This window comes from Agrococcus sediminis (assembly GCF_007923295.1).
GTDB classification, from domain to species: domain Bacteria; phylum Actinomycetota; class Actinomycetes; order Actinomycetales; family Microbacteriaceae; genus Agrococcus; species Agrococcus sediminis.
This window is the reverse complement of sequence record NZ_VOIR01000014.1, coordinates 39,825-151,433: the sequence shown is the minus strand read 5'-3', so window position 1 is coordinate 151,433 and position 111,609 is coordinate 39,825. Positions and strand designations below refer to the sequence as shown.

The window sequence follows — 111,609 nt, the reverse complement described above, 5'->3', positions numbered from 1 at the left end:
GCTGACAGTTCCGGCAGGCGCGGCGCATGGCCGTGCGCCCTACGGCACGCTCCAGTCCGGGGCGATGTGGTGCCAGCAGAACCAGATCCACACCGGCTGCAGCGCGATCGACGCGGCGAGCACGAGCGCCCGCGCCCACCCCGGCCGCAGCGCGGCGACGATCGCCGCGGCGGGGAAGATCGGCAGCAGCAGCCGCCACGTCGACGACTGCGGGAACCAGACCGCGGCGAGGTAGACGAGGTACGCGATCGTCCAGAGCCTCCCCTCGAGCGCGACGCCGCTTGCCCAGGGGCCGGCGAGCAGCGCGACCGCCGCCGCGACGATGCCGACGAGCCACACGGGCCACCACGGGCCGAACCACCACTCGAGCCCGATCGGCCAGGGTGTGAACGGCACGAGCTCCTGTCGGCCGATGTACGCCGACCGCCAGCTGAGCTCGGTCTCGAGGTAGGAGTCGATGCTCCCGGTCACGACGGTGCAGGCGATGAGCCAGCCGAAGCCCCACAGCGCGCTCCACGCCCCGAGCCCCACGAGCATCCACCGCTCCCTCGGTGGGAACGCGTCGCGCTCGCGGGCCCAGCGCACGAGGAACCACAGCCCGAGCGCGAGCGCGAACGCGAGCCCGCCCGGGCGCGTGAGCGACATGATCGGCACCAGCACCCACAGCCACTCCCACGCGCGCAGCCGCCATGCGAGCAGCGCGCCCGAGAGCAGCAGCAGGAAGAGCGACTCGGCGTAGCCGAGCTGCAGCACGGGCGCGACGGGCGACAGCAGCACGAGCGCGAGCGCGAACCGCTCGCGGCCCGGCGCGATCTCCTGCAGGAGCCGGTAGGCCACGAGCGCGAACGCCGCCGAGGCCGCGACCGACAGCAGCACCGCCGCCGCATCCCACGACAGCCCGAGCGCCATGATCGCGCGCGCGAGCATCGGGTAGACGGGCATGAACGCCCAGGCGTTCTCCCCCACGTGCCCGTCGTCGTCGAGCGGCAGCTCGGCCGGGTAGCCCGACATGGCGACGATGTAGTACCAGTGGGCGTCCCACATGGTCGAGTAGTCGAGCAGCCCCGGGCCCGCGGGCGTCCAGAACGAGCGCCCCTGCACGCCCGCGAAGGCGCCGAGGAACGCCGTGCTCACGAGCCGCGAGACGAGCCACAGCGCGAGCGGCCACAGCCACCAGCGCTCGGCGAGGCGGGCGCCCCGGTCGGTCAGGCCCGCGAGAGCCACGTGCGGAGGCTCTCCTCGGTCGCGACGATCTGCGCGACCGGCACCGACTCGTCGTCGGCGTGCGCCTTCGTCGGGTCGCCGGGGCCGAAGTTGACGGCTGGGATGCCGAGCGCCGAGAAGCGGGCGACGTCGGTCCAGCCGTACTTCGGCTGCGGCGTCGCGCCGACGGCGTCGATGAACTCCTGCGCGAGCGGCGCGTCGAGGCCCGGGCGGGCGCCCGCGGCCGCGTCGACGACGCGCACGTCGAAGCCCTCGAAGAGGTCGACGACGTGCTCGGTCGCCTCCTGCACCGAGCGCGACGGCGCGAAGCGGTAGTTGACCTGCACGACGCACTCGTCGGGGATGACGTTGCCGGCGACGCCGCCGGAGATCATGACGGCGTTCAGGCCCTCGCGGAACGTCAGCCCCTCCACCTCGATCGACCGCGGCCGGTACGACTGCAGCACCTGCAGCACCTCGGCGGCGTCGTGGATGGCGTTGTGCCCGACCCACGAGCGCGCCGAGTGGGCGCGCACGCCGCGCGTGCGGATCTCGGCCCGCAGCGTGCCGTTGCAGCCGCCCTCGATGTGGCCGTTGGAGGGCTCGCCCAGGATGGCGAAGTCGCCCTCCATGAGCTCGGGATGGGCGGCGGCCAGCAGGCGCAGGCCGTTCCGGTCCTCCCCCACCTCCTCGTGGTCGTACCAGATCCACGTGACGTCGACGTCCGGCTCGGCGAGCTCGGCGGCGAGCTTGAGCTGCACGGCGACGCCCGCCTTCATGTCGACGGTGCCGCGGCCCCACAGGTGCGGCTCCCCGTCGACCTCGACGTCGCGCACCGGCACGTTGCCGTTGATCGGCACGGTGTCGATGTGCCCGGCGATCACGACCCGCCGGTCGCGCCCGAGGTGCGTGCGCGCCACGACGGTGTCGCCGACGCGCGACACGTCGAGGTGCGGGTGCGCGCGCACGGCCGCCTCGATCGCGTCGGCGAGGGGTCCCTCGTTGTCGGAGACGGAGTCGATGTCGCAGAGCTGGCGGGTGAGGTCGACGGCGGTCGCGGACAGGTCGAGCGAGGGAGCGGCCATGGCCTCCAGCCTAGACTCGGAGCATGGCTCGCCCCGCACACGGACATGCGCTCGTCACCGTCTTCGACGGGCGCATCCTCGACGCCTGGTACCCGGCGCCGGCGCTCGGCGCGGCCGACGGCGCCGCCGCGCCCGAGGGCCTGGCCGAGCAGGCGGGCCCCGTCCCCGAGCGCGGCGTCGACGTCGAGCACCGCCTGGTGGAGATCGACCTGGATGCGCCGCCGTCGTCGGTCGAGGACGCCTTCCTGCGCCTGCACCTGCTGAGCCACCGCCTCGTGCGCCCGAACTCGATCAACCTCGACGGCATCTTCGGCGCGCTGCCGCTCGTCGCGTGGACGAGCGCCGGCCCCGTCGACCCCGCGTGGGCGGCCGCCCACCGCGTGCAGCTGCAGCGCGCGGGCATCCAGGTGCAGGTGCTCGACCGCTTCCCGCGCATGACCGACTATGTGCTGCCCGAGGGCGTCCGCATCGGCGACGCCGCGCGCATCCGCCTGGGAGCGCACCTCGCGCCCGGCACCGTCGTCATGCACGAGGGATTCGTGAACTTCAACGCGGGCACGCTCGGCGCCTCGATGGTCGAGGGCCGCATCTCGCAGGGCGTGGTCGTCGGCGACGGCACCGACATCGGCGGCGGCGCGTCGATCATGGGCACGCTCTCGGGCGGCGGCACCGAGCGCATCGTGCTCGGCGAGCGCGTGCTGCTCGGCGCGAACGCGGGCGTCGGCATCTCGCTCGGCGACGACTCGGTCGTCGAGGCGGGGCTCTACGTCACCGCGGGCACCAAGGTCACGGTCCAGCCCGGCGGCGAGACGGTGAAGGCGGTCGAGCTCTCGGGCCGGCCGGGTCTGCTCTTCCGCCGCAACTCGGTCTCGGGCGCCGTCGAGGTCGTCGCGCGCGACGGCCGCGGCGTCGAGCTGAACGCGGCCCTCCACTGATGGAGGCGGCGGAGCCCGCCGCGGCGCCGGTCCCCGCGCTGCACCTGCAGCAGCTCGCGAAGCGCTTCGGGCAGAAGGTCGCGGTCGACGGGCTCACCCTCGCCGTGCCGCAGGGCTCGCTCTTCGGGCTCGTCGGGCCGAACGGCGCCGGCAAGACGACGACCCTCTCGATGGCGACGGGGCTCCTGCGCCCCGACCACGGCGCCGCCGCGGTGCTGGGGCGCGACGTCTGGCGCGACCCGGCCGCAGCCAAGGCGATCATGGGCGTGCTGCCCGACGGCGTGCACCTCTTCGACCGGCTCACCGGCGCGGAGCTGCTGCGCTACACGGGCCTCCTGCGGGGCATGCCCGAGACCGACGTCGTCGCCCGCGCGTCCGACCTGCTCGGTGCGCTCGGCCTCGACGGCACGGGCGGCACGGCGGTCGCCGACTACTCCGCCGGCATGCGCAAGAAGATCGCCCTCGCGTGCGCGCTCATCCACGCCCCGAGCCTCCTCGTGCTCGACGAGCCGTTCGAGTCGGTCGACCCGGTCTCCGGCGAGGCGATCCGCGCCATCCTGCGCGGCTTCGTCGCCTCCGGCGGCACCGTCGTGCTCTCGAGCCACGTGATGGAGCTCGTCGAGTCGCTCTGCGACCGCGTCGCCGTCGTCGCCGAGGGGCGCCTGCTCGCGACCGGCACGCTCGACGAGGTGCGCGCAGGCACGAGCCTGCAGCACCGCTTCGTGCAGCTGGTGGGCCGCGAGGCGCTCGGGACGGAGACGCTCGCGTGGCTGCGCTCTGCATCGCGCTGAGGTACCGGCTGCTCGTCGGCTCGCTGCGGGAGAGCCCGTGGGCGGTCGTCGCGCTCGTGCTCAGCGTGCTCGGCGCGCTGTCACTGCTCGGCTCGAGCGCGCTCGGCGCGATCGCGATCCGCGTGCTCGTGCCCGAGCTCGGCGCGCACGCCGCCGTGCTCGCGGGCGCCGCGCTCACCGTGGGCCTCACCGCGATCGCGGTGCTCGTCGGCACGAGCGACCCGCTCGCGCCCGAGCGCTTCAGCCTGCTGCCGGTGCGCGTGCCGCAGCTGCGGCGCGGGCTGCTCGCCGCCTCGCTGCTCGACCCCTGGGGCGCGGTCGCGGTGCTCGCGGTCGTGATCGGCCTCATCGTCTGGTCGACCTCCGCCGCGGCGCTCGTCGCGGGCGCGCTGCTGCTGCCGGTCGCGGTGCTCACGGTGCTGCTCGTCACGCGCGTCGTCGCCGACCTGCTCGCCCGGCAGCTCGCGAGCCGCCGCGCCCGCGACGTCATGGCGCTGCTGCTGCTCGTCGCGATCGCAGGCGTCGCGATCGGCATGCAGTCGCTCGCCGCGGGGGTCGGCGAGCTGGGCGACGCGGCGCCGGTGGTGGCGGATGCGTCGCGCGTCGTCGGGTGGACGCCGCTCGGGGCCGTGTTCGACGTGCCGCGCGCCGTCGCGGCCGGCGCTTGGCCGGAGGCCGCCGCCAAGCTCGCGATCGCCCTCGCCACGGTCGCGCTGTGCTGGTGGGCGTGGGGCCGCCTGCTCGCGGAGCGGCTGACGAACCCGATCGTGCTCCGCGGCGGCGGACGGGTGCGCGAGGGGCGCCTGCTCGACCGCCTGCTCCCCGCCACCCCGGCCGGCGCGATCGCGGCGCGGAGCATCCGCTACCGCCGCCGCGACGTGCGGCACCTCATGAACGTGATCGCGGTGCTCATCGTGCCCGCGATGATCGCGGGCCTGCAGCTCGTCGCCGAGGAGGTGCCTCGTGGGCCCGTGGCGCTCGTGCTCCCGCTGCTCACGGCGATCATCGCCGCGAGCATGCTGCAGATCGACGTCGCCTACGACAGCAGCGCGTTCGCGTGGCACCTGCTCGCCGGGGTGCGCGGCGTCGACGACCGCGCGGGCCGGCTGCTCGGCACCTCGGTCGTCTTCGTGCCGGCGCTCGCGATCACCGCCGTGCTCGCGTGCTGGGCGGCCGGCCGCTGGGACGCGCTGCCCGCGAGCCTCGCCGTCGGCGTCGGCACGTACGGGCTCGTCGGCGGCGCGCTGCTGTGGCTCGGCGCCCACCTGCCGGGCGAGGCGCCGCCGCCCGGCTCGAACCCGCTCGGCCGCGGCTCGTCGGGCGGCGTGCAGCCGCTCGCAGGCGTGGCGCTCTCGCTGCCGGTGCTCGGCATCGCGGGCGCGCCGTTCCTGCTGCCGGCGGTGGCCGCGCTGTGGATCCCGTGGCTCGGCTGGGTCGCGCTCGCGGCGGCGCTCCTGATCGGCGCACTCGCGTCATGGCTCGGCATCCGCTTCGGCGGCGCCGCGCTCGACCGCCGCGGCCCCGAGGTGCTGGCGCAGGTCTCGAAGGCGCACTGAGCCTCGGCGGCCGCCCGACGGCGTCAGCCGATGAGCGCCTGCAGCGGTCCGCGCACGAAGAACACGACGAAGAGCGCCGCGACGATCCACAGCAGGGGCGAGATCGTCTTCGCGCGCCCGGAGACGGCGTTGATGATCACCCACGCGATGAAGCCGACGCCGATGCCGTTGGCGATGTTGTAGGTGAGCGGCATCACGACGATCGTGAGGAACGCGGGCAGCGCGACGCGGAAGTCGGTGAAGTCGATGTCGGCGATCTGGCTCATCATCATCGCGCCGACCACGACGAGCGTCGCGGCCGCGACCTCGAGCGGCACGATCTGCGTGAGCGGCGTGAGGAACATCGCGGCCAGGAACAGCACGCCGGTCACGACCGAGGCGAGCCCGGTGCGGGCGCCCTCGCCGATGCCGGCCGCGGAGTCGACGAACACCGTGTTCGACGACGCGCTCGCGCCGCCGCCCGCGATCGCGCCGACGCCCTCGACCACGAGGGCGCGCTTCAGGCCCGGGAACTGGCCGTCGGGCGTCGCGATGCCCGCCTGGCGCGCGAGGCCCGTCATCGTGCCCATCGCGTCGAAGAAGTTGAGGAACAGCAGCGTGAAGATGAACATCGTCGTCGCGAGCATGCCGATCCGCTCGAACGAGCCGAACGAGACCTGGCCGACGAGCGAGAGGTCGGGCAGCGCGACGATGCTCGTCGGCAGCGCCGGGGCGTTGAGGTTCCACGCGTCGGGGTCCTGGCCGAGCGACGGGCCGACGCGGAAGATCGACTCGAGCACGATCGCGATCACCGTGGTGGCGACGATGCCGATGAGGAGCGCGCCCTTGACGCGCAGCGCCATCAGGATGCCCATGAGCACCACGCCGATGACGAACGTCGCGGTCGGCAGCGACGTGATCGAGCCGCCGTCGCCGAGCTGCACGGGCGGCGCGGCGATGCCGGTCGAGCGCACGAAGCCCGAGTCGACGAAGCCGATGAAGGCGATGAACAGGCCGATGCCGACCGCGATCGCGCTCTTGAGCGCCGCGGGCACGGCGTCGAAGATCATCCGGCGCAGGCCGGTCGCGGCGAGCAGCACGATGATGAGGCCGTTGATGAGCACGAGGCCCATCGCCTCCGGCCACGTCAGCTCGCCCACGAGGCCGAAGGCGAGGAACGAGTTGATGCCGAGGCCCGCCGCGAGCCCGAAGGGCACGTTGGCGATGAGCCCCATCGCGAGCGTCATCAGGCCGCCCACGAGCGCCGTGACGGCCGCGACCTGGCCGTTGGGGAGCCATCCGCCCTCGACGTCGGTCGCCGCCTGGTCGGCCGAGAACCCGCCGATGATGAGCGGGTTCAGCACGATGATGTACGCCATCGCGAAGAACGTGACGAGGCCGCCGCGGATCTCCTGCGAGACGCTCGAGCCGCGCTCGGAGATCTTGAAGAAGCGGTCGACGGCGCCGGTGGGCGTCGCCTGCGTGGTGCTGGTCATGGATGCTCCGGGTCAGCCGCGCAGGCGGCACGGGGGCGAGCGGCGGGGCCGCAGGCCGGGGTGGGTCAGATGTGGCGCTCGGTGGGGCCGACGTACAGCTGCTGCGGGCGGCCGATCTTCGTCTGCGGGTCGAGCATCATCTCGCGCCAGTGCGCGATCCAGCCGGGCAGGCGGCCGATGGCGAACAGCACCGTGAACATGCGCTCCGGGAAGCCCATCGCCTTGTAGATGACGCCCGTGTAGAAGTCGACGTTCGGGTAGAGCTTGCGCTCCTTGAAGTAGTCGTCGGCGAGCGCGACCTGCTCGAGCTCCTGCGCGATGTCGAGCAGCGGGTCGCGCACGCCGAGCTGCGCGAGCACCTCCTCGGCGGATGCCTTGACGAGCTTCGCGCGCGGGTCGTAGTTCTTGTAGACGCGGTGCCCGAAGCCCATGAGCTTCACGCCCTGCTCCTTGCGCTTCACGCGCTCGACGAAGCGCTCGACGCCGTCGCCGGAGTCGCGGATGCCGCGCAGCATCGCGAGCACGGCCTCGTTCGCGCCGCCGTGCAGCGGGCCCGAGAGGGCGTGGATGCCGGCCGAGACCGAGGCGAACAGGTTGGCGTCGGTCGAGCCGACGAGCCGCACGGTCGAGGTCGACGCGTTCTGCTCGTGGTCGGCGTGCAGGATGAGCAGCCGCTCGAGCGCGCGCACCATCACCGGGTTCTGGATGTACTCCTCGGCCTGGATGCCGAAGTTGAGCTTGAGGTAGTTCTCGACGAACGAGAGCGAGTTGTCGGGGTAGAGGAACGCCTGCCCGATCGACTTCTTGTGCGCGTACGCGGCGATGACCGGCATCTTCGCGAGCAGCCGGATGGTCTGCTTGTCGACCTTGTCGGCGTCGCGCGGGTCGTGGTCGTGCTCGTAGTACGTCGACAGGGCGCTCACGGCGCTCGAGAGCGCGCTCATCGGGTGCGCGTCGCGCGGCAGCGCGTCGAAGAAGCGGCGCAGGTCCTCGTGCAGCAGCGTGTGGCGGCGCACGCGCTGGTCGAAGCCGGCCAGCTCGTCCTCGCTCGGCAGCTCGCCGTAGATGAGCAGGTGCGCGACGTCGAGGAACGTCTTCTGCTCGGCGAGCTCCTCGATCGGGTAGCCGCGGTAGCGCAGGATGCCCTCGTCGCCGTCGATGTAGGTGATCGACGAGCGGGTGGCGGAGGTGTTGACGAAGCCGTAGTCGAGGGCCGTGAGGCCGGTGTCGCGCGTGAGCTTCGACACGTCGATCGCGGAGCGGCCGTCCGAGGCCTCGAGCACCTGCAGCTCGGTGGAGCGGCCGTCGTGCTGGAGCGTCACGCTGCGGCCGGCAGCGGAGCCGGCGTCGCTCGCCCGCGTCGAGATGGCAGGGCTGGTTGCGGTGTCCTCGGTCGTCACCAGGACAGCCTACCCGCCCTCCGGCGGCGCCCTCCCACGCCGCCGGGGCTCAGCCGCGCAGGCGCGCCGCGGCCTCCGCGATGTCGTCGTCGGATGCGGTGAGCGCGACCCGCACGTGGGTCGCGTCGCCGTAGAAGGTGCCCGGGGCGACCAGGATGCCCAGCCGCGCGAGCGCGTCGACCTGCGCGAGCGCATCCGTGCCGTCGGTCGCCCACAGGTACAGGCCCGCCTCCGACTCGACCGCGAAGCCGCGCTCGCGGAGCGCCGGCAGCAGCAGCGCGCGCCGCGCCCGGTAGCGCTCGCGCTGCTCGTCGACGTGGCTCGCATCGCCGAGCGCGACCGCGAGCGCATGCTGCACGGGGCTCGGCGCCATGAGGCCGAGGTGCTTGCGCACCGCGAGCACCCGCTGCACGACCGCCGCGTCGCCGGCGACGAACGCGGCGCGGTAGCCGGCGAGGTTGGACTGCTTGCTGAGCGAGTAGACGGCGATGAGGCCCGACAGGTCGCCGTCGGTGACGCGCGGATCGAGGATCGAGGGCGCCTCGTCGACCTCCCACGGCAGCAGCGCGTAGCACTCGTCGCTCGCCACCACGACGCCCCGCTCGCGCGCCGCGCGCACGACGCGCCGCAGCGCATCCACGCCCAGCACCGCGCCGGTCGGGTTCGACGGCGAGTTGAGCCACACGAGCCTCGTCGACTCGGGCCAGGTGCCTGGGTCGTCGGCGGGCACCGGCGTCGCGCCGGCCATCCGCGCGCCGATGTCGTAGGTCGGGTAGGCGACGGCCGGGTGCACGACCGCGTCGCCCGGGCCGAGGCCGAGCTGCTGCGGGAGGCCGGCGACGAGCTCCTTCGAGCCGACCGTCACGAGCACGCTCTCGTCGGTCAGGCCCGGCACGCCGCGCACGCGGGCGAACCACTCGACGATCGCCCGGCGCGCCTCGGGCGTGCCCCAGTTCGTCGGGTAGCCGTGCGCGTCGGTCGCCTCGCGCAGCGCCCGCTGCAGCAGCTCGGGCGTCGGGTCGACGGGCGAGCCGACGCTGAGGTCGACGAGGCCGCCGGGGTGCGCGCTCGCGAGCGCCTTGGCGTCGGCGAGGGTGTCCCAGGGGAAGTCGGGCAGGCGGAGCATCGGCTCGGCCGCGGCTCAGGCCTGCGGCGGCAGCGCGGCCACGATCGGGTGGTCGTGCTTGATGACGCCCACCTTCGCGGCCCCGCCGGGCGAGCCGATCTCGTCGAAGAAGTGCACGTTCGCCTCGTAGTACTCGGCCCACTCCTCCGGCGTGTCGTCCTCGTAGAAGATCGCCTCGACCGGGCACACCGGCTCGCACGCGCCGCAGTCGACGCACTCGTCGGGGTGGATGTACAGCATCCGCTCCCCCTCGTAGATGCAGTCGACGGGGCACTCGTCGACGCAGGCGCGATCCTTGACGTCGACGCACGGGAGCGCGATCACGTAGGTCACTGCCGGTCCCCTTCCGTCGGCTCGGTGTCCGGCCGGCGCTGCTGCGCCTGGCTCATCGCTGCCATCCTAATCCGGCGCGTGGCCTCGGCGTCCGGCCACGCCAGGGCGAGCAGCGATGCGGCGGCCGGCACGATGGTCCAGAGCCAGCCGGGAAGGTTCGTCGGCACGAGCGCGCGCTCGGTGCCGAACGCGCCCCGGCCGAGCGGGTCGATCGCGATGAGCGCGATCACGCCCACCACGCCGAGCACGGCCGCGATCGTCATGGGCCGGGAGCCGGATGCCGCGCGCACGCCGCCGATGAAGCCGACGGCGGCGACGAGCGACAGCAGGATGCCCCACGGCACCTGCTGGTGCGAGAAGGTGCCCACGACGCCGATGACGATGCCCGCGAGCAGCGCACCGGCGCGCAGCAGCCAGCGCGTGCGGCGCGGCGGCCGGGTCTCGATCAGCCGGTAGTGCTCGACCGCGTCGAGCGGCCGGCGCTGGCCCCCGACGTGCACGACGTCGTCGCCCTCGACGGTGAGCTGCGAGCGGTGCGCGGCGAGCGCGTCGAGCACCCGCTGCCGCACGGGCTCGAGCGGGAAGGCGACGTCGGCAGGACGGTCGGTGCGCACGTAGAGCGGCAGGTCGTAGCGGCGGGCGACGATGACGGATGCGCGGTGCGCGGCCACGTGGTCGGGGTGGCCGTAGCCGCCGTCGGCGTCGTAGGTGACCATCGCCGTCGGGTCGGTCTCCTCGATGACGACGCCGAGCGCATCCGCGAGGTCGTCGGGGTCGGCCATGCCCATCGCGGTCGGCGGCGCGTCGGGCGCGGGGCCCGCGACGCCGCTGCGGATCCACGACATGCCGGAGTCGTCCCAGCCGTGGATGCGGCGGCCGCGCGCGCCGAGCGCGCGGAGCGCCTGGTCGAGCTCCTGCCGGCGCACCTCGCCGACGCCGACGTGGTCGACGTCGGGCTGGCGCTCGGCGCGCACCTCGCCGCGCTCGCCGAGCGTGAACGTCACGACGACCGCGTCGCCGCCGCCCGCGGCGACGGTCGCGATCGCGGCGCCGGTCGAGAGCGTCTCGTCGTCGGGGTGCGCGTGCACGAACAGCACGCGCTCGAGGCGGGGGTCCATTCCTCTCATCCAACCACCGCCGCACGCCCTCCGATGACGCGCGCGCGTCAGAACGCGGCGGGGCGCACCGGCGCCGGCACGGCGCGCAGGTACGGCAGCGCGCGGTCGGCGGCCGCCTCGATGCGGTCGAGCACCGCGGCGCAGCGCACGCGGCCGTGCTCGAACTCCTCGCTCGAGGCGTAGACGCCGACGGGCAGCGTGAGCGCCTGGAAGAACGCGAAGAGCGGCCGCAGCTGGTGCTCGATCGTGAGCGCGTGGCGGTGGGAGCCGCCCGTCGCGGCGAGCAGCACCGGCACGTCGACGAGCGCGCGCTGGTCGACGAAGTCGAACAGGTGCTTGAACAGGCCCGTGAAGCTCGCCCGGTACACCGGGCTCCCCACCACGAGCAGGTCGGCCGCCTCGATGGCGCGGATCGCCCGCTCCGCCGCGGCCGGCAGCGACTCGCGCCGCAGCGCGCCCCCGAGGTGCGGCCCGACGTCGACGAGCTCGACGAGCTCGATCGTCGCGTCCGTGCGCCGCGCGACCGCGTCAGCGAGCGCGGCGACCAGCGCCGTCGTCGACGACGGCCGGTGCACGCTGCCGCTCACGGCGACGATGCGGAGGGTCGGATGCGTCATGGCGGCAACGGTAGGCCCGCGCGGCCCGGGGCGGGCGAGTGTGACGGACCGTGACGTGCCATGACGCCGGGCGTCGCCCATCCGTTGCCCCGCCCCTCCGGCGCCCGCCACGATGCCGGGCATGACACGCCAGATCCGCTTCAACGCCTTCGACATGAACTGCGTCGCGCACCAGTCCTCCGGGCTATGGCGCCACCCCGACGACCGGTCGCGGCACTACAACACCATCGGCTACTGGACCGAGCTGGCCCAGCTGCTCGAGCGGGGCGCCTTCGACGGCCTCTTCATCGCCGATGTGCTCGGCACCTACGACGTCTACGGCGGCACCCGCGAGGCTGCCGTGCGCAACGGCGCGCAGGTGCCGGTCAACGACCCGATCCTGCTCGTGAGCGCGATGGCCGCGGTCACCGAGCACCTCGGCTTCGGCATCACCGCCGGCACCGCGTTCGAGCACCCCTACCCCTTCGCCCGCCGCATGACGACGCTCGACCACCTCACGGGCGGCCGCGTGGGCTGGAACGTCGTCACCGGCTACCTGCCGAGCGCTGCGCGCAACATGGGGCAGGACGACCAGCTCGCGCACGACGACCGCTACGACCACGCCGACGAGTACCTCGAGGTGCTCTACAAGCTGTGGGAGGGCTCGTGGGAGGACGACGCCGTCGTCGAGGACCGCGAGCGCGGCGTCTTCGCCGACCCGTCGAAGGTGCACGACATCGACCACCGCGGACGCTTCTTCACCGTGCCGGGCGCGCACATCTCGGAGCCGTCGCCGCAGCGCACGCCGGTCATCTACCAGGCGGGCGCCTCGCCCCGCGGGGTCGCCTTCGCGGCCGAGCACGCCGAGGCGATCTTCGTCGCGGCCCCCTCGAAGGAGGTCCTCGCCGGCACCGTGCGGCGCATCCGCGACGCCCTCGAGGCCTCCGGCCGCGACCGCCGCTCAGCCCGCATCTACACGCTGCTCACCATCATCACCGCGGCGACCGGCGAGGAGGCGCTCGCGAAGGAGGCCGAGTACCGCTCCTACGCGAGCGAGGAGGGCGCGCTCGTGTTCATGTCGGGATGGATGGGCGTCGACCTCGCCGCCTACGACCCGGCGGACCCGGTGGGCGACGTCGAGTCGAACGCGATCCAGTCGGTGCTGCACCACCTGCAGGCCGAGGCGGAGCTGGGCCGCGAGTGGTCGGTCGGCGACCTCGGCCGCCATGCCGCGATCGGCGGGCTCGGGCCGACGCTCGTCGGCAGCGGCGAGGAGATCGCGGATGCGCTGCAGGAGTGGGTGGAGGAGACCGACGTCGACGGGTTCAACCTCGCCTACGCCGTCACGCCCGGCACCTGGGAGGACGTGATCGAGCACGTCGTGCCGGTGCTGCGGGAGCGCGGCGCCTACCCGGAGGCGTACGCCGAGGGCACGCTGCGCCAGAAGCTGCACGGCCGCGGCGCCCGCCTCCCGGACGAGCACCGCGGCGCGTCCCACCGCATCCGCCCGGCCCCCACCCCCGCCTGACCCTGATTGGTCACGAATCGCTGTCGCGCGGCCCCGCGAACAGCGATTCGTGACCAATCGATCGGGGGCGCCTCGGGCGGGGTGGAGCGGGGCGGCAGGGCGATCCACAGCGGGGTCGCGCGGCGCGGCGGGCGCGGGGCCGGATGCGGCATGGTCCGGGGATGGATGCGGAGCGCACGGTGTTCACGACGAGGCAGGGGAAGGCCTCGGGCCTGACGGCCGCGCAGCTGCGGGGAGCGGCGTTCCGACGCCCGGCGAGCGGGTGCCGCGTCGTCGGGCCGCCGCCGACCACCGTCGAGGAGGGCCGCGACGAGCTGATCGCCGCGCTCACCGCGCTCGCGAGACCCGACCAGTTCTTCTCCCACGCGACCGCAGCGCTCCTCCACGGCATGCCGATCCCGCGCCGGCTGGAGCGCGGACCGGTGCACCTCGCATCCCCTTCCTTCACCGGGCGGATGCGCCGGCCCGGCGTGGTCGGACACCGCATCAAGTCGGAGGTCGTCGAGGTCGCCGGGCTCCGCGCGGAGGCCGTCGCCGACACCTTCGTCCACCTCGCGACCCTGCTCAGCGTCGAGGAGCTGGTGGCGGTCGGCGACTGGATCGTCGATCCGCGGCGCACCGGCAGCCTCACGATCGACGCGCTCGCCGACGCGACGCGCCGCTACCGAGGAGCCCGCGGCATGGCGGTGGTGGACCGCGCGCTCGCGCTCGTGCGCCCCGGCGCCGAGTCGGCGAAGGAGACGCAGCTGCGGCTGCGCATCATCGGCGCAGGCCTGCCCGAGCCGGTGCTGCAGCTCGAGCTCCGCGAGCCCGACGGCCGCGTCTGGGCGCGGATCGACCTCGCCTACCCCGAGCTGCGGCTCGCGATCGAGTACGACGGCGAGCAGCATCGGACCGACGACGGGCAGTACCAGCGCGACATCCGTCGGCTGCGGAGGCTGCAGTCCGACGGCTGGTACGTCATCCGCGTCACCAAGGCAGACCTCCAGGGCGGCGCCCGGGGCGTGCTCGCGCACATCGCGCACGTGCGTGCGCTCCGCATGGCCGCGGCTGCCGCGACCCGCTGAGCCGGGGTGCCCGCCCAGCCATCGCCGACCGGCGACGGCTCAAGACCGATTGGTCACGAAGTGCTGGCCGGAGGGCTCACGGCCAGCACTTCGTGACCAATCGACGGGAGGGTCAGCCCTGCTTCTTGAGGCGCGACGCCTCGCGGGCACGGGTGGTCGCGTCGAGCGTCACCTTGCGGATGCGCACGGCGTGCGGCGTCACCTCGACGCACTCGTCGTCGCGCGCCCACTCGAGGCACTCCTCGAGCGAGAGCGTCTTCGGCGGCGTCAGGCGCTCGAGCTCCTCACCGGTCGACGACCGGATGTTGTTGAGCTTCTTCTCCTTGGTGATGTTGACGTCCATGTCGTCGGCGCGCGCGTTCTCGCCGACGACCATCCCCTCGTAGACGTCGTCGCCGGGCTTCACGAAGAAGACCCCGCGCTCCTGCAGCGCCATGATCGCGTTGGGCGTGGCGACGCCCGTGCGGTCAGCGACGAGCGCGCCGTTGTTGCGCGTGGTGATCGCGCCCGCCCACGGCTGCCAGCCGTGCGCGATCGCGTTGGCGATGCCCGTGCCGCGCGTGCTCGTGAGGAACTCGGTGCGGAAGCCGATGAGGCCGCGGCTCGGCACGACGAACTCCATGCGCACCCACCCGGTGCCGTGGTTCGTCATCCCGTCCATGATGCCCTTGCGGCCCGCGAGCAGCTGGGTCACGGCGCCGAGGTGCTCCTCGGGGACGTCGATCGTGAGGTGCTCGAACGGCTCGTGCAGCACGCCGTCGATCTTGCGCGTGACCACCTGCGGCTTGCCGACGGTCAGCTCGAAGCCCTCGCGGCGCATCTGCTCGACGAGGATGGCGAGCGCGAGCTCGCCGCGGCCCTGCACCTCCCACGCGTCGGGCCGGCCGATATCGACGACGCGCAGCGACACGTTGCCGATGAGCTCGCGGTCGAGGCGGTCCTTCACCATGCGGCCGGTGAGCTTGGAGCCCTTGATCTTGCCGGCGAGCGGCGACGTGTTGGTGCCGATCGTCATCGAGATGGCCGGCTCGTCGACGGTGATCGCCGGCAGCGGGCGCACGTCGTCGGGGTCGGCGAGCGTCTCGCCGATGGTGATCTCGGCGATGCCGGCGACCGCGACGATGTCGCCGGGGCCGGCGCTCTCGGCCGGCACGCGGTCGAGCGCCTTCGTCTCGAGCAGCTCGGTGACGCGCACGTTCTGCACCTCGCCGTCGTGCCGCACCCAGGCGACCGTCTGGCCCTTCTTGAGCGTGCCCGCCTTGATGCGCAGCAGCGCGAGGCGGCCGAGGAAGGGGGATGCGTCGAGGTTGGTGACGTGCGCCTGCAGCGGAGCCTCGTCGTCGTACGTCGGCGCCGGGATGTGCTCGAGGATCGCCCCGAAGAGCGGCTCGAGGTCCTCGCTGTCGGGCAGCGAGCCGTCGGCGGGCTTCGCGGTCGACGCGCGGCCGGCCTTGCCGGATGCGTAGACGACCGGCACGTCGAGGACGGCGTCGAGGTCGAGGTCGGGCACGTCGTCGGCGAGGTCGGAGGCGAGGCCGAGCAGCAGGTCCTGGCTCTCCCCCACGACCGCGTCGATGCGCGCGTCGTGGCGGTCGGTCTTGTTGACGAGCAGGATCACGGGGAGCTTGGCCTCGAGCGCCTTGCGGAGCACGAAGCGCGTCTGCGGCAGCGGGCCCTCGGAGGCGTCGACGAGCAGCACGACGCCGTCGACCATCGACAGGCCGCGCTCGACCTCACCGCCGAAGTCGGCGTGGCCGGGGGTGTCGATGACGTTGATCGTGACGGGGCCGTCGGCGGCGTGCGCGCCGGTGTAGCGGATCGCCGTGTTCTTGGCGAGGATCGTGATGCCCTTCTCACGCTCCAGCTCGTTCGAGTCCATGGCGCGCTCGTCGTGCGTGTCGTGGGCCCCGAAGGAGCCGGTCTGCGTCAGCATCGCGTCGACGAGGGTGGTCTTGCCGTGGTCGACGTGGGCGACGATCGCCACGTTGCGGAGGTCGGATCGCGCGGCGATCGGCATGCAGGTGCCTTCCGGTTCTGGGGAGTTCGCGACGAACGGCCGCGGCGCCCATCCTAGCGGGCGGCCGCGGCCGTGCGTGCGGGGCGGCGGTCAGCTCGCCCGGCGCGACTCCCTGCGCTCGGCCTGCGCGACCGGGTCGGGCAGCGGCACGGCGGAGATGAGGCGCTGCGTGTAGGCGTCCTGCGGGTTGCGCAGGATCTGGTCGCGCGTGCCCTCCTCGACGATGCGCCCCTTCCGCATCACGACGATGCGGTGCGCGAGCGAGTCGACGACCGCGAGGTCGTGGCTGATGAAGAGGCACGCGAACTGCAGCTCCTGCTGGATGCCCGTGAGCAGCTCGAGGAAGCGCGCCTGCACCGACACGTCGAGCGCGGAGGTCGGCTCGTCGGCGATGAGCAGCTCGGGCGCGAGCGCGAGCGCGCGGGCGATGCCGACGCGCTGCTTCTGGCCGCCGGAGAGCTCGTGCGGGTAGCGGTTGCGGTAGGAGGTCGGCAGCTCGACCGACTCCAGCAGCTCCTGCACGCGCTTGTCGAGCGCCTTGTGGTCGATCGCGTCGCCCGCCGCGCGGCGGGAGAGCAGGATCGGCTCGCCGATCGACTCGCCGATCGGCATGCGCGGGTTGAGCGACGACGACGGGTCCTGGAAGACGATGCCGGTCTTCTCGCGCAGCGGCCGCAGGTCGCGCATCGAGGCGGCCGAGATGTCGTGGCCGGCGACGGTCAGCGTGCCCGACTTGATGGGCAGCAGGCCGATCGCGGCGCGGCCGAGCGTCGTCTTGCCGGAGCCCGACTCGCCCACGAGGCCGACGATCTCGCCCGGGTACACCGACAGGTCGATGTCCTCGGCGGCCCGGAACGCCGGCACGCGGCCGCGCTTCGGGTACTCGATGACGACGTCGGCGAAGCGCAGGATGGGGTCGACGGTGTCGGAGACCTTCGACGCCTCGAACGCGCGGCCCGTCTCGTCCTCGTGCACGCCGAGGTACGGCACGGCGGCCAGCAGCTCCTTCGTGTACGGGTGCGAGGGGCGCTGGAAGACGTCGAGCGCCGAGCCGCGGTCGACCATCTCGCCGTTGCGCATGACGATGATGCGGTCGGAGAGGTCGGCGACGACGCCCATGTCGTGCGTGATGAGGATGACCGCGGAGCCCAGCTCGTCCTTCAGCTTGCGCATCAGGTCGAGCACCTCGGCCTGCACCGTCACGTCGAGCGCGGTGGTCGGCTCGTCGGCGATGAGCAGCGCCGGGTCGCACGCGAGCGACTGGGCGATCATGGCGCGCTGGCGCTGGCCGCCCGAGAGCTGGTGCGGGTACTTGTTGAACGCGGTCGGCGGGTCGGGGATCTCGACCTTCGCGATCAGCTCGATCGCGCGCTCCTTCGCCTGGTCGACCGTGAGGTCGTAGTGGCTGCGGAGCGCCTCGGAGATCTGGAAGCCGATCGTGTAGACGGGGTTGAGCGCCGTCATCGGCTCCTGGAAGATCACCGCGATCTCGTTGCCGCGGATGTGGCGGAGGTCGCGCTCGGGGATGCCGAGGATCTCCTTGCCCTTGAGCCGCACCGAGCCGTTCACGCGCGCGTTCGGCGGGAGCAGGCTGATGAGCGCCATCGCGGTCGTCGACTTGCCGGAGCCCGACTCGCCCACGATCGCCAGCACCTCGCCGGCGTGGACCTTGAACTCGGCGTCCTTGACGGCCGGGTAGAACTTGCCGTCGACCCAGAAGTCGACGTTGAGGTCGCGAGCCTCGAGGATGACGTCGCGGTCGGCGACGGGGGCGGCTGCCGTGTCGGTCACGGGAGCTCCTCTCCTGCGTTGTCTGCAGTGCAGTGGTGGTCTGCGAAACTGGATGGATGGCCTATCAGCGAGCGGTGTTCCGATCGTCCTTCGGCAGGGTGATCACGGTGGTGATCGGGGTGCTCATGGGGCTCGCCCTGGCGAGCATCCTGCTCGCCGACGACCCGGTGGGCCTGCTGTGGTCCGCGCCGTGGCCGCTGCTCGGGGCCGCGGTCACGTGGGCCTTCATGTGGCGCCCGCGGGTCACGATCGACCACGGCGGCGTCGAGGTCGTGAACCCCTTCAGCACCTGGGAGGTGCCGTGGGGCGCGATCAAGCGCATCGACACCAAGTGGGCGCTCGAGCTCACGCTCGAGGACCGTCGCCTGACCGCGTGGGCGGCGCCGGCGCCGAGCCGCTACGGCATCGCGCGCGTCACGACCGAGGACATCCGCCTCGCCCGCGAGTCGAGCACGGTGGGCGGCGCGATCCGCCCCGGAGACGCCGTGCACAGCGTCTCCGGCGCGGCCGCGCACGTCACCCGCACCCACTGGGAGGAGCTGCGCGACGAGGGCCTGCTCGACGAGGCGGCCACGGCGACCCGCAGCTGGCACTGGCCGACGATCGCGATCGTCGCCGTGCCGGCGCTGCTGGCCGCCGCGGGCCTCGTGCTTCGCTGAGCGCAGCACGTCAGCCCCGGTCGCGGTCGCCGCGGTCGCCCGCGGTGTCGCCCTCGGCGCGCGGCGCACGGGCGTCCGGCCCCGGCGCCTGACCGTCGGCCGCAGCCGCGAAGGCCGGGTCCTCGGCCTCGTGGCCGCGGAGCGCGGCCGCGTCGGCCGCGGCCACGTCGGCCTGGCGCATCGCCCGCTCGGACGGCATCCGCTTCTGGCGCGGGTCGAACGCGTCGCGCAGGCCGTCGCCGATGAAGTTGATGCACAGCGCGATCACGATGATGAACGCACCGGGCCACCAGAACAGCCAGGGCCGCGTCTGGAACGCCTCCTGGTTGAGGCTGATGATGAGGCCGAGCGACGTGTCAGGCGGCTGCACGCCGAACCCGAGGAACGACAGGCCGGTCTCCGCCAGGATCGCGCCGGCCATCAGCAGCGTCGTGTTGACGATGATGACGCCCATGGCGTTCGGCAGGATGTGCTTGAAGATGATGCGGCCGTTCGAGGCGCCGGCCACGCGGGCCGCGTCGACGAACTCGCGCTCGCGGAGCGAGAGGAACTCGCCGCGCACGAGTCGAGCGAGGCCCGTCCACGAGAACAGGCCGAGCACGATCGCGAGCACGAAGGCGCCGAGCTTGCCGAACGTCGAGCCGATCACGGCGCCGATCACGATGAACGGGATCGTGATGATCACGTCGGTGAAGCGCATCAGCACCGAGTCGACCCAGCCGCGGAAGAAGCCCGAGAGCGCGCCGATGACGATGCCGATCGTCGCGCCGATGAGGCCGACGAGCACCATGATCATGAGCGACTGCTGCGTGCCGCGCATGACGAGCGCGAACAGGTCCTTGCCGATCGAGTCCTGGCCGAACGGGTGCTCCCACGAGGGGGTGCCGCCGTTGACCGGGCGCGGGTTCTGCGTCCAGTCCCAGGCCCACCAGCCGGGGATGCGGACGGGGCCGGCCGAGATGCCGACGGACGTGAACGCCAGGATGATGATGAGCGCGAGCACGATCATCGACGTGACGGCGCCCCAGTGCCGGAAGAAGCGCTTCCGGACGATCTGGCCCTGGCTGAGGCCCTCGATCTCCTTGAGCTCGAGGTTGGCCTCGGCGTCGGTGACGTGCGGCTCGTTGGTCTGCGGGATGTTCGTGGTCATCAGCTCACCCGGATCCGGGGGTCGAGGGCCGCGTATGCGATGTCGGCCAGCATGTTGAACAGGAGCGCGAGCGCTCCGGTGACGAGGAAGAACGCCATGACCGGGTTGGGGTCGACCTGGTTGAGGCCGTTGATGAACATCGATCCCATGCCGGTCCAGCCGAACACGCGCTCGGTGATGACGGCGCCGCCGATGATGCCGGCGATGTCGAACGCCACGATCGTGGTGATCGGGATGAGCGCGTTGCGGAACGCGTGCCGCACGATGACGGTGCGCTCGGTGAGGCCCTTCGCCCGCGCGGTGCGGATGTAGTCCTGGTTGAGCACCTCGAGCAGGCTCGCGCGGGTGTAGCGCGTGTAGCCGGCGAAGGAGATGACCATCAGCGCGATCGTCGGCAGCAGCAGGTGCGTGAACGCGTCGACGCCCTGCACGAAGAAGGACGACTGCGAGAAGCCCGGGTTGCTCGCGCCGATCGTGGCGATCGGACGGCCGCGGATGTAGCCGGACTGCGAGTAGGCCTGCCACAGCTGCATGTGCCGGTCGACGACCATGATCGCGCCGACGAGGAACGCCGTCCATCCGCCGATCTTCATGTTGACCGACTTGTTGTCGCCGCCGAAGACCCAGCCGGCGCCGACGCCCACGAGGATCGTCACGACCGCGAGACCGGCGAGGATCCAGAAGTTCATCGGCACGACCTGCGGGTTGAACAGGTAGTAGTTCACCGGGTAGTACAGCGCGATGCCGACCACGGCGACGCCGAGGCCGATCATGAGCGAGCGGCGGTTCTTGATGCCGGCGAGGATCGCCGTGACGATGAGCGCCACCGAGAGCATGAGGAACGCGATCGCGAGGAGCGAGAAGTCGAGCCCGAAGAGGATGAAGCGGGGGTTCAGGAACCAGCCCGACATGCTCATGTAGCCGAGCACGAGGCCGCCGGCGAGCGTGCCGAGCGCGAAGGTGATCGCCTTGCGCTTCGGATCGCCGCCGAGCACCGACATCCAGAACAGGCCGGAGACGAGCGCGACGACCACGATCACCCACCAGTCGATCTGCGCGCCGGTCTGCAGCCAGTCGTTCGCGCCGATGGCGAGGAACTGCTTGAGCAGCACCGCGAACCAGAAGATCGGCAGCGAGAAGAAGAGGAAGGAGATGAACGTCACGCCGTAGTCGTACGAGGAGTACTGGCGCAGCGCCGTCGTGATGCCGATGACGATGCCGAGGATGATGGCGACGATCGTGGCGATGGTCACGAGGCGGAGGGTCTGGTCCATCGAGTTCAGGAGCACGTTGAGCACGGGCTGCTGCTGGATGGTCATGCCGAAGTCGCACTGGCCGATGAAGCATCCGCCGATGCCCCCGAGCCAGATGAAGTAGCGCAGCGGCGGCGGCACGTCGAGGTGCAGCAGTCGGATGCGGGCTTCGATGAGCTGCGCTGTCTGCGGGGTCTGGACGCCGCGGAGATCCTCGAGCGGGTCGCCTGAGAAGGCCACCATGTTGTACATGAGGAAAGTCGCGGCGAGCAGGATGAGCACTGCCGCGATCAGGCGCCTGACGATGAATGTCGCCACCGGTTCGCCTCCTTGAGTTCCGGTCTACGGGTGGATCCGAGATCGCTGATCGAGCGAGTCGGAAGAGTTCATGCGAGAGGCGCCGGGCCAGGTGGTCCGGCGCCTCTCTGCCTGAAGCCACATCACACTAGCAGTGGATGGGACTGGAGGCGGGTGTGGTGGATCAGCCCTCCGAGGCGTTCGTCTCGGTCGGCGTCCAGTCCCAGACGTTCCAGAAGATCGTCGGGGCGAGCGGCGACGAGTCGATGCCCGTGATGCGGTCGGAGAACGCGGTGACCTCCGGGAACTGGAAGATGGTGATGCCGAACGCGTCCTCGACGAGGATGCGGTCGATCTCCATCAGCAGCTCCATCTGGCGCTCGGTGTCAACGGTGGTGTTGAGCTCCTGCACGACAGCGTCCATCTCCTCGTTGGAGTAGTAGGACAGGTTGTTGATGCCGCCGGTCTCGAAGTTCGGACCGACCGAGGCGACGCCGAGCGAGGTCGACTGCCATCCGAAGAGCGACGCGTCGTACGCACCGGGAGCGCCGAGGAGGCCACCCCACTCGGGCGACGAGCAGTCGGTCACGGTCCAGCCGGCCTCAGCAGCCGACTCGCGGATGAGCTCGAACTCCGACACGCGACGAGGGTTCGTCGAGGCGAACAGGAGGCAGACCTCGGTGCCCTCCTCCAGGCCGGCCTGCTCGCGCAGCGCCGTGGCCTGCTCGATGTCGACCTCGGAGTACATGTCGAGGATGCCCGAGTTCTCGACCGACTCGTCGTAGCCCTCGGCGCCCGGGACGAACACGGCCGAGTTGCGGACCGTGGCCTCCGGGTTCAGCGGGATGATGAGGCGGTCGATGATCTCCTGGCGCGGGATCGTCAGCAGGAACGACTGACGAGCCTCGAGCGTCTCGAAGACGCCCGGGTTCTTCGACTGGTCGAACTGCAGGTCGATGTGCTCGTACGTCGCACCCTCGCCGTAGCTGACCGTGATGCCCTCGGTGCCCTCGAGGGCAGCGCGGACGTCAGGCGTGGCCTGGGGCTGGATGATGTCGACGTCGCCGTTCTGGAGCGCCGTCACCGCAGCCATGGCGTCGGTGATGAAGCGGACCGTGATGGTCTCGACCTGCGGCTGGTGGTCGCCGACGTAGTTCTCGTTGGCCTGCAGCGTGATGTACTGGTCGGCCACGAAGTCGCTGATGATGTACGGGCCGTTGGCCGTCAGCACCGACGTGTCGGAGGGCATCTCGGTGAAGTTGAAGCCCGTGTTCCAGTAGGAGGCGAGCTGCGCGATGACGCCCATGTCCTCGTTCTGGATGGCGTCGATGACGGCCTGCTTGGCCTCCGTCGGGTCCTCGATGCCGAGCGCGTTCATCGCGATGACGTGCGCGGGCAGGCCGGCGCCGAACGCGAGCTCCCAGTCGACGTAGAAGTCGGAGTACGTCATGAGGATGCCGCGGCCGTCCTCGTTGATCTCCGGCGTCTCCTGCACGAGGCCGAGGCCCGACGTGGGCGTGGCGCCCGAGTCGAAGAAGACCGTGCCCTCGGGGAACTCGGTGGTGAACTCACCGGTCTCCGGGTCCTGGTACTCCTCCGGAGCGAAGTCCTCCGTGTTGAACGCGCCCGAGATGGCTGCCCAGTTGAGCAGCATGTCGGCGGCGTCGACGGGAACCTCATCGCTCCACTGGACGCCCTCGTTGATCGTGTACTGGACCTGCAGCGGGTCCTCCGACACGAGCTCGTACGAGCCGAAGGAGGTGTCCTGCTGGAGCTCGGGGGTGTTGTCGTAGAAGTTGAACCCCGAGTAGGTCATGTAGTTGATGTTGTTGTTCGCGGTGGCGTTGCCGAACGACGTGTTGCCGTTCGCTGAGTAGAACGGCTGGTTCCACGCTGCCGTGATGGACGTGCCCTCGACGATCTCCGCTCCTGGCGCCGTAGTCGGCGTGCAAGCGGAGAGGACGAGCGCGCCCGTCGCGAGCAGCACGCCGCCCGCAGCGAATCGCTTGATCCTCAATGTTCCTCCTGTGCAAGGTGAGCGCGCGGCCAGACAGCCGCTGTGCTCTGGATGAGTGCCACTGTAGGCCCGAGAGCGAGCCCGATCGGGCGCGGCAACCGGATCGTTACCAAGTCGGTGCAGAACCGTGATCGAATGCGCCGCCGCCGATCTCGCGCAACAGATGTGCACAGGGGCCCCGATCGGCGCGCAGAAGTCGCGGCCCTACCCTGGAGCCGTGACCGAGCCCATCCGCCTCGAACCCGTCCGCGAGCACGCCCCCTCGCAGCGCCGCCTGTGGTGGGAGCTGGCGATCGTGCTGCTGCTGTCGCTCGGCGCCAGCGCGCTCTGGTCGGTGCTGCAGTTCCTCGACGTCTCGACGCGCGCGACGCCCATCGGCGAGCAGCAGGTGGCCCTCAACCCGGCGCGCTCCGACCGCGCGTGGCTCGACCTCTCGTACCAGCTCACCGGCATCGCGCTCGACCTCGTGCCGGTGGCGCTCGTGTGCTGGCTGCTCTGGCGCTCGCGCCGGCCGCACCTGGGCGCGCTCGGCATCGACGCGACCCGGCCGGTGCGCGACACCCTCTCGGGCGCGGCCCTCGTGCTCGTGATCGGCATCCCCGGCCTCGCCCTCTACCTCGCGGGGCGGGCGATGGGGCTCACGGTCGACGTCGTGCCGTCGCCGCTCGACGCGCAGTGGTTCACCGTGCCCGTGCTGCTGCTGTCGGCGCTGCGCGCCGGCCTCACCGAGGAGGTGATCGTGATCGGCTATGCCTTCGAGCGGCTGCGGCGGCTCGGGTGGGGCGCGGGCAGGCTCGGCGCCTGGCCGATCATCGTCGCCGCCGCGGTGCTGCGGGGCGTCTACCACCTCTACCAGGGCGTGCCCGCGCTCTTCGGGAACTTCGCGATGGGCGTGCTCTTCGGCTGGCTCTACGCCCGCACCGGCAGGCTCGTGCCGCTCATCGTCGCGCACACGCTCATCGACGTGGCCGTCTTCATCGGCTACCCGTGGGCGTACGGCGCGTTCCCGCAGCTGTTCGCGCGGTAGCCGCCGGACCGGGCGGTCTCAGGGTGCGGGCGTGGCGCTCTCGAGGCTCCACTCCCACGCGTTCCAGGTGAGGGATGCGGGGGCCGGGCGGGGCGCGACGCCCTGGAGTCCCGCGGCGCTCACGGTGAGGCGGATCGGCTCGGCGATCGGCAGCGCGAGCGCGTCGGCGACGAGCGACGTCTCGACCTCGAGCAGCGTCTGCTCGAGCGCGTCGGGGTCGGCCGTGGAGAGCGCCTCGTCGAGCAGCGCCTCGCGCGCGGGGCTCCCGGCGCCCGTGATGCCGCCGCCGCGCCAGCGGTCGGCGACCGCCTCGGCGTCGGCGGGCGCCGCGACGACGCGCAGCACCGCGTGCCAGTCGTCCTCCGCGAGCCCGGCGGCGAGGTCGTCGACGCCGCAGTCGCGCACCTGCCAGCCGGCCTCGGCCGCCTGCGCGGCCATGGCAGGGAGCGCGGCCGCCGCGAACGCATCCGACCGGTCGTAGCGCACGCACACCTCGGTGCCGGCGGGGATGCCGAGCCGGTCGCGCTCGGCGGCGGCGGCCTCGGGCTCGGCGCCGCCGAAGGCCTGCGGCAGGCCCGCGTCCTCGAGCGCGTACTCGTAGACGCGGGTGCCGGGGCGGAACAGCAGCGCGTCGACGCGGTCGGCCTCCTCGGCGCGCTCCCCCAGCGCCGCCTCGACGAGCGCCTGCCGGTCGATCGACTGCAGCAGCGAGCGGCGCGCCTCGGCCGAGCGCAGCGGCGCGCGGTCGGCGCGCAGCGCGAGCTCCCAGCGGAGCCCGGTGGCGCCGGCGATGAGCGTCGCGTCGTCGCGCTCGAGGTCGCGGATGGTCGTGCGGTCGCCGTCGGCCGGCTGCACCGCGGCCACGTCGAGCGCGCCGGAGACGAGCCCCTGCAGCGCCGCCGCGTCGTCGGCGACGTCGTGCAGCACGAGCCGCTCGATCTGCGGCAGCTGGGCGCCCACGTACCGGTCGTTCGCGACGAGCTCGACGCGGCCGTCGCGCAGCTGCTCGAGGCGGTACGGGCCGCTCGCCACGAGCGCGCCGGACGCGGGGTCGGCTGCGCTGATCGGCAGCCCGGCGCTCCAGGCCTCGGCGATCGGCGCGAGCGCGAGCGGGTCGGCGCGGTCGATCGCGTCGAGCACGCGCTGCTTCGCCTCCATCGGGTCGGCGATGCCGAGCACCTGCTGCCCGAGCACGTGGGCCGGCACCGCGACCTCGAGCGCCTCGCGCCAGTCGGGCACCGGCTGCGCGAACGCGACGTCGATCGCGCGCCCCCAGTCGTCGCGCACCGGCGCCTCCACCGCGTGCACGAGCCCGCCGGGATCGGCGACGTCGAACCACACCGCGTCCTCCGGCAGGTCGAGGCGGCCGTCCTCGCCCCGCAGCGCCGCGAGGTCGAGGTCGGGCGTCGACAGCGCGTTCGACGACGCGGCCCACGCGAGCGCGAGATCGGCGGCGTCGATCGGCACGCCGTCGGACCAGCGCACCCCGTCGGCCAGGTCGTAGCGCACGGTGAAGGGCGCCTCGGAGACCACGGTCGCGGTGCCGAAGGAGGGGTCCTCGCGCAGCTCGCCGTCGGCGCCGACCGTCGCGAACGCCGCGCGCGTCAGCGCGGCGACGTCGCGGTTGCCGGCGGTCGCGGCCGGCACGCTCGCCGCGCTCGCCGCCGTGAGCTCGCCCTCCCACGCCACGTCGACGCTCGAGCCGGGCACGACGCGCGCCTCGACCTGCGGACCGCACGCGCTCAGCGCCATCGCGACGACCGCCGCCCCGGCCACCGCGGACGCGGTACGGGCGGCGATCGAGCGACGGCCGCGGAGCATCAGGCGAACGCCTCCACCGGCGGGCAGCTGCAGACGATGTTGCGGTCGCCGTAGGCCTGGTCGACGCGCGCGACCGGCGGCCAGTACTTCGCCCGCTCGACGCCCGCGACGGGGAAGACCGCCTGCTCGCGCGTGTACGGGCGGTCCCAGTCGCCATGCACGATCGAGCCCGCCGTGTGCGGCGCGCGCCGCAGCGCGCTCTCGGCCAGCGGCGTCTCGCCGCGACCGATCGCATCCGCCTCGGCCTTGATCGCGATCATCGCGTCGACGAAGCGGTCGAGCTCGCCGAGGTCCTCCGACTCCGTCGGCTCGACCATGAGCGTGCCCGCGACGGGGAACGACATCGTCGGCGCGTGGAAGCCGTAGTCGACGAGCCGCTTGGCGACGTCGTCGTTCGAGACGCCGGTCGCCTCCTTGAGCGGCCGCAGGTCGAGGATGCACTCGTGCGCCACGAGGCCGTGCTCGCCCGTGTAGAGCACCGGGAAGTGCTCGCGCAGGCGCGCGGCGACGTAGTTGGCCGCGAGCACGGCGCTCGCGGTCGCCTTCGTCAGGCCGTCGAGCCCCATCATGCGCACGTACGCCCACGAGATCGGCAGGATCGACGCGGAGCCCCACGGCGCCGACGAGATCGGGTTGGCACCGACGCGCAGGCCGTCGATGAGCTCGGACTCCTCGCGCGGGTCGCGCGGCAGGAAGGGCGCGAGGTGCGCCTTCGCCGCCACGGGGCCGACGCCCGGGCCGCCGCCGCCGTGCGGGATGCAGAACGTCTTGTGCAGGTTGAGGTGCGAGACGTCGCCGCCCATGTCGCCGAAGGTGGCGTGGCCGAGCAGCGCGTTGAGGTTGGCGCCGTCGATGTAGACCTGCCCGCCGGCCTCGTGCACGAGGTCGGTCACGCGCCGGATCTCGGACTCGTAGACGCCGTGCGTCGACGGGTACGTGACCATGAGCGCCGCGAGCTGCCCCGCGTGGGTGCCGATCTTGGCCTCGAGATCGGCCACGTCGACGTCGCCGTTCTGGCTCGTCGCCACGACCACGACGCGCATGCCCGCCAGCACGGCGCTCGCCGCGTTGGTGCCGTGCGCCGAGGCGGGGATGAGCACGACGTCGCGGTGCCGGTCGCCGCGCGAGTCGTGGTACCCGCGGATGGCCATGAGCCCCGCGAGCTCGCCCTGCGCGCCCGCGTTCGGCTGCAGCGAGACGGTGTCGTAGCCGGTGATGCGCGCGAGCCAGTCGCCCAGCTGGTCGATGAGCGCGAGCGAGCCCTCGGCGTCCTCGAGCGGCGCGTACGGGTGCAGCTGCGAGAACTCGGGCCACGTGATGGCCTCCATCTCGGCCGCGGCGTTGAGCTTCATCGTGCAGGAGCCGAGCGGGATCATGCCGCGGTCGAGCGCGTAGTCGCGATCGGCGAGCCGCTTCGCGTAGCGCATGAGCTGCGTCTCGGAGCGGTGCGCGTGGAAGACCTCGTGCGTCATGAAGTCGCTGCGGCGGGCGAGCGTCGACGGGATCGCGCGCTCCCCCTCGCCCGCGTCGGCGAGGCCGAGCGCGGGCAGCAGCACGTCGAGCAGCACGCCCGTGCCCTCCTCGGCCCACGTCTCGTCGAACGAGACGTGCAGCACGTCGTCGTCGACCGCGTGCACGAGGATGCCGGCCTCGGCCGCCGCCGACCGCAGCTCGGCCGCCCGGCCGGGCACGCGCATCCGCACCGTGTCGAAGAACGCGTCGTGCACGATCTCGACGCCGGCCTCGCGGGCAGCGCGCGCGAAGCGGGTCGCGACCGCGTGGACGCCCTCGGCGATCGCGCGGATGCCGTCGGGGCCGTGGTAGACGCCGTACATCGACGCCATGACGGCCAGCAGCACCTGCGCGGTGCAGATGTTGCTCGTGGCCTTCTCGCGGCGGATGTGCTGCTCGCGGGTCTGGAGCGTGAGCCGGTAGGCGGGGTAGCCGTCGGCGTCGACCGAGACGCCCACGAGCCGGCCCGGCATCTGGCGGGTGAGCGACTCGGCGACGGCCATGAAGCCCGCGTGCGGCCCGCCGAAGCCCATCGGCACGCCGAAGCGCTGCGAGGAGCCGACGACGATGCGGGCGCCCTGGCTGCCGGGCGCCTCGATGAGCGCGAGCGACAGCAGGTCGGCGGCCGCCACCGGCACGCCGCCCATCTCGGTCGCCGCGGCGAAGGCGCCGCTCGCGTCCCAGACGCGGCCGGATGCGCCGGGCAGCTGGGCGATGAGGCCGAAGGCGTCGGGCAGGTCGGCCGGGTCGGTCTCGGCGAGCGGCAGCTCGACGAGCTCGATGCCGGTCGCGTGCGCGCGGTGGCGCAGCAGCGCCTTCGACTGCGGCAGCAGGTCGGAGTCGACGACGAAGACCGACGACGACGCCTTCGAGGCGCGGCGCGCGAGCAGCATCGCCTCGACGACCGCGGTGCCCTCGTCGAGCATCGACGCGTTGGCGATGTCGAGGCCCGCGAGGTCGGCGACCATCGTCTGGAAGTTGATGAGCGCCTCGAGGCGGCCCTGGCTGATCTCGGGCTGGTACGGCGTGTAGGCGGTGTACCAGGAGGGGTTCTCGAGGATGAGGCGCTTGATGGGCGGCGGCGTGACGGTGCCGTGGTAGCCGAGACCGATCGCGCTGTGGCGCACCCGGTTGCGGGCGGCGAGGGCGCGCAGCTCGGCGAGCGCCTTCGTCTCGGTGGCGGCCTCGCCGATGCCCGTGCCGGCGCTGCGGATGCCCGCGGGCACGGCGGCGTCCATCAGCGCTTCGAGCGACTCGAAGCCGACGGCCGAGAGCATGCGCTCCTCGGCCGCCGCATCGATGCCGATGTGGCGGTCGACGAACGGGCGCATCAGGCGGTGAGCTCGCGGTAGGCGGCCTCGTCCAGCAGCTCGGGCTCCTCCGAGAAGCGCACCTTGACGAGCCAGCCGGCACCCTCGGCTGCGGAGTTCACGAGCGTCGGGTCGCCCGCGACCTCGTCGTTGACCTCGAGCACCTCGCCCGCGGCGGGGGCGAGCAGCTCGCCCACCGACTTCGTCGACTCGATCTCGCCGATCGCCTCGCCGGCGGCGAAGCTGCGGCCCACGCCCGGCAGGTCGACGAACACGACGTCGCCGAGCGCGGCCTGCGCGTAGTCGGTGATGCCGATCGTGGCGGTGTCGCCCTCGACGCGGATCCACTCGTGGTCTGCGGTGTACTTGGTCTCGCTCATGCTCGGGCCTCTCGGGTGTAGAACGGCAGCGCGGTGACGGACGCCGGCAGCTGCGTGCCCCGGACGTCGACGGACAGGGAGTCGGAGGTCGCCGAGCCCGGCTCGACGAGGGCCATCGCGATCGGGTGGCCGAGCGTCGGCGACAGCGCGCCGCTCGTGACCGAGCCGACGACGCGGTCGCTGTCGAGCACCGGGTAGCCGGCGCGGGGCGCTCGTCGGCCCTCGGCCGTGAGGCCGACGAGCACGGGCGCGTCGGCCGCGGGGCCGGCTTCGACGGCGGCGCGGCCCACGAAGTCGCCCTTCGTCTTGAGCGCGACGACCCGGCCGAGGCCGACCTGCGCGGGCAGCACGTCGAGCGACAGCTCGTGGCCGTAGAGGGGCATGCCCGCCTCGAGCCGGAGCGTGTCGCGCGCGGCGAGACCGCAGCGGGCGAGCCCGTGGCCCTCCCCCGCGAGCTCGATGGCGCGCCAGAGGTCCTCCGCGGCGTGCGCGGCGATGTACAGCTCGAAGCCGTCCTCGCCGGTGTAGCCGGTGCGGGCGACGAGCACGTCCTCGCCCTCGAAGACGGCCGGCAGGCTGCGGTAGTAGCGCAGCCCGTCGAGCGGCTCGGACTCCAGGCCGATCGCACCGACGATCGCCGCTGCGGCCGGGCCCTGCACGGCGATGAGCGCGGTCTGCTCGGGCTCGTCGACGACCGTCGCGTCGAAGCCCGCGGCGCGCTCGGTCAGCGCGTCGAGCGCGGCGTGGCGGTTGGATGCGTTGGCGACGACGAGGAACTCGGCGTCGCCGGTGCGGTACACGATGAGGTCGTCGACGATGCCGCCGTGCTCGGCGAGCAGCAGCGAGTACTTCGCCTGCCACAGCTCGAGCGCCGAGAGGCGGCCGGCGAGCGCGTGGTCGAGCATCGCGCCCGCGTCGGGGCCGCTCACGCGCAGCTCGGCCATGTGGCTGAGGTCGAACAGGCCCGCGCGCTCGCGCACCGCCTGGTGCTCGGCGAGGTCGGAGCCGTAGCGCACCGGCATCTGCCAGCCGGCGAAGTCGATCAGCTGGGCGCCGGCCGCCTCGTGCACGGCGAGCAGCGGCGTCACCGGGGCCGTGCGATCGATGGATCCCTGCGCGGTCATGAGTCCTCCTGTGGTCTGGACTCCCCCACTGTCGCCGATCGTCTCGAACGGCTCCAGTGTGGCCTTCCCGTGCGGTTCGAGGACCTGAGAGTTTGGCGGGGAGGCTTGCTCCTTCGGTGCCCCCGGAGGGGCTCTCCCGCACGGGCGTGCAGCGGCCGGCTGTGCTGTCGGTGCGATCCTACCGGGTCTCGTCGTCGCGGTCGCGACCCGCGTCCTCCACCAGCAGGTCGCGGCGGAACTGCCCCGTGCGGTACGCCGCCCTGCCCATCATCTGCGTCGCGACCGGCGCGGTCACCAGCTGCAGGCCGCACGCGAGGGCGAGGAGCGCCGAGGCGGCGCCGTCGCGCAGGATGAGCGACAGCCCGACGCACAGCAGCAGGAACCCGAGCGTCTGCGGCTTCGACGCCGCGTGCATCCGGTTGAGCACGTCGGGCAGCCGCACGAGCCCGATCGCGGCGGTGAGCGCGAGCGCCGCGCCGAGCAGGATCAGCACGCTGCCGACGACGTCGAGCACGGGCTCCCAGCTCATCGCGGGCCCCCGTCCTCGTCCTTCGGCGCATCGCCCTCGAGCCCGCTCGCGGAGGCCGGACCGGTGCCGACGACGCCCTCCCTGCCGGCGACGAACCGCGCCATCGACACCGTGCCCGCGAAGGCGAGCAGCGACAGCACCAGGATCACGGCGATCGTGTGCGGATGGCGGTTGATCGCGGCCTCGACGACGAGCGCGCCCGCGACCACGGCGATGAGCACGTCGGTCGCGACGACCCGGTCGCTCGGCCCCGGCCCGCGCACGATCCGCACGAGCGTGAGCACCGCGGCCGCGAACAGCATGAGCCCCGCGACGATGAGCACGGCATCCATCAGTCCTCCTCCAGCAGCGCGCGGTCCTCGGGGGTGCCGAAGGCGAGCAGCACGGTCGCCTCGGTCGAGCGCACGCGCTCGCGCGCGTGCGCGATCGCCGCCTCGGAGCCCGCGTCGAACACGTGCACGAGCAGCTCGCCGTCGCGCGCGTCGATCGCGACCGAGCCGGGCACGAGCGTCACGAGCTCCGCGGTGATGGCGGTGATGAACTCGGAGTCGCTCCGCAGGCGCACCAGGATGATCGCGTTGCGGGTGGGCCGCCAGAACGCCAGCACCTTCGCGGCCACCTGGAACGAGGAGACGAGCAGGCCCCACATCGTCACGACCACGAGCCGCAGGAAGCCGAGCGGTCGGAACGACTCGAGCTCCGGCACGTCGGGCAGCGGGAACAGCACCTGGATCAGGAGCGCGATCGCGACCCCCCAGAGCGCCGCGCCGAGCGACAGGTCGCCCCACAGCAGCATCCAGATGAGGGCGAGGCCGATCGTCGCGAAGACCGAGACGCGGGTGCGCAGCTCCGGGCGGCTCATGGTGTCGCCTCCTCGACCGCGAGCTGGTAGGCGCCCCCGCGGATGTCGACCGACGCGCGCTGCGCGTAGTCGGTGAGCGGCCCGGCGAGCGCGGTGAGCGAGACGGTGATGAGCACGAGCGCCGTCGACGCGAAGACCCACACGCGCGGGAGCACGCGCAGCGAGTGCACCCGGTCGTCGTCCTCGCCGCGGTCCTGCCAGAACGCGCGCTGCCACACCCGCACGACCGCCAGCAGCGTGAGCAGGCTCGTCGCGACGCCCGCGACCACGGCCGCGACCGCGAGCGGCGTCGGCACCTCGAGCGCCGCATCCATGAGCGCCACCTTGCCGAGGAAGCCGGAGAACGGCGGGATGCCGCCCAGGTTGAGCGCCGGGATCAGGTAGAGCGCCGCGAGCAGCGGCACCGAGGCGAGCCCGCCGAGGCGAGCGAGGCTCGTCGAGCCCCCCACGCGCTCGATGAGCCCGACGACGATGAAGAGCGCCGTCTGCACGAGGATGTGGTGGACGATGTAGAAGATCGCGCCCGCGAGCCCCGCCTCGGTGCCGAGCGCGACCCCCAGCAGCATGTAGCCGATGTGGCTCACGAGCGTGAACGACAGCAGTCGCTTGATCTCGCCCTGCGCGAGCGCGCCGAGGATGCCGAGCACGAGCGTGAGGATGGCGACCGCGAGCAGGAGCTCGGTGAGCGGGCTGTGCGGGAACAGCAGCGTCTGCAGGCGGATGATCGCGAAGACGCCGACCTTCGTGAGCAGGCCCGCGAAGACCGCGGTGACGCTCGCGGGAGCCGTCGGGTAGGAGTCGGGCAGCCACGACTGCAGCGGGAAGATGGCGGCCTTGATGCCGAAGACGACGAGCAGCAGCAGCTGGATGACGAGCTGCAGGCCCGGGTCGAGGGCCGCGAGCCGCTCGGGCAGCTGCGCGAACGACACCGTGCCGGTGGCCGCGTAGACGATCGCGATCGCCAGCAGGAAGAGCGTCGACGACAGCAGGCTCACCGTCACGTACGTCGACCCTGCGCGCACGCGCTCCTTCGTCGCGCCGAGCATGATCAGCACGTACGAGGAGAACAGCAGCATCTCGAAGCCGACGAACAGGTTGAAGAGGTCGCCCGCGAGGAACGCGTGCGAGACGCCGGCCGTGAGCACGAGGAACGTCGGGTGGAAGACCGACACCGGCGCCCCGTCGGCGCTGTCGGCGATGTCGCGGCGGGACGGGAAGATCACGACGATCGCGGTGACGATGCTCGACACGAGCACGAGCAGCGACGACAGCCGGTCGGCCACGAGCACGATGCCGAGCCCCTCCGGCCACGCCCCGACCCACAGCACGATCGGCCCCTGCGCATCCGCCCCGAGGCACAGGATGAGCGCGAGCACCGCGACGAGGCCGAGCGTCGTGCCCGAGACGATGCGCTGCAGCGCGGGCCGCCTGGCGAGCGTGAGCGTGATGCCGGCCGCGAGCAGCGGCAGCAGCACGGGGATGGGGACGAGGTTCGCGAGATCCATCAGCGCGCGTCCCCCGCCCGGCCGCCGGACTCGGTGTCGGGCTGCGCCTCGGGCGTGAGCTCGACGTAGGCCTCGCTCGAGAGGTCGGCCTCGGCCCGGCGGCGCACGATGGCGTCCTCGACGTCGTCGGCGACCTCGTCGTGGCCCTCGAGCTGGAACGAGCGGTACGACATCGCGAGCAGCAGCGCGCTCGCGGCGAGCGTGATCACGATCGCCGTGAGCACCATCGCCTGCGGCAGCGGGTCGGCGATCTGCTCCGGGTCCTGGCCGACGATCGGGGCGAGGCCCGCGGGGCCGGCGGCCACGAGGAAGAGCAGGTTGACCCCGTTGGAGGCGAGCATGAGGCCGGCGAGGATGCGCATGAGGCTGCGCTCGAGCAGCAGGTAGACGCCCGCGGCGGTGAGCGCGCCGCCCGCGACGGCGAGGATGAGCGTGGGGGTCACTGTGCGACCTCCCGGCCGGGCAGGGAGCGGTCGGAGCGCCAGGCGGGGCGGGGCGCGAGGTCCTGCTCGCCGTGCAGGTCGATGCCGGCGCCGAGGGAGCGGACGAAGTCGAGCATCGCGCCGAAGACGATGAGCCAGACGCCGATGTCGAAGAAGAGCGTCGTGACGAGCTTCTGGTCGCCGAGCAGCGGCAACGTCGCCTCGATCGCGTACGACTCGCCGATCCTGCCGCCGATGAGGATGGGCCAGACCACGCTCGCGATCACGACCGCCATGCCGCCGCCGAGCAGCTTGCCCGCGTCGAACGGCACGGCCTCGGTGAGCTCCTCGCGGCCGCCGGCGAGGTAGCGCACCGCGAGCGCGATGCCCGCGACGAGGCCGCCCGCGAAGCCGCCGCCGGGCTCGTTGTGGCCCACCGCCAGCAGGTAGATGGAGACGAGCATCATGATCGGGAACAGCAGGCGCGTGATCATCTCGAGCACCGGCGAGTCCATCGAGGCGTCGCCGAAGGAGCCCGCGAGGAAGCCGCGGCTGCGCGACGCCTTCGACGGCTGCCGCAGCACGCCCGAGCCGCCCGCGACCGGGCGTCGCACGAAGATGAGGCTCGCGACGCCCGTCGCGGCGGCCAGCAGCACCGAGACCTCGCCGAGCGTGTCCCAGGCGCGGATGTCGACGAGCGTCACGTTGACGATGTTGGAGCCGTGCCCGAAGTCGTACGCCCACTCGTAGAACGCGGCGGAGCTGGGCGTCGCCGTGCGCGCCTGCAGGGCCGCGAGCGCCGCGAGCGCCGCGAACGTGCCGACCGCGATGCCGAGCAGCGCCCGCAGGTAGCGGGCGGCGCGCAGCGGCCGGTCGGTGAAGTACTTCGGCAGGCGCCGCAGCACCAGCACGAGGATGACGAGGAACACCGTCTCGCTGAGCGCCTGCGTGAGCGCGAGGTCGGGCGCCCCGTGCAGGAGGAACATGAACGCGACGCCGTAGCCGACGACCGACAGCAGCATGAAGGCCTTCAGCCGCCCTCGCGTCGTGGTGGCGAAGACCGCGGCGACGACGATCACGATCGCGGTGCCGACCTGTCCGAGCGTGTCGTAGGCGCGCAGGTCGGCGGTGAGGGCGCCGGCGAGCAGCAGCGCGACGCCGGGGCCCGCGACGACGACGAGCAGGATGGTCGTCAGGTGCAGCGGCAGCGAGCCCGACTGCAGGCGGCCGGTGACCTCGACCGCGAGGCGGTCGAGGCCGCGCATGCTCGCGTGGTAGCCGCGCTCGAACGGGTCCTGGCCCTGCGGCGCGCGCCGCCGGCCGCCGAGCGCGACGTGCAGCGCGGCACCCGCGAGCCACGCGAGCGCCGATGCGCCGAGCGCCGGGGTGAGGCCGTGCCAGAGCGCGAGGTGCGGCGCCTCCTCGCCCGCGGGCACCGTGGCGGCGTGCGGGAGCAGCGCCGCGGAGATCGCGTCGCCGGCGAAGCCGAGCGCCAGCCCCAGGAGCGCGAGCGCCACGGGCGCCGCGACGAGCATCGGCGAGCGCTTCGCGACCTCGGCGCCCGGGCGGCCGAAGAAGACGCCGACGATGAGGCGCAGCGAGTAGGCGACGGTGAGCGCCGCACCGGCCGCGATGCCGATGAAGGCGACCCAGCCGATCGCGACGAGGGAGCCCTGGGCGTCGGCGAGCGCGGCGTCGAGCGCGGCCTCCTTCCCGAGGAAGCCGATCATCGGCGGGATGCCCGCCATCGACGCGGCCGCGAGGATCGCGGCCCCGGCCGCCACGGGCATCCGCCGCCCCAGCCCGCCGAGCTCGCGCAGGTCGCGCGTGCCGGTGCCGCGGTCGACGACGCCGACGACCATGAACAGCGCAGCCTTGAAGACCGCGTGGGCGGCGAGCAGCGCGAGGCCCGCCTGCATCGACGCCTGCGTGCCGATGCCGAGCACCGTCACGAGCAGGCCGAGCTGGCTGACGGTGCCGTGCGCGAGCAGCACCTTGATGTCGAGCTGCCGCATCGCCCGCACCGCGCCGAGCAGCATCGTCGCGATGCCGAGGGTCACGAGCCCCCAGCGCCACCAGGGCAGCTCGACGAAGGCGGGCGTGAGCGCCGCGATGAGGAAGACGCCCGCCTTGACCATCGCAGCGGCGTGGAGGAACGCCGACACGGGGGTGGGCGCCGCCATCGCGCCCGGCAGCCAGTACTGGAAGGGCACGATCGCCGACTTCGACAGCGCGCCGACGAGCATGAGCGCCGCCGCCCACGCCGCGGCGGCGGTGCGCGGCGGGTCGGCGAGGGTCGCCGCGAGCGAGAATGTGCCGGTCTCTGCCTCGAGCAGCATGATGCCCGTGAGCATCGTGAGCCCGCCGACGGTCGTGACGATGAGCGCCGTCTGCGCGGCCCGGCGGTTGCTCGACGAGCGGTGGTTGAGGCCGACGAGCAGGTAGCTGAAGATCGTCGTGAGCTCCCACCCGATCGTCAGCACGATGAGGTCGTCGGCGAGCACGAGCAGCAGCATCGAGGCGGCGAAGCCGGTGAGGAGGCCCACCGTGCGCGCCGCGAGCGTGCGCGACTCGAAGTACCACGCGCAGTAGACGAAGATCAGGCCGCCGACGCCGAGCACGACCATCGCGAGCAGCCACTGGAGCGCGCCGAGCCGCAGGTCGATCGCGATGCCGAGCGAGGGCATCCACTCCACCCGCTCCTGCAGCACCGCTCCGGCCGCGACGGCCGGGCCCTGCAGGCCGAACCAGACGGCGGCGGCGAGGCTCGCCGCGGCGGGCAGCAGGAACACCCAGCGGCCCATGCGGCTGCTGAGGGCGCTCGCGACGACGCCGAGGACGGCGAGTGTCGTCACAGTGAGCAGCACGTGGTGCAGTCCCTCTCGAGCGCGCGGGCAGGGGCCTGGATCCAGCCTATCGGCGCGCGGCGGTGCGACCCGACGTCGGCGGCCGCACGTAGCGTGGGTGCATGCGGCTGCTCCACACCTCCGACTGGCACGTCGGGCGCACGTTCCACGGGGCCGACACGCTCGACGCGCTCGCGGATGCGCTGGGCGCGATCGCGGGCATCGTCCGCGACCGCGGGGTCGACGCGGTGCTCGTCGCGGGCGACGTCTACGACTCGGCGATGCCCGCCGGCCGGCACGTCGAGGCGCTGACGCTCGCGCTCGGCGAGATCCGCGCCGCGGGGGCCGAGATCGTGCTCGCGAGCGGCAACCACGACTCGGCCGCGCGGCTGGGCGCGAACGCCGGCTTCGCGCGGGCGGGCGGCCTGCACCTGAGCACCCTCGCGCTCGAGCCGGAGTCGTGGCGCGTCGAGCTCGCCGACGAGCACGGGCCGGTGCACGTCTTCGCGGTGCCGTACCTCGAGCCGGTGGCGCTGCGCTCGTCGCTGCCCGAGGCCGGGATCGCGAGCCAGGACGACGCGATCGCGTGGGCGATGGCCGCCGTGCGGGCGTCGCTCGCCGAGTCGCCCGCGCGCTCGGTCGTGCTCGCGCACTGCTTCGCCGCGGGTGTCGCAGCGCCGGAGGACGACGCCCCGCGCGACATCACCGCGGGCGGCCTCGACGTCGTGCCCGCCTCGCGGTTCGAGGGCGTCGACTACGTCGCGCTCGGCCACCTGCACTCGCGGCAGGAGCTCTCCCGCTCGGTGCGCTACTCGGGCGCCCCGCTCTACTACTCCTTCAAGGAGCGCTCGCCGCTGCGCGGCGGCTGGCTCGTCGACCTCGACGCCGATGGCCTCGCCGAGGTCGAGTGGGTCGACCTGCCCGTGCCGCGGCAGCTCACGACGATCGAGGGCGAGCTCGACGCGCTGCTCGCGGATGCGCGCCTCGAGGGCACCGAGGAGCACTGGATCCGGGCCCGGCTCACCGACCGCGTGCGGCCCATGGACGCGATGCGGCGCCTCCGCGCCCGCTGGCTGCACGCGGCCGAGGTGCAGTGGCTCGGCGGCGACGACCTGCCCGCGATCGAGGTGCGCGCGCGGCTCGCCCGCCGCTCGGAGGCGGAGGTCGTCGGCGACTTCCTCGAGCACGTGCGCGCCGGGGCGGGCGCGACCGACGCCGAGGCCGCGCTCGTGCGCGACGGCCTCGCGCGCGCGGTCGCCGCGGAGTCCGCGCAGTGAGGCTGCTGCGGCTCGAGCTCGCCGGCTTCGGCCCGTACCGCGACCGGTTCGAGATCGACTTCGCGGCGTTCGACGCCGACGGCCTCTACCTCATCGCGGGCCCGACGGGCGCGGGCAAGTCGACGATCCTCGACGCCATCACGTACGCGCTCTACGGCGGCGCCCCGCGCTACGCGAAGGGCGCCGCGCACCTCCGCAGCGACCTCGCCGGCCCCGCCGACCTCACCTGGGTCGAGCTCGACGTGGCGGTCGGCGACCGCGTCCTGCGGGTGCGGCGCACGCCCGAGTACGAGCGCCCCAAGCTGCGGGGCACGGGGCTCACGAAGGAGCGCGCGACGGCGACGCTGTGGGAGCGCGATGGCGACGGCTGGCGCACCCTCGCGACGAGCGTCGACGACGCGAGCACCGAGGTCGTGCGGAGCCTGGGCCTGCGCAAGGACGAGTTCCTCAAGGTCATCCTGCTCGCGCAGGGCGGGTTCGCCGAGTTCCTCGCGGCCTCGAGCGACGAGCGCAAGGCGCTGCTCGAGCGGCTCTTCGGCACCGGGAGCATGCGGCGGCTGCGCGAGCTGCTCGTCGCCGACGCGAAGGCGATCACGGCCGAGCGCGAGGCGCTCGAGCGCGAGCGCGACGACCGCGCCGCCCGCGTGCGCGACGCGGCTGCGTCGCTGCGCACCGACGAGGAGGAGGCGCTGCCCGACGGCGCCGACGAGGCGGCGCTCGCCGCGCTCGAGGCGGCGATCGACGACCGGGTCGCGCAGTCGGCCGAGGTCGCGACGGCGGCGGGAGCCGCCGAGCGCGGGGCGCGGACGGCGCGCGACGAGGCGCGGGCGCTCCTCGAGCGCATCGCGCGGCGCGACGCGGCACTGTCGGCGCTCGCCGACCTCGCCGAGGCCGCCGCGGCGATCGACGACGACCGCGAGCGGCTCGCCGACGCCGATCGCGCCGCCGGGGTCGCGGCGGAGCTCGACCGCTGGGCGCGCGCCGACACCGGCGTGGAGCGCTCGGTCGTCGAGCTCGACGCGGCGACCGCCGCGCTCCCCGCCGACGTCGCGGCCGAGCGTCCGATCGTCGAGGCCGAGCACGAGGCCGCGGTGCGCGTCGCGTCCCGCGCGACCGAGACGCGAGCGCTCGAGGCGTCGCTGCCGGGGCTCGACCGCCAGGCGACGGCGGCCGAGGCGGCGGCGGCGCAGGCGCAGGCCGCGGTCGACGCGGCGAAGCGACGCCGCGCCGACGCGCCGGCCGCCCGCCGGCTGCTGAGCGACGCGCGCGAGGCCGCGACCGCGCTCGCCGCCGGCGCCGACGCGGCAGCCCGGCAGGTCGACGCCGCCCTCGAGCGGCTCGCGGCGCGCGACGCCGCCGACGCGCTCGCCGAGCCGCTCGCCGCCGCTCGGGCGGAGGCGGTGCGCAGCGCCGCAGCGCAGCACACCGCGGCCGACGAGCTGCACCGGCTGCAGGCCGCGCGCATCGACGGCATGGCGGGCGAGCTCGCGAGCGAGCTCGCGGACGGCGAGCCGTGCCCGGTGTGCGGCTCGATCGAGCACCCGGCGCCGCACGCGCCGGCGAGCGAGGCGGTCACGGCCGACGACGTCGCCGCCGCGATCGAGCGGAGCCAGCGCGCGCTCGCCGGCGCGAGCGCGGCGCACGAGGCGCTCGCCGCGCTCGAGCAGCGGCTCGCGGCCGCCGAGGCCCGCGCGGGGGACGACGATCGGGCGTCGCTCGAGCGCGCGCTCGAGGAGGCGCGGGCCGCGGTGCGCGTCGCCGCCGACGCCGCGCTCGAGCGCGACGAGGCCGAGCGGCAGCTCGCCGAGCACGATGCGGCCGCCGAGCGCCTCGACGCCGAGGTCGCCGAGGTCGAGCTGGCTGCTGCCGCGAGCGCCGCCGAGGCGGCGACCGCGTGCGCCCGACGGGACGACGCGCGCGACCGACTCGCGGAGGAGCTCGGAGAGCATCCCGACGCCCGCGCGCTGCTCGCCGCCGCGACCGGTCGGCGCGATGCGCTGCGCCGCTGGCTCGACGCCGACGCGCACGCCGGCGCGGCCCGCGCCGAGCAGCACGCGGCCGCGAGCGCGGGGGCAGCGGCGCTCGCCGAGCACGCGCTGCCCGATCGCGAGGCGACGGCCGGGATGCGGCTCGAGCCCGCCGCGAGGAAGGCGCTGCTCGCGCGCATCACGACCCACGACGCGGCCGTCGCGAGCGCGCGCGGCGTGCTCGCGCAGCCCGACCTCGACGGCCTCGGCGAGCCGCCGGAGCTCGAGCCGCTCGAGGCGGCGCTCGGTGAGGCGAGCGCGGTCGCCGCGCGCGCGAACCGGGCGGCAGCGGCCGCCGAGACGACCCGCGACCTCGCCGCCGCCGACCTCGCCGCCGCGAGGGAAGCCATCCGCTCCCTCGCCGAGGGCGCCGAGCACGCCGACGCCGTGCGCGGGCTCGCCCGTGCCCTCGACGGCAGGAACGAGCGCGCGCAGGACATCGAGACCTACGTGCTCGCGACGCGCCTCGCGACCATCATCGACGCGGCGAACCTGCGCCTCGCGGCGATGACGGACGGCCGGTTCACGCTCGTGCTCGACGAGGCGCGCGCCTCGCACGGCCGCGCGAGCGGGCTCGGCATCGCGGTGCTCGACGCGCACACGGGCCTCGCCCGCCCCACCCGGTCGCTCTCCGGCGGCGAGACCTTCCTCGCCTCGCTCTCCCTCGCGCTCGGCCTCGCCGACGTCGTGCAGGCGGAAGCCGGCGGGGTGTCGCTCGAGACCCTCTTCGTCGACGAGGGCTTCGGGTCGCTCGACCAGGACACGCTCGAGGCGGCGATGGCGACCCTCGACGAGCTGCGCGCGGGCGGTCGCACCGTGGGCGTCATCAGCCACGTGCAGCAGATGCAGGAGCGCATCCCGTCGCGCATCCGAGTGGTGCCGCTGCCCGGCGGCGGCAGCCGCATCGAGGTGTCGCCGCCGAGCGCTCAGGGCATCGCGGAGCCCGCTCGGTAGGCTCCCCGGCATGCACGACTCCGACGAGCGACCGCAGCACGGCCGACTGCTCGACATCGGCACCCTCGAGGCGTTCGACCGCTTCGCCGCCCGGGCGCACAGCATGTACGGCTGGCGCATCCAGGACGTCGACCTGCGCGAGCGCGGCGACGTGCTCGCGCGGCTCGACGGCTACGGCGCGCTCGTGCTCGGCTCCGACCTCCCCGAGGGCGCGCAGGAGCGCCTCACCGGGCAGGGGGCGCTCGTCTTCGACGACGTGCCCGAGGTGCCGTTCAACGCCTACCGGTCGACGCTCTACTCCCCCGACGACCTCGTCGACGGCCTCGAGCACGGCTACGCCGAGAGCTTCGACGCCCGCGTCTACGCCTGGTCGCGCACGCGCCACCACGACATCGCGCACACCCTCGCCGCGGCGCTCCACGACCACTCCATCGACGACGCGCTCACCGAGTGGGTGCAGGGCAGGGCGATCGTCGGCATCATGGGCGGCCACGCCCTGGCGCGCGACTCCGAGGCCTACCGGCAGGCCGCGCACCTCGCGCACGGGCTCGCCCGCGCCGGCCGCATCGTCGCCACCGGCGGCGGGCCGGGCGCGATGGAGGCCGGCAACCTCGGCGCCCGCGCGGTCGCACTCTCGCCCGCCGAGCTCGACGAGGCGATCGACGAGCTCGCGGCCGTGCCGTCGTTCCACGGCTCCATCCCCGAGTGGATCGCCTCCGCCCGTCGCGTTGCCGAGCGCGTCGGCGACGGCGTCTCGCTCGGCATCCCGACCTGGCACTACGGCCACGAGCCGCCCAACTCCTTCGCGACCTCGATCGCGAAGTACTTCCAGAACTCCGTGCGCGAGGACATCCTGCTGCGCGTCGCGAACGCCGGCATCGTGGTGCTGCCCGGCAGCGGCGGCACGGTGCAGGAGATCTTCCAGGACGCGTGCGAGAACTCCTACGCCGAGGAGGGCGCGTGGGCGCCGCTCGTGCTGCTGGGAGAGCGCTACTGGACGGAGCAGCTGCCTGCCTGGCCGCTGCTGCAGGCGGTCATGCGCGGCAAGCCGGGCGAGGCCGGCATCGCGCTCGTCGACGACGTGGCGGATGCCGTGGCCGCGATCGCGGCGTTCGATCCGGCCCCGGGGTCGGCGGCCATGCACCGCCCGGCACCCGAGGACCGCCGGTAGGCCGCAGCCGCCCGCATCGCTCCGGGCGAGCACTCGGCAACGGGTGCGAGGATGCCGGATGAGGCCCGGAGTGGCCGCGAGGAGGCATCATGACCGACATCCAGGACCCGCTGCGGGGCCGCACCGAGCCGACGCCGCCGTCGACCACCATCGCCGAGTTCGACACGTACGAGGAGGCGCAGGCCCTCGTCGACCGCTTGAGCGACGCGGAGTTCCCCGTGCAGCACGTGCGCATCGTCGGCACCGGGCTCACCACCGTCGAGCAGGTGCTCGGCCGCATGACCTACGGCCGCGCCGCGCTCTCGGGCGCGCTCGGCGGCGCCTGGTTCGGTCTCTTCATCGGCCTGCTCTTCGGCCTGATCATCGCCGACTCGTGGGCGTGGGTGATCTGGGCCGTGCTCATGGGCGCCGCGTTCGGCATGATCGCGGCCGTCGTGCAGCACGCCATGACGGGCGGCAAGCGCGACTTCACGAGCATCCGCGGCCTGCAGGCCGAGCGCTACGGGGTGCAGGTCACGAACGAGCACGCCGCCGAGGCGGTGCGCGTCATGGGGCGGGCTCCGCAGGCACCGACCGCGCCGCCGGCTCCGCAGGCGTAGCCGCCGCAGGCTCGGGCACCGCGGGCAGCGGCCCCGTCGCCGGGTCGCGGTGGTCGGGCTCGGCGGGCACTGCGTCGGCGGGCTTCCGCAGCCAGAGCGTGGCGATCACGCCCAGCACCCACAGCGCCGCGGCGCCCGTGAAGGCGATGCGCGCGCCCTCGAGCAGCGCGTCGCCGCGCGCGACGCCCTCGGCGACGAGCTGGGCCTGACGGGTCGCCATGATCGTCACGAACGCGGCCGTGCCCGCGGCGCCCGCGACCTGCTGCACGGTGCCGACCATCGCCGAGCCGTGCCCGTACAGGTGGTGCGGCAGCGAGCCGAGCGAGACGGTGAACAGCGGCGGGAACGTGAACGCGAAGCCGAGGCTCAGCACCATCTGCATGAGGAGCACGACCCACCACGGGGTCGTCACCTGCAGCTGCGTGTAGAGCACGAGCGCGGTGAGCACGACGAGCGCGCCGGGGATCACGAGCGGGCGCGGCCCCCACCGGTCGTAGAGGTTGCCCACGACGGGGCCGAGCAGGCCCGTGAGCAGCGCGCCCGGCAGCGTGATGAGGCCCACCTGCAGCGGCTCGAGCCCGAGCGCGTCCTGCAGGATGAGCGGCAGCAGGATGAGCGTGCCGAACATCGCCGCCATCGCGATCATCATGACGACGACGGATGCGGTGAAGAGCGGGTGGCGGAACGTGCGCAGGTCGAGCAGGGCTGCGTCGCTGCGCTGCAGGCGCACCTGGCGGAGCACGAACGCCACGAGCCCGACGACCCCGACGCCGAGCGCCACCGGCAGCTGCCAGGCCGGCAGGCCCTCCGCGCCCATGAGCGACAGCCCGTAGACGAGGCCGCCGAAGCCGAGCGCCGCGAGCGGGATGGAGAGCACGTCGAGGCGCGGCGGCGTCTGCGCGTCGCCGCGGCGCAGCGTGCGCCAGCCGACGAGCAGCATGACGACCGCGAGCGGCGCGACGCCGAGGAAGATCCAGCGCCACGAGGCGATCTGCAGGATCGCGCCCGAGAGCGTCGGGCCGAGCGCGGGCGCGACCGACATGACGAGCGAGATGGTGCCCATGAACGCGCCGCGGCGGGCGGGCGGCACGAGCTGCATGACGGTGGTCATGAGCAGCGGGAACACGATCGCGGTGCCGGATGCCTGCACGACGCGGCCGAGCAGCAGCAGCGCGAACGACGGCGCGATGCCGGCGATGAGCGTGCCGAGCACGAACGAGCCCATCGCCGCGATGTAGAGCGTGCGCGTCGAGAAGCGGGCCATGAGCCAGCCGGTCGTGGGGATGACGACGGCCATCGTGAGCATGAACGCGGTGGTGAGCCACTGCGCGGCGCGCTCGTCGATGCCGAGCTGGGGATCCTCGACGAGGGTCGAGATGGCGACGTTCATCGCCGTCTCGTTGAGGATCACGACGAAGGCCGAGACGAGGAGGGTGGCGATGATGATCGCCCCGCCGGGGGCGAGGCGATCGGATGCGGGGCGTGCCGGGCGCGTGTCGCTGCTGCCGGCTGGTTCGGTGTGGGTCTGCATGGTGCTGCGTCATGGCAACGCGAACCCGGCCGGAGCATTCCCGCGGGTTCGCGTCGCTGCGTGGGAAGTCGGAGGGCCGATCAGGCCGGCGGGCCCTCCATGTGGAAGAAGTCGATGATGTGGCCGTCGGGATCCGTGAGCTGGCCGCCGTACATGCCCCACTCGTTCTCCTCGACCGGCTTGGAGAGCGTACCGCCCGCCGCCGCGCCGGCGGCGCCGAACGCGTCGACCTCCTCGCGGCTGCCGAGCAGCATCGCGAGCAGGTTCTCGAGGGAGCCGCGCGGGGCGCGCTGCTGGTCGCCGACGAGGAACCCGTCGAAGCGGTCGCGCTCGAGCAGCATGATCGCGACCTCGTCGCTCACCGTCATGCAGCTCGTCGTCTCGTCGCTGAAGTCGGGGTTGCGCGTGAAGCCGAGCGCCTCGTAGAACGCCGTCGACCGCGCGATCTCCTCGACCGCGTAGTTGGGGAACACCATCCGGACCGCCATGGTCGCTCCTGACACCTCGCCCATCGTGTGAACGGCGTTCACATTAGGCCCGGCGGCCGGGTAGCGTCAAGGGGTGGCACGATCCGGCTACTTCCACGGCGACCTGCGCCGCGCCCTCCTCGACGCGGGCCTCGACGCCGCGCGCGCTGGCGGCCCGGAGGCGGTGAGCCTGCGGGAGCTCGCGCGCACCGTGGGCGTCGCGCCATCGGCGGTGTACCGGCACTTCGCGAGCCACGAGCAGCTCATCGGCGCGATCGCGCGCCGATCGCTCGCGATGGTCGCGGATGCGATGGAGGACGAGCTCGCGCGCGTGCCGGCGGGCGACGCGACCGCGTGGGCCGACGGCGCGATCGCGGCGGTCGGGCTCGGGTACGTGCGGTTCGCGTGGCGGGAGCCGGGGCTCTTCCGCCTCGCCTTCCGCGCGCACGGCGACCTCGAGGCGGCGCACGACGAGGCGGCGCGCGGCGCGAGCGGGCGCACCCCCTACGAGCAGCTCGAGCGCGCGTTCGACGCGCTCGAGGCCGTCGGCGAGCTGCCGCGCGAGCAGCGGCCCGGCGCCGAGGCGCTCGCGTGGTCGGCGGTGCACGGGTTCGCGACGCTGACCGTGGAGGGGCCGCTGCGCTCGCTCGACGAGCGCACGCGCGAGGCGCTGTCGTGGCGGATCGTCGAGATGGTGCGGCTCGGCCTCTCGGCCACGGCGCCGGAGCCGGGGGCGGCGTGAGCGGAGCCGGCTCCCCCGCCGCGTCCTGACTGCGCCCGCGCGCTGTGCTATCAAGAGGGCATGGCCCCCGCCCCGGCACGTGAGCGCGACCCGGACGACCCGTACTTCACGCGGGTCCTCACGCTGCCGAACGCCATCACGCTCGCCCGGCTGCTCCTGCTGGCTCCCGTCTGCTGGCTGATCGTCGCGGGTGCGGATGGGTCGTGGCTGCCGGTCGTGCTGCTGGCGCTCTGGGCGTCGACCGACTGGATCGACGGGGTGCTCGCGCGCGCCATGGACCAGACGTCGCGGGTCGGCGAGGTGATGGACCCGGTCGCCGACCGCATCGGCATCATCGGCGTGACGCTGTCGCTCGCGATCGCGGGCGCCGTCGACTGGTGGATCCTCGCCGTCATCGCGGGAGTCGACGTCATCGCGGTCGCCTTCGCCGGGCGCGCGGCGCACGACGGCAGCATCCACGTGTCCTGGCTCGGGAAGGTGCGCACCGCGCTCATGCTCACGGCCGTCGTGCTGCTGCTCGTCGGCCACACGGTGCTGCCCTGGGTGACCCCGATCGCGATGACGCTCATGCTGCTCGGGCTCGGCCTGCACGTGATCGCGTGCGTCGACTACATCCTGCAGGCGCGTCGCCTGCGACGGGTGCAGACTGGTGCACTGGCGCGGCCCGCGACGGGCGACGCGCACGCGCAGGACGACACCGAGGAGGCGCGATGACCGAGTGGCACGAGGACCGCGAGCGGCTCGCGGCGCAGGTCGAGGACCTGCTGGCGGGCTGGCACGAGTCGGTCGAGCGCGTGCCGGGCGAGGACGGCGAGCCCGACACGCTCGTCGCCCGAGACGGCGACCGGGTGGCGGCGATCCTGCCGCTCGACGAGGAGAGCGTCGAGGAGATGGTCGATGCGGAGGCCGAGGGCGAGCTGGCGCAGTGGCTGCGCGACGAGCTGGCCGAGGACGCCGACCGCGACGACGACGACCTCGACGACGACGAGGACGACGACCTCGAGGCCGCCGCCGACGCGTGGCTCGGCGACGAGGCCGACGGCGACACTGCCGTCGAGACCTCCGCCGCGGCGGACGACGACGATGACGGCGACGACTTCGACCTCGACGACTGGGACGACCCCGAGGCCGACGCGCTCATCGACGAGCTGCCCGCCTGAGCGGGCGCCGCGCGATCCGGCCCTGGCCGTCGCGCCGCTTCGGTGCGACGCTGGCCGCATGGACGAGAGCACCGACCCCCGGCTCGTGACGCTGCAGCCGACGACGATCGCGGCGATCCGCGAGACCGTCCCGATGGCGCGCATCACCGAATTCTTCGACCGCGCCTACCGCACGGTCGTGCGCGTGATGGCGAGCCAGGACATCCACCCCACCGGCGCGCCCGTCGGCGTCTACTGGTCGGCGCCGACCGACACGATCGAGATGAGCGCCGGCTTCCCCGCCGACGCGGCCGTCGCGGCCGAGGAGGGCGTCGCGGCGGAGCGGCTGCCCGCCGGCCGCGCCGTGCAGCTGACGCATGCCGGCGCCTACGGCACGATGCGGGCGTCGTACGACCGGTTCGCGGCCTGGGCCGAGGAGCAGGGGCTGCCGCTCGGGCCGGTGATGTGGGAGACGTACCTCACGGAGCCGCGGCCCGACGTCGACCCCGCCTCGATGCGCACGCTGATCACGTGGCCGCTGCAGGAGCCCGCCGGATCCTGATCCGGACGGATGCGGAATCCGGGCGGCCCGCCGCGCGTTGGCCGTCAGCATGCAGATCGACATCTGGTCAGACGTGGCGTGCCCGTGGTGCTTCATCGGCAAGCGGAGGTTCGAGGCGGCGCTCGTCACCTGGGAGCACCGCGACGAGGTGGAGGTGACCTGGCACTCGTTCCAGCTCGACCCGAGCCTCCCCCAGCGCTACGACGGCACCGAGGTCGAGTACCTCTCGACCCGCAAGGGGATGCCCGTCGAGCAGGTGCGGCAGATGATCGAGCACGTCGCCGAGCAGGCGGCCGGCGAGGGCCTGCGCTACGACTTCGACCGGCTCGTGGTCGCCAACAGCCTGCGCGCGCACCAGCTGCTGCACCTCGCGAAGGCGCACGGGCGCGGCGACGCCGTGAAGGAGGCGCTGCTCTCGGCGCACTTCGAGCGCGGCATCGACATCGGCGACGTCGACGCGCTCGCGGCGCTCGGCGCGGAGGCGGGCCTCGACGAGCACGAGGTGCGCGAGGCGCTCGGCGATGAGCGCTTCCTGCCCGCGGTGCGTGCCGACATCGCGCAGGCGCGGGAGCTCGGCGTGAACGGCGTGCCGTTCTTCGTCTTCGACATGCGGCTCGGGCTCTCGGGCGCGCAGCCGGCGCAGGTCTTCACGCAGGCGCTCGAGCAGGCTCGCGCGCTCGAGCTCGAGGGCGCGACCGCCGAGCGCTGAGCGGCGGTCGCCGCGCTCAGCCCGGGCGCCTCGCGAGGTAGACCCACTCGCGCCCCGGGCGGTCGGGCGCGTCGCGCACATCGACCACCTCGAGCCCGGCGCGCGCGAGCGACGCCTCGATCGCGGCGCGCGGCCGGAAGCGCAGCGTCGTGGTGGAGTCGATGCGCGTGCCGTCCCGGTGGAAGACCGTCGGCGACGAGAAGGTGACGAGCTCGCCGTCGACGCCCGTGACCTCGATCCACTCCTCCACCTGCCCCTCGTGCGGCACGTCGACGACCTGCCGCGTCGCATCCGGGGTCCACTCGAGCCACGCCTTCCGCTCGGGCCTGCGCGACTCGAGCACGAGCGTGCCGCCGGGCCGGAGCGCCCGCCGCGCCGCGACGAGCGCGGAGAGCCAGTCGAGGTCGTCGAGGAAGACCTGCGCGACGTTGGCCGTCATGGTGACGACGTCGACGCCCGAGCGGCCCCGAGCATCCGCCCCCGTCGCCGCGTCGGCGAGGCCGACGACCCAGCGCACCGCGTCGGCGCCGGGCTTCGCCCGAGCGACGGCGACGGATGCGGCGGCCGGGTCGACGCCGGTGACGTCGAGCCCGCGGGCGGCGAGCATGAGCGCGAAGGTGCCGGTGCCGCAGCCGATGTCGAGCGCCGAGCGGGCGCCCAGCTCGTCGACGACGATCCGCTCGTAGACCTCGAGGTCGGAGCGGTCGGCGTCGAGCGCGTCGTACACCGCCGCGAGCCTCGGATCGCCGAAGATCGCGTCGACCACGGCCGGCTCAGCCCCGTCGCGCCGTCAGCGCCGCGCGATGCGGGCGGCGACGGCGTCGCGGAGCATGCCCTCGACGGCCGCCTGCCGCAGGTCGCCCGTGGTCGGCTCGTCGCCGGTGGTGCCGTCGATCGCGCGGCCGACCATGCCGGCCTTCGCGTCGAGCAGCTCGGCGATGCGCGTGTCGATCGTCTGCGCGGCGAGGATGCGCCACACGGTGACCGGCATCGACTGGCCGATGCGGTGGATGCGGTCGATCGCCTGCGTCTGCTCGGCGTCGGTCCAGGAGAGCTCGGCGAGCACCATGTCGGCGGCTGCCTGCAGGTTGACGCCCACGCCCGCCGCCATGAGCGAGCAGACGATGACCTGCACCGAGTCGTCGTTCGTGAACGCGTCGATCGCGCTCTGCCGCTGCGTCGGCGTCTGGTCGCCGCGGATCGAGACCGTCTTGATGCCGGCCTTCGCGAGCGTCTGCTCGGCGGCGTCGAGGACGTCGATGTGCTTCGCGAAGAAGACCACCTTGCCCACCGAGTGCGCGAGCTGGCCCGCGTAGTCGGCGGCGAGCTCGGCCTTCGCGCGGCCGATGCGGCGGGCGAGCGCGAAGACGTTCTCGCCCGTGCTGCCCTCCTGCGTCTCGACCTCGCTGCGGGCGATGCGGTGCACGAGCTCGTCGTCGACGCGGCTGTCGTCGCGCGCGTCGGCGGAGCGCTGCTCCATCGCGGCGTCGTAGCGGCGCAGCATGCGGTCGACGAGCTCGCGCTCGGCGGCGCGGATGGAGCGGCCGGATGCCTCGTCGAGCTCGACGGGGATGTCGGCGATGCGGCGGGCCGGGATGTCGGCGGCGACGTCGATCTTGCGGCGGCGCACGATGCCCATGTCGATCACGGCGCGGCGCGCGGCCGGGTAGAAGCCGCGGTCCATCGGCGTCAGGCCGATCTGCTCGAGGTCGTCGGTGAGCTCGGCGTTCGGCTCCTTCTGGTCGATCCAGCCGAGGAACCGCCAGATCGCGCCGAAGTCCTCGATGTCGTTGATGAGCGGGGTGCCCGTCAGCGCCATGAGCAGCGGGTTGCCGACGCGCTCGCGCAGCGCCGCGGCGATCTGCAGCACGTGGCGCGACCGCTTCGAGCGGGTGTTCTTGATGAAGTGGGCCTCGTCGACGACCATGCCGCGGAAGCCGAAGCGCTCGAGCCAGCCGATGTGCCGGTCGAGCACCTCGTAGTTGACGACCACGACGTCGGCGAACGCGTCGAGCTGGTCGCCGTCGCCCTGCAGCACGGCGGCGCGGCGGCCGGGCACCCAGCGCTCGGTCTCGCGCGCCCAGTTGATCTTCACGACGCTCGGCGCGACGACGAGCAGCGGGAACGCATCCGCCGCCTGCGCGGCGAGCAGCGCCTGCGCGGTCTTGCCGAGGCCCGGCTCGTCGGCGAGCAGGAACGTGCGGTGCCCCTCGCGGGCGGCCTGCACGAGCTCGGCCTGGTGGTGCATGAGCTGCTTGCCGCCGGGCGCGATGCGCTGCTTGGGCTGCGGCAGCGGCATGCACGCGGGCCGACCGTCGGCCGCGACCTCGAACGAGAGGAACAGCGGCGAGAGCAGGTCGAAGCCGGCGAGGCGGTCGCGCTCGGGCTTGCGGCGCACGTGCGACAGGTCGGGCTCGAGGAACGGGTTGGCGAGCTGCACGCGCCGCACCGAGGGCGGCACGACCTGCGGCGCCTGCGGCTCGGTCTGCTCGGGCTCGGGCGCCGAGGAGACCTCGGGCTCGGGCTCGATGCCCGCGGCGAGCAGCATCTCGCGCTTGCGCTCGCGCACGGCGTCGGTGAGGGGCGCGCCCTCGCCGAGCAGGGGCAGCAGCGTGGGCTCGCGGCTCGCGGCCTTCGCGAGGATGACGGCGATGCCGTCGAGGCGCTTGAGCTCCTCGGCGCGCTGCGCGTCGGTGAGCTCCTTGTCGGCGCGCACGCGGGCGCGCTCCTCGCGGGCGAGGATCGCGACGACCTGCAGCTTGGTGCGGGTCGAGCGCGATGCCGCGCCGCGCTTCACGCCGGCTTCGACCTGCCGGACGGCGCGGGCGAGCTGCGGGATGAGCGCGTCGCGCTCGCGCGACGGGGCGTCGGGGGATGCGTCCGTCTCGGGAGCATCGATGGTTGCGGCGTCGGCCACATGTCCTCCGTTCGAGGCGGGGCCGGCGATGCGGGCCCCAGGCGTTCAGGCTGCGACGTCGCCCGCGGAGCGCGGGCGGCTGATCGAGCCGGCGACGGCGGCTGCGGTGCACGGGCGGGGCCGCGATGCGGCTCCGGCGGTGACCGGCGGGCTGTCGCCTGCCACCATGCTACCCGCTCCGCGCCGGCGCGCGCTCCTGAGCCCCACCGGGCGCGCTGACCGGCCGCGCAGGGCGCTCCCCCGCCCCGACGCTCTCCCCCGCGGCCTCAGCCGCCGACGACGCCCGCGAGCCGGTCGATCGAGGCGAGCAGGTTGGCCGGCTGCGTGCGCTGCGCGCGCGGGATGCGCTGCTCGTCGTGCAGGTCGGTCCAGTCGTAGGTGTGCGTCACGCGGGTGCCCGTGCCCTCGGGCTCGAGCTCCCAGCGCCACACGTGGCCGATGGGCGGCGAGCCGGGCTCGGCGGGCTTCCACGCGATCGTGCGGCCCTCCTCGAACTCCACGACGTGGTTCTCGCGCACAGCGCCCTGCGTCAGCGTCATCGAGAAGACGTCGCCGACGCCCCGCACGCGCTGGCCGTCGGGCGCCTCGGCGAGGTTGTCGTTGCCGTCCCACGCCGGCTGCCTGGCCGGGTCGGCGATGTGCTCGAAGATGACGTCGGCGGGAGCCTCGATGATGCGGCTCGCCTGCACGACTCGGGAGACCTCGGTGTCGCTCATGGATCGATCGAACCATGCGCGCGGCCGAGCGCGCCATCGCGGCCCGGCCCGGCGCATCCGCTTCCTGACCGCCCGACCATTGAAGCGACGGTCGAAGCGGAGTAGACACGAGGCAACGACGACGGAGGGAGCGGCCATGACCGCGGAGGCCTCGCGCAAGTACCCGATCTTCCCGCCGTTCACCGAGTGGGTGGATGCGTTCGCGCTGCTCGGCGGCTGGGACGGCAGGGGCCCGCTGCCCGGCATCCGGGTGGAGGAGCTCATGGAGGACGGCGCCTTCGTCGTGCACGCCGAGCTGCCGGGGCTGAACCCGGCGCGCGACATCGACGTGACGGTCGAGCACGGCGTGCTCACGATCCACGCCGAGCGGCACCCCGACAAGCGCGAGAAGCAGCGCTCGGAGTTCCGCTACGGCGCGCTCGCCCGCGCGGTGCGGCTGCCGCAGGGCACGAAGGACGACGAGATCACCGCCTCCTACGAGGACGGCGTGCTCACCGTGCGCGTCGGCCTCGACCGCGTGCCCGCGAAGACCCACCACATCCCGATCGAGCGGCGCTGACCGGCGTGCCGGCCGAGCGCACCGACGACGGGCGGTGGATCGTCGTCGACGGGCGCCGCTGGCGCGCGGAGGATCCGTCGCTGGCGGCGGATGCGTCGGCGCGGCTGCGCTCGCACCTCGGCCGGGCGCGCTCGGCCGTGCGGCTCGCGGGCGACGACGCCTCGAGGCGGGCGGCGCGCGACCGCGTGCAGCTGGCGAAGGAGGGCCTCGGCGAACGCGGGGACGCCTGGTGGGAGCTCGGCGAGGCGGAGCGCGCCGAGCGGGCACGGGAGCGGCTCGCGCGCCTCGACGAGCTCGCGCCGCCGGAGGCCTGAGGGCACCTTCGCCTCAGAGCAGCGAGAGGCTCGCGGCACCCGCGAAGCCGACGACGGTCGCGAGGCCCGCGTCCGTGCCGCCCTTCGCGCGCGCCTCGGGGATCATCGCGTCGACGAGCATCACGAGCAGCGCACCCGCGGCGAAGCCGTCGACGACCCCCGTGAGCGCCGGCGGCGCGCCCTCGGCGATCGCGCGCCCGCCGACGGCGGCGAGCGTGCAGACGACGGCGACGCCCAGCCACAGCAGCAGCACGAAGCGGCGCGAGCGTCCGGCGCGGAGCATGTCGGCCGACGAGCCGACCGACTCCGGCAGGTTGGAGATGAGGACCGCCGCCAGGAGCGCCGCGCTCACGCCGTCGCCTGCGGCGAGCCCGATGCCGAGCACCGCCTGCTCGGGCACGCCGTCGAGCAGCGCGCCGAGGGCGAGCGGCACGCCCGCCGTGCCCGCGCCGCGGTTGCCGCGGCGGCCCGAGCCCGCCTCGAGGGCGCGGTCGGCGAAGAAGAAGGTGAGCGCCCCGGCGGCGAGGCCGGCGCCGACCGCGAGCGGCCCGCCCTCGGCGAGGCCGCCCTCCGCGAGCTCGAAGGCGACGGCCGCGATGAGCGCGCCCGCCCCGAACGCGAGCACGATGCCGACCACGGCATCCGACCAGCGGCGCAGCATCGCGAGCGCGGCGCCGACCACGAGCGACGACGTCGCGACCGCACCCCACAGCAGCGCGTCGAGCACGGTCGGCGTCCCGCGGCTCAGCTCGCGGTCGTCGCGCGCAGCTGGTCGAGCGCGCGCTCGAGGCGGCGCTGCCGGGTGGCGTCGGCCTTGGCGTCGGCGATGCCCCGAGCGAGCTCCTTCCGGCGCGACGGCGCGAGCCCCGCGAAGGCGGCGGCCGCGGTCGGATCGGCGTCGAGCGCCGCCGCGAGCTCCTGCGGCAGCTCGACCTCGCGCTCGGCCCGGTCGAGCGCGACGACCGCCTCGACCTCATCGCCCTCGTCGACGCCGAGCGCCGCGCGCCGCTCCTTCGACAGGCCGAGCAGGTTCTCGCCGCCCATCTGCCCGATGCGCGTGCGCACGGTGGCGTCGCCGATGCTCAGCGTGACGGGCGCGTTCCTCGCGCCGCCGAGCGAGGCGACCTGCTCGTCGGTGAGGATGATCGCCGCGGCCGGCCCGCGGCGCTCGACGGTGGTGCGGATGCGGAGCTCGCTCATGCGCGCCAGCGTAGGCCGCGCCGACGGCCGTGCACCAGCGTCACGACCGCTTCCGCAGCGCCGGCTCCGGGTGGGCCGCCCCGTGTGCCGCAGGCTATGCCCGGCTCCCGAGCGGCGCCTGGGCGGCGCGGCTAGGGTCGGCCCATGGGGCGACGGATGTTCGCGGCCGTGGTGCCGCCGGAGGACGTGCGGGAGGATCTCGCCGCGTTCCTCGAGCCCCGCGAGGGCCTGCGCTGGACGCCCTCGGATCGCCTGCACCTCACCCTCGCGTTCCTGCCCGGCGTGCCCGAGCGCATCCTCGAGCCCCTGGAGGAGCGCCTGCGCGCCGCCGTGCTCGACGTGCCGCCGTTCGCGTGCCGGCTGGCCGGGGCGGGGGCGTTCCCCGACCCGGATCGCCCGGCCGTGCTCTGGCTCGGCGTCGACCGCGGCCATGCCGAGCTCGAGCACCTCGCGCAGCGCGTGCGCACCGCCGCGAGTGTCGCGGGCGCCGCGCCAGACGGCCGGCGGTTCGTGCCGCACGTGACGCTCGCGCGGCAGCCGCGCCACCGCAGCGCGCTCCGCTGGCTGCGCGTGCTCGACACCTACGCGTCGCGCACCTGGACGGTCGACGAGGTCGAGCTCATCGAGTCGCAGCTGCTCGGCCGCCCGCACCAGCCGCGGCACCTCGGCGTCGCGACGCTGCCGCTCGGCGGCTGACGCTCGCGCACCGCCCTACCGCCGGGGCGCGCCGTGCGGTAGGAACGCAGCATGACGGCTGCACAGCGATGGCTCGACGGCTACATCCGCGCGTGGGAGACGAAGGACCCGGCCGACGTGCGGGCGATCTTCGCCGACGACGCCGAGTACTGGTTCCGGCCCGACGACCCCTCGCCGCTGCGCGGCATCGACGCGATCGTCGAGATGTGGCGCACGGAGCGCGAGCCGACGGCGCCGCAGCACGACCTGCGCGTGCTCATCGAGGACGAGCGGCTCGCGATCGTCACCGGCACGGTCGCCTACCCGGGCCACGAGTCGTACGCGAACCTGTGGGAGGTGCACCTCGCGCCCGACGGCCGCGCCCGGCGCTTCGTCGAGTGGTACATGACGCTGGCGAAGCCCGCCGCCGACAGCCCCGACGCCGACTGACCTCAGGCGCGCCGTCGCTCGACCGGCTCCGTGCGCGCCCGGCCGGATGGTCCGGTCGGCGACGCACCTGGCCGGTCGACGAACGGGCGGCCACCCGCAGCACGCGACCCCGCGCGAGGCCTCACGCGGCCGGCGCGACCTCCATCAGCCCCCACGGGCTGCCGTACTCCTCGAGCTTGTCGAGGAACGGCTTCGGCGGCATCGCCTCCGGCCCGAGCACGCCCGAGCCCGACCAGACGCCGGTCGCGAGCAGCTCGAGCGCGATCACCGGGTTGATCGCCGTCTGCCAGACCACGCACTGGTGCCCGTACTCGGCCATCGACCACGCGTTGTCGACCACGTGGTAGAGGTAGGTCGAGCGAGGCTCGCCGTCCTTCCCGGTGCCGCGCACCCACACACCGGCGCAGGTCTTGCCCGTCATCACCGGGCCGATGGATGCGGGATCCGGCAGGCAGGCGGCCACGACGTCGCGCGGCGAGACCTCGACGCCGCCGACCCGCACCTTCTCGGTGCGGTCGAGCCCGAGCGTGTGGAGCGTCTGCAGCACGCCGATGAACTCGGCGCCGAGCCCGTACTTGAAGGTGACGCGCTCGCAGTCGAGCCAGCGCGGCATGAGCAGCACCTCCTCGTGCTCGACGTTGACGCACTCGACGGGGCCGATGCCCTCGGGGAAGTCGAAGACCTCGGGCTCGCTGAAGGGCGGCGTCGTGTACCAGCCGCCGTCGACGCCCGTGCGCGAGCGCTCCCAGATGACCGGCGGGTTGAGGCACTCCTCGATGGTCGTCCAGATGGAGAACGAGGGCGCGAAGATCTCGTTGCCGTCGTCGTCGTGCACGGCGAGGTTCGCGCCGTCGCGCGTGCCGAGCTCGGTGATCGACGAGAAGAGCTCGTCGGCGGCGTAGCGCGCGAGCACGTCCGACAGGCCCGGCTCCACGCCCATCCCCACGAGCGCGAGCCGGCCTGCCGACTCCCAGTCCCCTGCCTTCGCGAACTGCGCGTCGCCGAGCTTCACGCCGACCTTCGCGTAGGGCTCGTCGGGGTGCCGCGTCGACAGGCTCATCGCCATGTCGAGGTAGTCGGCGCCGGCTGCGAGCGCGCCGTCGAAGATGGGCATCACGAAGCGCGGGTCGACCGCGTTCATGACGTGCGTGATGCCGTGCTCGCGGCACAGCGCCGCGACCGAGCCGGGGTCGGATGCGTCGACCTGCGCCGCGCTGAAGCGCGCGTCGACGGCCGCGGCGCGCTCGGCGCGCGCTGCGTCGTAGTCGGCGATCACGATCGCCTCGAAGAAGTCGCGACGGGCCGCGATCGCGGCGAACGCGCCGCCGACGCCTCCGGCTCCCACCAGCAGGATCCGCATGGACGATGCTCCCTCCGCCGGCTCCCGCCGCGCGGCCGCGCGACACGAGAAGCCGGATTCAGCGCGACTCTAGCGCCAGAACGACGGAATCAGTAGTCTCACCCAGCAAGAAGCGCGGATACGGCACCCGATAGCGGGATGCACGCACGGCATCCGCCGCATTGCCCAGAGGGAGCCGTCGTGACCCGCAGCACCACCCCCGTCGCCGACGGCAGAGCGCAGCTGAAGCCGAACGCCATCGGCTTCTTCGACGCGCTCGTCATCGGCCTCGCCTCCACCTCCCCCGCCTACACGATCGCCGCGATCATCGGCGGGCTCGTGCTCTACACCGGCGTGCACGCCCCCGGCATCATGCTGGCGAGCTTCCTGCCGATGCTGCTCATCGCCTCCGCCTTCTACTACCTCAACACCGTCGACCAGGACTGCGGCACCACCTTCTCGTGGGTGACGCGCGCCATGGGCCCCTGGTTCGGCTGGATCGGCGGCTGGGCGATCGCGATGACCGGCGTGCTCATCGTCGGATCCCTCGCCGAGGTCGCCGCCCGCTACGCGCTGCTGACCTTCGGCCTCGAGGATCTCGCCTACGACCCCGTGCTCATCCGCGTGCTCACGGTGATCGTCATCCTCGTCATGACCGCCATCTGCGTCTGGGGCACCGAGATCTCGGCCCGGCTGCAGAACGTGCTCATCGTCTTCCAGGTGCTGTCGCTGCTCACCTTCGCCGTCGTGGCGCTCGTGCAGGTCTTCACCAACACGTCGGCGTACGAGTCGATCACCCCCTCGTGGGAGTGGCTGAACCCGTTCGGCGGCGGCTGGGAGGGCGTGACGGCGGGCCTGCTGCTGGGCGTCTTCGCCTACTGGGGCTGGGAGTCGGCGGTCAACCTCACCGAGGAGACCACCAACTCGTCGCAGTCGCCCGGCAAGGCCGCGATCTGGTCGACGGTCGTGCTCGTCATCACGTACCTCTCCGTCACGATCGCCGTGGTCGCGCTCGCCGGCGAGGCGTTCCTCGCCGAGACCGCCGACGAGGAGGACGCGATCTTCCAGGTGCTCGCCTCCGACACGATGGGCCCGTTCGCGTGGATCGTGATGCTGTCGGTCTCGACCTCAGCCCTCGCCTCGACGCAGACGACGATCATCCCCGCGTCCCGCACAGGCCTCAGCATGGCCCGCCGCCGCGCCCTGCCCGCGATTTTCGGGCACATCCACCCCCGCTTCCGGACGCCGGATGTGTCGACCTGGTGGGTCGCGGGCATCGCGATCGCGTACTACCTGGTCGTGGGCCTGCTGAGCGAGACGGCGCTCTGGGACACGCTCACCGCCCTCGGCCTGCTCATCGCCTTCTACTACGCGCTCACCGGCATCGCGTGCGCGATCTACTTCCGCAAGCGCCTCATGTCGAGCGCGAAGAGCTTCCTGCTCATCGGCGTAGGCCCCGTGATCGGCTCGCTGCTGCTCATATGGCTGCTCATCTCGGCGATCATCGACTACGGCAACCCCGAGAACGCCTACACCGAGACGCCCTGGTTCGGCCTCGGCCCGCCCCTCGTGATCGGCATCGGCATCTTCGCCACCGGCATCGTGGTGATGACGATCTGGTACTTCCGCGACCGGCGCTTCTGGGAGGAGCGGCCGAGCACCGCCGAGCAGACGATCGTGCGGGTCGACGCGACCCGCGACGGAGAGGGGACGCGCGCATGAGCATCGTGCTCGGCTACGACGAGTCGCCCGGGGCCCGGGCGGCGCTCACCACCGCGATCGACGTCGCACGCCGCTTCGGCGAGCAGCTCGTGATCGTCTACGGCACCGCGCCGCCCGGGGCTCCCGGCGACGAGCTGCGCACGCACGAGGCGGCGCTCGCGCAGCTCGGCGGCGAGGCGATCAGCCACGCGCTCGCCGCGGCCGAGGAGGCCGGCGTCGACGCGATCACCCAGCTCGTCTCGGCGAAGCCGGTGGATGCGCTGCTCGAGCAGGCGGACGCCCACGACGCGAGCGTGATCGTCGTGGGCACGTGGGGCGAGAGCCCGCTGCAGGGCGCCATCCTCGGCTCGACGCCGCACAAGCTGCTGCACCGCAGCCGGCGCCCGGTGCTCTGCGTGCCGATCCCCGACTGACCGCCCGACGCGCGGCGGCGCGGCCGTGCGCCCCCGCGCGCATCCGGCACGCCGCCCCAGGCACCCCGACAACACGAACGAGGAGACGAGACGCATGAGCACGCCTGCCGACCACCTGTGGATGCACTTCACCCGGATGGCGGGCGCCGACGCGGCGCCGGTCATCGTGCGCGGCGAGGGCGCCTACATCTGGGACGACCGGGGGAAGCGCTACCTCGACGGGCTCGCCGGGCTGTTCGTCAACCAGCTCGGGCACGGCCGCGCCGACCTCGCCGCCGTCGCCGCCGATCAGGCGTCGACGCTCGCGTACTTCCCGCTCTGGTCGTACGCGCATCCGACCGCCGTCGAGCTCGCCGACCGCATCGCGGCGCTCGCGCCCGGCGACCTCGACCGCGTCTTATTCACGAGCGGCGGCGGCGAGGCCGTCGAGAGCGCGTGGAAGCTCGCGAAGAACTACTACCGGCTCACCGGCAGGCCGCAGAAGCACAAGGTCATCAGCCGCGCGATCGCCTACCACGGCACCACGCACGGGGCGCTGTCGATCACGGGGCTGCCGTCGCTCAAGCAGATGTTCGAGCCGCTCGTGCCGTCGACCTTCCGCGTGCCGAACACCAACCTGTACCGGGCGCCGATCCACGGCGACGACCCCGAGGCGTTCGGCCGCTGGGCCGCCGACCAGATCGCGGTGGCGATCGAGCAGGAGGGGCCCGAGACGGTCGCGGCGGTCTTCCTCGAGCCGGTGCAGAACGCCGGCGGCTGCTTCCCGCCGCCGCCGGGCTACTTCGAGCGGGTGCGGGAGATCTGCGACGAGCACGACGTGCTGCTCGTCTCGGACGAGGTGATCTGCGCCTTCGGGCGGCTCGGCACGATGTTCGGCGCGGAGCGCTACGGCTACCAGCCCGACATCATCACGTGCGCGAAGGGGCTCACCTCGGGCTACGCGCCGCTCGGGGCGATGATCGCGAGCGCGAGGCTCTTCGAGCCGTTCGCGCAGCCGGGTGCGATGTTCGCGCACGGCTACACGTTCGGCGGTCACCCCGTCGCGACGGCCGTGGGCCTGCGCAACCTGCAGATCTTCGAGGAGGAGGGCGTGCTCGAGCACGTGCGCGCCAACGAGGGCGCCTTCCGGGCGACGCTCGAGCGCCTCACCGACCTGCCGATCGTCGGCGACGTGCGCGGCGACGGCTACTTCTACGGCATCGAGATGGTGAAGGACAAGGCCACCCGCGAGACGTTCGACGAGGCCGAGAGCGAGCGGCTGCTGCGCGGCTTCCTCTCCACCGCGCTGTTCGACGCGGGCCTCTACTGCCGCGCCGACGACCGCGGCGACCCGGTCATCCAGCTCTCCCCGCCGCTCATCTGCGACCAGTCGCACTTCGACGAGATCGAGCAGATCCTGCGCGGCGTGCTGACCGAGGCATGGGCGCGGCTGTGAGCCTCCCCGACGCCCAGGACAAGGCGATCATCGCCGAGCTGCAGCGCGACGGGCGCGCGCCCTACTCGGCGATCGCCGACGCGGTCGGGCTGAGCGAGACGGCGGTGCGCAACCGGGTGAAGCGCCTCACCGACTCGGGCGTGATGCAGATCGTCGCCGTCACCGACCCGACCCAGCTCGGGTTCGCGCGCCAGGCGATGATCGGCATCCGCGCATCCGGTGCCCTCGAGCCGCTCGCCGAGTCGCTCGCGGCGCTGCCCGAGGTCGACTACGTCGTCATCACCGCCGGCAGCTACGACGTGCTCGTCGAGGTCGTCTGCGAGAGCGACGCGCACCTGCTCGAGCTCGTCTCGCAGCGCATCCGCTCGATCGAGGGAGTGCGCGAGACCGACACCCTCATGTACCTGAAGCTGCAGCAGCAGAGCTACGCGTGGGGCGTGCGGTAGCCCGTCGCGTGCGGCTGGAGCGGCCGCTGCCCCACGGCGAGGGGGACCCCTTCCGCCCGAGCCCGGCGGAGCCAGGGCAGGCCTGGTGCGCGCGCGACCGGGCGGGCAGGATGGCCGGCATGGGCCACTACCTGATCTCGTTCCCGAGCGCCTCCATGGTGCTGAGCGACGAGGAGTTCCCGGATGTCGTGCGCGACTCGCACGCGGTGATCGAGGAGGCGAAGGCGGCCGGCGTCTACGTCTTCGGCGGCGGCATCGACGAGAGCGTTGACCCCGTGCTCGTGCACGCCGACGGCGCGACGTCGCCGGCGACGACGCACCTCGACGGTGGCTTCTGCGTGCTGCGGCTCGGCTCGCGCGAGGAGGCCGAGTCGTGGGCGGCGCGCATCGCCCGGGGCTGCCGCACGCCGCAGGAGCTGCGGGCGTTCCAGTACGACCCGGCGAGCTGAGGCGAGCGGCGGCCGGCCCGGGTCTGCCGCCTAGCTGGCGCCGAGCACCACGTGGGCGATGAGGTGGTCGAGCTTGCGGACGTCGACGCCCTTGCCGACCTTGATCTTGATGTGCCCTGCCCTCGTCCAGAGCTCGAGCTCAGCGTTGAAGTCGAGCGTGCCGGCGTTCTCCGACGACCACATGTTCACCGAGGAGTACGGCAGCGAGTACATCTCGACCTTCTTGCCGGTCATGCCCTGCGCGTCGCGCACGATCAGGCGCTTGGTCGTGAAGACCGCGGAGTCGCGGAAGGTCTTGTAGGCGGCGATCGGCTGCTCGCCCTGAACGAGCATCGGCATCACGTCGTCGGGGATGGGGCACTCGGCGACGAACGTCCAAGCGGTGATGGCGGCGGTGGTCTCGATGGACATGAGGACTCCTCGGTGCAGTCGTGGGGACCCCTCAGACGCTAGAGCAACCCTCAGACATCGCGCGCATGGTGCTTGCGCGACCACCGCCGACGCTGGCGCTCAGCGCTCCGCGACCCTGCCGGCCTCGACGTGCCAGCGACGGTCCGTGCGTACCGTCTCGAGCATCCGCCGGTCGTGCGTGACGAGCAGCAGCGTGCCCTCGTAGGTGTCGAGCGCCTGCTCGAGCTGCTCGATCGCCGCGAGGTCGAGGTGGTTCGTGGGCTCGTCGAGCACGAGCAGGTTGACGCCGCGCGCCTGCAGGAGCGCCATCGCCGCGCGGGTGCGCTCGCCGGGCGAGAGCTCGTCGACGGGGCGGCCGACGTGGTCGGCGCGCAGGCCGAACTTCGCCAGCAGCGTGCGCACCTCGCCCGACGCCATCTCGGGCACGAGCCCCTCGAAGGCGGCCGCGAGCGGCGTCGCGCCGGCGAGCAGCGAGCGCGCCTGGTCGATCTCTCCGATCTGCACGCTCGCGCCGAGGCTCGCGGAGCCCTCGTCGGGCTCGCGCCGGCCGAGCAGGGCCCGCAGCAGCGTCGACTTGCCGGCGCCGTTGGGGCCGGTGATGCCGATCCGCTCCCCCGCGTTGACCTGCAGCGACACCGGGCCGAGCGTGAAGTCGCCCTGCCGGATCACCGCGCCGCTCAGCGTCGAGACGACGGTGCTCGAGCGGGGCGCGGCCGCGATCGCGAACTGCAGCTCCCACTCCTTGCGCGGCTCCTCGACCTCCTCGAGGCGCGCGATGCGGCTCTCCATCTGCCGCACCTTCTGCGCCTGCTTCTCGCTCGACTCGGTCATCGCGCGGCGGCGGTTCTTGTCGTTGTCGGGTGCCTTCTTCATGGCGTTCCGCACGCCCTGGCTCGACCACTCGCGCTGGGTGCGGGCGCGGGCGACGAGGTCGGCCTTCTTGTCGGCGAACTCGTCGTACTGCTCGCGCGCGTGCCGGCGGAGCGTCGCGCGCTCCTCGAGGTAGGCGTCGTAGCCGCCGCCGTAGACGCGGTTGGTCGACTGCGCGAGGTCGAGCTCGAGCACGCGCGTCACGCAGCGCGCGAGGAACTCGCGGTCGTGGCTGACGAGCACCACCCCGCCCCGCAGGCCCTGCACGAACGCCTCGAGCCGCTCGAGCCCGTCGAGGTCGAGGTCGTTCGTGGGCTCGTCGAGCAGCACGATGTCGAAGCGGCTGAGCAGCAGCGCCGCGAGGCCGACGCGGGCGGCCTGCCCGCCCGAGAGCGAGGTCATGAGCGCCTGCTCGGGGTCGCCGTCGAGCTCGAGGCCGAGGTCGGCGAGCACGATCGGGATCCGCTCCTCGAGGTCGGCGGCGCCGCTCGCGAGCCAGCGATCGAGTGCGGCGGAGTAGGCGTCGGATGGGTCGACGCCGGCGGGTGCGAGGCTCGGGTCGCCGAGGGCGAGGGCCGCGGCATCCATGGCAGCCGTCGCCAGCGCGCACCCCGTGCGCCGGGCGATGTAGCCCACGACCGTCTCGCCCTCGACGCGCTCGTGCTCCTGCGGCAGCCAGCCGACGAACGCGTCGGCCGGCGCCAGCTGCACGGTGCCCGCCTGCGGCTCGGCCTCGCCGCCGAGGATGCGCAGCAGCGTCGACTTGCCGGCGCCGTTCGCGCCGACCACGCCGACGACGTCGCCGGGCGCGACGGTGAGGTCGAGCGAGTCGAAGAGCGTGCGGTGGCCGTGCCCGCCGGCGAGGCCCTGCGCGACGAGCGTTGCGGTCATCCCTCGATTCTCGCAGGCGGCAGTCGCCGTCGCGGCCGCTCCCCCGTCGATCGAGCGTTCTCCACAGCGGCCGACGCGCTGCGCCCCGCGCCCGCGGGGCAGGTCCCAGAGTGTGGGCATGAGCGACGACCCACGAGATGAGCATCCCCTGCTGGCCGCGTTCCGCGACGACCCGGCGCCCCGCAGCCGCAAGCCGTGGACCGAGGAGGACTTCGCAGCCGTGATGGAGGCCTGTCGAGACGGCGCCTCGATCGAGCAGATCGCCCGGCGGCTCGGCCGCACGCCCACGAGCCTTCCGATGCACGTGCGCCGGATGCTGCCGCTCGAAGAGCGCCACCTGCCCATCGACCTCGCGCTGCCACGACTGCGGCAGCTCGACGCAGACGGCGACTACGACTGGCTCGGCGCACTCGCCCAGCGCGAGCCATCGCCGTGGGAGCGCGACCAGGAGCGGCGGGTGGAGCAGCGCGCCCTGGGCCTCGGCGGGCTCTCCGACGAGCTGCTGCTCGACATCGGGCTGGCGCTGGTGACGTGCACGGCGACGGCGCAGGATGCGCTCCGACAGCAGTGCGCAGCGGAGCTGCGCCGCAGAGGGCTCGTCGCGCAGCTCGAGCAGCAGGCCGCCGCAGCCGCGGACGCGGCGGTGGCGCGGCTGAGCGCGCTCCCGACGGACGGCTACCGCGACTGGGACGCAGCCGTCTTCTGACGGCGGTCTCCCCAGCCGTGCGATCCGTCTCAGCGCGTCCGTTCAGCGGACCGGCGCGATGCCGAGCGCCTCAGCCTGCTCGCTGATCGCGCGTGCGAGGTGCACGTCGCGGATCGTCACTGCGCCGACGTCGTGGCTGCTGAGCGTCACGTCGACGGTGCCATAGCTGAGCGTGACGTCAGGGTGGTGGTCCACCGCCTCCGCGGCTTCACCGATGCGGTTCACCAGCTCCAGGCCTGCCGCGAACGTCGGGGTCCATGGTGCACCAGACTCGAGGCATGGACGACCTGCGCGTAGCCCCGGGCCCCGGCGCGCCCCGCGGGCTCGTGGTGCCGGCGAGCGAGCTCGTCGAGCAGTTCTCGCGCTCGTCGGGCCCGGGCGGCCAGGGCGTCAACACCGCCGACTCGCGCGTGCAGCTGAGCCTCGACCTCGCGACGACGACCGCGCTCGACGACGTGCAGCGCGGGCGCATCCTGCAGCGGTTGGCTCCGCGGCTCACCGGTTCTGTGCTGACGATCGCCGCCTCGGAGCACCGCGCGCAGCTCGACAACCGCCTCGCGGCCAGGCGGCGGATGGCCGACCTGCTGCGGGAGGCCGTGGTGCCGGTGGCTCCTCGCCGACCCACGCGGCCGACGCGGAGCTCGCAGCGACGACGGCTCGACGCCAAGGCGCAGCGCTCCGAGACCAAGCGCGCGCGTCGGCGGCCCTTCAGCGACTGATCGGGAGGCGCCCGCTCACGCGGTCGGAGAGATGCGCGCCATCAGCTGCTCGGGGTTCGGCGCCACGACGAAGCCCGCCGTCGCGTACACCTCGTGCGCGTCGGCCGTGACGAGCATGATGCGCTTCAGGCCCATGGGCTCGACGGCGTCGACGATGGCGTTCGCGAGCGCCGTGCCGAGCCCGAGACCGCGGGCGGCGCGGTCGATGTAGACGTCGCACAGCCATCCGAAGGTCGCCCCGTCGGTGATGAGGCGCGCGAAGCCGACCTGCGCGCCGTCGGGCGCGTAGACGCCGAAGCTCGCCGAGCCCTCGACCGCGCGCCGCAGCACGTCCATCGACCTGCCCATCGCCCAGTAGGCATCCGTCGACAGCCATCGGTGCACGCGCTCGAGGTCGAGGCGCGAGCGGTCGGTGTCGAGCTCGTAGCCCGCGAGCAGCTCGCGCCGCAGCGCCAGGTCGGTGACCGCCGGTGCTCCGTGCTCGCCGCCCATCGCGCCTCCTTCTGCCGCTCGTCCGCCCAGCGTAGGACGGCCGGGCCGGTCCACTTCACGCCCGGTGGCAGTCAGCCGGCGAGCCGCGCCGCCACCGCCGCGCCGGCGTGCTCGCCGGCGACGAGCGCACCCTGGATCGACGCGGTCTCGCGGTGGTCGCCGGTAACGAGCACCCGCTCCCCCGTCCAGATCGGGCCGCGGCGGATGGGCCCGGGCGCCTGCGCGGGCAGGGTGTGGTGCACGACGTGGTGCGCGAGCACCTCCCACCGCGCGGTCGCGGTGCCGTAGAGGCGGGCGAGATCCCGGCGCACCTCGTGCTCGCCTGCGTGCCCGTCGGGCTCGCCGAGCAGGGTCGTCGCTTGCACGAGGTGCTGCCCGGGCGGCGCGTACGACGGCGCGGCCTCGGAGATGACCGCCGTGTTCCAGACCGGACCGGCCGGGCCGCCGCCGGGCCGCGATGCGTCGAGCAGCAGGAACGGCCCCGTGCGAGGCTCACCCGTCGCGCGGAACCACCACGTCGTCAGCCCATGCGTCTCGGGTGCGCGCAGCGGCGTGAGGTCGGCGACGTGCTGCGGCCCGACCGCGACGACCGCGGCACGCGCGCGCAGCGCTCCTCCGTCGGTCGTCACCTCGACGCCGTCGGCGACGTCGCGCACCTCGCGCGCGGCGGTGCCGAGCCGCACGGGCTCGCGCAGCCCCGCCGCCAGCTGCTCGGGCATCGCCTGCATGCCCTCCCGCGGCAGCCCGGGCGCACCGAGCGCGAAAGAGCGCAGCAGCAGCCGCACGTAGTTGGCGGATGCGTCGCCGCTGCTGTCGGCGAGCACGCCGGCCAGGAAGGTGTCGAGCACGTCGCGCCGCAGCCGCCCCGTGAGCCCCGCGGCGTCGAGCGAGGCGCGCAGCGTCTCGTCGCTCGTCGCGCGGGTGGCGGCGCGGGCGTCGAGCAGGGTCGGCCCGAGCCACCGCGCGAGCGCCAGCAGGTCGGGCACCGGCAGCAGGCCGCTCGTGATCGTGCGCAGCGCGTGCCGCGGATGCCGCAGCGGATGGGCGAGGGTCGTGGTCGTCGCGCCCGTGCGGACGATCGCGCCCACGCCGAAGTCCTGCAGCTGCAGCGCTGCCACGTCGATCCAGCGCGCGACCGCCGGGTAGGCGGGGTTCAGCACCTGGAAGCCGCGGTCGCACCGGAACCCGTCGACGACGTCGGTGCGCACCCGGCCGCCCACCGCATCCGCCGCCTCGACCACGACGACCGCGAGGCCCGCCTGCTCGAGGTGCCGGGCGCTGCGCAGCCCGGCCAGCCCTGCTCCGATCACGATGACGTCGGCGTCCATGCGGCTCCTCCCTGCGCGTGCCCGCCAGTCTGGCGCACCGGCCTGGGGCTACCGTGGCGGCATGAGCGACTCGAGGGCGGCGCGGATCGCGCAGCGGCGGGACGAGGTGCTCGCGAACCTCGCCGAGCTCGACCAGCAGCTCGCCGACCTGCGGGCGCTGCGCGAGCGCCTGCACGACGACGACGAGCACGACCCCGACGGCGTCTCGCTCTCGTCGGAGTGGTCGCGGCTCGAGGGGCTGCGGCAGGCGGAGGTCGCGGCGCTCGCGGCGATCGACGAGGCGGCCGAGCGGCTCGCGCGCGGCGAGGATGCGACGTGCAGCGTGTGCGGCCGGCCCATCGCGCCCGAACGGCTCGAGGCGCGGCCGCAGGCCACGACCTGCATCGACTGCGCTCGGTAGCGCAGGCACGCGCGACCATGCTCGGCCGCGTGGGCTACCGCGCTGCGCTCACCCCAGCGCCGCCGCGAGGTACGGGGCGGTGCGGCTCGAGGGGCTCGCCGCCAGCTGCTCGGGCGTGCCCTCCGCGACCACCCGGCCGCCCGCATCCCCCGACCCCGGGCCGAGGTCGATCACCCAGTCGGCCTCGGCGACGATGCGCATGTCGTGCTCGACCATGACGACGGTGCTGCCGCCGTCGACGAGGTGCTGGAGGTGGGCGAGCAGCCGGTCGGCGTCAGCGGCGTGCAGCCCGGAGGTCGGCTCGTCGAGCAGGTACAGCGTGTCGTCGCGCTGCCCGCGCTGCAGCTCGGCGGCGAGCTTGACGCGCTGCGCCTCCCCGCCGGAGAGCTGGGGCGCCGGCTGGCCGAGCGCGACGTAGCCGAGGCCGACGTCGAGCAGCGCGTCGAGGTGCCGGTTGACCTCGGCGTCGTCGGTGAAGGACGCGCGGGCGTCGCGCACGCTCATCGCGAGGACGTCGGCGATCGAGCGGCCGTCGAGCTCGATCTCGAGCGTCTCGGCGTTGTACCGGCGCCCGCCGCACGTCGTGCACGGCGCGTGCACGGTCGGCAGGAAGAGCAGCTCGACCTCCATCGTGCCCTCCCCCTTGCAGGTCGGGCAGCGCCCTGCGGGCAGGTTGAACGAGAACCGGCTCGGCGCGTAGCGGCGCCGCCTGGCCTCGGGCGTCGCGGCGAACAGCGCGCGCACGCGGTCGAAGAGGCCCGTGTAGGTTGCGACGTTCGAGCGCGAGGTGCGGCCGATGGGTCGCTGGCTCACCTGCACGACGCGCCGTAGGCGGCCGGCTGGGCCATGTGCCCGTCCGGCGGTCTCCGCCTCCGCGCGCTGCGCGAGCGGGTCGGCGCCGGGAGTGTCCTCATCGACAGCCGCGTCGTCGACCTCGCTCGCGAGGCTCGCGCGCAGCAGCTCGGGCAGCGCCTGCACCACGAGCGTCGACTTCCCCGAGCCGGAGACCCCGGTGACGGCGGTGAGCGCGCCGAGCGGGAACCGGACCGAGAGGTCGCGCACGTTGTGCCGGGAGACGCCCTGCAGCTCGAGCACGCCGTCGCCAGTCCGGCGCTCGCGCCGCTCGCGGCGCGGCGACGGCGCGTCGAATAGGTAGCGGCGTGTGACCGAGTCGCCCGCCTCCCGCAGCCCGTCGAGCGGCCCCGAGTAGACGACCGAGCCGCCCTCGGAGCCCGCGCCGGGACCGATGTCCACGACCCAGTCGGCCTCGCGGATGACGTCGAGCGAGTGCTCGACGAAGAACACGGAGTTGCCCGTGTCGCGCAGCCGCCGCAGGATGCGCAGCAGCGACTCCGTGTCGGCGGGGTGCAGCCCGGCCGAGGGCTCGTCGAGCACGAACACGACGCCGAAGAGCTGCGAGAGCACCTGGGTCGCGAGCCGCATGCGCTGCAGCTCGCCGGAGGAGAGGGATGCGGTGGTGCGGTCGAGCGAGAGCGAGCCGAGCCCGAGGTCGATGATGGGCGCGAGGCGCGCGAGCAGGTCGGTCACGAGGCGCCGTGCGGCGAGCAGCTGCTCGGGGTGCTCGTCGCCGGCTCCGCCGCGCGGCCGCCAGTCGGGCTCGAGCACGTGCTGGAGGAGCGCCGCGACCTCGTCGAGCGGCATCGCGGCGAGCTCGGTGATGGCGAGCCCCTCGAACGTGACCGCGAGCGCCTCGCCCTTCAAGCGGCGGCCACCGCACTCCGGGCACGGGACGCTCACCATGAACGACGCCGCGCGCTCGCGCATCCGTGCGCTCTTCGAGCCGGCGAAGGTGCTCAGCACGTAGCGGCGCACGCCCAGGAACGTGCTCATGTAGCGCGGCTCGACGCCGGCGGCGATCGCCTTCCGCACCTCCGCCGGGCCACGGTCGGTGTAGATCGGCACCTGCGGCGACTCGTCGGTGAAGAGCGCCCACTCGCGCTGCTCGCGCGGCAGCTCGCGCCACGGCACGTCGATGTCGTAGCCGAGCGAGATGAGGCTGTCGCGCAGCTGCTTGCCGTGCCACGCGGTGGGCCAGGCCGCGAGCGCGCCCTCGCGGATCGTCAGCGAGTCGTCCGGCACCATGAGCGCCTCGGGGACGTCGTGCACCTGGCCGAGCCCGTGGCACGTCGGGCACGCGCCCTGCACGGTGTTGGTGGAGAAGTCCTCCGCGTAGAGCATCGGTGCGCCTGCCGGGTAGGTGCCGACCCGCGAGTACAGCATGCGCACGACGTTGGCGATCGTCGTCGCGCTGCCCACCGTCGAGCGCGCCGAGCCGCCCGAGCGCTGCTGCGGGAGTGCGACGGCCGGCGGCAGTCCGTGGATCGCGTCGACGTCGGGCACCCCGACCTGGCTCATGAGGCGCCGCGCGTAGGGCGCGACCGACTCGAAGTAGCGACGCTGCGACTCGGCGTAGATCGTGCCGAACGCGAGCGAGCTCTTGCCGGAGCCGGAGATCCCCGTGAACGCCACGAGCGCGTCGCGCGGGATGTCGAGGTCGACGCTCCGCAGGTTGTGCTCGCGGGCCCCTCGGACCCTCACGCGGTCCAGGCCCGACTCCCCCACTGCATCCATCCGGCCAGTCTCTCGCGAGGCGCCCGCGAGACCGCTGAGCAGTCTCTCAGTGCACTGCGACGACGAGCACGACGCTCAGCCCACCGCGTCGTGGATGGCGCGCAGCCGCTCCATCGCCTCCCGCACGAGTGCCGGGTCGGTTCCTCGCACGACGATGTTCGTGCCGTGGACGCCGGCGTCGTGGAACGGGTAGGAGCCGATGCTGAGGGCGGGCATCTCGGCCGCGAGCTCGCGCAGCGGAGCGGCGATCCGGCCCTCGCCGACGTCGAAGCGCAGCTCGCTCGAGACCACCGGCGAGCCCGCCTCGAGGCCCGGCAGGAGGTCGTCGAGCATGGCGACGAAGATTGCTGGCACGCCGGCCATCACGTGCACGTTGCCGATGCTGAAGCCTGGCGCGCCGCTGATGCGATTGGCGATCAGCGCAGCGCCGTGCGGGATGCGCGCCATGCGCAGGTGCTCGGGCGTCAGCGTCCTCCCGGCGCCGACGGCCGCCTGCAGGTGCTCGCGAGCATCGTCGCGCACCTCGATGCCCACGCCGAAGGCATCGGCCACGGCATCCGCGGTGATGTCGTCATGGGTCGGGCCGATGCCGCCGGAGGTGAAGACGTGCGTGTGCGCCGCCCGCAGCTCGTCGAGCGCGTCGACGATCACCCGGTGGTCGTCGGGCACGACGCGGATCTCGCGCAGGTCGATGCCGACCTGCCCGAGCCGTCCGGCGAGGTGATAGGCGTTCGCCTCGCGAGTGCGCCCTGACAGGATCTCGTCGCCGATCACGAGCATCGCGGCGGTCGGGTTCGACATGGGTCAAGACTGGCGTGCCGGGCTGGAGGAAGCCAACCGGGAAGCGCCCCTACAAGGTGGAAGCCCCTCACGCCGAAGCGGAGGGGCTGTCGCTGGGCCTTCATCCAAGACGTTTCCCGCCCCAGGAGTGCCGGGGTACACATTGCCAGGGCAGGGCTGGGCGGTTCCTGGATATGAGGTTCAGGTGCGGTGAGAGAGCCTCGCTGTCGCCGGCCCGAGCGGCTGGGGCATGCCGTGCCGTCGCCGCGCTCGGCCACACGTTGAAGCGGAACGATAACCCCTGGTTTCGGGTGTTGACGGTCACGGTTGGTTGGGGCCGGAAAATGCGGTCTGACCTGCGGAAACGCGCTCGTGGGACCGTTGGGCGTCGTTGGCGAGAGTCGGTCTTGGCGGGACTTCTTGCGGACTATTTGCGGACCGCTGGGCCTCAGTCATCGCAGTCTAGGTCGAGGATCTCGTTGGCGACCTCGGACGGGAAGAGCGTCGACCAGATGATCTCGCCCGAGCCAGGGTTCATCTCCGCCAGGGGCGACGGTTCGGGCTGCCAGTCTTCAGGCGCAACTCCGGGGACGCAGTCAAGAAGCAATGCGAACATCTGCGGGTCCGGCACTCCTTCGGCAATGATCGCGAGGTAGGCCTCGTGGTCGTTCTCTGCCCGGACGAGCGCCTTGATCCGATGGTTCCGGAACTCGGCTACGGCGAGATGGCCGCTCTTTAGCGACATCGCGATGAGCCGGATGACCATGTTCTTCATCTCGCGCCGCCACGCGACGGCCTGTTCTGCAGCGAGGCGCTGCCAGTCCCAATCGGCCGGGAGCAGGTGATCCGAGGAGACGGTCCTTCCCGTCGTGCACTCTCGCTGCAGCGCGGCGTAGAAGTCGCGCTGGGGACTGTCCGCTTGGCGCCGGCCAGCGACGCCGATCCACCAAGCCCCTCGGCTCGGGCGCACCCAGTCCGGGAGATCAGTGCCGCGGAGCTCGGTCACGGCAGCGCGATGGTCACTGGTCTTGACCTTGAACCAGACGCGGTCGGTGAGCGCGACGACGCGCTCCGCGCCGCCTGCGTCCCGCTGTTCAGGGACCACCTGGGCGCTCACGATGACCGGCTCATCGATCTCTTCCAAGCGGACTCCGAGGTCTGGCAGTTCAACTCCCAGATCACCGAGGCAGCGCCTCGTGGGGCGCACGCCGATCGGTTCCGAGACCATGGGGCGAATCTAGCGGCCAGGTCCGACGGTCCGGCGGAAGGCGATGCGTCGGTTACTGCGGTAGTCCGCCGAGGTCGTCGAGCTCTTCGCTGCTGAGGCCGGTCATGAGCGACACGGCAGCGGCGTCGGTGCCGTTGAGCTGACCGAGTGCAGCCTTGATGCCCGCGTTGATTTCCTCGCGGTGCGCGTCGATGTACTCGCGGACAGCAGCGTCGACGATGTCCTTCTTCGATCGGGACATGAAGTGAGCTGCGTGCGACACGAGTTCGTCAGTAGCGGCGTCGACCTTGATCGGCGCGGTAGCGGTAGCCATAGGGCTGCCCTCCTTCTTGGGTACCAAAGTACCAGCAACTACCGTGGCCGCAAATCCAAATGACCAAGGTGAATGCCCGGGCGAGGGCGCATCGTCGATCCGCCCGTACGCATCAAGCAGATGAACGCCGCCGGACTCGCCGCCGGCACGATTAAGACGCGGTACGTCAACGTCCGGTCGGTGTTCCGCGCCGCGGTGAAGGATCGGGTGATCGGCTCCGACCCGACCGACGGCGTACGGCTACCTCGTGGCCGTCGCGCGGACGTGGCCATGTCGATCCCTACTCCGGAAGAGGTCGGGCAGCTGATGGCCGTGGCTGACGAGCGGTTCCAGCCGTTCATCGCCCTCTGTGCCTTCGTCGGCCTGCGGCTGGGTGAGGCCGCCGCGGTCCAACTCGGCGACGTTGACTTCCTCCGCAAGTCACTCAAGGTCTCCCGCCAGGTCCAGCGCGTCAACGGCGGCACGATCGACGTACGAGCGCCGAAGTAAGGATCAGAGCGCGTCGTCTACCTCGCCGACAGCCTCATCAACGTGCTCGCCGAACACGTCGCCGCTCACGGCACCACCGGCACGGATCGGTGGCTCTTCGCCGGGGAGAGCGACGACCCACCGCACCAGAACACCGTCGGCTACTGGTGGCGGAAGACGCTCCGCGACGCCGGCCTGTCAGGAATCAAGCTCCACGACCTCCGCCACTTCTACGCCTCTGGTCTCATCGCGACCGGGTGCGACGTTGTGACCGTGCAGCGCTCGCTGGGCCACGCGAAGGCGACTACGACGCTCAACACCTACGCGCACCTCTGGCCGACCGCTGAGGACCGCACACGTAAGGCCGCGGAGTCGATCATGGCCTCGTCGCTCGGCGGGACGGTCGCGACACTCGCTGACGCTTCCAGGCCGGGTGAGCAAGCGACATCTCGGATTGCACCTGCATTTCGCCGAGCTTCCCCGAGCAAACAGGCGGTGCGTCACAGCGCGGATTGACGCGCGTCCGCGGCAGCGGATCCAGTCGTCCTGTTACTCGGCCGCTCAGGTCGCACCTGCTGGTGCCAACGTGGGTGCGCCGGCAACCAGGGGACTTCTTGGCCTGAACCGACCTAATCTTCGTGGTGCTGGTCTTCCGCCAACGCCCCCGCCTCGATGTCGGCTTTAGTCTGCGCCGCCGGCGCGGTGTCCGCTCGGCCGGTTGCTACTGAGCCTTCGCCGGGCTCTGCTGCCTGCGTCCGAGCGCGGTCCATCGTCTCGATGACCGGCCACGTCACCAGCCGCAGACAGAACCACCACATGTAGAGCGCCGAGTAGCTCCACGCCGAGTTGTCATCGAGAAGGCCGTGCGCGACGTCGTTGCGCAGGTTCGGACCACCTTGGACGACCAGCATCGCCTTCATCTCCATGACCATCCCTGCACCAAAGATTTCCTCGGCCTCGGTCATGTCGAGAAGCGCGTTCAAGCTCTTCTCACTCTCCACGCCGTGCTCATCGACGAACAGCGTGTGCACGTCGTGCCGCCTCAACATGACGCGCACGACCTGCTCCAACTGCGGGACCAGAACAGAGACCGCAGCGCCGTAGTTGCCGCCCAAGCCGAGCGCCAGCCCGTCGCCCCACAACGTCTCGTGCCCCTCGGGCACCGTCGGCGACTCCACGCACAGCGACACCATGTACTGCCGACTGAACCGGTGCTCAGTAGTCAGGACCTCTTGCGCAGGCTGGATGATGCCCTTTCCGAGCAATTGGGAGTGAAAGAACACCGTGCGGACCATTTCGGCCCACACCGCGTCGTCATCGGTCTGACCAGAAGACCCCGGCCTCGATGCGATCTTCCGGAAGTCAGAGGAAAAGGTAGAGGATCCGAAGATGTGGCTGATGGTGCCCTCCAGCATCTTCGCGGCGTTCTCGCGCGTGCTGGCTTCGTCTAGCGGCGGTGCGAGCGTCGCGAATGCAGCGAGCGCGTCGAACTTGTCCGCGTGACCCGAGACTTGCGACCGTGCGTAGGACACGGCGTCAGTCAGATCGACCGGGTCCGACTGGATACGCATCATCTGCTCCATCGACGACTCCCGGCTCTCACGCAGCCGAGTGCGGAGGTCGTCGATGAGCTCGTCGAGTCCGTTCTCGAGCCGGTAGGAGCGCGGGATGGTTCGGAGGACTGCGATGGCCTTCTCCAGGAAATGGCCCTCGACCAGCGCGCCCGCCTTCGGGTCCGTCTGAATGCGGGAATCGGCTTCTGCGATGTATGTCCGCGCAACGCGCTCGGTCGCCGCGTTCGTCGCCGCCGCGTCCGAACCACCAAGCCATGCGAGCGCCTCACGCTCGAGGTGGCGTGACAGGCGTGGCGTTGCCGACGACGCCTTTGCCGCGAGAGCGAACAGTGTTTCGCGCACCTCAGCGCGCCCGGCCGTGTCGACACGACCGTGCTGGCGCAAGGTTTCCGCGAACCCCACAGTTCTGAAGTTGTCCGTCACCTGGCCGGCCAAGACCCGAGCCTTCAGCGCGTCCGACATTTCCTGAACCCGGGCCTGGCCGTCCGCGCCGCGCCGCGCTGCAAGCGCGAAGGCCCGAACCCACGCGTCCTTCCCCCCGCTGAACCACACATCGCCCGTCAGCGGCGCGGCCCGGTAGGCGTCGATGGCTCGGTCCAACATCGCGATGTCCGACCGGTCCCCGTAGACCCAGGCGACATCAGCGACCCGAGCCCGCAGATCATCACGTTCGACCAGCGGAGCTAGACGCGCCAGCAACGCCACCTGGTCAGCATCCAAGTCCGCCGGTACCACCGTCCGCTTGCCACCGAACTGCATCGCGGGTGTGAACGGCTCCAACCAGTCCTCAGCGTTCAACATCGCCGACGACACCATCGCCAACACCTGCAGCACTAGTTCGTGAAGCCCCGTGACAGCCGGATCGGCAGCCGCCCGCTCGAGATGCGTTGACAGCAACTCTGGCGGCTCATAGGGGTCGTCCAGCGACGCCGCCGCCAGCACGTCCTCCCACCACGACGGGTCGATCGCGTCGTTGACCCGATCCATGTCCCCTCCTCCGCCTCCGCTTCTCTGCACCAAGCCCGGAGCCTTCGAGTACACAAAGTCTACATGCGGGTACGCTGTTAGTGTGAATAGCGCTGCTTCTGAGTTCCTGAACGTGCGTGAGACAGCCAGGCGATTGGCCGTGCACGTGAACACCGTGCGGGCCTACGCCAAGCGGGGATTGCTCCCGGATGCGCGGGTGCCGGGGACGTCGTTTTACAGGTTCCGTGCGAGCGATGTGGAGCGCCTCAAAGCGCAGCGTGGAGCACCCGCCGTGAGTCTCGCTGCCGAACGACGAACCGCAAGTCCCGAATATGCGACTGCAAGCCAGCTCGCGCTGTGGCCCCAGACCAACGCTCGCGAAGCTCAGGATCGGCTTCCAGAGTTGGTGCGTAGGCTGTTGTTCGAGACCCCCGGGGCTGGCCAGATCTCAATCCGGACAGGCGATGGGGTTGCCCTGGCCGGCAAGGACGGGGTAGCGACCCTCGAGCGGCAGACGCAATTGCTGCCGGCCGGACAGATCTGGTTCGAGTTCGGCACCGACCTGGACTCCAAGCGCAAAGCCACCAAGGACTACGACGGACGAAAGGGCGAGGCATCGCAAGATGTCACCTTCGCCTTCGTGACAGTCCGTCGATGGCAAGGCAAGGACTCGTGGGCCGCCGAGCGACAAGCCGAGAATCTCTTCAAGGATGTCCTCGTCCTCGATGCGGATGACCTCGAAGCTTGGCTACAGGTTGCGCCGGCCGCACACCTGTGGATCTCGGAGACTCTCGGTCTTCGACCCCGGGACGCGCTGACTCTGGAGACATGGTGGGACCGCTTCTCCGCCGCGGCCGAACCGGCTCTTCCGCCGAAGCTCTTCATCGCCGGCCGGGCTAAGGAGGCGCAGCGACTGCGCTCCCTGCTTGGTGACGAGCCGAGGATTACATCGATCCAGACCGAGTGGGTCGCCGACGCCCTGGGGTTTTTGCATGCGTGCCTTACGCCCGACGACGACGATTCGACTGAGCCCGGCGCCGTCACAATCGTCCGGTCGACGGGCGTCTGGGATCGAATGGTGGCACTCCCAGGGCCCGGGATCTTGGTGCCCGACTTTGACAATGCAGACGTAGCCCGCGCCCTTGCTAGCGGGAGGCATGTCGTCTCTATCGTCGATAGCGGCTCTGCAGTGCGCCGCAGCGTCGACATTCGCCTGCCGAGGGTTGGCCGAAACGAGGCGGCCGAGGCCTTCCGAGCAGGCGACGTCGAGTGGCGCCACGCCGATCGCCTCGCGGTACTTGCTCGTCGGAGCATGCCCGCATTGGCGCGGCGCCTTTCGCGCTCACCTCGCGTGCAGCAGCCCACGTGGTCTCGGCCACCGCTGGCCGACACGCTCGCCGCACTGATGCTGGCCAGTCGTTGGACCGATCTACCGGAGGACCTGCACGTCCTGAGCGAGCTGGCCGCAATCCCCTTGGTCGACCTACGGCGCGCTATCGCCGACGCCAATCGCGGATCCGATCCGGCGATCCGGAACGTGCGGAATGTCTTTGTATTCACTTCCTTGGAGGAGGCGTTCCTCGAGTTTGGCAACCGGGTGTCATCAGATCTGGCATCGCGGTGGGCAGAGATCGCAACCAGCGTTCTCCTGGACCCAAATCCCTATGAAGGCCTCAATTCACACGAGCGGATCGCCGCTCAAATGAAGGGACAGCGCCGAACCTATTCCCCTGCCCTGCGGCGCGGCATCGCCGACAGCCTCGCCCTGGCAGGAGCGATCGAATCAGTCCCCGGTGGCACCAATCACGCTTCTTCAGTGGCCGAACAGGTTGTGCGCGACGTTCTGCGTCAGGTCACTGCCGGCTCCAAGGGTCACACTTGGGGAGCGATCGCCGACGTGCTTCCGCTTCTTGCCGAGGCCGCTCCAGGCACCTTCCTTTCGGCGCTGGAGGATGACCTTGCAACCAGCGAGCCGACCGTCGGCCGCATGTTCCAGGCCAATGACGATCCGCTGGCACTGGGGCCGTCGGGTCAACAGCATCACCTGTTGTGGGCCTTGGAAGTGCTCTGCTGGTCGCCAGACCACCTCGTCCGCGCAACACAGATCCTGAGCGAACTCTGCCGCTACGATTTGCCGAAGAACTCGGGTAACAATCCCCTCGCAAGCATGTCGACCGTCCTTTGCGGATGGATTCGGAACACTGGCGCAGATCTTGCAACCCGTCTCCAAGCGCTCGATGCCAGCCGGATCGTGAGCGAGACGACAGGTTGGGCTTTACTCAAGGCGCTGTGGCCCGACAGCAATGCCTGGGTCTCGCCGCCCAATGAGCCGCGCTATCAACTCTGGAAAGCCCCCAGCGACCGGATGCCGAACAGCGAATGGTTCGCTTTCGCGACGAGCCTGGTCGACCGAGCACTCGCATGGGTCACGGCAGATCGCACCGCCCTGCCGTGGCTTGTGGAAGCGTTGTCCACGGTGGGCCCGGACGACGCGAATCGGATCATCGAGTTCCTCGAGGACGAAGCATCGCGCGGCGACTTGGATGAAGACGTTCGACTTGCCCTGTTCGAACAGGTCCGAGAGACATCAGCGCGGCACGAGCGGTTCCAGGACGCGGACTGGGCGATGCCGGCGGAGCGACGCGCCCGCTTACACAAACTGGCCGAACTGCTCCAACCTGCTGATGACCTACGCCGGTTCGCATACCTCTTCAGTTGGCACCCCGACCTGTCGGGTGCCGACCTGAGCGACTACGAGCACTACCGGACAGCGCTGGAAGCCAAACGGCGTGAAGCACTTGACGTTCTGTTTGCCCGCCCCGACGCATGGGAACAGCTCGGCGCAGTAGCGGCCCGTGCTGAGGCTCCGACGCAGGTCGGTTGGGCTCTGTCAACCTACGAGCCGATTGATGCTCTCGACACCATGTTGGATTGGCTGGCATCGGATAGCACAGCGCTCCAGGAAGCCGCGGCAGCGTGGGTCCGTAGCCACCTCGCCGTCGATGGACCAGCTGATCTCAGGCGAGCACTCGCACGGGGCGACGGGGGGAGCGAGGCCCTGACAAGGTTCGTGCTCAACGTCCCGACGGAGAGCCGGTTCTGGGAGATTCTCCGCGACTTCCCAGACGCTGACGAGCTCTTCTGGTCCGAGGCACCTTTCGAAGTGGTTCCCCATGAAGATCTCACTAGTGCTATCGAGTTGCTCCTTGAGCGAGCACGAGCTTGGTCGGCGATTGCGGTCGCGAGCCACGGCATCTTCAACCCGACAGCGGACCAGAAGAAGCATCTCCCGAGCGCAACGCTGGTCCTATCCGTCTTGCGCGCGGCGATCACTCAGGACCCGGCTCGGGCGGGGATATCACAGGTGACCGGCCACTACGTGGGAACATTGCTGGACTACCTAGCCGCAGCCGACGTGTCGGTTGCCGACCTGGCATCTCTGGAGTTCGGCTATTTCAGGCTCCTCGAGCACAACCGCGAGCCGCGTGCCCTTAATCGGGCTCTCGCCTCCGACCCTGCCTTGTTCGTTGATCTCGTTCAACGCACGTTCCGGGGTGCAAACGAGCCTCTCCGTCAGAGCAAGAGCGCGAATCCGCTAACCGAGCACGCTTGGTGGGTCCTTCGCGGTTGGCGCGGCTTCCCGGGACGACAGGAGGACGGCACACTCGATCGAGCTGCGATGCAGGAGTGGGTCAAGCAGGCTCGTCTGCAACTATCCGACCTCGACCGAGCGGACATCGGTGACGAATTGATTGGCCAAACATTTGCTCAGGCGCCGGTCGACGCCGACGGCATCTGGCCACCAGTTCCAGTTCGAGATCTCATCGAGTCGATCGGGAGTCGCAACCTCGAGAACGGCGCAATCACCGGCCGACTGAACAGCCGCGGTGTCACCTGGCGTGGTGTCTACGACGGCGGCAGCCAGGAGCGAACGCTGGCTGAGCAGTACAAGCAATGGAGTCTGGGGGTCCAGGTGCATTGGCCCCGAACTGCACGGATCCTGCGCGCCATTGCAGAGTCCTACGAACGGGACGCCGTCCGTGAGGACGAACGAGCCCAACTGGACCAAGATCTGGACTGACGCCGCTGGCAGCCCCGGCGATGAGCGCCATGACCGTCGCGACGGTCATCGCCAATTCAGGCAGCGCCCGCGCCTAAGGTCCGATCCCGGCCCTGCGCCACACCGCCTCAAGAGTCACCTCACGGGCGGGTCACTGGCAGCACTCGGGGTCGGGAGACCGCCCTCCGAACGGCCGGATCGAGCCCGTCACACTAGATTTCTGCGGACTCTGTGCGGACTGGGAGGGGTCAGACCCCCTCTGACCTGCGGTTTTGCGTCGATTCACACGTTGAAGCGGAACTCCACCACGTCGCCGTCGGCCATCACGTAGTCCTTGCCCTCGATGCGCACGCGGCCCGCGGCCTTCGCGTCGGCCATCGATCCGGCCGCGTCGAGGTCGGCGAAGGAGACGACCTCTGCCTTGATGAAGCCGCGCTCGAAGTCGGTGTGGATGACGCCGGCGGCCTGCGGTGCGGTCCAGCCCTTGCGGATCGTCCAGGCGCGCGACTCCTTGGGACCTGCCGTCAGGTAGGTCTGCAGGCCGAGCGTCTCGAAGCCGATGCGGGCGAGCTGGTCGAGGCCCGACTCCTCCTGGCCGAGCGACTGCAGCAGCTCGAGCGCCTCGTCGGGCTCGAGGTCGACGAGCTCCGACTCGACCTTCGCGTCGAGGAAGACGGCCTTGGCCGGCGCGACGAGGGCCTCGAGCTCGGCCCGCTTCGACGCATCCGACAGCACCTCCTCGTCGACGTTGAAGACGAAGAGCACCGGCTTCGCGGTGAGCAGCCCCAGCTCCTTGATCGGCGTCGTGTCGAAGCCTGCCTGCTGGAGGGTGCGGCCCGAGTTCAGGATCTCGTTGGCCTCGACGGCGGCCGCGAGCACCGAGGGGTCGACCTTCTTGCCCTTGACCTCCTTCTCGAGGCGCGGGATCGCCTTCTCGAGCGTCTGCATGTCGGCGAGGATGAGCTCGGTGTTGATCGTCTCCATGTCGGAGGCGGGGTTGACCGCGCCCTCGACGTGGACGACGTCGCCGTCGGCGAAGCCGCGCACGACCTGTGCGATCGCGTCGGCCTCGCGGATGTTCGCGAGGAACTGGTTGCCGAGCCCCTCGCCCTCGCTCGCGCCCTTCACGATGCCGGCGATGTCGACGAACGAGACGGCGGCGGGCAGGATGCGCGCCGAGCCGAAGATCTCGGCGAGGCGCGTCAGGCGCTCGTCCGGCAGCTCGACCACCCCGATGTTCGGCTCGATCGTCGCGAACGGGTAGTTCGCCGCGAGCACGGTGTTCTTGGTGAGAGCGTTGAAGAGGGTCGACTTGCCCACGTTGGGGAGTCCGACGATGCCGATCGTGAGTGCCACGACAGATCAGCCTACCGGCGGGCGGGCGGCTCCCTTGTTCCCCCCAGGTGAGCGGCGTAGCGTCTGCCGCACCAGCCCCGCGGGCGCATCGCGCGCAGGGCGCAGCGCGTCAGGAGCGACGATGACCCACAACCAGAACGACCCGCACTATGACTCCCGCGACGGCGACCCCGTGTACCACGAGGCGCCGCCGGCCGACAGCGGCTCGGCATCGTCGTTCGACACTCGCCACAACGAGTTCCCGCCCGGAGCCGGCCACGACGGCGCCGCGATCGACCCGAAGACCGGCAAGCCCGTGCACGGCGACGGCACGCCCGTCGAGGCGCCCAGCCACGCCTGGCCGACCGGCCCCGACGCCGAGCAGCCCGAGCAGGTCGACGGCGAGGAGCGCGTCGAGCTCGAGCAGGAGCAGTCGCACTGGTCGGAGGACAACGCACCCCGCGACCAGCACTGAGCGCGGCATGACGGCGACCGACCGCATCCGCCGCCGCTTCGTGGTGCACGGCAGCGTGCAGGGCGTCGGCTTCCGCATGGCGGCGGCGCACGAGGCCCGGCGCCTCGGCGTCGCCGGCAGCGTGCGCAACCGCGTCGACGGCACGGTCGAGGCGGAGGTCGAGGGCACGGCGGATGCGGTGCGGGCGATGGACGCGTGGCTCGCGCAGGGCCCGCCCTCGGCCCGTGTCGACCGGGTCGACGCCGCCGAGGCGGAGCCGCGCGGCGACGAGGGCTTCCGCATCGCCTGACCGTCGCCGCGCGGCGCTCGCTCCGGCAGGTCGAAGTGCGCAATCCGACGCGGTTTCCTGCGGCGCCGTTGCGCTGCGCGCGCAACTGGGCGGCTCCTGCTTGCGCGCCGCGCGCATCCGCACCATGATCGAGGCAGCCGCGCGACCCGCGGCACCCCACAGCGCCGTGGGATCCACGGCGCATGCACTCAATGAGGAGAGCCGCCATGAGCGCCATCCCTGAGTTCACGCACGAGCGCGTCCTGACATCCATGGGCGCCCGCAGCGGACTCGTCATCACCGTCGCACTGCACTCGAGCGCGCTGGGCCCGGCGCTCGGCGGATGCCGGATGTGGACCTACCCCACGTGGGCCGACGGGCAGGCGGACGCGCTGCGGCTCTCGGCCGCGATGACGCTGAAGAACGCGGCAGCCGGCCTCGACGCGGGCGGCGGCAAGTCGGTGATCGCGCTGCCGATGGGCACGACGCTCGACGCCGAGCGCCGCCGCGCCGCGCTCCTCGACCTCGGCGACCTCGTCGAGGCGCTCGACGGTCGCTACCGCACCGCCGAGGACGTCGGCACGACCGAGCACGACATGCTCGTCGTGCGCGAGCGCACCGCGCACGTCGTGGGCCTCCCCGCTGAGAACGGCGGCGCCGGCGAGCCCGCGGGCGCGACCGCGCTCGGCGTCTACTCGGCGATCGCGCCGACGCTCGAGGCCGCCTTCGGCTCCGACCGCATCGAGGAGCGCTCGTTCGTGATCTCGGGCCTCGGCCAGGTCGGCGGCCGCCTCGCGCGCATGCTCGCCGGGCACGGCGCGCGCCTGTTCGTCACCGACATCGACGACCGCAAGCGCCAGCTCGCCCACGACCTCGGCGCCGAGTGGATCGCGCCCGAGGCGGCGCTGACGACGCCCGCCGACGTGCTCGTGCCCGCCGGCCTCGGCGGCATCCTCACCGACGAGACGATCGACGCGCTGCCCGTGCGGGCCGTCGTCGGCCCCGCCAACAACCCGCTCGCCGACCGCTCCGGCGCCGAGCGGCTCGCCGCGCGCGGCATCGTCTACGCGCCCGACTTCGTCGTGAACGCCGGCGGCGTCATCCACCTCGAGGGCATGGGGCACGGCATGGAGTGGCCCGCGATCGCCGAGCGCCTCACCGGCATCGGCGACACCGTGCGCGGCGTGCTCGCGAGCGCGAGCGAGCGGGGCATCACGCCGCTCGCCGCGGCCGAGGCGCTCGCCGCCGAGCGCATCGACGCGGCGCGCGCCTCCGCCCACGCCATGCACGTCGGCGTCTGAGACGACGGGACCAGGAGGCGGCGGTGCGCGAGACGCCCGCCGCCCCTGCCGTGGCGCGCCCGGCCATGGCGCGAGTAGCGTCGGCGCTGCGCGGCACCGTCGCCGGGCAGACAGGAGGCACGTCATGCACGATGACCACACGTCCGCCGACCCGCACGAGGAGGCGGTGGTCGACGAGACCGAAGGCGAGCAGAGCGCGGAGCGGCACGTCGAGGAGCCCGACCCGACGATCGGCGAGAGCGCCAAGGAGAACCCTGCGGAGGGCTACGACCCCGAGCAGCCGCACGGCGTCTGAGCGACGAGCGGCAGGGGCCGCCGTGCGTCGCGCACGGCCTCCTGCCGCAGCTTCGCTAGTTGACAGATCGACTAGCGTCTGCTCCACTGAGGCCGTGATCCTCTCCCGCATCATCCTCGGGCTGCTCGACCTGACCCCGATGACCGGCGCCGACCTGAAGCGGCACTTCGACACCACCGTCAACCACTTCTGGTCGGCCGACAAGGCGCAGATCTACCGCACCCTCGGCACGATCGTCGACGACGGCCACGCGACCGTCACGGTCGTGCCCGGCACCAACACGCCCGACCGGCTTGAGCACCACCTCACACCCGCTGGCCGCGAGGCGCTCCACGACTGGCTGCGCTCCGACCTCGACCGCCAGCCCGAGCGCGAGGCGTTCCTCGCTCGCGTCTTCCTCGCCGATGCGCTCGACGACGACGAGCTGAGCGCCCTCATCGAGCAGCGCCGCGCGCTCGCCCTCGCACGCCAGGGCGAGTTCGAGGCGATCCGCGACGCCATGCCCGAGCCCGCCACGCGCGCCGAGCACCTCCGCTTCGCCACGCTCGACCACGGCCTCCGGCACGTGCAGGTCGAGCTCGACTGGCTCGACGCCCTCGAGGAGCAGCTGCCGTGACCGCCTTCCCCGAGGCCCACCCGCCCGCCACGCCCAGCGAGCATCCGCCCGTCGTGCTCATCCACGGCGGCAACGTCGCGAACTGGATGTGGGAGCCGCAGCTGCCCGCGGTCGCCGACCGGCTCGCGCTCACGCCCGACCTGCCCGGCTTCGGCGCCCGCGCCGCCGAGGACTGGCCGGGGCTCGCCGGCGCCGCCGACGACGTCGCCGAGCGGATCCGCGCGCTCGCGGGCGAGCGGCGCGTCGACGTCGTCGGCCTGTCGCTCGGCGGTGCCGTCGCGCTGCACCTCGCCGCCCGCCACCCGGAGCTCGTGCGCTCGGTGCTCGTGAGCGGCGCGGCGGCCGTGCCGCTCCCCCGCCAGACCCGCCTCGCCGCTCGCGCGCAGCTCGCGCTGTGGGGCATGCGCTGGAGCTGGCGCGCCCAGGCGGCCGTCTACGGCATGCCGAAGGAGGCGCGCAGGGCGTTCGTCGAGCACGGCGTCACCCTCCGGCGCGACAACGCGCGGGCGATGCTCGACGAGGTCTTCAGCGGCGCGTTGCCGCAGGACCTGCGGGACTACTCGGGGCGGATGCTCGCGGTCGTCGGCGAGAAGGATCACGCGGTCATGCGCGCCTCCCTCGACCGCATCCAGATGGCCGTCCCCCACGCGGAGACGCGCACCGCGCCCGGCGTGCACCACGTGTGGAGCATCGAGGACGTCGAGCACTTCAACGCCATGGTCGTCGCCTGGCTGCAGGGCCGCATCGACGGGTGGCTGCGCGAGCCGGAGCTCGTGCACCTCTGAGGCACCCGGACTGCGTCAGCCTGCGTCAGCCGGCCGCCTCCGCGGGCCAGCGCACGGCGCCGTCGACGGCGACGGCCGACTCGCTCACCGGGTGCGGGCGCAGCGAACCGTCGTGCATGAGGTGCAGCGGCTCGGCGCCGTGCAGCACCGCCGCGACGTCGGCGACGACGCGCCGGTGGCAGCGCCACCACACCGCCTCCGAGCACATGACCGCGACGCGGCGCTCCTCGGCCTCGGCGAGCACCTCGGCGAGGGCCGCCGCGAAGTCGTCGGAGCGCGTCCACGCCGCATAGGCGCGGAACGCGGCGACCCGCCACCACGCATCCGGCGACGCTGCGTCCTCCGCGGCCGTCAGCCGCCGACGGCCGCCCAGCCGCTCCTCCCAGCGCCAGCCGATCCCGCCCGCGGCCAGCTCGCCCTCGATCGCGTCGCGCGACGCCGCCGGGTTGGCCCGGCTGCCCGGGAAGCGGCGGATGTCGACGACCAGCTCGACGCCGGCGCCGCCCAGCAGGGAGCGGAGCCCGTCGCCGTCGAGCCGGCCGTGGCCGATGGTGAGCAGGGTGGCGGCTATCGCTGCTCCTGGAGCCCCAGCTCGATCAGCTCGGTGATGAGGTCGCCGTAGGCGATGCCCGTCGCCTCCCAGACGACCGGGAACATCGAGATCGACGTGAAGCCGGGCATGGTGTTGATCTCGTTGACGACGATGCCGTGCTCGGGCGAGACGAAGAAGTCGACGCGGGCGAGTCCGGCGCCCTCGATCGCCTCGAACGCTCGGATCGCCGTCGTCTGCAGGGCGGCGAGCGTCTCGTCGTCGACCTCGGCGGGGCAGACGACGCGGGCGCCCTCGCCGCCGCGGTACTTGAGGTCGAAGTCGTAGAAGCGGCCCTCGTCGAGCTCGATCTCGCCCGGCAGCGACGCGCGCGGCATCGCGCCCGCGCGGCCCGCGAGCACGCCCAGCTCGATCTCGCGCCCCGAGACGCCGGCCTCGACGAGCGCGCGCGTGTCCTCGGCGAGCGCCGTCTCCATCGCGCGGTCGAACTCGAGCACCGAGGCGACGCGGCTCACTCCCACCGAGGAGCCCGCGCGGGCGGGCTTGACGAACACCGGCATCGGGAAGTCGCCGAGCCGCGCGCGCACCGCGTCGGGGTCGCGCGCCCAGTCGGCGCGCGAGATCGTCATCCACGGCGCGACGCGGATGCCCGCGTGCTCGAGCACGGTCTTGGTGAAGTGCTTGTCCATGCCGACGGCGCTCGCGAGCACCCCGTTGCCGACGTACGGCAGCCCGGCCAGCTCGAGCGCGCCCTGCACGGTGCCGTCCTCGCCGAACGGGCCGTGCAGGATCGGGAAGACGACGTCGACCGGCACGGTGCGGATGCCGGAGGCGTCCTCGACGGTGAGGGTGCGCTCCCCCGCGACCTGCGGCAGCCGCACGCGGGTGCCGTTGTCGGCGACGACGGGCATCGCCTCGAGCGTCAGCTCGGCCGGGTCGCCGTCCCACAGCGTCCAGGCGCCGTCGGGCGCGATGCCGACGACGATCGGCTCGAACCGCTCGCGGTCGAGGTGGCGCAGCACGCTGCCGGCGGTCGCGCACGAGATGCTGTGCTCGCTCGAGCGGCCGCCGAACAGCAGCGCGACGCGGGTCTTCGTGGGGGTCTCGGGCACCGTCACTCCTCGATCGGCTCGTCGTCGGTCGTCAGGTGGGGGGCGATGTCGCGCGGGTCCATGGCGCCGTCGAGCACCAGCCGCACCTGCTCGAGGATCGGCATCCGCACGCCCTTCGCGGCCGCGAGCTGCGCGACCGGGTCGACGGAGGCGAGGCCCTCGGCCACCTGCTCCATGCGGGCGATCACGTCGGTGCGCGAGTAGCCCATGCCGAGCAGCCGCCCGGCGGTGAAGTTGCGCGACAGGGGCGAGCCGCACGTGGCGATGAGGTCGCCGAGGCCCGCCAGCCCGCTCATCGTCTGCGGCTCGGCGCCGTGCGCCACCGCGAAGTCGGTCACCTCGGCAAGGCCGCGCGTGATGATCGACGCCTTCGTGTTCTCGCCGTAGCCGACGCCGTCGACGATGCCGATCGCGAGCGCCACGAGGTTCTTCAGCACGCCGCCGAACTCGGTGCCGATCACGTCGGTGTTGATGAACGAGTGGAAGTAGTCGTTGCGCGCCCGCTTCGCCACCTCGCGCGCCGTCATCGGGCTCGACGAGGCCACGACCGCGGCGGTCGGGTGCTCCTGCGCGATCTCGAGCGCGAGGTTCGGCCCCGAGACGACCGCGATGCGGCCGGCGTCGATCTGCAGCTCCTCGGCGATGACCTCGCTCATCCGCAGCCGCGTGCCCGCCTCGACGCCCTTCATGAGGCTCACGACGGGCGCGTCGTCGCGGACCGCGCCGCCGTGCTCGCGCAGCAGCTGTCGCAGCTGCTGGCTCGGCACGGCGAGGTAGACCTGGGATGCGTCGGCGAGCGCCTCGCGCACGTCGCTCGTCGCGTGCAGGGAGGCGGGCAGCGTGATGCCCGGCAGGTAGCGGGTGTTGCGGCGCGACTCGTCGATCTCGCGCGCCGCCTCGGGGCGCCGCGCCCACAGCACCGTCTCGGCGCCGCCGTCGGCGAGCGCCTTCGCGAACGTCGTGCCCCAGCTGCCGGCGCCGAGGACGGCGGCGTCAACCATCCGTGCGCCGCTCGTCGTCCGTGCCCGGGTGCTCCGGCGCATCCGGCCCCGCCTCGAAGCGCCCGATCTCGGACTGCCCGTACTGCGACGGGTCGTAGCGCACCGCCGGCGGCTGCTCGCCGCGCAGCTCGCCGAGCAGCCCCGCGATCGCGCCCATGACGCGGTCGGTCGCGGCCGTCATCGACGCCTGGTCGGTGCGGCCCTCGAAGTCGCTGAGGTCGACCGGCGGTCCGAAGAGGATGTCGATGTGCTTGCGCGGGAACGGGTGGAGGCGCTTGCCGTAGCGCGGCAGCAGGTGCTGCGTGCCCCAGTGCGCGGCGGGGATGAGCGGCACGCCGGCCTCGAGCGCCATGCGCACCGCGCCCGTCTTGCCGCGCATGGGCCACAGGTTCGGCTCGCGCGTGAGCGAGCCCTCGGGGTAGATGATGACGCCCTGCTCCTCGCGCACGAGGGTGCGCGCCGCCTGCATCGGCTCGCCGTGCGACGAGCGGCCCGCGCGCTCGACGGGGATCTGCCCGGCCGCACGCAAGATGCTGCCGATCACCGGGATCTCGAACAGGCTCGCCTTCGCCATGAAGCGCGGCACCCGGCCCGACTTCCACACCGCGACCGCCATGATCACCGGGTCGATCTCGCTGAAGTGGTTGGGCGAGAGCACGAACGCGCCCGTGACAGGCACGTGCTCGTGCCCGCGGATGCGCAGCTTCGCCATGCCTGCGACCGCCGGGAGGACGAGCGCGGCGAGCCCGAGGTAGACGGGGCTGCGCTCCGACTTCGGCGGTATGCCGGGCAGCGCCATCAGCCCTCCACGTCGAAGTCCGCGCCGAGGGTCTCCAGCTTCTCGATGAAGCGCTCGTACCCGCGGGCGATGATCCCGACGTTGGAGATGCGGCTCGTGCCCTCGGCCGTGAGCGCCGCGACGAGGTGGCTGAAGCCGCCGCGCAGGTCGGGCACCACGACGTCGGCGCCGTGCAGCTCGACGGGGCCCGCGATCACGGCGGAGTGCTGGTAGTTGCGGGCGCCGAAGCGGCACGCGTGGCTGCCGAGGCAGTCGGTGTGGATCTGGATGCGCGCACCCATCTCGACCAGCGCCTCGGTGAACCCGAAGCGCTGCTCGTAGACGGTCTCGTGCACGATCGAGATGCCGTTCGCCTTCGTCAGCGCCACGACGAGCGGCTGCTGCCAGTCCGTCATGAAGCCGGGGTGCACATCCGTCTCGACCACGACGGGCTTCAGGTCGCCGCCCGGGTGCCAGAAGCGGATGCCGTCGTCCTCGATCTCGAACGCGCCGCCGGCCTTGCGGAACACGTTGAGGAACGTCGTCATCTCGGGCTGCCGAGCGCCCTCGAGGAACACGTCGCCGCCGGTCGCGAGCGCCGCGCACGCCCAGGAGGCCGTCTCGTTGCGGTCGAACAGGGCGGTGTGGCTGTAGCCGACGAGGCGGTCGACGCCCTCGATGCGGATCGTGCGGTCGGTGTCGACCTGGATCTCGGCGCCCATCTTCTGCAGGATCGCGATGAGGTCGAGGATCTCGGGCTCGACGGCCGCGTTCTTCAGCTCGGTGCGGCCGCGGGCGCGCACCGCGCCCAGCAGCACCTGCTCGGTCGCGCCGACCGACGGGTACGGCAGCTCGATCTTCGCGCCGTGCAGCCCGTTCGGGGCGGTCATGCGGATGCCGCTCGGCAGCTTCTCGACGACGGCGCCGAAGGTGCGCAGCACCTCGAGGTGGAAGTCGATCGGCCGGTCGCCGATGTGGCAGCCGCCGAGGTCGGGGATGAACGCCTCGCCCAGCTGGTGCAGGAGCGGCCCGCAGAAGAGGATCGGGATGCGGCTGGAGCCGGCGTGCGCGTTGATCGACGTCTCGTGCGCGGTGCGCACGTTCGCCGGGTCGAGGCGCAGCGTGTCGCCGTCGCGCTCGACGCTGACGCCGTGCAGCTCGAGGAGGCCCTGCACGACGCGCACGTCGCTGATCTCGGGCACGCTGCGCAGCTCGCTCGGCGACTCGCCGAGCAGCGCCGCGACCATCGCCTTCGTGACGAGGTTCTTCGCGCCCTTCATCTGGATGCGGCCCTGCAGGGGCTTGCCGCCGCGCACCGTGATGCGGTCGACGTTCATCCCGACGGCGGCGCCGGCGCTCTTGCTGAACTCGGTCAGGTTCACTCAGGTTCCTTCGCTCACAGGCTGCGTCGTGGGCATCCACGACGGGCGCTTGGCTTCGAACGCGGAGATCGCGTCCTCGTCTCGGAGGGTCAGCGCGATGTCGTCGAGGCCTTCGAGCAGGCGCCAGCGAGTGTAGTCGTCGATCTGGAAGTCGTGCGCGACGCCGCCGGCGGTCGCGGTGCGCGCCTCGAGGTCGACGTCGACCGTCGCGCCCGGGCTCGCCTTCGCGACGGCCCAGAGGGCCTCCATCGACTCCTCCGAGATCTGCCCGACGAGCAGCCCCTGCTTGCCGGCGTTGCCTCGGAAGATCTCGCCGAAGCGCGGTCCGAGCACAGCCGTGATGCCGAAGTCGCGCAGCGCCCACACCGCGTGCTCGCGGCTCGAGCCGGTGCCGAAGTCGTGGCCGACGACGAGGATGCCGCCGTCGCGGTACGGCACCTGGTTGAGCACGAACGACGGGTCCTGCCGCCACGAGTGGAAGAGCGCGTCGTCGTAGCCGGTCTTCGTGACCCGCTTCAGGAAGACGGCGGGGATGATCTGGTCGGTGTCGACGTTCGACCGCTCGAGCGGGATGATCGGCCCGGTCAGCGTGCTGATCTTCTCCATCTCAGACCTCCTCCTGCTCGCGCACCAGATCCCACGGGCTCGAGAGCGTGCCGCGGATCGCGGTCGCGGCGGCCACGAGCGGCGACACGAGGTGCGTGCGGCCGCCCTTGCCCTGCCGGCCCTCGAAGTTGCGGTTCGAGGTCGAGGCGCAGCGCTCCCCCGGCGCGAGCTGGTCGGGGTTCATGCCGAGGCACATCGAGCAGCCGGCGAAGCGCCACTCGGCGCCGAAGTCGGTGAAGACCTTGTCGAGCCCGGCCGCCTCGGCCTCGAGGCGCACCCGGGCCGAGCCCGGCACGACCATGACGCGCACGCCATCCGCCTTCTTGTGACCGCGCAGGATGTCGGCGGCGGCGGTGAGGTCCTCCATGCGCGAGTTCGTGCAGGAGCCGATGAAGACGGTGTCGACCGGGATGTCCTTGAGGCGCGTGCCCGGCGCGAGGTCCATGTACTCGAGCGCGCGCTCCGCGGCGGCGCGGTCGGTCGGGTCGGCGAACGACGAGGGGTCGGGCACCTCGCCCGAGAGCGAGGCGCCCTGCCCGGGGTTCGTGCCCCACGTGACGAAGGGCTCGAGCTCGGATGCGTCGATGGTGATCTCGTTGTCGAAGACGGCGTCGTCGTCGGTCGGGAGGGTGCGCCAGTACTCGAGCGCCGCGTCCCAGTCGGCGCCCTTCGGCGCGTGCGGCTTGTCCTTGACGTAGGCGAACGTCGTCTCGTCGGGCGCGACCATGCCCGCGCGGGCTCCGGCCTCGATCGACATGTTGCAGATCGTCATGCGGCCCTCGATCGACAGGGCGCGGATGGCGCTGCCGCGGTACTCGAAGACGTAGCCGGCGCCGCCGCCGGTGCCGATCTTCGCGATCACCGCGAGGATGATGTCCTTCGCCGTCACGCCCGGGCGCAGCTCGCCCTCGACGTTGATCGCCATCGTCTTGAAGGGCTTGAGCGGCAGCGTCTGCGTGGCCATGACGTGCTCGACCTCGCTCGTGCCGATGCCGAACGCCATGGCGCCGAACGCACCGTGCGTCGAGGTGTGCGAGTCGCCGCACACGACCGTCACGCCCGGCAGCGTCAGGCCCAGCTGCGGGCCGACGAGGTGCACGATGCCCTGCTCCTTGTCGCCGAGCGAGTGGATGCGCACGCCGAACTCGGCGGCGTTGTGGCGCAGCGTCTCGATCTGCTTGCGGCTCGTCGGGTCCTGGATGGGCTTGTCGATGTCGATCGTCGGGGTGTTGTGGTCCTCGGTCGCGACCGTGAGGTCGGTGCGGCGCAGGCCCCTGCCGGCCTGGCGGAGGCCGTCGAACGCCTGCGGGCTCGTGACCTCGTGCACGAGGTGGAGGTCGATGTAGATGAGGTCGGGCGCGCCGTCCTCACCGCGCACCACGACGTGGTCGTCCCACACCTTCTCTGCGAGCGTCCTGCCCATCTCTCCCCCTTGCGGCCGTCTGTCGAGTCTACGGCCAGCGCCGATCCGACGCCGAGCGGGGCCGCGTGCGCGCGGGCCCGCGGTGCGTATCCTGAGCGCGAGAGCCGCTGGAGGACCCATGCCGATCGCTGACGCAGCCGTCTGGGCCGACGGTGCCCGCGTGCCGGACGTGCCCGTCGAGCGGATGCTCGAGACGGCGGCCGAGCGGGGCGGGTTCGCGTGGTTCGACCTGGTCGATCCGAGCGAGGACGAGGTGCTCGCCGCGGCCCGCGAGCTCGAGCTGCACCGCCTCGTGGTGGAGGACGTGCTGCAGCGCGGGCAGCGACCGAAGCTCGAGCCCTACGACGGCGTCACCTACTGCGTGCTGCACCGCGTCGAGCAGGTGGGCGACGCGCTCGTGCCCCGCGAGGTGCACGCGATCGTCGCCGAGCGCTGCGCGATCACCGTCTCCTGGGATCGGCCGGAGGGGCTCGCCGACATCCGCGACCGGCTGCAGGAGGGCCTCGAGCTGCTCGACACCACGCCCGCGACGCTGCTCTACGCGCTGCTCGACGAGACCGCCGACCAGCACGCCGACCTCGCCGACGCGCTGCGCCAGCGCATCGCCGAGATCGAGGAGGCGTTCTTCAGCCAGCAGGAGCCGGCGACCGTCGAGGTCTACCTGTCGCTCCGCCGCATGGTGGCGCTCGAGCGGGCGGCAGAGCCGATGAGCGGCATCATCGAGCGGAGCACCGCCCGGCTGTCGCAGACCGACGCCGAGCTGCGGCGCCACCTCCGCGACGTCGACGACCACGCCCGGCAGACCGCCGCTCGGCTCGACGGTGCGCAGCGCCTGCTCACCTCGCTGCTGCAGCTCGCCTCGGCGCGCGTCGCCGAGCGCCAGAACGACGAGATGCGCGCGATGACCGAGCTCCAGATCGAGCAGAACGAGCAGACGAAGAAGGTCACGTCGTGGGCGGCGATCCTGTTCGCGCCGACGCTCATCGCCGGCATCTACGGCATGAACTTCCGCTACCTGCCCGAGCTGCACTGGGCGCTCGGCTACCCGTTCGCGCTCGCGCTCATGGTCGTGCTCGCGGGCGTGCTCTACGTGCTGTTCAAGCGGCGGCACTGGCTCTAGCCACAGGCCGCGGCGGCCGACACGATGGAGGCATGAGCGCCTCCACCGCCAACCCGCCCGTCACCGTCGCCGTGAGCGGCGGCGCCGGCCAGATCGCCTACCAGCTGCTGTTCCGCATCGCCGCGGGCGACATGCTCGGGCCCGACCAGCCGGTGCGGCTGCGCATCCTCGAGATCCCCGACGCGCTCCCGGCGCTCGAGGGGGTCGTGATGGAGCTCCAGGACGCGGCGTTCCCGCTGCTGGCCTCGGTCGACACGACGGCGGATGCGCCGGTCGCGTTCGAGGGAGCCGACCACGCGCTGCTCGTGGGCGCGAGGCCGCGGGGCAAGGGCATGGAGCGCAGCGACCTGCTCGCCGCCAACGGCGCGATCTTCCAGGCGCAGGGACGCGCGATCCAGGCGCGCGCGAGCGACCGCATCCGCATCACCGTCACCGGCAACCCGGCCAACACCAACGCCCTGATCGCGGCCGCGGCGGCCCCCGACATCCCGCGCGAGCGCTTCTCGGCGCTCACCCGGCTCGACCACAACCGCGCCGTCGCGCAGCTCGCGGCGAAGACGCGAGCTGCTGTCGGCGACATCCGCCGCATGATCGTCTGGGGCAACCACTCCACGACGCAGGTGCCCGACCTCACCCACGCGCTCGTCGCCGGGGAGCCCGCGACCGAGCTCGTCGAGCGCGGGTGGGTGCGCGACGAGTTCGTGCCGACCGTCGCGAACCGCGGCGCCGCGGTGATCGCGGCGCGCGGCGCCTCCTCGGCGGCCTCGGCCGCGTCGGCGACCGTCGACCACGTGCGATCGTGGGCGCTCGGCACGCCAGAGGGCGACTGGACCTCGATGTCGGTCGTCTCGCGCGGCGACTACGGCGTGCCCGAGGGGCTCGTCTCGTCGTTCCCGGTCACGGCCGTCGGCGGAGACTGGTCGGTCGTGGAGGGCCTCGAGCTCGACGCGGATGTCGCGGCGCAGCTGCGCGCATCCGTCGCCGAGCTCGAGGAGGAGCGCGACCAGGTGCGGGCGCTCGGGCTGCTCGGCTGACGCTCGGCTGCCGTCACCGATCGAGGAGCATCCAGAAGGCGGTGACGGCTCGAGGAGCATCCGTCCTCGAGCCGTCACCCATCCTCATCCCGTGACGGGCGCTGCGCCTCAGCCCAGGATGTCGCCGAGCCAGCCGCGGCTGCCGCGCTGGCGCTGGTCGCCGTAGCGGGGGTCGTAGCGCTGGTCGCCGTACGGCTGGCGCTGCTGCTGTCCGCCGGTGCGCTGCTGCACCGTGCGGAGCACCTTGTCGGCGATCTTCCCGATGGTGTCGCTCGACCCCTGCTGACCGTAGCCCTGGCCGTAGCCGGGCTGCTGCTGGGCCTGCAACGCCTGCGGCTGCTGCTCGGCCGACCGCTCGATGAGCTTGTCGAGCTCGCCGCGGTCGAGCCAGATGCCGCGGCACTCGGGGCAGTAGTCGATCTCGATGCCGCTGCGCTCGCTCATCACCAGGGTCGTCGCATCGTTGGGGCACTGCATGTCGGTCTCCTCTCGTCGACCGGGAGAGCATGGCGGATGCGCCTGTGCGGCAGCGATGGACGGCCGCGCGGTGACCGCGCCGGCTCGCGTCATCCGGCCAGCCGCCGCACGGGCCGCCCTTGCGCCAGCACGAGCGCGATCGTGTCGAGCGTGCGCGTCGGCTGATGCACCACGTCGGCGTAGCCGAACCGCAGCCACCGGCCGCCGGCCGCGGTGATCGACGCGTTGCGCCGGCGGTCCTTCGCGGCCTGCTTCGGCTCGTCGTGCCACTGCGCACCGTCGGCCTCCACGTACAGCCAGCCGTCGATCAGCAGGTCGCTGCGCCCGCCGCCCGGTGCCGGCACCTGCGACTCGACCGTCCAGCCCCGATCGCGGCACGGCACGCGCAGCAGCGACTCGAGGCCCGACTCGGCCGCGGCATCGAGCCGCCGACGCCACGGCCCGCAGCGCTGCGGAAGCATCCCGAAGAGGCGATCGAGGTCGCCGTCGTCGATGAGCCCCTGGTGCAGCGCGCTGTCGATCGACGCGATCGCGTGCTCCCGCTCGACGCGCACCGCGTGCTGCGCGAGCGCGTCGATGATGCTGACTCGCCACGGCTGCGCGTCGCGCTCGAATCGCACCCACAGTCGCGTGCCGACCGTCGCGGCCGCCACGCCGGTGGTGGGGGTCGTCGCGATCTGCAGCGGCGGGGCCTCGGTCACCCACACGCCGTAGGTTGCGAGCGCGCTCGCGCCGCCGACAGCGCCGCCGGCGGCGAGCGCCGTGCGGATCGTCGGCATCGCGTCGGGCAGCACGAGCCACGAGCGCGTCACTGCGTCTGCGACCCCCGCGTCGACCGCGGCGCGCATGGCGCGGTGCGAGTGCCCGAGCGCGCGCAGCGCCGTGCGCGTCGTGGCGCCGCCCGCGGCGAGCAGGTCGAGTCGCAGGTCGCGCATGGCGGGAGTCTGGCGCGACTGGCGCGCCCTCGTGCGGGCGGCCGGCCGGAGTGTGGAGACGGATGCGGCGTGCGGCCGGGTGGGCGGCGAGCGGCCGCGCGCGCCGCATCCGATCGAGGCCGTCACGAGTAGAGGAGGCGGCACGAGAAGAGGAGGGTGGATCCTCGGCCGGTGCACAGCGCCTGGATGCTCCTCGATCCGTCACGCGAGCGGCCGAGGGTTGTCCCGCCTCGGCCGCCGTCGTATGCTCGTGTCAATAATCGAAGCGCGTGTTCAGATATCGAACGCGTGGCGAGCAGACGATGATGTCCGTCATCCCCACACAGGAGTGAGGAAGCCCGTGCAGTTCCACCACCACGGCTACGTGTCCACCGACCCGCGCGTGCAGCCGGCCGCAGGCATCGGGCTCGACCGCCCGGCAGACCTGCCGGACGAGGTCGACGTGCTGATCGTGGGCTCCGGCCCGGCGGGCATGATCGCCGCTGCACAGCTCGCGCAGTTCCCCGACCTCAACGTGCGCATCATCGAGCGCCGGCCGGGCCGGCTCGAGATCGGCCAGGCCGACGGCATCCAGGCGCGCAGCGTCGAGACCTTCCAGGCGTTCGGCTTCGCCGAGCGCATCACCGCCGAGGCCTACCGCATCACCGAGATGGCGTTCTGGGGCCCCGACCCCGAGGACCCCTCGCGCATCGTGAAGACCTCCGCGCCCGAGGACGACCCGACCGGCATCAGCGAGTTCCCGCACCTCATCGTCAACCAGGCGCGGGTGCTCGACTACTTCGCCGAGGCGGCGCGCAACGCGCCCGGCCGCGTCACCCCCGACTACGGCTACGAGTTCCGCGGCCTCGAGGTGGCGCAGGAGGGCGAGCACCCCGTGCGCGTCACCGTCGCCCGCACGGCCGGCGACCAGACGGGCGAGGAGCGCGTCATCCGCGCCAAGTACGTGATCGGCGCCGACGGCGCGCGCAGCGGCGTCCGCGCCGCGATCGGCTGCACCCTCGCCGGCCAGTCGGCGAACCACGCCTGGGGCGTCATGGACGTGCTGGCCGTGACCGACTTCCCCGACATCCGCACCAAGTGCGCGATCCAGTCGAGCACGGGCGGCAACATCCTGCTCATCCCCCGCGAGGGCGGCTACCTCTTCCGCATGTACGTCGACCTCGGCGAGGTGCCGGAGGACGACCACGGCCGCGTGCGCCAGACCCCCATGGAGGAGGTCATCCGCCGCGCCAACGCGATCATCGCCCCGTACACGCTCGACGTGCGCAACATCGCCTGGAGCAGCATCTACGAGGTCGGGCACCGCATCACCGACCGCTTCGACGACGTGCAGCCCGACGAGCGCGGCACGCGCACGCCGCGCGTGTTCATCACCGGCGACGCGTGCCACACGCACAGCGCGAAGGCCGGCCAGGGGATGAACGTCTCCATGCAGGACGGCTTCAACATCGGCTGGAAGCTCGGCCACGTGCTCGACGGCCGTGCGCCCGAGAGCCTGCTCGACACCTACTCGCTCGAGCGCCAGGTGGTCGCGCAGAACCTCATCGACTTCGACAAGGAGTGGTCGACGCTCATGGCGAAGCCCGCGAGCGAGCTCGGCAGCCCGCAGGAGGTCGCCGAGTTCTACACGCGGACGATGGAGTTCCCGGCCGGGTTCATGACGGAGTACGCGCCGTCGCAGATCGTCGCCGAGGCCCGCCACCAGGAGCTCGCGACGGGCTTCCCCGTCGGCAAGCGCTTCAAGTCGGCCCGCGTCGTGAAGGTCGCCGACACCAACCCGGTGCAGCTCGGCCACTTCCACACCGCCGACGGCCGCTACCGCCTCTACGCGTTCGCCGACCGTCCGGCCGCCGGCGAGGCGTCGGCGATGACGGCGCTCGCCGAGTGGTTCGAGCAGTCGCCCGACTCCCCCATCCGCGTGCACACCCCTGAGGGCCGCGACTCGAGCGCGATCATCGACGTGAAGGCCGTCTACCAGCAGGGCCACCACGACTTCCACCTCGGCCAGGTGCCGGATGCGTTCAAGCCGATCGTGGGACCGTTCGAGCTCGTGAACCTCGAGAACGTCTACGCGTCGCTCCCCGACGAGGACATCTTCGACATCCGCGGCATCTCGCGCGACGGCGCGATCGTCGTCGTGCGGCCCGACCAGTACGTCGGCGCCGTGCTGCCGCTGACGGCGACCGACGAGCTCGCGGAGTACTTCCGCGGCGCGCTGCTGCCGGCGGTGCGCCAGCCCGCCTGAGCGGCGGCGGCTCCAGCGTCCCTCGGCCCTCGGGTCGAGGGGCGCTGCGCATCCGCGGCCGGGAACGACGAAGCGCCCCGGTCCGTGGACCGGGGCGCTTCTCACTGTGACCCCAGCGGGATTCGAACCCGCGTTACCGCCGTGAGAGGGCGGCGTACTAGGCCGCTATACGATGGGGCCGGCGCTGCTGGTCTTGCGATTGCAACCTGGATAGTGTGCCACACGATCCGGCGCCGCGCAAAATCCGCCGCCGCCGGGGCGTCGAGCGCGCCCGATCAGCGCGGCCGGAGCACCCGCAGGGCGCCCGGCATGATGCTGCAGCGCACCGGCAGCCGGCCCACGATCTCCCCGTCGGCGCACACGATCACCGTCTCGTCGCTCGCGAGCTCGGCAGTCTCGCAGTCGACGACCGTCACGCGACGGTCGCTCGTGTGCGTGCCGCGCAGCACGCGCGCGAGCAGGCGCAGGAACGACGGGTACGAGAGCTCGTCGGCGAAGACCGCCGTGAGGCGGCCGTCGCGCATCGACGAGTCTGGCGCGATCGGGATGCCGCCGCCGAAGGTGCGGTTGTTGGCGATCGCCGCGACCAGCGTGCGCCAGGTGCGCTCGGGGCCGCCGTCGAGGCGCACGCGGAACGTGCGGTGCCGCGGCCGCAGCACCGTCGCGAGGATCGCCGCCTGGTAGCGGATGCGGCTCGGCACGCCCGTCAGCCGGAACGAGCGCACGTTGACGTCGGCGTCGAACCCGACCGAGACGACGCCGGCGGCGAGCGCGACCCCGTCGGGGTGCTCGATGCGGATGAGGTCGACGCGATCGGGCTCGGCCGCGAGCGCAGCCTCGAGGCCGTCGATCGCCGCTTGCGCCGACGCGACGCCCATCGCCGACGCGAAGTCGTTGCCGCTGCCCGCGGGCACGACCAGCAGGGGCTTCGACGTGCCGCCGACGATGTTGACCCCGAGGTGCACCATGCCGTCGCCGCCCACGACGACCAGCGCATCCGCCGTGATCATCGCGAAGCGCGACTGCTCGAGCTGGCCGGCGTAGTCGGCCGCGGCGATGTGCGTCACCTCGTGGCCGAGGTCAGCGATGCGGGCGGCGACGAGCGCGCCGACGGCGCCGCTGCGGCCGAACCGGGCGGCGGGGTTGGAGGCGACCACGATGCGCACAGGGTGAGCCTAGGGGCGGGCGGGGTGGGCGGCTCGCGGTGTGGTCTCGACTCACGGCCTGCGGCCGCGGCTCGACCGGCGGACTGGGGCGCGGCTCGACCAGCGGAGGGCGCCGCGCCTAGGGTGGTCGGCATGCGAGTGACCAAGCGAGAGCACGCCTGCATGATCCTCGACGACGAGGGGCAGCAGCTCGTCATCGACCCGGGCAACCAGAGCGGCGCCGTCACGGCGCCGGGGCTCGTGGCGATCGTGATCACCCACGAGCACGCCGACCACTGGGATGCCGAGCACCTCGAGGCGCTCCGCGCCGCCCACCCGGGCGTGCCGATCTACGGCCCCGAGGGCGTCGCGCAGGCGGCGGAGGGCTTCGACGTGTCGGTCGTCCACGCCGGCGAGCGCGTGACGGCCGGTCCGTTCCGGCTGCGCTTCTTCGGCGGCGAGCACGCCATCATCCACCGCTCGATCCCGGTGGTCGACAACCTGGGCGTGCTCGTCAACGAGCGCTTCTACTACCCGGGCGACTCCTACGCCGTGCCCGACGTGCCCGTCGCGCTGCTCGCCGCGCCCGCCGGCGCGCCGTGGCTGAAGATCGGCGACGTGATGGACTTCGTCGTCGAGGTGGCGCCGCGCGCGACCTTCGCCGTGCACGACGCGCCGCTGTCGGAGATGGGGCTCGGCATGGCGCACGCGCGCATCGAGGGCGCCGTCAGCCACGGCGGCGGCGAGCACCACCGCCTGGGCGTCGGCGACTCCGTCGAGGTCTGACGCCCGACGGGCGCCGCCCGCTATCTGAACGCGCTGTTCTATGCTTGCAACAGCGCGTCCGAGCGGATGCGGTGATGGGAGCGGGCGACGATGCCGACGGATGCCGCGACCACGACCCCGCGCAGCGAGACGAGCGGCTCGCAGACCCTCTCGCGGGGCCTGACCGCGCTCTCGCTGCTCGCCGACCACGGCAGCCAGTCGATCCAGTCGCTCGCCGACCGCCTCGGCGTGCACCGCTCCGTCGCCTACCGGCTCGTGCGCACCCTCGAGGAGCACCGCCTGGTCGTGCGCGACGCGGGCGGCATGCTCTCGCTCGGCCCGCAGCTCGTGGTGCTCGCCCGCGACGTCGAGCACGACCTGCAGTCGGCCTCGCTCCCCCACCTCCAGCACCTCGCCGACGAGCTCGGCATGACGGCGTTCCTCGCCGTCCGCGACGGGGACGACGCCGTCACCCTCGTGACGGCCGTGCCCCGGGGCGTCAACGCATCCGTCGCCCAGCACCCGGGGCACCGGCACCCGATCGCGCTCGGCGCGCCCGGCATCGCGCTGCAGGCGATGCTCGACGACCCCACGTGGCGCGCGCTCGGCCACGACGGGCCGATGCACCCCGAGGTCGAGCGGGTGCGCTCGCGCGGCTTCGCGGTGAGCGCCAACGAGGTGATCGAGGGCATCACGTCGGTCGGCGCACCCATCCGCAGCCGCGGCACGACGGATGCGTCGGTGGCGGTGGTCACGGTCGGCCAGCCCGACACGGAGGCGCTCGGCGCCGCCGTGCAGCGGATCGCCCGCGCCATCGAGGCCGACCTCCGCTAGCGCCCCGTGGACCTGCTCTCGTTCGTCGTCGCGCTCGCGGCCGTGCTCATCGGCGCCGTCGGGCAGCGCATGATCGGCATGGGCTGGGGCCTCGTCGTCACGCCGGCCGTCGCGCTCGTGGCAGGCCCGCTCGCCGCCGTGCTCGTCGTGAACCTCTACGGCGCCATCGCCTGCCTCATCATCCTGCCGCGGGTCTGGCGCGACATCGACTGGCGGCGGCTGCTCTGGATCGCGATCCCCGCGCTCGCCGTGATGGTGCCCGGCATGCTGCTGGCGAAGGGCCTCGACACCGACCTGCTGCGCGTGGCCGTCGGTGCCATCGCGGTGCTCGGCGTGCTCGTGGCGGTGGCGTTCACCAGCGCGACGCGCACGCACGACGGCCCGGCGCTGCGGGTGGCCTCGGGCACCGCGATCGGCCTGCTGAACGCGAGCGTCGGCATGGGGGCTCCGGCGGTCGGCGCCTACTCGCTGCTGTCCGGCTGGCAGGACCGCACCTTCGTCGCGACGATGCAGCCCTTCTGGGTGCTCATCAGCGGCGCGGTCGTCGCGGTGCGGCCGCTGGTCGCCCCCGAGGGATCGCCCGAGTGGCCGCTGTGGGCGTGGTTCGCGCTCGCGCTGCCGGTCGTCGCGGGCGTGCTGCTCGGCGATCGCCTCGCGCACCTGGTGAACCCGACCGTCGTGCGGTGGACGATCATCGCGCTGTCGGTGCTCGGCGGCGGCGCGCTCATCGTGACCGGCACGCTGGGGCTGCTGGGCTGAGGCGCCGTCAGGGCGCGGCGATGTGCGCGACCGCGTCGCCCGCGTGCACGATCGGCGCACGGGTGAGGCCGATGACGATCCCGTCGCGGTCGGCGCGCACGATGCGGCCGCCGGTGCCGAGCGCGTCGGCGACGCGGCCGAGCCGGGCGCCCGCGGACACCGCGTCGCCGAGCTGCGCGTCGAGGTGCAGGATGCCCGAGCCCCGGGAGCGCACCCAGCCGCTCGCGCGGCACTCGACCGGCGGCGGGCTGTCGTGCGGCTGCCCGTCGAGCATGTCGAGCGCGGCGAGCACGCGCAGCACGCCCGCGACGCCGACGTCGATCGGCTCGGGCTCGAGCCGCAGCGCCTCGCCGGCCTCGTACAGCAGCGCGATGGCGCCCGCCTCGCTCGCGGCCTGCCGCAGCGAGCCGTCGCGCAGCCGCGCGTGCAGCATGACCGGGGCGCCGAACGCGGCGGCGAGCCGCCGGGTCTCGGGGTCGTCGAGGTCGGCGCGGATCTGCGGCAGGTTGTCGCGCCGGTCGGAGCCGGTGTGGAGGTCAATGCCGACGTCGCAGCGCGCCACCACCTCGGTCATGAGCAGGTGCGCGATGCGGCTCGCGAGCGAGCCGCGCGCCGAGCCGGGGAAGGAGCGGTTGAGGTCGCGCCGGTCGGGCAGGTAGCGGTCGCCCGTCATGAAGCCGAGCACGTTGACGACGGGGACCGCGAGCAGCGTGCCGCGCAGGGTGCGCGGCGACACCGCGGCGAGCACCTGGCGGATCACCTCGACGCCGACGACCTCGTCGCCGTGCACCGCCGCGTCGAGCCACACCACGGGGCCGGGCTCGCGGCCGTGCACGACGCGCACGGGCAGCGAGACGTCGCCGCCGGTCACGAGCCGAGCGATCGGCAGCTCGACGCTCTTCGACTGGCCGGCGCGCACCCGCACGCCGCCGATCGCGAACGACTCACGCACCGGCGCGCCCCCGGTTGCGCTGGCGCACGGCGCGGTCCGGGCGCCCGCCGAGATACGAGTGCGCGGCGTCGACCACGAAGCCCTGGCGGAGCGCCTCGCGCCCCACGAGCATCCGGAACCCCATCTCGTCGCGGCGCGCGAGCGTGATCTCGGTGGTCACCGGCGTGCCGAGCAGCGCGAGGGCGGTGCGGATGACGATGCGCTCCTGCTCGTGACCGGTGGAGGAGCGCACGAGCCGGCGATCGTGCACGGGCCACTCGACCACCCGGGCGTCGGCCTTCGACCGCTGCCACGGGTGCACCTCGAAGCGCACCCAGTCGGCGCCGTCGCGACGGAGCTCCTCGATCTCGAACGCGTGCAGCGCGCTCGTGCGCGCACCGGTGTCGAGCTTGGCCTTCACGTGCGCGATGCCGAGCTCGGGCAGCCCGACCCACTCGCGCCAGCCCGCCGTCGCCGGCCTGCCAGGATGGTCTCCGCCCATGCGGCCATCCAACCAGGAAAGGCAGGTGCGTCCTGATGAGGCTCGCCATCCTCTCGCGCGCTCCGCGCTCGTACAGCACCCGGCGGCTCCGTGCCGCGGCCGTCGAGCGCGGCCACGACGTGAAGGTGCTCAACACCCTGCGCTTCGCGATCGACCTCTCGGGCGACGGGCCCGACCTGCAGTTCCGGGGCCGCCAGCTGCGCGACTACGACGCCGTGCTGCCCCGCATCGGCAACTCGATCACCTACTTCGGCACCGCGGTCGTGCGGCAGTTCGAGCAGATGGACGTCTACACGCCGAACACCGCCAACGGCATCGCCAACGCGCGCGACAAGCTGCGCGCGACGCAGATCCTCGCGCGGCACGACATCGGCATGCCCGCCACCACGTTCGTGCGCGATCGAGCCGACGTGATCCCGGCGATCGAGCGGGTCGGCGGGGCGCCGGTCGTGCTCAAGCTGCTCGAGGGCACGCAGGGCATCGGCGTGATCCTCGCGCCCACCATCAAGGTGGCGGAGGCGATCATCGAGACGCTGCAGTCGACGCGGCAGCAGGTGCTCATCCAGCACTTCGTGGCCGAGAGCAAGGGCCGCGACATCCGCGCGCTCGTCGTCGGCGACCGGGTCGTCGCGGCCATGCGGCGCAGCGCCCAGGGCGACGAGTTCCGCTCGAACGTGCACCGCGGCGGCAGCGTCGAGGCCGTCGACCTCGACCCCGAGTTCGAGCGCGTCGCGGTGCGGGCCGCGCAGATCATGGGGCTGAAGGTCGCGGGCGTCGACATGCTCGAGGGCAACGACGGACCGCTCGTCATGGAGGTCAACTCCTCCCCCGGCCTCGAGGGCATCGAGACCGCGACGCGGCTCGACGTCGCCGGCGCGATCATCGACCACATCGCCGATCAGGTGGCGTTCCCGCAGATCGACGTGCGCGAGCGGCTGAGCATCTCGACCGGCTACGGCGTGGCCGAGCTCGTCGTGCACGGCGACGCCGACCTCATCGGCAAGACCATCAGCGAGTCGGGCCTGCGCGAGCGCGACATCACGGTGCTCACGCTCCACCGCGGCACGCACGTGATCCCCAACCCGCCCGGACGCCGGGTGCTCGAGGCCGAGGACCGGCTGCTCTGCTTCGGCCGGCTCGAGGAGATGCGCTCGATGATCCCCGCGCGGCCGAAGCGCCGCGCCCGCGTCAAGAAGCTGACGAAGCGGGCGATCGAGGAGGCCTGACCCGGGTCGGCGCTCGCCGAGCCTGCGCAGACGAGAGGGGCCCGCCGTGCGGCGGACCCCCTCCCGTGCGCCGGCGCGGATCAGCGCGCGGCGGTCGCCTCCACGGTCTCGGGGTCGCCCGTGCGCCACGACTCCCACTTGCCGGAGTGCTCGAAGTCGATCGAGAGCGGGATGTCGTTGCGCTCGCGCAGCAGCACCGTGCCGATGACCGAGATGACCACCGTCACGAGCAGGTAGCCGACGATCGCCCACGTGGTGCCGGTCGCCTGCAGCAGCGCCTGTGCGATGGTCGGCGCGAAGGCGCCGCCGATGACCGCGCCGATCGCGTAGGCGATCGAGACGCCCGAGAAGCGCACCGAGGCCGGGAACGACTCGGCGTACCAGGCCGCCTGCGCGCCGTAGGTGAGACCGAGCCCCGCACCGAGCAGGATCGTGCCCATCGCGACGCCCCAGACGCCCTGCTCGACGAGGATGAAGAGCGGGATCGTCGTGATCGCGAGCACCGTCCAGCCGATGAGGTAGAGCTTCTTGCGGCCGATGCGGTCGGAGGCCCAGCCGGCGACGAAGGTGAACACGAGCCACGAGAGCGAGCCGGCGAACGCCGCGAGCTGCACGCCCACCGGGTCGAAGCCGAGGCCCGGCGGGGTGCCGTCGACCGGTCGCGACGCGAGGCCCTGCACGAAGCCACCGGTCGTCATGTAGCCGATGGCGTTGTTGGCCATGAAGACCATCGCGCACAGCAGCACGACGAGGCCGTACTTCTTGAAGACCTGCACGATCGGCGCCGACTCCTGCTGCGCGGTCTCCTTGATCTCCTGGAACACCGGCGACTCGTCGACCGAGCGGCGCACGACGTAGCCGACGACGACCAGCAGGATCGAGATGAAGAACGGGATGCGCCAGCCGACCTCGAGGAACGCGTCGCCGGGGAACATGGCGCGGATCGCGGCGAGCACGCCCGTCGCGAGCAGCATGCCGAGCGGCACGCCCGCCTGCACGAAGGAGCCGAAGAGGCCGCGGCGGCCGCGCGGCGCGTGCTCGATGGCCATGAGCACCGCGCCGCCCCACTCGCCGCCGGCGGAGATGCCCTGCAGGATGCGGAGCAGGATGAGGAGGATCGGCGCGATCCAGCCGGCCTGCTCGAAGGTGGGCAGCGCGCCGACCAGGGTGGTCGCGACGCCCATGAGCAGCAGCGTCAGCACGAGCATCGGGCGACGGCCGACCCTGTCGCCGAAGTGCCCGGCGAGGAAGGCGCCGAGCGGGCGGAAGAGGAAGGAGATGCCGATGGTGATGAGCGAGAGGATCTGCATCATGCCCTCGCCGGCTGGCTGGAAGAACAGCTGCGCGAAGACGAGGTTCGCCATGAAGGCGTAGATGAAGAAGTCGTACCACTCGATGGTGGTGCCGACCACGACGGCGCCGAGGACCTTGTTGCGCTCCTTGGGCGACGTGTGCGGATGCGTCGTGCTGTGAGACACGCTGACTCCTTTGTCAGAGAGGTGGACCGCGAGGCGCGACCCGGGGGACTGCCAGGAACATATACGATTTCATGCACGACGGTCAAGAGGGCGCTGGAGGCCTCTTGACACAGGGTGGAGGGCTGCTGCCCGACCCTTGCACTTCAGATTCGGAATCGTATACGATGCCCGCATGGATGCATCGTCGCACCCCGCAGAGGGTGCCCCTCCCGCCGCCGCCGATGCGTGGCAGCTGCTCGGCGCCCGCCCCCACAAGGTGTTCGCGATGCACATCGGCTACCGCGCCCGCGCCGCGCAGAAGGGCCGCACGCCCGGGGCTCCCGGCTACTTCCTGAAGCCCGCGACCTCGCTCTCCACCGGCGGCGAGGCCGTGCTGCCCGCGGGTACGGAGATCTTCGGCTTCGAGGGCGAGATCGCCGTCGTCATCGGCCGCCACGCCCGCGCGGTGAGCGAGGCGGATGCGTGGGGTCACGTCGCCGCGGTCACCGCGGCGAACGACCTGGGCGTGTTCGACCTCCGGTGGGTCGACAAGGGCTCCAACCTGCGCTCCAAGGGCGGCGACGGCATGACGCCGATCGGCCCGGCGCTGCTGCCCGCCGAGCGGCTCGACCCGGCGGCGATCGAGGTGCGCACCTGGCTCGACGGCGAGCTCGTGCAGGAGGACTCCACCGCGACCCTCATCTTCTCGCTGCCGCAGATCGTCAGCGACCTCTCGCAGCTCATCACGCTCGAGCCCGGCGACGTGATCCTCACGGGCACGCCCGCCGGCGCATCCACCCTCTCCCCCGGGCAGACCGTCGAGGTCGAGGTGACCGCCGCAGCGCTCGACGGCGAGCAGCTGTCGACCGGCCGGCTCGCCACGACCGTGCGGGTCGGCGACCAGGCGCTCCCGCCGTACTCGGCGCAGCCGAAGCCGACGGCCGAGCAGTGGGCCGACGCATCCGGCCGCCCGATCGATGAGTTCCAGCAGGCCGAGGCGCCCGTGCTCGACGACGAGCTGCGCGCGCAGCTCTCGAGCGTCGCGCTCGCGACCCTCTCCTCGGGTCTGCGCAAGCGCGGCCTCAACAACGTCTCGATCGACGGCCTGCGCTCGACGCAGCCCGGCAGCCGCATCGTCGGCACCGCGCGCACGCTGCGCTACGTGCCCAACCGCGAGGACCTCTTCAAGAGCCACGGCGGCGGCTACAACGCGCAGAAGCGGCTGTTCGACTCGCTGCGACCGGGCGACGTCGTCGTCATCGAGGCGCGCGGCGACAACCGCTCGGGCACCCTCGGCGACATCCTGGCGCTGCGCGCCCGCCACCTCGGCGCGGCCGGCCTCGTGACCGACGGCGGCGTGCGCGACCTCGACGTCGTCACCGAGATCGGCGTGCCGACCTACCACGCGGGCGGCCACCCGGCTGTGCTCGGCCGGCTCCACGTGCCGTGGTCGCACGACGAGACGATCGCGTGCGGCGGCGCCACCGTGCAGCCCGGCGACATCATCGTCGGCGACGGCGACGGCGTGCTCGTCATCCCGCCCGCGCTCGCGCGCGAGCTCGCGGCAGAGGCGATCGCGCAGGAGCGCGAGGAGGAGTTCATCGCCGCGCAGGTCGACGCCGGCCACCCCGTCGACGGGCTCTTCCCGATGAACGCCGAGTGGCGGGCGAAGTACGAGGCCCGCCTCGCTCAGCAGGGGGCGGCCGAGTGACCGGGCCGCGCGCCCGCGCCGCGGCGCTCGCCGAGGCGGGCGGCACCGCCGCGCCGTCGAAGTCGCAGCGCGCCTACCAGCTGCTGCACGACCGCATCGTCGACGGCACCTACTCCCCCGGCTACCGGCTCGTGCTCGACGCGATCGGCCGCGAGCTCGACATGAGCGTCGTGCCCGTGCGCGAGGCGATCCGCAGGCTCGAGGCGGAGGGGCTCGTCACCTTCGAGCGCAACATCGGCGCGCGCGTGGCCGAGATCGACGAGCTCGAGTACCACGACACGATGGAGACGCTCTCGTTCGTCGAGGGCGCCGCGATCATGCTCGCCGCCGGCCTCTACTCGAAGCGCGACGTCGACGAGGCGCGCGCCATCAACGCGCAGCTGCGCGAGTCGCTCGCCGGCTTCGACCCGGTGCAGTTCACCGCGCTCAACGAGGCCTTCCACCGCCGCCTCTCGGACGTCTGCCCCAACGAGGTGCTCGGCGACGTGATCGACACCTGCTGGAAGCGGCTTGCGCGGCTGCGCCAGTCGACCTTCTCGTTCGTGCCGAGCCGCGCCGTGTCATCGGTCGACGAGCACGAGGCGATCCTCGCCCTCATCGAGGAGGGCGCCGACCCGCGCCGCATCGAGCTCGCCGTGCGCGCCCACCGCCTCGCGACCCCCGACGCCTACCTCCAGCGCATCCACCCGAACCAGGACTGACCGACCGCCGAGCCGCATCGCGGCACGGCGCCGCGACCCGAACGAACGGAGCCCCACCATGGCCACCCAGCCCGCAGGCATCCCCGAGCTCATCCCCCACTACATCGACGGCGAGCGCGTGCCCTCCGTCGACGGCGAGACCTTCGGCGTGCTGAACCCGGTCACGAACGAGGACTACACCGTCGCCGCGTCGGGCAAGCAGGCCGACATCGACCTGGCTGTCGCCGCCGCCACGCGCGCCTTCGAGGAGGGCCCGTGGCCGCGCATGAAGAACCGCGAGCGCGCCCGCATCCTCAGCCGCATCGCCGACATCGTCGAGTCGCGCGACCAGGAGCTCGCGCAGTTCGAGTCGTGGGACTCGGGCCTGCCCATCACGCAGGCCCGCGGCCAGGCGCAGCGCGCCGCCGAGAACTTCCGCTTCTTCGCCGACCTCATCGTCGCCGGCCGCGACGACGCCTACAAGGTGCCCGGCAGCCAGGTGAACTACGTCAACCGCAAGCCCAAGGGCGTCGCGGGGCTCATCACCCCGTGGAACACCCCGTTCATGCTCGAGTCGTGGAAGCTCGGCCCCGCGCTCGCCTCCGGCTGCACCGTGGTGCTGAAGCCCGCCGAGTTCACGCCCCTGTCGGCGTCGCTCTGGGCCGGCATCTTCGAGGAGGCAGAGCTGCCGAAGGGCGTGTTCAACCTCGTCAACGGCTTCGGCGAGACCGCCGGCGACGCGCTCGTGAAGCACCCGGGCGTGCCGCTCATCTCCTTCACGGGCGAGAGCAGCACGGGCCAGCTCATCTTCGGCAACTCGGCGCCGCACCTCAAGGCGCTGTCGATGGAGCTCGGCGGCAAGAGCCCGGCCGTCGTCTTCGCCGACGCCGACCTCGACGCCGCGATCGACTCGACGCTGTTCGGCGTCTTCTCGCTCAACGGCGAGCGCTGCACCGCCGGCAGCCGCATCCTCGTCGAGCGCTCGATCTACGACGAGTTCGTGGAGCGCTACGCGGCGCGGGCCAAGAACATCGTCGTCGGCGACCCGGGCGACCCCAGCACCGAGGTCGGCGCGCTCGTGCACCCGGAGCACTTCGACAAGGTCATGTCGTACGTCGAGATCGGCAAGCAGGAGGGCCGGCTCGTCGCCGGCGGAGGCCGCCCCGATGCCTTCCCCGAGGGCAACTTCGTCGCGCCGACGGTGTTCGTCGACGTGGCGCCGGATGCGCGCATCTTCCAGGAGGAGATCTTCGGCCCGGTCGTCGCGATCACGCCGTTCGATTCCGACGAGGAGGCGCTCGAGCTCGCGAACGACACGAAGTACGGTCTCGCCGCCTACATCTGGACGCGCGACCTGCAGCGCGCGCACCTCTTCGCGCAGGACGTCGAGGCCGGCATGGTGTGGCTCAACAGCCACAACGTGCGCGACCTCCGCAGCCCCTTCGGCGGCGTGAAGGCCTCGGGCCTCGGGCACGAGGGCGGCTACCGCTCGCTCGACTTCTACAGCGACCAGCAGGCCGTGCACATCACGCTCGGCGACGTCCACACCGCCCGCTTCGGCGCATCCGCCTGACCCCGACTGCGAAGGAGCAGCACCATGAACGAGATCCCCAAGCCCTCCGTGCCCGCGCCCGACATCATCCGCTGCGCGGCGATGGACCTGGTCGTCACCGACCTCGCCGCGAGCCGCGCCTTCTACGTCGACGTGCTCGGCCTGCACGTGACCGAGGAGGACGACGAGGCGATCTACCTGCGGTCGTTCGAGGAGTTCATCCACCACAACCTCGTGCTGCGGAAGGGCCCCGTCGCGGCCGTCGCCGCCTTCGCCTACCGCGTGCGCACCCCCGAGGACGTCGACGCCGCCGAGGCCTACTACCAGGAGCTCGGCTGCCGCACGGAGCGCCGGCGCGACGGCTTCCAGAAGGGCTTCGGCGACAGCGTGCGCGTCGAGGACCCGCTCGGCTTCCCCTACGAGTTCTTCCACGCGACCGAGCACGCCGAGCGCCTGCACCAGCGCTACGACCTCATCTCGGCGGGCGAGCTCGTGCGCCTCGACCACTTCAACCAGGTCACCCCCGACGTGCCGCGCGGCCGAAAGTACCTCGAGGACCTCGGCTTCCGCGTCACCGAGGACATCCAGGACGACCAGGGCGTCACCTACGCGGCGTGGATGCACCGCAAGGGCACCGTGCACGACACGGCGCTCACCGGCGGCAACGGTCCGCGCATGCACCACATCGCCTTCTCGACGCACGAGAAGCACAACATCATCCAGATCTGCGACAAGCTCGGCGCGCTGCGGATGTCCGACCACATCGAGCGCGGACCGGGCCGGCACGGCGTCTCGAACGCGTTCTACCTCTACATCACCGACCCCGACGGCCACCGCGTCGAGATCTACACGCAGGACTACTGGACGGGCGACCCCGACAACCCCGTCATCACGTGGGACGTGCACGACAACCAGCGCCGCGACTGGTGGGGCAACCCCGTCGTGCCCTCCTGGTACACCGAGGCGTCGCCCGTGCTCGACCTCGACGGCAACGTGGTCGAGGTCGTCGAGCGCACCGACTCGAGCGAGATGGAGGTGACGATCGGCGCCGACGGCTTCTCGTACACCCGCGAGGGCGACGACGACGGCACCTACCGCGGGCAGGCGTCGAAGGGCTTCAAGATCGGCAACCAGCTGTGACGAGCGCTCCCGGACGGGGCCTCGACGACGCGACCGTCGAGCGGATCGCCGACGAGCTCGCCGAGGCCACTCGCTCGCGCGGCACGATCGAGCGGATCTCGACGCGGTACCCGCAAGCGACGATCGAGGACTCCTACGCGGTGCAGCGCATCTGGCGCGCGCGCCGCGAGGAGGCCGGCGCACGGCTCGTCGGGCGCAAGATCGGCCTGACGAGCAAGGCGATGCAGTTCGCGACCGGCATCACCGAGCCCGACTACGGCGTGATCTTCGCCGACCAGGCGCTCCGCTCGGGCGAGACCGTCGAGCACGCGCAGTGGTCGAACGTGCGCGTCGAGGTCGAGCTGGCCTTCGTGCTGCGGTCGCCGCTCGAGGGCGAGGGCCTCACGGTCGACCAGGTGCTCGTCGCCACCGAGGTCGTCGTGCCGGCGCTCGAGATCCTCGACTCGCACATCGAGCTCGAGGGCCGCACGATCGTCGACACGATCAGCGACAACGCGGCGCTCGGCGCGATCGTCGTCGGCGACGTCGAGATCGGCCCGCGCGACCGCGACCTGTCGTGGGTCGGCGCGCTCTGCCTCGTGAACGACGAGATCATCGAGACCGGCGTCTCCGGCGGTGTGCTCGGCAACCCGGCGCACGGCGTCGCGTGGCTCGCGGGCAAGCTCGCGCAGCACGGCGACCGGCTCGAGGCGGGCGAGATGATCCTCGCCGGCTCGTTCACCCGGCCCGTGTGGGTGCAGCCCGGCGACGTCGTCACGGCGCACTTCCAGGACATGGGCTCGGTCGAGGTGACGTTCCGATGAGCACGTTCCGCGACGCGCTCGCCGCGGCCGACGCTCCGCTCGTGGGCCTGTGGAACGCAACCGGCAGCGCCATCGCCGCCGAGATCATGGCGGGCTCCGGCGCCGACCTGCTGCTCGTCGACGGTGAGCACGGGCCGATCTCGATCAGCGAGATGCTGCCCATCCTGCACGCAGCCGCCGCCTACCCCGTGACCACGATCGTGCGCGTGCCGTGGAACGATCCCGTGATCATCAAGCAGGTGCTCGACCTCGGCGCCGAGAACGTGCTCGTGCCGATGGTGTCGACAGCGGCGGACGCGGCGGCCGCCGTGCGCGCCGCCCGCTACCCGGGCGGCGACGGCGAGCGCGAGGGCGCCCGCGGCATCGGCTCGGCGCTCGCGCGCTCGTCGCGCTGGGGGCGCATCCCCGGCTACGTGGGCGCCGCCGACGACCACGTGTCGGTGACGGTGCAGATCGAGACGGCGGATGGGGTGGCGAACGCCGCCGAGATCGCGGCGGTCGACGGGGTGGACGCCGTCTTCGTCGGCCCGGCAGACCTCGCCGGTTCCATGGGACTCCCCGGCCGCCCGTCAGAGCCGGCCGTCGTGGCCGCGGTCGATGCGACGATCGACGCCGTGCGCTCGGCGGGCACGCCCGTGGGCGTGAACACGTTCGCGGAGGCGGACGCCGATCGGTGCATCGCGCGCGGCGCCTCGTTCGTCTTCGTCGCGGCCGACGTGACGCTCATGGCGCGGGGCTCAGAGGCCGCGGTGGCGCGACTGAAGCGTACACGAGATGAGACCGACGCGTACTGATCAGCGGCGACGATCACCGGTCGCGACGGCGCTGCGGACGGCGGGGCTGCAGCACGAGTTGGAGGGCTCGTCGTAGCCTGAACCGATCGCCCGTCGGGCTCGGCCTGACTTCCATCGCCACGGGCTCACCGACAGCAGCTTTCGACCGTTCCTTCCGCGACTCCCCCGCAGGCGCACGTGCAGCCGGTCGCGCGCCTTCGATAGGGTCCCGGGGAGAGGGGGACGATCATGGCTGGGGTCGTGACGATGCTTGGGATCGCCGTGCTGGCGATCGCTCTGCTGTACGGGGCGTCGATGCTCGTCGCGGTCGACCGCCGTCCGATCGTCTCGCTGCCCTACCTCTCCGGCAGCGACCCGGAGCAGCATGCGCTCTCGCGCTTCCACGCCCGCTGGTACGCGGCGACCGTCGTCTTTCTGGCCTTCGACATCGAGATGCTCTTCATGTACCCGTGGGCCGTCGTGGTTGCGATGATGGGCCCGACCGCCGTGGTGGAGATGTTCCTGTTCCTCGGAGTCCTGTTCGTCGCGGTCTTCTGGGCCTGGCGGGAAGGAGCGTTCCGGTGGGCGTGACGCAGGTGCTCGCGAAGCTGGCGGCGCAGCGCGCCCACGTGCTCCTCGTCGAGGCGCTCGGCGGCTGGCGGGCGCGGGTGGCGGCGGAGCAGGCGGCCGTCGAGCTCGGGTGGCGCATCTCGCTGTCCCCGGCGGATGCGGATGTCCTGGTCGTGTGCGGCACCGCCGGGCCCGAACTGACCGCGAGCGTGGAGCGCATCTGGGAGCAGCTGCCCGGGCCTCGCGTGCGGATCCTGGTCGGCTCTGCGGCCGAGGCGCTGCCGAGCTTCGAGCAGGCGCGCAGGAGCCTGTCCGCGGTGGACGTGCACGTCGACGACGCGAGGACACGCCTGCGCGTCGCCAGCCTCAGTTCGGCGACCGAGACCCGCGGCAACTCCTCAGAGGGTGCCAGCGGCACGAACCACAGCGGCATGGACCACAGCCAGCCATACCACTCCGCCATGGACCACAGCAAGCCAGACCACAGCGGCACGGACCACTCCGGCATGGACCATAGCGGCACGGACCACACCGGCACCGACCACAGCAAGATGGACCACACCGGCACGGACCACACCGGCACCGACCACAGCAAGATGGACCACACCGGCACGGACCACACCGGCACCGACCACAGCAAGATGGACCACACCGGCACGGACCACAGCGGCACGGAC

104 protein-coding genes, 1 tRNA gene, 3 pseudogenes and 1 riboswitch are annotated in these 111,609 nt (G+C 72.6%); of the genes and pseudogenes, 52 read left to right on the top strand and 56 right to left on the bottom strand.

Going from position 1 to position 111,609, the window contains the following annotated elements:
• Window positions 1-39 precede the first annotated feature (39 nt).
• Together FQ330_RS08295 and dapE are read right to left on the bottom strand one after the other, a co-directional pair.
• Complete coding sequence (locus tag FQ330_RS08295) at window positions 40-1,224, bottom strand: hypothetical protein (RefSeq protein ID WP_146356691.1); 1,185 nt, start codon at window positions 1,222-1,224, stop codon at window positions 40-42.
• On the bottom strand, window positions 1,206-2,288 hold the full coding sequence (gene dapE, locus FQ330_RS08290; protein ID WP_146356689.1) for a succinyl-diaminopimelate desuccinylase: 1,083 nt from the start codon (window positions 2,286-2,288) through the stop codon (window positions 1,206-1,208). Before dapE ends, FQ330_RS08295 begins: the two co-directional genes overlap by 19 nt.
• Window positions 2,289-2,311: 23 nt before the next feature.
• Here dapE and dapD point away from each other — a divergent pair, with 23 nt between their 5' ends.
• From dapD to FQ330_RS08275, 3 genes are read left to right on the top strand one after another with little or no spacing between them, the layout of a single operon-like run.
• Window positions 2,312-3,223 carry a 2,3,4,5-tetrahydropyridine-2,6-dicarboxylate N-succinyltransferase gene (gene dapD / locus FQ330_RS08285; protein ID WP_146356687.1) on the top strand — a complete coding sequence of 304 codons (912 nt, stop codon included), beginning with the start codon at window positions 2,312-2,314 and terminating at the stop codon, window positions 3,221-3,223.
• On the top strand, window positions 3,223-4,014 hold the full coding sequence (locus FQ330_RS08280) for an ABC transporter ATP-binding protein (RefSeq protein WP_146356685.1): 792 nt from the start codon (window positions 3,223-3,225) through the stop codon (window positions 4,012-4,014). The genes dapD and FQ330_RS08280 overlap by 1 nt, the downstream gene beginning before the upstream one ends.
• A complete protein-coding gene (locus FQ330_RS08275; protein WP_146356683.1) occupies window positions 3,990-5,570 on the top strand; it encodes a hypothetical protein in 1,581 nt (526 codons plus the stop codon). Before FQ330_RS08280 ends, FQ330_RS08275 begins: the two co-directional genes overlap by 25 nt.
• A 23-nt stretch (window positions 5,571-5,593) precedes the next feature.
• Here FQ330_RS08275 and FQ330_RS08270 read toward each other — a convergent pair whose 3' ends face one another.
• The 6 genes from FQ330_RS08270 to msuE all read right to left on the bottom strand — a co-directional run bounded on the left by FQ330_RS08270 (window position 5,594) and on the right by msuE (window position 11,639).
• Window positions 5,594-7,045 carry an NCS2 family permease gene (locus FQ330_RS08270; protein ID WP_128189923.1) on the bottom strand — a complete coding sequence of 484 codons (1,452 nt, stop codon included), beginning with the start codon at window positions 7,043-7,045 and terminating at the stop codon, window positions 5,594-5,596.
• Between the two features lie 65 nt (window positions 7,046-7,110).
• Window positions 7,111-8,367: a citrate synthase gene (locus FQ330_RS08265; protein WP_128189928.1), complete on the bottom strand. Its 1,257-nt coding sequence runs from the start codon at window positions 8,365-8,367 to the stop codon at window positions 7,111-7,113.
• 127 nt (window positions 8,368-8,494) lie between these two features.
• A complete protein-coding gene (dapC, locus tag FQ330_RS08260) occupies window positions 8,495-9,571 on the bottom strand; it encodes a succinyldiaminopimelate transaminase (RefSeq protein WP_146356681.1) in 1,077 nt (358 codons plus the stop codon).
• 15 nt (window positions 9,572-9,586) lie between these two features.
• Complete coding sequence (fdxA, locus tag FQ330_RS08255; protein ID WP_128189925.1) at window positions 9,587-9,904, bottom strand: ferredoxin; 318 nt, start codon at window positions 9,902-9,904, stop codon at window positions 9,587-9,589.
• Window positions 9,901-11,022 (bottom strand): PIG-L family deacetylase, encoded by a 1,122-nt coding sequence (locus tag FQ330_RS08250; protein WP_192575887.1) that lies wholly within the window; start codon window positions 11,020-11,022, stop codon window positions 9,901-9,903. The genes fdxA and FQ330_RS08250 overlap by 4 nt, the downstream gene beginning before the upstream one ends.
• A 47-nt stretch (window positions 11,023-11,069) precedes the next feature.
• Window positions 11,070-11,639 carry an FMN reductase gene (gene msuE, locus FQ330_RS08245; RefSeq protein WP_146356677.1) on the bottom strand — a complete coding sequence of 190 codons (570 nt, stop codon included), beginning with the start codon at window positions 11,637-11,639 and terminating at the stop codon, window positions 11,070-11,072.
• Window positions 11,640-11,760: 121 nt separating this feature from the next.
• Between msuE and FQ330_RS08240 the strand changes: the two genes are divergently transcribed.
• Window positions 11,761-13,146, top strand: coding sequence for an LLM class flavin-dependent oxidoreductase (locus FQ330_RS08240; RefSeq protein ID WP_146356675.1), 1,386 nt, complete (start codon window positions 11,761-11,763; stop codon window positions 13,144-13,146).
• A gap of 161 nt (window positions 13,147-13,307) precedes the next feature.
• Entirely contained in the window at window positions 13,308-14,213 is a 906-nt protein-coding gene (locus tag FQ330_RS08235) for an endonuclease domain-containing protein (RefSeq protein ID WP_192575886.1), read from the top strand.
• 112 nt (window positions 14,214-14,325) lie between these two features.
• Here FQ330_RS08235 and typA read toward each other — a convergent pair whose 3' ends face one another.
• Together typA and FQ330_RS08225 are read right to left on the bottom strand one after the other, a co-directional pair.
• A complete protein-coding gene (gene typA / locus FQ330_RS08230) occupies window positions 14,326-16,230 on the bottom strand; it encodes a translational GTPase TypA (RefSeq protein ID WP_146356671.1) in 1,905 nt (634 codons plus the stop codon).
• A 90-nt stretch (window positions 16,231-16,320) separates the two neighbouring features.
• On the bottom strand, window positions 16,321-18,021 hold the full coding sequence (locus FQ330_RS08225) for an ABC transporter ATP-binding protein (protein ID WP_128189800.1): 1,701 nt from the start codon (window positions 18,019-18,021) through the stop codon (window positions 16,321-16,323).
• A 56-nt stretch (window positions 18,022-18,077) separates the two neighbouring features.
• Here FQ330_RS08225 and FQ330_RS08220 point away from each other — a divergent pair, with 56 nt between their 5' ends.
• Window positions 18,078-18,680, top strand: coding sequence for a PH domain-containing protein (locus tag FQ330_RS08220; protein WP_128189799.1), 603 nt, complete (start codon window positions 18,078-18,080; stop codon window positions 18,678-18,680).
• A gap of 10 nt (window positions 18,681-18,690) precedes the next feature.
• Here FQ330_RS08220 and FQ330_RS08215 read toward each other — a convergent pair whose 3' ends face one another.
• From FQ330_RS08215 to FQ330_RS08205, 3 genes are all read right to left on the bottom strand, one after another.
• Entirely contained in the window at window positions 18,691-19,830 is a 1,140-nt protein-coding gene (locus tag FQ330_RS08215; protein ID WP_128189798.1) for an ABC transporter permease, read from the bottom strand.
• A complete protein-coding gene (locus tag FQ330_RS08210) occupies window positions 19,830-21,401 on the bottom strand; it encodes an ABC transporter permease (RefSeq protein WP_146356669.1) in 1,572 nt (523 codons plus the stop codon). Before FQ330_RS08210 ends, FQ330_RS08215 begins: the two co-directional genes overlap by 1 nt.
• 163 nt (window positions 21,402-21,564) lie before the next feature.
• A complete protein-coding gene (locus FQ330_RS08205; RefSeq protein WP_225792760.1) occupies window positions 21,565-23,397 on the bottom strand; it encodes an ABC transporter family substrate-binding protein in 1,833 nt (610 codons plus the stop codon).
• A 217-nt stretch (window positions 23,398-23,614) separates the two neighbouring features.
• Between FQ330_RS08205 and FQ330_RS08200 the strand changes: the two genes are divergently transcribed.
• Entirely contained in the window at window positions 23,615-24,424 is an 810-nt protein-coding gene (locus FQ330_RS08200) for a CPBP family intramembrane glutamic endopeptidase (RefSeq protein ID WP_225792759.1), read from the top strand.
• Between the two features lie 18 nt (window positions 24,425-24,442).
• On the opposite strand, the gene FQ330_RS08195 is transcribed toward FQ330_RS08200, so the two are convergent.
• From FQ330_RS08195 to FQ330_RS08150, 10 genes are all read right to left on the bottom strand, one after another.
• Complete coding sequence (locus FQ330_RS08195) at window positions 24,443-26,245, bottom strand: ABC transporter substrate-binding protein (RefSeq protein WP_146356665.1); 1,803 nt, start codon at window positions 26,243-26,245, stop codon at window positions 24,443-24,445.
• Window positions 26,245-29,088: an aminomethyl-transferring glycine dehydrogenase gene (gene gcvP / locus FQ330_RS08190; protein ID WP_146356663.1), complete on the bottom strand. Its 2,844-nt coding sequence runs from the start codon at window positions 29,086-29,088 to the stop codon at window positions 26,245-26,247. The genes FQ330_RS08195 and gcvP overlap by 1 nt, the downstream gene beginning before the upstream one ends.
• Window positions 29,088-29,447, bottom strand: a complete 360-nt coding sequence (gene gcvH / locus FQ330_RS08185) for a glycine cleavage system protein GcvH (protein WP_146356661.1) — start codon at window positions 29,445-29,447, stop codon at window positions 29,088-29,090. The genes gcvP and gcvH overlap by 1 nt, the downstream gene beginning before the upstream one ends.
• The gene (gene gcvT / locus FQ330_RS08180) at window positions 29,444-30,571 is read right to left on the bottom strand and encodes a glycine cleavage system aminomethyltransferase GcvT (protein ID WP_146356659.1); all 1,128 of its coding nucleotides are present in this window, start codon (window positions 30,569-30,571) and stop codon (window positions 29,444-29,446) included. The genes gcvH and gcvT overlap by 4 nt, the downstream gene beginning before the upstream one ends.
• 62 nt (window positions 30,572-30,633) lie before the next feature.
• Window positions 30,634-30,720, bottom strand: a riboswitch (glycine riboswitch).
• A gap of 29 nt (window positions 30,721-30,749) precedes the next feature.
• Window positions 30,750-31,100 (bottom strand): monovalent cation/H(+) antiporter subunit G, encoded by a 351-nt coding sequence (gene mnhG, locus FQ330_RS08175; RefSeq protein ID WP_146356657.1) that lies wholly within the window; start codon window positions 31,098-31,100, stop codon window positions 30,750-30,752.
• On the bottom strand, window positions 31,097-31,432 hold the full coding sequence (locus tag FQ330_RS08170; RefSeq protein WP_146356655.1) for a monovalent cation/H+ antiporter complex subunit F: 336 nt from the start codon (window positions 31,430-31,432) through the stop codon (window positions 31,097-31,099). The genes mnhG and FQ330_RS08170 overlap by 4 nt, the downstream gene beginning before the upstream one ends.
• Window positions 31,432-31,962: a Na+/H+ antiporter subunit E gene (locus FQ330_RS08165; RefSeq protein ID WP_146356653.1), complete on the bottom strand. Its 531-nt coding sequence runs from the start codon at window positions 31,960-31,962 to the stop codon at window positions 31,432-31,434. Before FQ330_RS08165 ends, FQ330_RS08170 begins: the two co-directional genes overlap by 1 nt.
• Window positions 31,959-33,467: a Na+/H+ antiporter subunit D gene (locus tag FQ330_RS08160; RefSeq protein WP_146356651.1), complete on the bottom strand. Its 1,509-nt coding sequence runs from the start codon at window positions 33,465-33,467 to the stop codon at window positions 31,959-31,961. Before FQ330_RS08160 ends, FQ330_RS08165 begins: the two co-directional genes overlap by 4 nt.
• Window positions 33,467-33,910, bottom strand: coding sequence for a Na(+)/H(+) antiporter subunit C (locus FQ330_RS08155; protein WP_146356649.1), 444 nt, complete (start codon window positions 33,908-33,910; stop codon window positions 33,467-33,469). The genes FQ330_RS08160 and FQ330_RS08155 overlap by 1 nt, the downstream gene beginning before the upstream one ends.
• The gene (locus FQ330_RS08150) at window positions 33,907-36,744 is read right to left on the bottom strand and encodes a Na+/H+ antiporter subunit A (protein ID WP_225792758.1); all 2,838 of its coding nucleotides are present in this window, start codon (window positions 36,742-36,744) and stop codon (window positions 33,907-33,909) included. The genes FQ330_RS08155 and FQ330_RS08150 overlap by 4 nt, the downstream gene beginning before the upstream one ends.
• A 113-nt stretch (window positions 36,745-36,857) precedes the next feature.
• Between FQ330_RS08150 and FQ330_RS08145 the strand changes: the two genes are divergently transcribed.
• From FQ330_RS08145 to FQ330_RS08130, 4 genes are all read left to right on the top strand, one after another.
• The gene (locus FQ330_RS08145) at window positions 36,858-38,012 is read left to right on the top strand and encodes an exonuclease SbcCD subunit D (RefSeq protein ID WP_146356645.1); all 1,155 of its coding nucleotides are present in this window, start codon (window positions 36,858-36,860) and stop codon (window positions 38,010-38,012) included.
• Window positions 38,009-40,993: an AAA family ATPase gene (locus tag FQ330_RS08140; protein WP_146356643.1), complete on the top strand. Its 2,985-nt coding sequence runs from the start codon at window positions 38,009-38,011 to the stop codon at window positions 40,991-40,993. Before FQ330_RS08145 ends, FQ330_RS08140 begins: the two co-directional genes overlap by 4 nt.
• A gap of 10 nt (window positions 40,994-41,003) precedes the next feature.
• Window positions 41,004-42,164 carry an LOG family protein gene (locus tag FQ330_RS08135; protein WP_146356641.1) on the top strand — a complete coding sequence of 387 codons (1,161 nt, stop codon included), beginning with the start codon at window positions 41,004-41,006 and terminating at the stop codon, window positions 42,162-42,164.
• 89 nt (window positions 42,165-42,253) lie between these two features.
• Complete coding sequence (locus FQ330_RS08130; RefSeq protein ID WP_146356639.1) at window positions 42,254-42,763, top strand: general stress protein; 510 nt, start codon at window positions 42,254-42,256, stop codon at window positions 42,761-42,763.
• Here FQ330_RS08130 and FQ330_RS08125 read toward each other — a convergent pair.
• Both FQ330_RS08125 and FQ330_RS08120 read right to left on the bottom strand, forming a co-directional pair.
• On the bottom strand, window positions 42,711-44,294 hold the full coding sequence (locus FQ330_RS08125; protein WP_146356637.1) for an MDR family MFS transporter: 1,584 nt from the start codon (window positions 44,292-44,294) through the stop codon (window positions 42,711-42,713). The genes FQ330_RS08130 and FQ330_RS08125 overlap by 53 nt on opposite strands.
• An 80-nt stretch (window positions 44,295-44,374) precedes the next feature.
• Complete coding sequence (locus FQ330_RS08120) at window positions 44,375-44,782, bottom strand: VOC family protein (RefSeq protein WP_128188882.1); 408 nt, start codon at window positions 44,780-44,782, stop codon at window positions 44,375-44,377.
• A 73-nt stretch (window positions 44,783-44,855) separates the two neighbouring features.
• Here FQ330_RS08120 and FQ330_RS08115 point away from each other — a divergent pair, with 73 nt between their 5' ends.
• From FQ330_RS08115 to FQ330_RS08095, 5 genes are read left to right on the top strand one after another with little or no spacing between them, the layout of a single operon-like run.
• Window positions 44,856-45,503: a TetR/AcrR family transcriptional regulator gene (locus tag FQ330_RS08115; protein ID WP_146356635.1), complete on the top strand. Its 648-nt coding sequence runs from the start codon at window positions 44,856-44,858 to the stop codon at window positions 45,501-45,503.
• Window positions 45,504-45,563: 60 nt separating this feature from the next.
• Complete coding sequence (locus tag FQ330_RS08110; protein WP_146356633.1) at window positions 45,564-46,217, top strand: CDP-alcohol phosphatidyltransferase family protein; 654 nt, start codon at window positions 45,564-45,566, stop codon at window positions 46,215-46,217.
• The gene (locus FQ330_RS13310) at window positions 46,214-46,663 is read left to right on the top strand and encodes a hypothetical protein (protein WP_192575885.1); all 450 of its coding nucleotides are present in this window, start codon (window positions 46,214-46,216) and stop codon (window positions 46,661-46,663) included. Before FQ330_RS08110 ends, FQ330_RS13310 begins: the two co-directional genes overlap by 4 nt.
• A 58-nt stretch (window positions 46,664-46,721) precedes the next feature.
• Entirely contained in the window at window positions 46,722-47,204 is a 483-nt protein-coding gene (locus FQ330_RS08100; RefSeq protein ID WP_192575884.1) for a GyrI-like domain-containing protein, read from the top strand.
• A gap of 49 nt (window positions 47,205-47,253) precedes the next feature.
• The gene (locus FQ330_RS08095; protein WP_146356629.1) at window positions 47,254-47,913 is read left to right on the top strand and encodes a DsbA family oxidoreductase; all 660 of its coding nucleotides are present in this window, start codon (window positions 47,254-47,256) and stop codon (window positions 47,911-47,913) included.
• Window positions 47,914-47,929: 16 nt separating this feature from the next.
• Here FQ330_RS08095 and FQ330_RS08090 read toward each other — a convergent pair whose 3' ends face one another.
• The 3 genes from FQ330_RS08090 to FQ330_RS08080 form a co-directional block, all read right to left on the bottom strand.
• Complete coding sequence (locus tag FQ330_RS08090; protein ID WP_146356626.1) at window positions 47,930-48,679, bottom strand: class I SAM-dependent methyltransferase; 750 nt, start codon at window positions 48,677-48,679, stop codon at window positions 47,930-47,932.
• A gap of 24 nt (window positions 48,680-48,703) precedes the next feature.
• A complete protein-coding gene (locus tag FQ330_RS08085; RefSeq protein ID WP_128188876.1) occupies window positions 48,704-50,830 on the bottom strand; it encodes a DEAD/DEAH box helicase in 2,127 nt (708 codons plus the stop codon).
• A 266-nt stretch (window positions 50,831-51,096) separates the two neighbouring features.
• Entirely contained in the window at window positions 51,097-51,546 is a 450-nt protein-coding gene (locus tag FQ330_RS08080; protein ID WP_128188875.1) for an SRPBCC family protein, read from the bottom strand.
• 136 nt (window positions 51,547-51,682) lie between these two features.
• Between FQ330_RS08080 and FQ330_RS08075 the strand changes: the two genes are divergently transcribed.
• Window positions 51,683-52,105: an Hsp20/alpha crystallin family protein gene (locus FQ330_RS08075; RefSeq protein ID WP_192575883.1), complete on the top strand. Its 423-nt coding sequence runs from the start codon at window positions 51,683-51,685 to the stop codon at window positions 52,103-52,105.
• A gap of 5 nt (window positions 52,106-52,110) precedes the next feature.
• Window positions 52,111-52,419: a biopolymer transporter Tol gene (locus tag FQ330_RS08070; RefSeq protein WP_146356622.1), complete on the top strand. Its 309-nt coding sequence runs from the start codon at window positions 52,111-52,113 to the stop codon at window positions 52,417-52,419.
• 13 nt (window positions 52,420-52,432) lie between these two features.
• Here the strand turns inward: FQ330_RS08070 and FQ330_RS08065 are convergent, their stop codons facing one another.
• A complete protein-coding gene (locus FQ330_RS08065) occupies window positions 52,433-53,146 on the bottom strand; it encodes a ZIP family metal transporter (RefSeq protein ID WP_146356620.1) in 714 nt (237 codons plus the stop codon).
• Window positions 53,147-53,163: 17 nt separating this feature from the next.
• Window positions 53,164-53,619, bottom strand: coding sequence for a DUF1905 domain-containing protein (locus tag FQ330_RS08060; protein ID WP_146356618.1), 456 nt, complete (start codon window positions 53,617-53,619; stop codon window positions 53,164-53,166).
• A gap of 144 nt (window positions 53,620-53,763) precedes the next feature.
• Between FQ330_RS08060 and thpR the strand changes: the two genes are divergently transcribed.
• Both thpR and FQ330_RS08050 read left to right on the top strand, forming a co-directional pair.
• The gene (gene thpR / locus FQ330_RS08055) at window positions 53,764-54,315 is read left to right on the top strand and encodes an RNA 2',3'-cyclic phosphodiesterase (protein ID WP_146356616.1); all 552 of its coding nucleotides are present in this window, start codon (window positions 53,764-53,766) and stop codon (window positions 54,313-54,315) included.
• Between the two features lie 51 nt (window positions 54,316-54,366).
• Window positions 54,367-54,744 (top strand): nuclear transport factor 2 family protein, encoded by a 378-nt coding sequence (locus FQ330_RS08050; protein WP_146356614.1) that lies wholly within the window; start codon window positions 54,367-54,369, stop codon window positions 54,742-54,744.
• A 121-nt stretch (window positions 54,745-54,865) separates the two neighbouring features.
• Here the strand turns inward: FQ330_RS08050 and FQ330_RS08045 are convergent, their stop codons facing one another.
• A complete protein-coding gene (locus FQ330_RS08045) occupies window positions 54,866-56,104 on the bottom strand; it encodes a saccharopine dehydrogenase family protein (RefSeq protein ID WP_146356612.1) in 1,239 nt (412 codons plus the stop codon).
• A 180-nt stretch (window positions 56,105-56,284) separates the two neighbouring features.
• On the opposite strand from FQ330_RS08045, the gene FQ330_RS08040 reads away from it, so the two are divergent.
• The 5 genes from FQ330_RS08040 (at window position 56,285) to FQ330_RS08020 (ending at window position 60,548) form a co-directional block, all read left to right on the top strand.
• Window positions 56,285-57,805: an APC family permease gene (locus FQ330_RS08040; RefSeq protein ID WP_225792757.1), complete on the top strand. Its 1,521-nt coding sequence runs from the start codon at window positions 56,285-56,287 to the stop codon at window positions 57,803-57,805.
• Window positions 57,802-58,218, top strand: a complete 417-nt coding sequence (locus FQ330_RS08035; protein WP_128188866.1) for a universal stress protein — start codon at window positions 57,802-57,804, stop codon at window positions 58,216-58,218. The genes FQ330_RS08040 and FQ330_RS08035 overlap by 4 nt, the downstream gene beginning before the upstream one ends.
• 94 nt (window positions 58,219-58,312) lie before the next feature.
• Window positions 58,313-59,653 carry an aspartate aminotransferase family protein gene (locus tag FQ330_RS08030; RefSeq protein WP_146356608.1) on the top strand — a complete coding sequence of 447 codons (1,341 nt, stop codon included), beginning with the start codon at window positions 58,313-58,315 and terminating at the stop codon, window positions 59,651-59,653.
• On the top strand, window positions 59,638-60,099 hold the full coding sequence (locus tag FQ330_RS08025) for an Lrp/AsnC family transcriptional regulator (protein ID WP_146356606.1): 462 nt from the start codon (window positions 59,638-59,640) through the stop codon (window positions 60,097-60,099). Before FQ330_RS08030 ends, FQ330_RS08025 begins: the two co-directional genes overlap by 16 nt.
• 119 nt (window positions 60,100-60,218) lie before the next feature.
• A complete protein-coding gene (locus FQ330_RS08020; RefSeq protein ID WP_128188863.1) occupies window positions 60,219-60,548 on the top strand; it encodes a YciI family protein in 330 nt (109 codons plus the stop codon).
• 30 nt (window positions 60,549-60,578) lie between these two features.
• Here FQ330_RS08020 and FQ330_RS08015 read toward each other — a convergent pair whose 3' ends face one another.
• Window positions 60,579-60,959: a PH domain-containing protein gene (locus FQ330_RS08015; protein ID WP_128188862.1), complete on the bottom strand. Its 381-nt coding sequence runs from the start codon at window positions 60,957-60,959 to the stop codon at window positions 60,579-60,581.
• Between the two features lie 99 nt (window positions 60,960-61,058).
• A complete protein-coding gene (locus FQ330_RS08010) occupies window positions 61,059-62,720 on the bottom strand; it encodes an ABC-F family ATP-binding cassette domain-containing protein (RefSeq protein WP_146356604.1) in 1,662 nt (553 codons plus the stop codon).
• Between the two features lie 118 nt (window positions 62,721-62,838).
• Here FQ330_RS08010 and FQ330_RS08005 point away from each other — a divergent pair, with 118 nt between their 5' ends.
• On the top strand, window positions 62,839-63,426 hold the full coding sequence (locus FQ330_RS08005) for a hypothetical protein (protein WP_146356602.1): 588 nt from the start codon (window positions 62,839-62,841) through the stop codon (window positions 63,424-63,426).
• Between the two features lie 42 nt (window positions 63,427-63,468).
• Here FQ330_RS08005 and FQ330_RS08000 read toward each other — a convergent pair.
• Window positions 63,469-63,666, bottom strand: a pseudogene (locus FQ330_RS08000) (4a-hydroxytetrahydrobiopterin dehydratase); the annotation flags it as partial.
• Window positions 63,667-63,704: 38 nt separating this feature from the next.
• On the opposite strand from FQ330_RS08000, the gene arfB reads away from it, so the two are divergent.
• Entirely contained in the window at window positions 63,705-64,145 is a 441-nt protein-coding gene (gene arfB / locus FQ330_RS07995; RefSeq protein ID WP_146356599.1) for an alternative ribosome rescue aminoacyl-tRNA hydrolase ArfB, read from the top strand.
• A gap of 15 nt (window positions 64,146-64,160) precedes the next feature.
• Here the strand turns inward: arfB and FQ330_RS07990 are convergent, their stop codons facing one another.
• Window positions 64,161-64,637, bottom strand: coding sequence for a GNAT family N-acetyltransferase (locus FQ330_RS07990; RefSeq protein WP_146356597.1), 477 nt, complete (start codon window positions 64,635-64,637; stop codon window positions 64,161-64,163).
• Window positions 64,638-64,708: 71 nt separating this feature from the next.
• Window positions 64,709-65,965 (bottom strand): FAD-dependent oxidoreductase, encoded by a 1,257-nt coding sequence (locus FQ330_RS07985; protein ID WP_146356595.1) that lies wholly within the window; start codon window positions 65,963-65,965, stop codon window positions 64,709-64,711.
• Window positions 65,966-66,026: 61 nt separating this feature from the next.
• Here FQ330_RS07985 and FQ330_RS07980 point away from each other — a divergent pair, with 61 nt between their 5' ends.
• Window positions 66,027-66,365 carry a TraR/DksA family transcriptional regulator gene (locus FQ330_RS07980; protein ID WP_128188855.1) on the top strand — a complete coding sequence of 113 codons (339 nt, stop codon included), beginning with the start codon at window positions 66,027-66,029 and terminating at the stop codon, window positions 66,363-66,365.
• 48 nt (window positions 66,366-66,413) lie between these two features.
• Here the strand turns inward: FQ330_RS07980 and FQ330_RS07975 are convergent, their stop codons facing one another.
• The 4 genes from FQ330_RS07975 to FQ330_RS07960 form a co-directional block, all read right to left on the bottom strand.
• Window positions 66,414-68,957, bottom strand: a complete 2,544-nt coding sequence (locus FQ330_RS07975) for an excinuclease ABC subunit UvrA (protein ID WP_146356593.1) — start codon at window positions 68,955-68,957, stop codon at window positions 66,414-66,416.
• A 75-nt stretch (window positions 68,958-69,032) separates the two neighbouring features.
• Complete coding sequence (locus FQ330_RS07970) at window positions 69,033-69,758, bottom strand: competence/damage-inducible protein A (RefSeq protein ID WP_146356591.1); 726 nt, start codon at window positions 69,756-69,758, stop codon at window positions 69,033-69,035.
• Window positions 69,759-70,185: 427 nt separating this feature from the next.
• On the bottom strand, window positions 70,186-70,881 hold the full coding sequence (locus FQ330_RS07965; protein ID WP_225792755.1) for a hypothetical protein: 696 nt from the start codon (window positions 70,879-70,881) through the stop codon (window positions 70,186-70,188).
• Between the two features lie 136 nt (window positions 70,882-71,017).
• Window positions 71,018-71,278, bottom strand: coding sequence for a hypothetical protein (locus FQ330_RS07960; protein WP_146356587.1), 261 nt, complete (start codon window positions 71,276-71,278; stop codon window positions 71,018-71,020).
• Window positions 71,279-71,350: 72 nt separating this feature from the next.
• Between FQ330_RS07960 and FQ330_RS13565 the strand changes: the two genes are divergently transcribed.
• Window positions 71,351-71,767 carry a tyrosine-type recombinase/integrase gene (locus tag FQ330_RS13565; protein WP_225792754.1) on the top strand — a complete coding sequence of 139 codons (417 nt, stop codon included), beginning with the start codon at window positions 71,351-71,353 and terminating at the stop codon, window positions 71,765-71,767.
• Window positions 71,768-71,782: 15 nt separating this feature from the next.
• Window positions 71,783-72,262 (top strand): annotated as a pseudogene (locus FQ330_RS13560) (tyrosine-type recombinase/integrase); the annotation flags it as partial.
• A gap of 113 nt (window positions 72,263-72,375) precedes the next feature.
• Here the strand turns inward: FQ330_RS13560 and FQ330_RS07950 are convergent.
• Window positions 72,376-74,307, bottom strand: coding sequence for a DUF4209 domain-containing protein (locus tag FQ330_RS07950; protein WP_146356585.1), 1,932 nt, complete (start codon window positions 74,305-74,307; stop codon window positions 72,376-72,378).
• Between FQ330_RS07950 and FQ330_RS07945 the strand changes: the two genes are divergently transcribed.
• Entirely contained in the window at window positions 74,306-78,367 is a 4,062-nt protein-coding gene (locus FQ330_RS07945; protein ID WP_146356583.1) for a helix-turn-helix domain-containing protein, read from the top strand. The genes FQ330_RS07950 and FQ330_RS07945 overlap by 2 nt on opposite strands.
• Before the next feature lie 261 nt (window positions 78,368-78,628).
• On the opposite strand, the gene ychF is transcribed toward FQ330_RS07945, so the two are convergent.
• A complete protein-coding gene (gene ychF / locus FQ330_RS07940) occupies window positions 78,629-79,702 on the bottom strand; it encodes a redox-regulated ATPase YchF (protein ID WP_146356581.1) in 1,074 nt (357 codons plus the stop codon).
• A gap of 121 nt (window positions 79,703-79,823) precedes the next feature.
• Here ychF and FQ330_RS07935 point away from each other — a divergent pair, with 121 nt between their 5' ends.
• The 6 genes from FQ330_RS07935 to FQ330_RS07915 all read left to right on the top strand — a co-directional run bounded on the left by FQ330_RS07935 (window position 79,824) and on the right by FQ330_RS07915 (window position 83,421).
• Window positions 79,824-80,156 (top strand): hypothetical protein, encoded by a 333-nt coding sequence (locus tag FQ330_RS07935; RefSeq protein ID WP_146356579.1) that lies wholly within the window; start codon window positions 79,824-79,826, stop codon window positions 80,154-80,156.
• A 7-nt stretch (window positions 80,157-80,163) separates the two neighbouring features.
• Window positions 80,164-80,445 carry an acylphosphatase gene (locus tag FQ330_RS07930; RefSeq protein WP_146356577.1) on the top strand — a complete coding sequence of 94 codons (282 nt, stop codon included), beginning with the start codon at window positions 80,164-80,166 and terminating at the stop codon, window positions 80,443-80,445.
• A gap of 206 nt (window positions 80,446-80,651) precedes the next feature.
• Window positions 80,652-81,725 (top strand): Glu/Leu/Phe/Val dehydrogenase dimerization domain-containing protein, encoded by a 1,074-nt coding sequence (locus FQ330_RS07925; protein ID WP_146356575.1) that lies wholly within the window; start codon window positions 80,652-80,654, stop codon window positions 81,723-81,725.
• Between the two features lie 124 nt (window positions 81,726-81,849).
• The gene (locus FQ330_RS13305) at window positions 81,850-82,020 is read left to right on the top strand and encodes a hypothetical protein (protein WP_192575881.1); all 171 of its coding nucleotides are present in this window, start codon (window positions 81,850-81,852) and stop codon (window positions 82,018-82,020) included.
• Between the two features lie 94 nt (window positions 82,021-82,114).
• Window positions 82,115-82,636, top strand: a complete 522-nt coding sequence (locus tag FQ330_RS07920) for a PadR family transcriptional regulator (RefSeq protein WP_146356573.1) — start codon at window positions 82,115-82,117, stop codon at window positions 82,634-82,636.
• Window positions 82,633-83,421, top strand: a complete 789-nt coding sequence (locus FQ330_RS07915; protein ID WP_146356571.1) for an alpha/beta fold hydrolase — start codon at window positions 82,633-82,635, stop codon at window positions 83,419-83,421. Before FQ330_RS07920 ends, FQ330_RS07915 begins: the two co-directional genes overlap by 4 nt.
• A gap of 25 nt (window positions 83,422-83,446) precedes the next feature.
• Here the strand turns inward: FQ330_RS07915 and FQ330_RS07910 are convergent, their stop codons facing one another.
• From FQ330_RS07910 to leuC, 7 genes are read right to left on the bottom strand one after another with little or no spacing between them, the layout of a single operon-like run.
• Window positions 83,447-83,929: a DUF488 domain-containing protein gene (locus FQ330_RS07910; RefSeq protein ID WP_225792788.1), complete on the bottom strand. Its 483-nt coding sequence runs from the start codon at window positions 83,927-83,929 to the stop codon at window positions 83,447-83,449.
• A 59-nt stretch (window positions 83,930-83,988) separates the two neighbouring features.
• Window positions 83,989-85,083 carry a D-alanine--D-alanine ligase family protein gene (locus FQ330_RS07905; RefSeq protein ID WP_146356569.1) on the bottom strand — a complete coding sequence of 365 codons (1,095 nt, stop codon included), beginning with the start codon at window positions 85,081-85,083 and terminating at the stop codon, window positions 83,989-83,991.
• 2 nt (window positions 85,084-85,085) lie between these two features.
• Window positions 85,086-86,084, bottom strand: a complete 999-nt coding sequence (locus FQ330_RS07900) for an NAD(P)H-dependent glycerol-3-phosphate dehydrogenase (RefSeq protein WP_146356567.1) — start codon at window positions 86,082-86,084, stop codon at window positions 85,086-85,088.
• Window positions 86,077-86,883, bottom strand: coding sequence for a lysophospholipid acyltransferase family protein (locus FQ330_RS07895; RefSeq protein ID WP_146356565.1), 807 nt, complete (start codon window positions 86,881-86,883; stop codon window positions 86,077-86,079). The genes FQ330_RS07900 and FQ330_RS07895 overlap by 8 nt, the downstream gene beginning before the upstream one ends.
• On the bottom strand, window positions 86,883-88,199 hold the full coding sequence (gene murA / locus FQ330_RS07890) for a UDP-N-acetylglucosamine 1-carboxyvinyltransferase (RefSeq protein WP_128188886.1): 1,317 nt from the start codon (window positions 88,197-88,199) through the stop codon (window positions 86,883-86,885). The genes FQ330_RS07895 and murA overlap by 1 nt, the downstream gene beginning before the upstream one ends.
• A gap of 45 nt (window positions 88,200-88,244) precedes the next feature.
• Window positions 88,245-88,850, bottom strand: a complete 606-nt coding sequence (gene leuD, locus FQ330_RS07885) for a 3-isopropylmalate dehydratase small subunit (RefSeq protein ID WP_146356563.1) — start codon at window positions 88,848-88,850, stop codon at window positions 88,245-88,247.
• 1 nt (window position 88,851) lies between these two features.
• Window positions 88,852-90,273 (bottom strand): 3-isopropylmalate dehydratase large subunit, encoded by a 1,422-nt coding sequence (gene leuC / locus FQ330_RS07880; protein ID WP_146356562.1) that lies wholly within the window; start codon window positions 90,271-90,273, stop codon window positions 88,852-88,854.
• 118 nt (window positions 90,274-90,391) lie between these two features.
• Here leuC and FQ330_RS07875 point away from each other — a divergent pair, with 118 nt between their 5' ends.
• The gene (locus FQ330_RS07875; protein ID WP_192575879.1) at window positions 90,392-91,393 is read left to right on the top strand and encodes a magnesium and cobalt transport protein CorA; all 1,002 of its coding nucleotides are present in this window, start codon (window positions 90,392-90,394) and stop codon (window positions 91,391-91,393) included.
• A gap of 32 nt (window positions 91,394-91,425) precedes the next feature.
• Complete coding sequence (locus FQ330_RS07870; protein ID WP_146356558.1) at window positions 91,426-92,427, top strand: malate dehydrogenase; 1,002 nt, start codon at window positions 91,426-91,428, stop codon at window positions 92,425-92,427.
• 108 nt (window positions 92,428-92,535) lie between these two features.
• Here the strand turns inward: FQ330_RS07870 and FQ330_RS07865 are convergent, their stop codons facing one another.
• A complete protein-coding gene (locus tag FQ330_RS07865) occupies window positions 92,536-92,904 on the bottom strand; it encodes a TFIIB-type zinc ribbon-containing protein (protein WP_146356556.1) in 369 nt (122 codons plus the stop codon).
• Window positions 92,905-92,993: 89 nt separating this feature from the next.
• Window positions 92,994-93,839: a DUF559 domain-containing protein gene (locus FQ330_RS07860; RefSeq protein WP_146356554.1), complete on the bottom strand. Its 846-nt coding sequence runs from the start codon at window positions 93,837-93,839 to the stop codon at window positions 92,994-92,996.
• 340 nt (window positions 93,840-94,179) lie between these two features.
• Here FQ330_RS07860 and FQ330_RS07855 point away from each other — a divergent pair, with 340 nt between their 5' ends.
• Entirely contained in the window at window positions 94,180-96,084 is a 1,905-nt protein-coding gene (locus FQ330_RS07855; protein ID WP_146356552.1) for an FAD-binding monooxygenase, read from the top strand.
• Window positions 96,085-96,191: 107 nt separating this feature from the next.
• Here FQ330_RS07855 and FQ330_RS07850 read toward each other — a convergent pair.
• Window positions 96,192-96,264 (bottom strand) — tRNA-Glu (locus tag FQ330_RS07850).
• Window positions 96,265-96,359: 95 nt separating this feature from the next.
• On the bottom strand, window positions 96,360-97,250 hold the full coding sequence (locus FQ330_RS07845) for a diacylglycerol/lipid kinase family protein (protein ID WP_146356550.1): 891 nt from the start codon (window positions 97,248-97,250) through the stop codon (window positions 96,360-96,362).
• 132 nt (window positions 97,251-97,382) lie between these two features.
• Here FQ330_RS07845 and FQ330_RS07840 point away from each other — a divergent pair, with 132 nt between their 5' ends.
• From FQ330_RS07840 to FQ330_RS07830, 3 genes are all read left to right on the top strand, one after another.
• Window positions 97,383-98,015 (top strand): MBL fold metallo-hydrolase, encoded by a 633-nt coding sequence (locus FQ330_RS07840; RefSeq protein ID WP_146356548.1) that lies wholly within the window; start codon window positions 97,383-97,385, stop codon window positions 98,013-98,015.
• A gap of 90 nt (window positions 98,016-98,105) precedes the next feature.
• Window positions 98,106-98,828: an IclR family transcriptional regulator gene (locus FQ330_RS07835; protein WP_146356546.1), complete on the top strand. Its 723-nt coding sequence runs from the start codon at window positions 98,106-98,108 to the stop codon at window positions 98,826-98,828.
• 6 nt (window positions 98,829-98,834) lie between these two features.
• Window positions 98,835-99,587, top strand: coding sequence for a sulfite exporter TauE/SafE family protein (locus FQ330_RS07830; protein ID WP_128189580.1), 753 nt, complete (start codon window positions 98,835-98,837; stop codon window positions 99,585-99,587).
• Window positions 99,588-99,594: 7 nt separating this feature from the next.
• Here the strand turns inward: FQ330_RS07830 and FQ330_RS07825 are convergent, their stop codons facing one another.
• Both FQ330_RS07825 and FQ330_RS07820 read right to left on the bottom strand, forming a co-directional pair.
• Window positions 99,595-100,539, bottom strand: a complete 945-nt coding sequence (locus FQ330_RS07825) for a succinylglutamate desuccinylase/aspartoacylase family protein (RefSeq protein ID WP_225792753.1) — start codon at window positions 100,537-100,539, stop codon at window positions 99,595-99,597.
• On the bottom strand, window positions 100,532-101,020 hold the full coding sequence (locus tag FQ330_RS07820) for an ATP-dependent zinc protease family protein (RefSeq protein WP_146356544.1): 489 nt from the start codon (window positions 101,018-101,020) through the stop codon (window positions 100,532-100,534). The genes FQ330_RS07825 and FQ330_RS07820 overlap by 8 nt, the downstream gene beginning before the upstream one ends.
• 35 nt (window positions 101,021-101,055) lie before the next feature.
• Here FQ330_RS07820 and FQ330_RS07815 point away from each other — a divergent pair, with 35 nt between their 5' ends.
• The gene (locus FQ330_RS07815; RefSeq protein ID WP_128189582.1) at window positions 101,056-102,246 is read left to right on the top strand and encodes a RimK family alpha-L-glutamate ligase; all 1,191 of its coding nucleotides are present in this window, start codon (window positions 101,056-101,058) and stop codon (window positions 102,244-102,246) included.
• A gap of 80 nt (window positions 102,247-102,326) precedes the next feature.
• On the opposite strand, the gene FQ330_RS07810 is transcribed toward FQ330_RS07815, so the two are convergent.
• Window positions 102,327-103,724, bottom strand: coding sequence for an MFS transporter (locus FQ330_RS07810; RefSeq protein ID WP_128189583.1), 1,398 nt, complete (start codon window positions 103,722-103,724; stop codon window positions 102,327-102,329).
• Window positions 103,725-103,896: 172 nt separating this feature from the next.
• Here FQ330_RS07810 and FQ330_RS07805 point away from each other — a divergent pair, with 172 nt between their 5' ends.
• The 8 genes and pseudogenes from FQ330_RS07805 to FQ330_RS13300 all read left to right on the top strand — a co-directional run.
• Window positions 103,897-105,414 carry a fumarylacetoacetate hydrolase family protein gene (locus FQ330_RS07805; RefSeq protein WP_146356542.1) on the top strand — a complete coding sequence of 506 codons (1,518 nt, stop codon included), beginning with the start codon at window positions 103,897-103,899 and terminating at the stop codon, window positions 105,412-105,414.
• Window positions 105,411-106,115, top strand: coding sequence for a GntR family transcriptional regulator (locus FQ330_RS07800; protein ID WP_128189585.1), 705 nt, complete (start codon window positions 105,411-105,413; stop codon window positions 106,113-106,115). The genes FQ330_RS07805 and FQ330_RS07800 overlap by 4 nt, the downstream gene beginning before the upstream one ends.
• Window positions 106,116-106,173: 58 nt before the next feature.
• A complete protein-coding gene (hpaE, locus tag FQ330_RS07795; protein WP_146356540.1) occupies window positions 106,174-107,667 on the top strand; it encodes a 5-carboxymethyl-2-hydroxymuconate semialdehyde dehydrogenase in 1,494 nt (497 codons plus the stop codon).
• 24 nt (window positions 107,668-107,691) lie between these two features.
• Window positions 107,692-108,786 carry a 3,4-dihydroxyphenylacetate 2,3-dioxygenase gene (hpaD, locus tag FQ330_RS07790; RefSeq protein ID WP_146356538.1) on the top strand — a complete coding sequence of 365 codons (1,095 nt, stop codon included), beginning with the start codon at window positions 107,692-107,694 and terminating at the stop codon, window positions 108,784-108,786.
• The gene (locus FQ330_RS07785; protein WP_146356536.1) at window positions 108,783-109,589 is read left to right on the top strand and encodes a 2-keto-4-pentenoate hydratase; all 807 of its coding nucleotides are present in this window, start codon (window positions 108,783-108,785) and stop codon (window positions 109,587-109,589) included. The genes hpaD and FQ330_RS07785 overlap by 4 nt, the downstream gene beginning before the upstream one ends.
• Complete coding sequence (locus FQ330_RS07780; protein WP_146356534.1) at window positions 109,586-110,383, top strand: HpcH/HpaI aldolase family protein; 798 nt, start codon at window positions 109,586-109,588, stop codon at window positions 110,381-110,383. The genes FQ330_RS07785 and FQ330_RS07780 overlap by 4 nt, the downstream gene beginning before the upstream one ends.
• 228 nt (window positions 110,384-110,611) lie before the next feature.
• Window positions 110,612-110,953, top strand: a complete 342-nt coding sequence (locus FQ330_RS07775) for an NADH-quinone oxidoreductase subunit A (protein WP_205649643.1) — start codon at window positions 110,612-110,614, stop codon at window positions 110,951-110,953.
• A pseudogene (locus FQ330_RS13300) lies at window positions 110,944-111,609 on the top strand (hypothetical protein); the annotation flags it as partial. The gene FQ330_RS07775 and the pseudogene FQ330_RS13300, both read left to right, overlap by 10 nt.

Coding starts and splice junctions, on each gene's coding strand:
- dapE (WP_146356689.1), bottom strand. CDS start 2,288: ATGGCCGCTCCCTCGCTCGACCTGTCCGCGACCGCCGTCGACCTCACC.
- dapD (WP_146356687.1), top strand. CDS start 2,312: ATGGCTCGCCCCGCACACGGACATGCGCTCGTCACCGTCTTCGACGGG.
- FQ330_RS08280 (WP_146356685.1), top strand. CDS start 3,223: ATGGAGGCGGCGGAGCCCGCCGCGGCGCCGGTCCCCGCGCTGCACCTG.
- FQ330_RS08270 (WP_128189923.1), bottom strand. CDS start 7,045: ATGACCAGCACCACGCAGGCGACGCCCACCGGCGCCGTCGACCGCTTC.
- dapC (WP_146356681.1), bottom strand. CDS start 9,571: ATGCTCCGCCTGCCCGACTTCCCCTGGGACACCCTCGCCGACGCCAAG.
- FQ330_RS08250 (WP_192575887.1), bottom strand. CDS start 11,022: ATGGACCCCCGCCTCGAGCGCGTGCTGTTCGTGCACGCGCACCCCGAC.
- msuE (WP_146356677.1), bottom strand. CDS start 11,639: ATGACGCATCCGACCCTCCGCATCGTCGCCGTGAGCGGCAGCGTGCAC.
- FQ330_RS08240 (WP_146356675.1), top strand. CDS start 11,761: ATGACACGCCAGATCCGCTTCAACGCCTTCGACATGAACTGCGTCGCG.
- FQ330_RS08235 (WP_192575886.1), top strand. CDS start 13,308: ATGGATGCGGAGCGCACGGTGTTCACGACGAGGCAGGGGAAGGCCTCG.
- typA (WP_146356671.1), bottom strand. CDS start 16,230: ATGCCGATCGCCGCGCGATCCGACCTCCGCAACGTGGCGATCGTCGCC.
- FQ330_RS08220 (WP_128189799.1), top strand. CDS start 18,078: ATGGCCTATCAGCGAGCGGTGTTCCGATCGTCCTTCGGCAGGGTGATC.
- FQ330_RS08215 (WP_128189798.1), bottom strand. CDS start 19,830: ATGACCACGAACATCCCGCAGACCAACGAGCCGCACGTCACCGACGCC.
- FQ330_RS08195 (WP_146356665.1), bottom strand. CDS start 26,245: ATGCTCCGCGGCCGTCGCTCGATCGCCGCCCGTACCGCGTCCGCGGTG.
- gcvP (WP_146356663.1), bottom strand. CDS start 29,088: ATGCGCCCGTTCGTCGACCGCCACATCGGCATCGATGCGGCGGCCGAG.
- gcvH (WP_146356661.1), bottom strand. CDS start 29,447: ATGAGCGAGACCAAGTACACCGCAGACCACGAGTGGATCCGCGTCGAG.
- gcvT (WP_146356659.1), bottom strand. CDS start 30,571: ATGACCGCGCAGGGATCCATCGATCGCACGGCCCCGGTGACGCCGCTG.
- mnhG (WP_146356657.1), bottom strand. CDS start 31,100: ATGAGCTGGGAGCCCGTGCTCGACGTCGTCGGCAGCGTGCTGATCCTG.
- FQ330_RS08170 (WP_146356655.1), bottom strand. CDS start 31,432: ATGGATGCCGTGCTCATCGTCGCGGGGCTCATGCTGTTCGCGGCCGCG.
- FQ330_RS08165 (WP_146356653.1), bottom strand. CDS start 31,962: ATGAGCCGCCCGGAGCTGCGCACCCGCGTCTCGGTCTTCGCGACGATC.
- FQ330_RS08160 (WP_146356651.1), bottom strand. CDS start 33,467: ATGGATCTCGCGAACCTCGTCCCCATCCCCGTGCTGCTGCCGCTGCTC.
- FQ330_RS08145 (WP_146356645.1), top strand. CDS start 36,858: ATGCGGCTGCTCCACACCTCCGACTGGCACGTCGGGCGCACGTTCCAC.
- FQ330_RS08135 (WP_146356641.1), top strand. CDS start 41,004: ATGCACGACTCCGACGAGCGACCGCAGCACGGCCGACTGCTCGACATC.
- FQ330_RS08130 (WP_146356639.1), top strand. CDS start 42,254: ATGACCGACATCCAGGACCCGCTGCGGGGCCGCACCGAGCCGACGCCG.
- FQ330_RS08125 (WP_146356637.1), bottom strand. CDS start 44,294: ATGCAGACCCACACCGAACCAGCCGGCAGCAGCGACACGCGCCCGGCA.
- FQ330_RS08120 (WP_128188882.1), bottom strand. CDS start 44,782: ATGGCGGTCCGGATGGTGTTCCCCAACTACGCGGTCGAGGAGATCGCG.
- FQ330_RS08110 (WP_146356633.1), top strand. CDS start 45,564: ATGGCCCCCGCCCCGGCACGTGAGCGCGACCCGGACGACCCGTACTTC.
- FQ330_RS13310 (WP_192575885.1), top strand. CDS start 46,214: ATGACCGAGTGGCACGAGGACCGCGAGCGGCTCGCGGCGCAGGTCGAG.
- FQ330_RS08100 (WP_192575884.1), top strand. CDS start 46,722: ATGGACGAGAGCACCGACCCCCGGCTCGTGACGCTGCAGCCGACGACG.
- FQ330_RS08095 (WP_146356629.1), top strand. CDS start 47,254: ATGCAGATCGACATCTGGTCAGACGTGGCGTGCCCGTGGTGCTTCATC.
- FQ330_RS08080 (WP_128188875.1), bottom strand. CDS start 51,546: ATGAGCGACACCGAGGTCTCCCGAGTCGTGCAGGCGAGCCGCATCATC.
- FQ330_RS08075 (WP_192575883.1), top strand. CDS start 51,683: ATGACCGCGGAGGCCTCGCGCAAGTACCCGATCTTCCCGCCGTTCACC.
- FQ330_RS08060 (WP_146356618.1), bottom strand. CDS start 53,619: ATGAGCGAGCTCCGCATCCGCACCACCGTCGAGCGCCGCGGGCCGGCC.
- thpR (WP_146356616.1), top strand. CDS start 53,764: ATGGGGCGACGGATGTTCGCGGCCGTGGTGCCGCCGGAGGACGTGCGG.
- FQ330_RS08050 (WP_146356614.1), top strand. CDS start 54,367: ATGACGGCTGCACAGCGATGGCTCGACGGCTACATCCGCGCGTGGGAG.
- FQ330_RS08045 (WP_146356612.1), bottom strand. CDS start 56,104: ATGCGGATCCTGCTGGTGGGAGCCGGAGGCGTCGGCGGCGCGTTCGCC.
- FQ330_RS08035 (WP_128188866.1), top strand. CDS start 57,802: ATGAGCATCGTGCTCGGCTACGACGAGTCGCCCGGGGCCCGGGCGGCG.
- FQ330_RS08030 (WP_146356608.1), top strand. CDS start 58,313: ATGAGCACGCCTGCCGACCACCTGTGGATGCACTTCACCCGGATGGCG.
- FQ330_RS08025 (WP_146356606.1), top strand. CDS start 59,638: ATGGGCGCGGCTGTGAGCCTCCCCGACGCCCAGGACAAGGCGATCATC.
- FQ330_RS08020 (WP_128188863.1), top strand. CDS start 60,219: ATGGGCCACTACCTGATCTCGTTCCCGAGCGCCTCCATGGTGCTGAGC.
- FQ330_RS08015 (WP_128188862.1), bottom strand. CDS start 60,959: ATGTCCATCGAGACCACCGCCGCCATCACCGCTTGGACGTTCGTCGCC.
- FQ330_RS08010 (WP_146356604.1), bottom strand. CDS start 62,720: ATGACCGCAACGCTCGTCGCGCAGGGCCTCGCCGGCGGGCACGGCCAC.
- FQ330_RS08005 (WP_146356602.1), top strand. CDS start 62,839: ATGAGCGACGACCCACGAGATGAGCATCCCCTGCTGGCCGCGTTCCGC.
- arfB (WP_146356599.1), top strand. CDS start 63,705: ATGGACGACCTGCGCGTAGCCCCGGGCCCCGGCGCGCCCCGCGGGCTC.
- FQ330_RS07990 (WP_146356597.1), bottom strand. CDS start 64,637: ATGGGCGGCGAGCACGGAGCACCGGCGGTCACCGACCTGGCGCTGCGG.
- FQ330_RS07985 (WP_146356595.1), bottom strand. CDS start 65,965: ATGGACGCCGACGTCATCGTGATCGGAGCAGGGCTGGCCGGGCTGCGC.
- FQ330_RS07980 (WP_128188855.1), top strand. CDS start 66,027: ATGAGCGACTCGAGGGCGGCGCGGATCGCGCAGCGGCGGGACGAGGTG.
- FQ330_RS07975 (WP_146356593.1), bottom strand. CDS start 68,957: ATGGATGCAGTGGGGGAGTCGGGCCTGGACCGCGTGAGGGTCCGAGGG.
- FQ330_RS07970 (WP_146356591.1), bottom strand. CDS start 69,758: ATGTCGAACCCGACCGCCGCGATGCTCGTGATCGGCGACGAGATCCTG.
- FQ330_RS07960 (WP_146356587.1), bottom strand. CDS start 71,278: ATGGCTACCGCTACCGCGCCGATCAAGGTCGACGCCGCTACTGACGAA.
- FQ330_RS13565 (WP_225792754.1), top strand. CDS start 71,351: ATGCCCGGGCGAGGGCGCATCGTCGATCCGCCCGTACGCATCAAGCAG.
- FQ330_RS07945 (WP_146356583.1), top strand. CDS start 74,306: ATGTCCCCTCCTCCGCCTCCGCTTCTCTGCACCAAGCCCGGAGCCTTC.
- FQ330_RS07950 (WP_146356585.1), bottom strand. CDS start 74,307: ATGGATCGGGTCAACGACGCGATCGACCCGTCGTGGTGGGAGGACGTG.
- FQ330_RS07935 (WP_146356579.1), top strand. CDS start 79,824: ATGACCCACAACCAGAACGACCCGCACTATGACTCCCGCGACGGCGAC.
- FQ330_RS07930 (WP_146356577.1), top strand. CDS start 80,164: ATGACGGCGACCGACCGCATCCGCCGCCGCTTCGTGGTGCACGGCAGC.
- FQ330_RS07925 (WP_146356575.1), top strand. CDS start 80,652: ATGAGCGCCATCCCTGAGTTCACGCACGAGCGCGTCCTGACATCCATG.
- FQ330_RS13305 (WP_192575881.1), top strand. CDS start 81,850: ATGCACGATGACCACACGTCCGCCGACCCGCACGAGGAGGCGGTGGTC.
- FQ330_RS07900 (WP_146356567.1), bottom strand. CDS start 86,084: ATGGTTGACGCCGCCGTCCTCGGCGCCGGCAGCTGGGGCACGACGTTC.
- FQ330_RS07895 (WP_146356565.1), bottom strand. CDS start 86,883: ATGGCGCTGCCCGGCATACCGCCGAAGTCGGAGCGCAGCCCCGTCTAC.
- murA (WP_128188886.1), bottom strand. CDS start 88,199: ATGAACGTCGACCGCATCACGGTGCGCGGCGGCAAGCCCCTGCAGGGC.
- leuD (WP_146356563.1), bottom strand. CDS start 88,850: ATGGAGAAGATCAGCACGCTGACCGGGCCGATCATCCCGCTCGAGCGG.
- leuC (WP_146356562.1), bottom strand. CDS start 90,273: ATGGGCAGGACGCTCGCAGAGAAGGTGTGGGACGACCACGTCGTGGTG.
- FQ330_RS07875 (WP_192575879.1), top strand. CDS start 90,392: ATGCCGATCGCTGACGCAGCCGTCTGGGCCGACGGTGCCCGCGTGCCG.
- FQ330_RS07870 (WP_146356558.1), top strand. CDS start 91,426: ATGAGCGCCTCCACCGCCAACCCGCCCGTCACCGTCGCCGTGAGCGGC.
- FQ330_RS07865 (WP_146356556.1), bottom strand. CDS start 92,904: ATGCAGTGCCCCAACGATGCGACGACCCTGGTGATGAGCGAGCGCAGC.
- FQ330_RS07860 (WP_146356554.1), bottom strand. CDS start 93,839: ATGCGCGACCTGCGACTCGACCTGCTCGCCGCGGGCGGCGCCACGACG.
- FQ330_RS07840 (WP_146356548.1), top strand. CDS start 97,383: ATGCGAGTGACCAAGCGAGAGCACGCCTGCATGATCCTCGACGACGAG.
- FQ330_RS07835 (WP_146356546.1), top strand. CDS start 98,106: ATGCCGACGGATGCCGCGACCACGACCCCGCGCAGCGAGACGAGCGGC.
- FQ330_RS07820 (WP_146356544.1), bottom strand. CDS start 101,020: ATGGGCGGAGACCATCCTGGCAGGCCGGCGACGGCGGGCTGGCGCGAG.
- FQ330_RS07815 (WP_128189582.1), top strand. CDS start 101,056: ATGAGGCTCGCCATCCTCTCGCGCGCTCCGCGCTCGTACAGCACCCGG.
- FQ330_RS07805 (WP_146356542.1), top strand. CDS start 103,897: ATGGATGCATCGTCGCACCCCGCAGAGGGTGCCCCTCCCGCCGCCGCC.
- hpaE (WP_146356540.1), top strand. CDS start 106,174: ATGGCCACCCAGCCCGCAGGCATCCCCGAGCTCATCCCCCACTACATC.
- hpaD (WP_146356538.1), top strand. CDS start 107,692: ATGAACGAGATCCCCAAGCCCTCCGTGCCCGCGCCCGACATCATCCGC.
- FQ330_RS07780 (WP_146356534.1), top strand. CDS start 109,586: ATGAGCACGTTCCGCGACGCGCTCGCCGCGGCCGACGCTCCGCTCGTG.
- FQ330_RS07775 (WP_205649643.1), top strand. CDS start 110,612: ATGGCTGGGGTCGTGACGATGCTTGGGATCGCCGTGCTGGCGATCGCT.